The organism is Pseudomonas fluorescens (assembly GCF_040448305.1).
GTDB classification, from domain to species: domain Bacteria; phylum Pseudomonadota; class Gammaproteobacteria; order Pseudomonadales; family Pseudomonadaceae; genus Aquipseudomonas; species Aquipseudomonas fluorescens_BH.
In genome coordinates this window covers 5,678,215-5,790,760 of the sequence record NZ_CP148752.1, presented here as the reverse complement: position 1 = coordinate 5,790,760, position 112,546 = coordinate 5,678,215, and the positions used below count along the sequence as shown (strand labels likewise).

Here is a 112,546-nt window from a genome sequence, read left to right as displayed (position 1 = left end):
AAGGGTGGCGATGGCCGTGGCGACCATGCTGGCGCACACCGCGATCAACAGGCTGTTTCCGGCCGCCTGGCGCAGGGCCTGATTGGCGAAGGCCGCGCGGTACCAGTCGAAGCTGAAACCGGTCCACACCGTGGCCGACTGGTTGGCGTTGAACGAGAACGCCACCAGCACTACGATCGGCGCGTAGAGGTACAGGTAGAACAGGAAACTGAAACCACCGAAGCCGGGGAAGTCCTGCACGCCCAGCGTATTGCGTTTGAACAGGCCGATCATCACGCACCTCCTTTGGCGATACGCTGGCGTTCGGCACGCAAGGCATAGACCGTCAGTACCAACATCACCGCCGCCATCAACACCAGCGACAGGGCCGCGCCGAATGGCCAGTTACGCGCATCGCTGAACTGGCGGAAGATCAGGTTGCCGAGCATCATCCGCGTGCCGCCGCCGAGCAGTTCCGGGGCGATCATTGCGCCCAGGCAAGGCACGAAGGTGAGGATGGCGCCGGCGAGAATCCCCGGTTTGGCGATGGGCAACACCACCTTGCGCAAGGTTCGAACGCGTCCGGCGTAGAGGTCCTGAGCGGCCTCGAGCAGGCGGATGTCCATTTTTTCCAGGGTGGCGTAGATCGGCAGTACGACGAAGGGCGCGTAGGTATAAACCAGCCCCAGCAGTACCGCGCCGTCGGTGTAGAGCAGTTGCAGCGGCTGGTCGATGACCCCGAGGCCCATCAGGCTGTTGTTGATCACCCCGGTGTTGCGCAGCAGCAGGATCCACGCATAGGTGCGGATCAACAGGTTGGCCCAGAACGGCACGGTGATCAGGAAGATCAGCAAGCCGCGACGATGGGCCGGTTGCATGGCCAGCCATACCGCCACCGGAAAACCGATCAGCAAAGTGATGAGGGTGGTCAGCCCGGCGATGCCGATGGAGCGCAGGGCGATGATCAGGTAGGAGTCGGCGAAGGCCAGGCTGTCGTCCAGTTGCCGCTCGAACAGCAGCGAGGTGTAGGCGTCACTGCTGAATACCTTGTTCACCCCGCCGTAGGGGTTGGCCTCCATCAGCGAGTAACCGATGACGATCAGGATCGGCACGATCAGGAACAGGCCGATGGCGATCAGCGCGGGGCTGACACCGAGAAAGCTCTGGAAGGCCCGCCGACGTTCCAGGGTATTGGCAATCGGTAAAGCGTGCATGGCAATTCCTCGTGCTCAATCGTGCAGGACGCTGGCGCTGCCCTGGTCGAACAACAGACCGGCCTGGCTGCCGACGGCGAAGCGTTTGCTCTGGTCGACGCAGTTGGGGGTGCGCACGGTGAGGCGCGAACCGTCGCTCAGGCTGACCTGGTATTGCAGGTCGGTGCCGAGGTAGATCTGCGCTTCGATCCGGCACGGCAGAGCGTATTCAGTGGTGGCTGGCACCAGATGCAAACGCTCGGGGCGCACGGACAATGCGACGTTGGCCCCGACCCGCACATCGCTGCACGGCTGTGCAGGCAGCGGATGACCGGCCGGACCGGCGAACCAGGCCAGGCCGTCTTCGACGCGGGTGACCGTGCCTTCGATGAAGTTGGTTTCACCGATGAAATCCGCGACAAAGCGATTGCGCGGGCGTTCGTAGATGTCTTCCGGGCGGCCGACCTGCTGCACTTCGCCTTCGGACAACACGGCGATGCGGTCGGACATGGTCAGGGCTTCTTCCTGGTCATGGGTGACGAAGATGAAGGTGATGCCGGTGCGGGCCTGAATGGTTTTCAGCTCTTCGCGCATGGCCTGGCGCAGCTTGAGATCGAGGGCCGAGAGCGGTTCGTCGAGCAGCAAGACTTTGGGGTGCGGCGCCAATGCACGAGCCAGGGCGACACGCTGTTGCTGACCGCCGGACAACTGCGCCGGCTTGCGGTTGGCAAAGCGCTCCATCTGCACCAGGGCGAGCATCTCGCGCACCCGTTCGGCCATTTGCGTTTTGTTCAGGACTTTGCCCATCGGGTGGGATTCAAGACCGAAGGCCAGGTTCTCGGCGATGGTCATGTGCGGGAACAACGCGTAATGCTGGAACACCGTGTTGACCGGGCGCTGAAAGGGCGGGCGGTCGGCGATGTTTTCGCCGTAGAGCAGAATCTCGCCTTCGGTAGGGAATTCGAACCCGGCGATCATCCGCAGGAGCGTGGTTTTGCCACAGCCTGAAGGGCCGAGAAGGGTGAAGAACTCGTTGTCGCGAATGTCCAGGTCGATGCTTTTCAGCGCCACCGGGCCAGTCTTTGGATCACCGTAGACTTTGCGCACTGAGCGGATAGACACCGCCAGCGTTTGCAGCGAATGCAGGGCATTCATGCGTTACCTCCGATTCCCCCATCGCCCGCGCACCTGCTGAAACAGCTGTGCCGTCGGGCCATGGATATTATTTTTCTGGGCAGGATCGAGATTGCGTTCGGGTGTTGTAACCAGCTGTTTTTTTGTTCTGATGTGGATCGATTATCAGCGAGGGGTTGCGGGGGCGAAACTTCAATTTTAACATAGGGGCTGTTAAAAAATTTAACAGCAGAAGGCGCCCGGAAACCATGCCTGACCACCGTTTGCCGCCGCTCAACGCGGTGCGTGCCTTTGATGCCGCGGCCCGGCTGGGCAGCTATGTCGAAGCCTCCAAGGCCCTGCACGTGACCCAGCCGGCCATCGGCCGTCACGTGAAGTTGCTGGAAGACTGGCTGGGCATCCAACTGTTCGAGCGCACCTCTCGCGGGGTCAACCTGACGACGGCGGGGGAGAAGTATCACCGCAAGATCACCGCCGCCTTGCAGCTGATCATCGAGGCCGGAAAAGAGGCGCAGCCAAAACACGCCGAACGCTGGTTGCGCATCATGGTGGTGCCGGGGTTCGCCAAGCGCTGGCTGATGCCGCGCATCGAGGCCATGCGGCACCTGCGTCCGGGCTTGAAGTTCGCCATTGAACCCAATTCGACCTTTACCGAAGTGGATGGCAAAAGCGCTGACCTGGGCATCGTCTACGGGGTGGACGGCCAATATGCCCACTCGCGCACCAGCCTGATTTGCCCTCGGGTGTTTCCGATCTGTTCCCCCGATTATCTGGCCAGCGTCGAGCCCATCGACAGCCCCGCGGACCTGGTGAAACACAACCTGATCCACGTCGATGATGGCGAGTGGTGGAACCTGTGGTTCGCCGCTAATGACCTCGACATCCATCTCAATTCGGACATGCTCTACGTCAACAACGACCACGCATTGTCGGTGGCCGAGAGCGGGCAGGGCATTGCGCTGGCCAACGAAGTGCTGGTGCGCGAAGAACTCCATAGCGGCAAGCTGGTGCGGGTGGTGGACGCGCAGGTGAAGCTGGAAAGCTACCGGGTGCTGACGCCGTCCGCCGAACTCTCGGCGGACGTGGCGTGGTTTATCGACTGGCTCAAGAGCGAGCTGGAGCAGGACTTCCCGGAGGCGGTGATCCGCGCCTGAGAAGTCCTGGCGGACTCAACTCAAACGGAAACGCCCGGTGTTGGCGCTGAGGGCCTTGCTGCCGTGGCTCAGGGTGTCTGCGGCCTGGTTCACCGCGCGGGCCCCTTCGAGCAAACGCACAGCCGCTTGATCGACCTGCTGGATATTGCCGCTGACCTCGTCGGCGGTACTGGCCTGTTCTTCCACTGCTGTGGCGATTTGCGCCAGGGTATCGGTGACGCTCTGTACCGCGCTGGCGATTTCCCCGAGCCGTTCACCGAGGCCGGTGACCGCTTGTGCATCGCTCTCTGCCTGACTGCACGCGGCTTGCATCAGGCTGACGGCCTCATTCACGGTGTTGCGCAGGCTGTCGACCGTACCGGCAATCTGTGCGGTCGACGATTGCGTGCGTTGCGACAGGCTGCGCACCTCATCGGCCACCACCGCGAAGCCACGCCCTTGCTCGCCCGCCCGTGCCGCCTCGATGGCGGCGTTGAGGGCCAGCAGGTTGGTCTGCTCGGCGACGCCGCGAATGGTGTCGACCACCAGTTGAATCTGCTGTCCTTGTTCACTGACCCGACCGAGTGCCGCAGCGGTCTCGTTCAGGCGTTGATTGAGTTGCTGGATGCTCGCGGTGGTGCGCTGGCTGTCACGGCTGCTGTCGGCGGCAATGCGCCGGGTGTGCTGGGCGCTGCCGGACGCCTGTTCGCAACTGTGGGCCACCCCTTGTGAGGTGGCGGCCAGTTGCGTCGCTGCTGCGGCAATCTGGCTGATCTGCAACTGCTGGGCTTCGACTTCGCCCAGGGCGTCGCTGGAGTGATGGTTGAGGGTTTGCACCGCGTTGCTCAGTTGCAGGGTTTCGTGATTCACCCCTTGCAGGCTGGTGCGCAGTTGCACCACGGCGACGTTCAGCGCGGTGCTGATGACCGCCAGTTCGTCCCGGCCCTGAACCGGTACTTGCAGGCTCAGATTGCCATCGCGCAAGGCCTCGGCCAGCACCGTGATGCCGCTGGCACTGCGGCGGATCGAGGCCTGCAAACAGATGAACAGATACAGTGCCGCCAACAGCAGGCAGCCCAACACGGCGGCCACCACAATGAACTGGCGGATCGCCGAGCCGTGGTAGTAATCCAGGCGTTGATCCAGCGACACCAGCGACTGCTGACGCAACGAGGCGAGGTTGGAGAGCAGGGCATCGAGACTGCGTTCGAAATCCTCCGGCTTGAGGTTGATGCTGCCGCCGAACACGCCGTCATCCAGCACCTTCAGACCCGCATCGAGGCGCTTGAGGCTGTCGTGGTATTGCCCGGCCCAGGTTTGCAGGGCGCTGGGCAAGCGCGCTTCGAGCAGGCCTGCGGTTTTCACCAACTGCTCTCGAGCATCGCCGATGCGGCTGCGCAGGTCGCGCAGTTGCAGGCGGCTTTGCAGGGTGAACTGCCCGGACACCACCGAGGCCTGACCCACCGCCGCCAGACGACCGACCCGTTCGATCAGGTCCGGTGCATGCTGGGTGGAGATCTGCGTCAGCAAGTAGGTTTCCAGCCACGGTGCCAGCGTCAGGCGATTGTCCATGGCGATTTGCTCGCGCAAGGCTTGCAGGGCGCTCAAGGCGTTGGTGAAGCGATCATAGCCATCCGGCCACCAGCCGACATTGCTCAGGCTTTTTGAATCGAGGCCATCGAGGGCGGTTTGCAGGGTCTGGTAACGCGACAGGGTTTCACCCACGGCACTTTCTTTTTGCAGGGCATTGCCCAACTCGGCAGCGGCCTGGCTGACGGCGGGCTGAACCGCATCGAAGGCGGCCATCGCGGCGAGGGTGGCCGGCGTTGGCTGGCGATTGGTTTCGGTGGCGCGCCACCGGGCGGCGCGATCACGCTGGGCGGCGAGCAGGTCATCCAGCGCATCGAGCGCAAGCAGTTGCCGCACCCCGGCGCGTTCGCCGGAGATCAGGTTGAGTTTGTCGCGATAGTCCTGGCCGATCATCCACAGGCTGCCGGCCAGCGGCAGGATAAACAGCAGAAACAACAGCTGGAATTTACGTGCGAAGCCAAAACGCCCCAGCAGCCCGATCCCCGGTGATAAAAAAGCCTGCATGCCCCATGACTCCTCTGGACACCACGCACTATTGGCGTGCGTCGGAGGTTGTCGCACCTCCGACTCGTGCCCTCTAAAAAGGCCTCGAAAGTTCACCCTTGTCCGCTCTGTAGGCCGACTCTGTAGCGAAACTTCCCATTGTCGGTCTCCTTTGTAAGGAAGCCGCGTTCAAGCCGACAAGGAAGGCAAGATTCAGACCATGGCTTTGCGCCATCAAGGTTGTGGCGATGAAAAAACGAAGTCGTTAGCAGGCTAAGGGGATGGCGTTGCTGCACTGAAAAATGGCACATTGACGCACCTGCACGTTTGTACCTCCTGTTGTCTGGAAACTCCCATGGCTATCAGCAACACCCAGACCGGCTCAGTGCCGGCGTCCGCTACGCCCCAAAGCAGTCCCCTGGTGATGCGCATCATCGGCGCCGTAGCGCTGGCACACTTGATCAACGACCTGATCCAGTCGGTGCTGCCGTCGATCTATCCGATGCTCAAGGCCAACTATGGCCTGACCTTCACCCAGGTCGGCCTGATCACCCTGACATTCCAGTTGACGGCCTCGCTGCTGCAGCCGTGGGTCGGTTATTACACCGACCGCCATCCCAAGCCGTGGTTGTTGCCGGCGGGGACGGTCTGCACCCTGGTCGGCATTCTGATGATGTCGGTGGTCGCCAGTTTCCCGCTAATCCTGTTGGCGGCGGGGCTGATCGGCATCGGTTCATCGACCTTCCACCCGGAAGCGTCCCGCGTGGCGCGCCTGGCTTCGGGCGGGCGCTTCGGGCTGGCGCAATCGACCTTCCAGGTCGGCGGTAACGCAGGCTCGGCGTTCGGCCCGTTGCTGGCGGCGGCGATCATCATTCCCTACGGTCAAGGGCACGTGGCCTGGTTCGGCCTGTTCGCGGTGTTTGCACTGTTCGTGCTCTACCGGATCAGCCGCTGGTACGCCAACCACTTGAGCCTGTTCAAGCTCAAGCAAGGCCAGGCGGCGACTCACGGCCTGTCCAAGGGCCGAGTGACCAGCGCGCTGGTGGTACTCGGGTTGCTGGTGTTCTCCAAGTATTTCTACATGTCGAGCCTCACCAGCTACTTCACCTTCTACCTGATCGAGAAGTTCGACCTGTCGGTGGCCAGTTCGCAGTTGCACCTGTTCCTGTTTCTCGGCGCGGTCGCGGCGGGGACATTCTTCGGCGGACCGATCGGCGACAAGATCGGGCGCAAGGCGGTGATCTGGTTCTCGATCCTTGGCGTTGCACCGTTCACCTTGTTGCTGCCCCATGTCGACCTGTTCTGGACCAGCATCCTCAGCGTGGTCATCGGCTTCATCCTCGCCTCGGCGTTCTCGGCCATCGTGGTGTACGCCCAGGAATTGGTGCCGGGCAATGTCGGGATGATCGCCGGGGTGTTCTTCGGTTTGATGTTCGGTTTCGGCGGGATTGGCGCGGCATTGCTTGGCCATCTGGCGGACATACACGGCATCGAATACGTGTACTACCTGTGTTCGTTCCTGCCGCTGTTCGGGGTGTTGGCGATCTTCTTGCCGCGTACGAAGAAGTCCTGACCCAACACATTTCCCAATGTAGGAGTGAGCCTGCTCGCGATGACGGTGTGTCAGTTGGCGACTCAGTCGACTGACAGTCTGCTATCGCGAGCAGGCTCACTCCTACAGGGAATTGGTGGTGTGGCGGATGATTGTTTCGGGAACAAAAAAGCCGCGTATCAAACGCGGCTTTTTCTTGGGCGGGTGCTTAGCTCTGTATAACGTTACACGTTGAAGCGGAAATGCATCACGTCGCCGTCTTTGACGATGTAGTCCTTGCCTTCCAGGCGCCATTTACCGGCTTCCTTGGTACCGGCTTCGCCCTTGTACTGGATGAAGTCGTTGTAGGCGATCACTTCGGCGCGGATGAAGCCTTTTTCGAAGTCGGTGTGGATCACGCCAGCGGCTTGAGGTGCGGTGGCACCGACGCGGACGGTCCAGGCGCGGACTTCTTCGACACCGGCGGTGAAGTAGGTCTGCAGGTGCAGCATTTCGTAGCCGGCGCGGATCACGCGGTTCAGGCCAGGCTCTTCGAGGCCCAGGGCTTCGAGGAACATGTCTTTCTCTTCGCCGTCATCGAGCTCGGCGATTTCCGCTTCGATCTTGTTGCACACCGGTACAACCACGGCGCCTTCTTCTTCGGCGATGGCGCGTACAACGTCCAGGTGCGGGTTGTTCTCGAAACCGTCTTCAGCGACGTTGGCGATGTACATGACCGGTTTGGTGGTCAGCAAATGGAAGCCCTTGATCACCGCTTTTTCGTCGGCCCCCATGTTCTTCATCAGGCTGCGCGCCGGCTTGCCTTCGGTGAAGTGGGCGATCAGTTGCTCCAGCAGGCCTTTCTGGACCACTGCGTCCTTGTCACCGCCCTTGGCGTTGCGCGCGACTTTCTGCAGTTGCTTCTCGCAGCTGTCGAGGTCGGCGAAGATCAGTTCCAGCTCGATGATTTCGATGTCGCGTTTCGGGTCGACGCTGTTGGAGACGTGAATCACGTTCTCGTCTTCGAAGCAGCGGACCACGTGGGCGATGGCATCGGTTTCACGGATATTGGCCAGGAACTTGTTACCCAGTCCTTCACCTTTCGACGCACCGGCAACCAGGCCGGCGATGTCGACGAACTCCATGGTGGTCGGCAGGATGCGCTTTGGATTGACGATGGCTGCCAGGGCATCCAGGCGCGGATCCGGCATCGGCACGATACCGCTGTTGGGTTCGATGGTGCAGAAGGGGAAGTTCTCGGCCGCGATCCCGGATTTGGTCAGGGCGTTGAACAGGGTGGACTTGCCGACGTTAGGCAGGCCGACGATGCCGCAATTGAATCCCATGGTGTTTCCCCTCGGATAAGAGTCAGGCCTTCTGGCTGTGCAGGTTTTTCATCGCGCGGTTCCATTCCCCGGCGAGGATATCCGGCAGCACGCCGAGGGCAAAGTCGATGCTGGCATCGAGTTTTTCCTGTTCGGCGCGTGGCGCACGACCCAGGACGAAATTTGAAACCATACTGGCAACGCCCGGGTGGCCAATGCCAAGCCGCAAGCGATGAAAGGTATTCTGATTGCCCAGTTGCGCGATGATGTCGCGCAACCCGTTGTGACCGCCATGGCCGCCGCCCTGCTTGAGCTTGGCAACGCCGGGTGGCAGGTCGAGTTCGTCGTGCGCCACGAGGATTTCTTCAGGCTTGATGCGGAAGAAACCGGCGAGTGCCGCCACGGCCTGGCCGCTGCGGTTCATGTACGTGGTGGGAATCAGCAGACGAACATCCTGACCCTGATGCGAATAGCGCCCGGTCAGGCCGAAATATTTGCGGTCCGCCACAAGGTTCACGCCTTGTGCGTTCGCGATGCGCTCAACAAAAAGGGCCCCTGCGTTATGCCGGGTCTGTTCGTATTCAGCGCCTGGATTTCCCAGGCCAACGATCAGTTTGATGGCAGTCACGATAGGGGCCCTTCCTTGGAGTGGTGGATAACATCGCCGCAATCAGGGAAAGCGGCGAAAGTGGACGAAAATTGCTCATTTACCATGATGTAAACTCCGCGTTCTCGCCCGCTTTCTCGCTATGCTCTAGTCCGCGATGTTTCCGGTCACTCCGGCGTACAGAGTAAAATTACTCTGCAGCGCCTTCTGCAGCTTCTGGAGCAACACGTGGAGCGTGGACGTTGGCAACAGCCTTGTCATCGCCGTGTGCCAGGGCCACGAACTCAACGCCTTTAGGCGCCTTGAGGTCCGACAGGTGAATGATCGAACCGATTTCAGCGTTAGCCAGGTCGACTTCGATGAACTCAGGCAGATCTTTCGGCAGGCAGGAAACTTCGATCTCGGCAACAACGTGCGAGATTTCGCCGCCTTTCTTGGTCGGTGCTTCTTCGTTGATGAAGTGCACTGGAACGATAGCGGTCAGTTTCTGGCCAGCTACTACGCGTACGAAGTCAGCGTGCATCACGTGGCCTTTGGCCGGGTGACGCTGCAGGGCTTTGATCACGACGTTCTGCTTGGTGCCACCAACGTTCAGCTCGATGATGTGGCTGTAAGCCGCTTCGTTTTCGAGCAGTTTGGCAACTTCTTTGGCCAGCATGCTGATGGATTCAGGGGCTTTTTCGCCACCGTAAACTACAGCTGGAACCAGGCTTGCGAGACGACGCAGGCGGCGGCTCGCACCTTTCCCCAGGTCGGAACGCACTTCAGCATTCAGGGTAAAATCGTTCATGTTGTATCTCCAAAATAACCACATTCGCCCCAGCGTTTGCGACCAGCGCTAAAGGCGATATGGGCAAAAAAGCCCCGCCCCGACAGGAATGCCGGGGCGGGGCGCTTTTCGTCAACGAGACATTTCGAGAAGGGCAGGGCCCTTAGCGGAACATCGCGCTGATCGATTCTTCATTGCTGATGCGGCGAACCGCCTCGGCAACTACCGGCGCGATATCCAGTTGACGGATACGCGAGCAGGCTTGTGCAGCAGCGGACAACGGGATGGTGTTAGTCACCACCAGTTCGTCCAGCATGGAATTTTCGATGTTTTCGATCGCCCGACCGGACAGCACAGGGTGTGTGCAGTAGGCGAAAACCTTGGCGGCGCCATGCTCTTTCAGGGCCTTGGCCGCGTGGCACAGGGTGCCGGCGGTATCGACCATGTCATCGACCAGAATACAGGTACGCCCTTCGACATCACCGATGATATGCATCACTTCAGAGTGATTGGCTTTCTCACGGCGTTTGTCGATGATCCCGAGATCCACGCCCAGGGATTTGGCAACGGCACGTGCACGCACGACGCCGCCAATGTCCGGGGACACGATCATCAGGTTTTCGAAGCGCTGATCTTCGATGTCATCCACCAGAACCGGGGAGCCGTAGATGTTATCTACCGGAATATCGAAGAAACCCTGGATTTGGTCAGCATGCAGATCAACCGTGAGAACACGGTCGATGCCGACTACGGTAAGCATGTCAGCCACGACTTTCGCGCTGATAGCCACACGTGCGGAACGCGGACGGCGATCCTGACGGGCATAACCAAAGTAAGGAATAACAGCAGTGATACGAGTAGCCGAGGAGCGGCGGAAGGCATCAGCCATCACTACCAGTTCCATCAGGTTATCGTTGGTCGGAGCGCAAGTCGGCTGAATAATGAAGACGTCTTTACCGCGGACGTTTTCATTGATCTCGGCTGTAATTTCGCCGTCGGAGAATTTACCGACAGAGATGTCACCGAGAGGGATATGCAGCTGACGTACGACACGCCGAGCCAGATCGGGGTTAGCGTTCCCCGTAAAGACCATCATCTTGGACACGCGCAGTACCTGAAGGCTGAGGGTAACCTGGATGAGTATAGGAAAATGGCAGGGGCGGCTGGATTCGAACCAACGCATGGCAGGATCAAAACCTGCTGCCTTACCGCTTGGCGACGCCCCTGTATCTGTTGCAACGATTACCCAGTAATCGGTTCCTTTAGAGCAGACCTTGAAGCTTGCGATGCAACATCGAAATGTTGCTTCCTTTTGCTACAAAACCTGTAAGGGTCTCTGTAAGAAGGGCCGAGACTCTATCAGCTTCAGCTTTGCTTGGGAAGCCCCCAAACACACAACTTCCAGTTCCGGTGAGTTTTGCTTCGGTAAATTTACCTAGCAAATTCAAAGCGTTACGTACCTCTGGATAACGCCTTGTTACCACCGGCAAGCAGTCATTTCGACTGTTTCCCTTGGGAACGGGGCGCACTTTAATGGGAGGAGTGTTACGTGTCAACAACGGATCTGAAAAAATTTCTGCCGTACTTACAGAGACTTGCGGTACCAGCACGAGATACCACGGTTCTTCCGGGTCTACAGGGGTCAGTTTCTCCCCCACGCCCTCGGCAAAAGCCGCGTGGCCACGTACGAAAACCGGGACGTCGGCGCCCAGCGTCAACCCCAGGCCGGCCAGGCGATCTTCATCCCAGCCCAATTGCCACAGATGGTTCAAGCCAAGCAATGTTGTTGCCGCATTCGAGCTGCCGCCACCGATGCCGCCGCCCATGGGCAGGATCTTGTCGATCCAGATATCCACGCCCAGCGAGCAAGCGGATTGCTCCTGAAGTTTTCTGGCGGCCTTGACGATCAGGTTGCTGTCGTGGGGGACGCCCGGGAATTCGGTGTGCAGTCGGATGACTCCGTCATCGCGCAGGGCATAGGTGATTTCGTCGCCGTAATCGAGAAACTGAAACATCGTTTGCAGTTCGTGGTAGCCGTCTTCGCGGCGCCCCAGAATGTGCAGCATCAAATTGAGTTTGGCCGGCGAGGGCAGCGTCAGGCGATTGTCAGGCATGTCATTGCCCCAGTTTGCGTGGTTGCCAGACCTTGATCACCAGCGTGACATCAAGGTCGGTGCCGCTGAGCTTGATGCGCTCGGGCAACCAGAAACCGTTTTGTTGCGTGTACGAGGTGTAGTCGACCTTCCAGCCATCCTGTTCCAGGCTGGCCAGGCGGCTGTCGCCGTCCAGGGTCAGGCGACTTTTGCTGTTGGGAGCCGGGAGCCCGCGCACCCACCAGGCCAGGTCGGACACAGGCAATTTCCAGCCCAGCTGTTCTTCGAGCAGCACTTCCGGATTCGGTGCGTCGTAACGTCCCTGGTTGGCGACTTCCAGCGACACCTTGCCCGGACGTCCGGTCAGGCGAGCCGCGCCGCGGCCCAGTGGTCCCGACAGGCGAATGTCGTAGTAATCCTGGCGCTGCAACCAGAACAGCGTGCCGCTTCCCGAGTCTTTCGGGGCGCGGATGCCGATCTTGCCGTCGATCTGCCAGCCATCGAGGCCGGTCAGTTGCTGTTTGTGCTCGCGCCATTGGGCGGCGTTGCCATGACCCTCGACCGATTCGCGGGGACCCAGGCCCGCGCAACCGGCGAGCAGGGCGATAAAACTGAAAACGATGAAATGGCGCAAAAACATAATCTTAAAGAGTCTCTGATCCGGTCAGGCGTTTGATGGTGCCGCGCAGGGTCGGGCTGTCAGGCTGTTCCTTGAGGAATTTGCCCCAGACTTGTCTGGCTTCGCGCTGTTTGCCGTTGGCCCACAGGACTTCGCCCAGGTGAGCGGCGACTTCCTGATCGGGGAAGCGATCCAGGGCCTGGCGCAGCAGGCGCTCGGCTTCGTCGAGATTGCCCAGGCGGTAATTTACCCAGCCAAGGCTGTCGAGTACCGCCGGGTCTTCCGGACTGATCTGGTGCGCCTGTTCGATCAGGGCCTTGGCTTCGGCGTAGCGCGTGGTGCGGTCGGACAGGGTGTAACCGAGGGCGTTCAACGCCATGGCATTGTCCGGGTCGCGCTTGATGATCGTGCGCAGGTCCTTTTCCATCTGCGCCAGGTCATTGCGTTTTTCCGCCTGCATGGCACGGGTGTAGAGCAGGTTCAAATCGTCCGGGTATTGCTGCAAGGCTTGATGCAGAACGCTCCAGGCCTTGTCGCCCTGATTGTTGGCGGACAGGGTTTCGGCTTCGATGAGGTACAGCTGGATCGCGTAATCCGGCTGCTCGTCGCGCTCTGCCGCCAGCTTTCTTTGCGCTTCGGCGGTCCTGCCGTTGTCTATCAGGATGTCGGCCTGACGCAATTGCGCCGGCAGGAAATCGTTGCCCGGGCCAACCTTGGCGTACTCGATCAATGCGCCTTGCGGGTCGTTTTGTTCTTCGGCGATGCGGCCGAGGTTCAGGTGTGCCGAGTCGACGTGGCTTTCCCGGGCGATCAGGTCTTCAAGATAACCCTTGGCCTCGTTCCAGGCCTTGGCTTCCAGGCAGACCAGCGCCAGCGAGTAACGCAGTTCGTCGTCTTCCGGGTACTGCTGAACCAGGCTCGAGAACTCGGCCTTGGCGTCGTCCATGCGGTCCTGTTCAACCAGCATGCGCGCGTAAGTCAGGCGCAGGCGCTTGTCGTCCGGGTATTTCTTGATGCTTTTCTGCAGCAGCGGCAAGGCTTCGTCACCGCGATTAAGGGTTTGCAACAGCCGCGCACGCAGCAGGATCGGGGCGATTTCGCCGTCTTCAGGTGGATTGTCTTCCAGCAGCTTCAACGCGCCTTTGGTGTCGCCGTCCTGTTGCATCAGCAAGGCCTTGCCGAAAATCAGCTGGCTGTTGTCCGGATGACGCTGCAACAAACGGTCGAAGCTTTGCATCAAGCCGTTGCGGGTGTCCTGGTCGGTGTCGGCCGCAGACAGCGCAAGGAAGTCGAAATGGGTGTCGCCCTTGCCTTGCAGGACTCTCTCCATATAGACCATGGAGTCGTCATAACGCCCGGCGCGTGCCAGTTGCACGGCGGCGGCACGTTGCGCTTCGAGGTCGTCGGGGGCGTTCCTGGCCCAGATCAGCGCAGTATCCAGGGCTGCCTGATCGGCGCCCAGATATTCGGCGATACGAAATGCCCGCTCGGAGATGCCCGGATCTTGGGTGTTGATGGCCTGGGTCACATAGTTGTCCAGGGCAATGTCGAAACGATTGCGCTGGCCAGCCAGTTCGGCGCTCAACAGGCTGAAGACGGTTTCCTCGCTGAATGAGCTGTAGACCTTGGGCTTTTCAGGGGCCGGGGTGCTGTCTTCAACCGGCGGCGCACTGTCCGACGACACGGGTGCCAAGGCCTGGCAGCCGCTGAGGAAGACAAGAGCGAGGAGCAACGCGGAAGATCTATTCATATAGGAGGAGGACGACTAACCTGCGGTCGGATCATCATGACACAAGCTTTCGGCCAAACATAACCGGCCCGGCAATTTACCTGCCAGCCCGATAAACGACTCTGGGCGATCCTTTAAACGAGAACCGCTCGCAACGTCGGCGTCGCCTACTGGCACGATAGATATCGAGTGGTTGTTCTGATTCCGTCGAAGTAGGACAATTGTCGGCTTCACGTCACAATCAGCGACTTTGAATGGCCTTCCTTGCACTCGGTATTAACCACAAGACTGCTTCAGTAGACGTCCGCGAGCGCGTGGCTTTTACCCCTGAGCAGCTGGTTGAGGCCTTGCAGCAGCTCTGCCGACTCACCGACAGCCGCGAAGCTGCGATCCTCTCCACCTGCAATCGCAGTGAACTCTATATAGAACAGGATCACCTGTCGGCGGACGTCGTGCTGCGCTGGCTGGCCGAATATCATCATTTGAGCTACGACGAGCTGCGCGAAAGCGCCTATGTGCATGAAGATGATGCGGCAGTTCGTCACATGATGCGGGTCGCTTCCGGGCTCGACTCGCTGGTGCTGGGCGAGCCGCAGATTCTCGGCCAGATGAAGTCGGCCTATGCCGTGGCCCGCGAGGCCGGCACCATCGGGCCGTTGCTCGGGCGGCTGTTCCAGGCCACGTTCAATGCGGCCAAGCAGGTGCGCACGGACACGGCCATCGGCGAGAACCCGGTGTCGGTGGCGTTTGCCGCGGTGAGCCTGGCCAAGCAGATTTTCAGCGACCTGCAACGCAGCCAGGCCTTGTTGATCGGCGCCGGCGAGACCATCACCCTGGTCGCCCGCCATCTGCATGACCTGGGTGTGAAGCGCATCGTGGTCGCCAACCGTACCCTGGAGCGCGCGAGCATTCTGGCCGAGCAGTTCGGTGCTCATGCGGTGTTGTTGTCGGATATTCCGGCAGAGCTGGTGCGCAGCGATATCGTCATCAGTTCCACCGCCAGCCAGTTGCCGATTCTGGGCAAGGGTGCAGTGGAAAGCGCCTTGAAACTGCGCAAGCACAAACCGATCTTCATGGTGGATATCGCTGTACCCCGTGACATCGAGCCAGAAGTCGGCGAACTGGACGACGTTTACCTCTATAGCGTCGACGATCTCCACGAAGTGGTCGCCGAGAACCTCAAGAGTCGTCAGGGCGCAGCCCAGGCCGCCGAAGAGATGGTCTCGATCGGCGCTGAAGATTTCATGGTCCGCCTGCGCGAGCTGGCGGCGGTGGACGTGCTCAAGGCCTATCGTCAACAGAGCGAACGCCTGCGCGACGAAGAATTGCAAAAGGCCCAGCGCATGCTGGCCAACGGCAGCAGTGCCGAAGAGGTGCTGGTGCAACTGGCCCGCGGGCTGACCAACAAACTGTTGCACGCCCCGAGCGTGCAGTTGAAAAAGCTCTCTGCCGAAGGTCGCCTGGATGCGCTGGCGATGGCCCAGGAACTCTTTGCCCTCGGTGAGGGCTCATCGGATAGCTTTTCGGATAAAAAACCGCAATGAAAGCGTCACTGCTCAATAAGCTGGATATCCTCCAGGACCGTTTCGAGGAATTGACCGCCCTGCTGGGCGACGGCGAGGTCATTTCCGATCAGAACAAGTTCCGCACCTATTCCAAGGAGTACGCGGAAGTCGAACCGATCGTGGGCGTCTATAAAGAACTGCTGAAAGTGCAGGACGACCTCGAAGGCGCCCAGGCACTGCTCAAGGACAGCGACCCGGACATGCGTGAAATGGCCGTGGAAGAAGTCCGCGAGGCCAAGGAGCGCCTGGTCACGCTCGAAGCCGACCTGCAGCGCATGCTGCTGCCCAAGGACCCGAACGACGGGCGCAACGTGTTCCTCGAAATCCGTGCCGGTACCGGCGGTGACGAAGCGGCGATTTTCTCCGGTGACCTGTTCCGCATGTATTCGCGTTACGCCGAGCGCCGTGGCTGGCGGGTGGAAATCCTCTCGGAAAACGAGGGTGAACACGGCGGCTATAAAGAGGTGATTGCCCGGGTCGAGGGTGACAACGTCTACGGCAAGCTCAAATTCGAATCCGGCGCGCACCGCGTGCAGCGGGTTCCGGCGACCGAATCCCAGGGCCGCATCCACACGTCGGCCTGCACCGTGGCGGTACTGCCCGAGCCGGACGAACAGGAAGCCATCGAGATCAACCCGGCCGACCTGCGCATCGATACCTATCGCTCCTCCGGCGCCGGTGGCCAGCACGTCAACAAGACCGACTCGGCGATCCGTATCACGCACTTGCCGTCCGGCATTGTCGTCGAGTGCCAGGAAGAACGTTCACAGCACAAGAACCGCGCCCGGGCGATGTCCTGGTTGTCGGCCAAGCTGAACGATCAGCAGACCTGCGCCGCAGCCAACGCCATCGCCAGCGAGCGCAAGTTGCTGGTCGGCTCCGGCGACCGTTCCGAGCGCATTCGCACCTATAATTTTGCCCAGGGTCGGGTCACCGACCACCGGGTCAACCTGACCTTGTATTCCCTCGACGAGATCCTCGCCGGCGGTGTCGAGGCGGTGATCGAGCCGTTGCTGGCCGAGTACCAGGCCGATCAACTGGCCGCGATAGGTGAGTAAATGACGATCATTGCCAGTTTGTTGCGCGCCGCTGATTTACCCGACTCGCCGACGGCGCGTCTGGATGCCGAATTGCTGCTGGCGGCGGCCTTGGGCAAGTCCCGCAGTTTCCTGCACACCTGGCCGGAGCGCATCGTGCCGAGCGAAGCGGCGCTGACGTTTGCCGAATATTTGCAACGCCGTCGCGGCGGCGAGCCGGTGGCCTATATCCTCGGCCAGCAGGGCTTCTGGAAGCTGGACCTGGAAGTGGCGCCGCACACGCTGATCCCGCGCCCCGACACCGAACTGCTGGTGGAAGCCGCGCTGGAACTGTTACCGGCCACACCGGCCAAGGTGCTCGACCTCGGCACCGGCAGCGGCGCCATCGCCCTGGCCCTGGCCAGTGAGCGTCCGGCGTGGAACGTCACTGCCGTGGATCGCGTGCTGGAGGCCGTGGCCCTGGCCGAGCGCAATCGCCAGCGTCTGCACCTGAACAACGCCAAGGTACTGAGCAGTCATTGGTTCAGCGCCCTGGAAGGTCAGCGTTTTCAACTGATCATCAGCAATCCGCCCTACATCGCAGCGACCGATCCGCATCTGGTTGAGGGCGATGTGCGCTTTGAACCGGCCAGCGCTTTGGTGGCGGGAGTCGACGGGCTCGACGATCTGCGCCTGATCGTCGCCCAGGCGCCGGAGCATCTGGATGCCGGCGGTTGGCTGATGCTCGAACACGGCTATGATCAGGCCGAGGCAGTTCGCGATTTATTGCTGACCCGCGGATTTGAAGAAGTCCACAGCCGCACCGATCTGGGCGGTCACCAACGCATCAGTCTGGGGCGCCTGCCGTGCTGAATGATCAGGAGTTGTTGCGCTACAGTCGGCAGATTCTGCTGCAACACATCGATATCGACGGCCAGTTGCGGCTCAAGGAAAGCCGCGTATTGATCGTCGGTCTTGGCGGCCTTGGCGCGCCAGTGGCGCTGTATCTGGCGGCCGCCGGGGTTGGCGAGTTGCACCTGGCGGACTTCGACACGGTCGACCTGACCAACCTGCAACGCCAGATCATTCACGACACCGACAGCGTCGGCATGACCAAGGTCGATTCGGCGCTCAAGCGGCTGACGGCGATCAATCCCGAGATCCAGTTGATCGCCCATCGTGCGGCGCTGGACGAAGACTCCCTGGCCGCCGTGGTGGCCGGGGTAGATCTGGTCCTCGATTGCTCTGACAATTTTTCCACCCGTGAAGCGGTCAACGCCGCTTGCGTAACCGCCGGCAAACCGCTGGTCAGCGGCGCGGCGATTCGCCTCGAAGGGCAACTGTCGGTGTTCGATCCGCGTCGGCCGGAGAGTCCGTGCTACCACTGTTTGTACGGGCACGGCAGCGAGGCCGAATTGACCTGTAGCGAGGCCGGCGTAGTCGGTCCGCTGGTGGGTCTGGTTGGCAGTCTGCAAGCGCTGGAGGCGTTGAAGTTACTAGCCGGATTCGGTGAGCCACTGGTGGGGCGCCTGTTGTTGATCGATGCCTTGGGCACGCGCTTCCGTGAATTGCGGGTCAAGCGCGATCCGGGTTGCAGCGTCTGTGGGTCGAAACATGCGTGAAGCGCCGATAGGCGTGTTCGACTCCGGTGTCGGCGGGCTCTCGGTACTGGCCGAGATCCAGCGTTTGCTGCCCAATGAATCTCTGCTGTACGTCGCCGACTGCGGGAATGTTCCCTACGGCGAGAAAACCCCGGAATTTATCCAGCAACGTTGCAGCGTGATGGCCGACTTCTTTCGGCAACAGGGCGCCAAGGCCCTGGTGCTGGCGTGCAACACGGCCACGGTGGCCGGCGTCGCCGACTTGCGTCGCGACTACCCAGAATGGCCCATCGTCGGCATGGAGCCGGCAGTCAAACCGGCCGCCGCCGCAACCCGCTCCGGCGTGGTGGGGGTGCTGGCCACCACCGGTACTTTGCAAAGTGCCAAGTTCGCAGCGTTACTCGACCGCTTCGCCACGGACGTGAAAGTGATCACCCAGCCCTGTCCCGGGCTGGTGGAGCTGATTGAAAACGGCGACCTGCGCAGCCCCGAGTTGCGCCAGCTATTGGCCGGGTATGTCCGGCCATTGCTGGCTGCCGGCGCGGACACCCTGATTCTCGGCTGCACCCATTACCCCTTTCTCAAGCCGATGCTGCGGCAGATGATCCCCGAGGACATCAGTCTGATCGACACCGGCGCCGCCGTCGCGCGCCAGCTTCAGCGGCTGCTGGCCGAAGGCGAGCTGCTCGCCGAGGGGCCTGCTCGCGAAGCGCAGTTCTGGACCAGCGCCGATCCGCTACATTTCAGAAATATCTTGCCGATACTGTGGAATACCGCTGGCGTTGTGCGAAGCTTCAACAGGTAGAAGGCTGTCCGGGGGGGAATACGAAGAGTCGGGTGAACTTCTGATAAATCGCTGACTTCTATAGTTTTGCAAGGCTTGGCAACAAAAAAACCATACGAAATCGTTCGGAAAAGGAAGTTTCTAGTGAAGCGACTATTCTGCTTGGCCGCGATTGCGGCCGCACTGATGGGGCACACTTTTACCGCGCAGGCGGCAGGTGTGGAGTTTGCCGTGGGGCAAACCGGCGAGTCGACCATGACCTATCGATTGGGGATGCAATTCGATTGGGACCAGAGCTGGTGGCAGAGTGACGTGGGTCGTCTGACCGGTTATTGGGACGGCGCCTACACCTATTGGGAAGGTGACGAGCAATCCAGTAACCACAGCCTGTCGTTCTCGCCCGTGCTTGTTTATGAATTTTCCGGCCAGAGCGTCAAACCCTACATCGAGTTTGGGGTTGGCGTGGCGGCCTTTGCCAGCACCGAAGTCGAAAACAACGATCTGGGCAGCGCCTTCCAGTTCGAAGACCGCTTTGGTTTCGGTTTGCGCTTTGCCGGCGGACATGAAGTCGGGGTTCGTGCGACGCACTATTCCAACGCCGGGATCACCACTCCGAACGATGGTGTAGAAAGCTACGCATTGCATTACACGATGCCGTTGTAAGCACCACGGTTTCAGCGGGTTGCAAATCCCTCTGTGGGAGCGTGCTTGCTCGCGATAGCGGCTTTAAATTCAACATCAATGTTGAGTCTGAAATCGCTATCGCGAGCAAGCTCGCTCCCACAGGGGCGCGCGTTGTTTTTCAATTCAGCGATACGCCGTCGAAATCCCCTGGCGTTCCTCGATGCACTCCGGTGCGCCCATCTCGAATTCCCGGCAGATCAGCGGGCGTTTTTCGTAGATGGTGCACATCATCGTGTTGCGATCCAGCGCGGCGCACCAGCCGTCATCCAGGCGCAGCATCACTTCCCCGCCCCAATCATCGGTATCGATGAACCGTTCAGGCACACCCGTATCGGTGATCAGCATGACTTCGAGCTGGCAGCAGCAGGCCGCGCAGGTCGAGCAGGTGACCGCGGGTTCCGCGATTTGCGTATGGGGGATGGTTTTCATGGCGCGCAGTGTAAGGCAGTCACCGGGTGCTGTGTGAAAGGTCTGACGGACGCTCAAGTATCGGAACGTCCGGGATACCGCTGCCGATGATGGCGATTTTCAGGGTTGATCCTTGATCGGCGGCTGGCTGCGCACCATGCGCATGCCGATCTCCAGTTTCACTCGGTCCGGCCGTTTGGAGAGCGGCCAGAGGGTGGCCATGAACGCTGCCGGGAAAGCGATCTCCAGCGGGCGGTCCTTGAGTTTTTCGAAGATGTGCCGCGCGGCTTTCTCCACCGGCCAGCTCAAGGGCATGGGGGAGTCGTTTTTCGCCGTCAGCGGCGTTTCGACAAACCCGGGGCTGATCACCGTGAGTTCTATGCCTTCCGGGGCCAGATCGATGCGCAGGGATTCGAACAGGTAACGAAGCCCGGCCTTCGAGGCGCCGTACGCTTCTGCCTTGGGCAACGGCAGGTAAGTCACCGTACTGGCCATGGCGACCATATGCGGTGCGATGCCGGCCCGCAGCAAAGGCAGGGCGGCGTCGATGCAATAGCTGCTGGCCAGCAGGTTGGTGCGCACCACATGCTCGACAATCGACGCATCGAACTGCTTGGCGTCCACGTACTCGCTGGTGCCGGCATTGAGTATCACGGTGTCCAGCGAGCCCCAGTCCTCGGCAATCTGCTCGCCGATCTCGCGTACGGTCTGGCTGTTGGTCAGGTCTCCGGCGACTACCAGCACTTGTCCCGGATAACGTAGCGACAAGTCTTTCAGTGGTGCCACGGTGCGCGAACTGACGGCCAGGTGCGCACCGGTTTTCAGGATTTCTTCGGCCAGGGCGGCACCGATGCCGCTGCTTGCACCGGTCAGCCAGTATCGTCGTGCGGGTGTACGACTCATCCCAATCTCCTTTTCAGCCAGTCAATTGCCCGGCCCAATGCGGGTAAATGTTCATAATGCAAAGCCCCGGCATCGAAGTCATCCCGGTGGCGGTAATTCATGACCCAACGGCGGCGTATTGCCGCGAGGGCAGGTTTTTGAATGCCGTCAACGCACGCGTACGGGAAGTACTCAGGTCGACGATCGGTGAGGGGTAATCCACAACACCGAAAAGGCCGCCGAGATTGGCGGGGTTGTGCACGTCTTTTTTATTCAGCTCGGCCAGTTCCGGCAGCCATTGCTTGATGAACATGCCTTCGGGGTCGAATTTTTCCGACTGGCTCAGCGGGTTGAAAATCCGGAAGTAAGGCGCCGAGTCGGTGCCGGTGGAGGAACTCCACTGCCAGCCACCATTGTTCGCCGCCAGGTCGCCATCAATCAGGTGACGCATGAAAAATCGTTCGCCTTCGCGCCAGTCGATCAGCAGGTTTTTGCTCAGGAACATCGCCACCACCATGCGCAGGCGGTTGTGCATCCAGCCGGTTGCCAGCAGTTGGCGCATGGCGGCGTCGATGATAGGTAAACCGGTACGCGCCTGTTGCCAGGCGGCCAGTTCTTCGGGGGCGTTGCGCCAGGCCAGCGCTTCGGTTTCCGGACGAAACGCGCGGTGCCGGGAAACCCGTGGGTAACCCACCAGGATGTGTTTGTAGAACTCGCGCCACAGCAGTTCGTTGATCCAGGTGACGGCGCCGGTCTTGCCGCTTTCGAATTCACCTTGATTGCTGTTCAAGGCAGCGTACAGGCATTGACGCGGAGAAATTACCCCGGCGGCCAGATAGGCCGAGAGCTGACTGGTGCCGGGCTTCGCCGGGAAATCCCGTTCGCTTTGATAGTGCTCGATCTGTGCATCGCTAAAGCTGTCGAGGCGATGCCGGGCTTCTGCTTCCCCCGCCGGCCACAGGTTGCGCAAGTTATCAGCGGGTGTTGCGAAGCCGTCGACACTCAAGGGGATCGCATCGCTGGCAATGTTCAGCGGCGCTTGTTTGTGCGGCGCGCGGACCAGGCTGGGCAGCGAGTGGTGCAGTCGCTCGTAGCAGACTTTGCGGAACTGGCTGAAGACCTGAAAGTAAGTGCCGGTCCGGGTCAGCACGCTCCCGGGCTTGAACAGCAATTGATCGAGGTAGCGGTGAGCTTCGATGCCTTCGGCCTGTAGCGTCCGGGCGACCACTGCATCACGGCAGGACTCATGGATGCCGTATTCATCGTTGAGGTGCAACGCGTCGATCTGCCACTGTCGGCACAAGTTCAGCAATACGCTTGGCGCGTCATCCCAGCGGGGAGCCTGGCGGATCAGCAGGGGAATGTTCAGTTGACCCAGTTCGCGGCTCAGTTCGCGCAGGTTACGCAGCCAGAAGTCCACTTTGCAGGGCGCATCGTCGTGTTCCAGCCATTGTTCCGGACTCAGCAGATACACCGCCACGCAGGGGCCGCGAGCCGCGGCGGCCGAGAGGGCGGTGTTGTCATGTAGACGCAAGTCGCTGCGCAGCCAGATCAATTGCATTTTGGTATCCACGCGTTTCATTTAAATCAGCCCGCGCTGAACGAGTGCCTGATGTGCCGACAACGGATTTTCGGCCAGGTACAAATCAGCGATCTCGGTAGTACTTGCGGACAACTCGGCGTGGTGGATGCATACCGTTGGTCCGGCAATCATTTTTGGGCAACTGATTCCTTTCAATAGTTTCGGCAGTTGTACCAGGTTCAGGGCTTTGCTGGAGTACAGCAGAACCCCTCGGGGTTGCAGCAGTTCGACTGCCAATGCCAATTCGCCGACAGGCAGCGGCCAGTCGAAGACCTCCACCGGGCAGTCCGCGCTGCTGATCAGCCAGGCCGTGAGCCACAGGTGCGGTTCCACGGGCAGGTCCGAGTGGTTGACCAGCAACAGCGGCGCGGTGCGCAACTGACGATTGTTATGGTAGATGCGCGCACCGAATTTGCTGCGTAGCCAGGCACAAAAAAAGCCCCGCTCCATCTGCGCCCCGAACTGGCCTTGCCAGCGTTGCTCCAGAGCGGCCAGCAAGGGCATCAGCAAGTGCTCGCACAGGGTTCGCGGCGGATACAACGCCATCGCCTGATTGACGCTGTCATCCAGGGCACGTTCCTGCAATCGGCTGACTGCCTGCAGCAACGTTTGCAGCAAGGCGTGCCAATCGTTGTCGACGAACTCGCTGAAGGTTTGCGGCGTGTCGAGCAATGGCTTGACCTGGCTGACGGCAACGCCACGGTTGAGCCAGGTGAGGATGGTCTGGATGCGTTGTACATGGTCGGCCGAGAACAACCGATGGCCCTTGGGTGTGCGTTGCGGCACGATCAGGCCGTAGCGCCGCTCCCAGGCGCGCAAGGTCACGGCATTGACCCCGGTTTGCCGCGCCACTTCACGGATCGGCAGCCAGCCTTCTTCCAGCGCCTTTTTAAAGTCATCGCCGAGGTCTTCGCGGGCGCTGGTGTCGAGTGCCTTTTTCATCAGATGGCGTTTCGCAGGCTGTGGTTTTCCGGGTGCGGTTGCAGGCAAACCTGCTGTGCGATGTACGGATCAGGGTGTTGGTTAAAGTGATGTTTGAGCAGCGTCAGCGGCACCACCAGCGGCACGATGCCCAGGCGGTACTGGCTGATCACGTGTTGCACTGCCTGCTTTTCTTCACGGCTGATGGCCTGTTTCAGGTAGCCACTGAGGTGTTGCAGGACGTTGGTGTGAGTGCGACGGGTGGCGCACTTTTTCAGCGCCGCCATCAGTTCGCTGAAATAGCGGGGCCCCAGTTCCTGCGGATCGGTATGGCCCATGTTGCCCAGCAGGTGGCCCAGGGTTTTGTATTGCACCGGGTTGTGGGCCATCAGCAGGTATTTGTAGCGCGAGTGAAAGTCGGTGAGCCCGCGCCGGGTCAGGCCTTCCTGGCACAGTTGCTGCCAGGCGTTGTAGGCGGACACGCGGGTGAGGAAGTTTTCCCGCAGCACCGGATCATTGAGCCCGCCATCTTCCTCCACCGGCAAGTCCGGGTGCAGCAGACAGGCGCTGATGGCGATTTTCGGTTTGGTGGGGGAGTGGAACATCGGAGCACCTCGAATCTGAACCTGTGCAGACGGTCGAGTTTGTACAGGATAACTTCATCATAGATTCGAAGTTGTACAAGTCAAATGTTATGTATAGGTTTTGTGGCGGGCTGCTGTCCATGGTGACAGCAGCGATTTGCTCGGGTTGATGCTCTTTACTGCAGGTGCTCATGCAAGCGGCGAGCGGCTTCCTGACCGCTGAGCCAGGCCCCTTCGACACGTCCGGACAGGCACCAGTCGCCACAGGCGTACAGCCCCAGGTCGGCATCGGCCAGGGTGCCCCATTCGTGACTGCTGGCGGGGCGGGCGTAGAGCCAGCGGTGGGCGAGGCTGAAGCTTGGTGCGGGCATGGAATCGTGCAGCAGTTCGGCGAAGGCGCCGTGCAACTGCTCGATCACCGCTTCCTTGGACAGGTCGATGTGCTGGCGACTCCAGGCGCTGGTGGCATGCAGGACCCAAGTGTCGAGGGTGTTGTCGCGTCCAGGTTTGCTGCGGTTGCGGGCCAGCCAGTCGAGGGGGCTGTCCTGTACGAAGCAGCCTTCCATGGGCGTTTCCAGCGGCGTTTCGAAGGCCAGCGCGACGGCCCAGGTGGGGTCCATTTTCACGCCGGCCGCGGCGCCGGCGAGTTTCGGCGCTGACGCCAGCAGAGCCGTGGCCTGTGGGGCCGGCGTGGCGATGACCACGTGGCTGAACGGTCCGTGGGTGAAGCCCTCGGCGTCCTGCAGGTGCCAGTGTTCTTCACCGCGATAGACCTCGGTGATCCGGCAGGCGAAATGCACTTCCAGGTCACCGAGCAGGGCGCGGGTGATGGCGCTCATGCGGGGCGTGCCGACCCAGCGGGTCTGCTCGTCCGGTGACAGGTTGAGCTGGCCGCCATGGTAGGTGTACAGCTGCGGCGTCCACTCGGCGACCCAGCCTTTGGCCTGCCAGCGCTGGACTTCCGTGACAAAGCGGCGGTCGCGGGCGGTGAAGTATTGCGTGCCCATGTCCAGGGCACCCGCATCGCTGCGCTTGCTCGACATGCGCCCGCCGCTGCCGCGACTTTTATCGAATAGTTGAACCACGTACCCGAGGTCCGTCAGGGCCTGGGCGGCGGAGAGTCCGGCGATGCCGGTGCCGATGATTGCGATAGGTACAGTCATAGGGGCCTCGTTTACCTTTCTGTACAGACTACGCCGGGGTTCAAACCTGTACAATATTGTTTTTTGGTATAACTTTTAGCGTTCTCGTTCTGACAGCTTGGCCTATTGTTAAACATAGAGCCTGCTCGATACCAAAGATCCCTGCTTATAAAAATAGACTAATGGACAAGGTAAAACGCCACGCGAGGAAGAAGTCATGCACATATTGCTGACCGGCGGTACTGGTTTGATAGGACGTCAGCTCTGCCGGCACTGGTCAGGGCAGGGCCATCGCCTGACAGTCTGGAGTCGCCAGCCTGAAAAAGTCGCGAAAATATGTGGTACCCAAGTGCGTGGAGTTGCCCGGCTGGAGGATCTGGGGCAGGAGCCGGTCGATGCGATCGTCAATCTGGCCGGAGCGCCGATTGCCGACCGGCCCTGGACACACAAGCGTAAAGCCTTGTTGTGGAGCAGCCGCATCACGCTGACTGAAACCCTGCTGGCGTGGCTTGAAAGTCGCGAGCAGAAACCATGGGTGATGATTTCCGGTTCGGCTGTCGGCTGGTATGGCGACGGTGGCGAGCGCGAACTGACCGAGGACTCGGGGCCGGTCAGCGAAGATTTCGCCAGCCAGTTATGTATCGCCTGGGAAGAGACTGCACAGCGGGCAGAAGCGCTGGGCATTCGCGTCATCCTCATTCGAACCGGGTTGGTGCTGTCGGCGGAGGGCGGCTTTTTGTCGCGGCTGTTGCTGCCCTTCAAATGGGGCCTGGGAGGGCCGATCGGCAACGGCCGGCAGTGGATGCCGTGGATTCACATCAACGATCAAATCGCCCTGATTGATTTTCTTCTGCATCGCAACGAGGCCAGCGGTCCCTATAATGCGTGCGCGCCCAAGCCTGTGCGCAACCGCGAGTTTGCCACGGCGCTGGGTGGCGTACTGCATCGCCCGACCTTCATGCCGATGCCGGCCTTCGTATTGAAGGTCGGGCTGGGCGAGTTGTCCTTGCTGTTGCTGGGCGGCCAGCGCGCCACTCCGGTGCGTTTGTTACAGGCTGGTTTCACTTTTAAGTTCACGGATTTGCGCGCGGCTCTGGACGATCTGTCCGGTCGCCTTTGAAATAGGACGTTGCATGACCGATCACGCGTTGCTTCTGGTCAATCTGGGTTCACCTGCCTCCACCTCGGTGGCGGATGTGCGCAGTTACCTCAATCAATTTCTGATGGACCCGTACGTGATCGACCTGCCATGGCCGGTTCGACGGCTGCTGGTGTCGCTGATTCTGATCAAGCGTCCCGAGCAGTCGGCCCATGCTTATGCCTCGATCTGGTGGGACGAGGGCTCGCCGCTGGTGGTGCTCAGCCGTCGCCTGCAACAAGCCATGACCCGTCAATGGCAGCATGGCCCGGTCGAACTGGCGATGCGCTACGGCGAGCCGTCGATTGAATCGACGCTGGTGCGCATGGCCGCCGGGGGGCACAAGCGAATCACCCTGGCGCCGCTGTATCCACAGTTCGCCGACAGCACCACGACTACGGTCATCGAAGAGGCCATACGCGTGGTGCGCGAGAAAAACCTCGACGTGCAACTGTCGGTGCTGCAACCGTTCTACGATCAACCGGAATACCTCGATGCGCTGGTGGCCACGACCCAACCCTATCTGGAGCAGGATTTCGATCACTTGCTGATGAGCTTTCACGGCTTGCCGGAACGGCATCTGAAGAAGCTCAACCCCGGTCACAGCTTCGAGGGTGGTGGTGATTGCTGCGCCGGCGCGCCGCCGGAGGTGGTCGCCACCTGTTATCGCGGCCAGTGCCTGCGTACGGCGGCAGAGTTTGCCAAACGCATGGGGTTGCCGGAGGGCAAGTGGTCGGTGTCGTTCCAGTCGCGTCTGGGGCGCGCCAAATGGATCGAACCCTACACCGAAGCGCGCCTGGATGAGTTGGCCAAAAGCGGCGTGAAAAAGGTTCTGGTGATGTGCCCGGCGTTCGTTGCCGATTGCATCGAGACCCTGGAAGAGATCGGTGATCGCGGCAAGGAGCAATTCCGCGAGGCGGGGGGCGAGGAGTTGGTGCTGGTGCCGTGCCTCAACGATGATCCGCATTGGGCGCGGGCGTTGAGTGTGTTGTGCGAGCGCGCGCCGTTGGCGCTTTAAAAGCTTCGCGAGCAGGCTCGCTCCCACAGGGAAATGCATTCCGAATTGTGGGAGCGAGCTTGCTCGCGATAGCTATCTTGCAGACTGCAAATATCTCAAGCTGTCAGATCAGCGGCTCATTCGCCTTCTTGTGCTTCCAGCTGTCATTGCCCGGCAGGATCAGGTTCAAGCCAATCGCCACCACCGCGCACAGCGCGATGCCCTTGAGGCCGAAGTCGTCCGGCCCGGTGCCGGTGCCGATCAGCACGCCGCCGATCCCGAACACCAGGGTCACCGACACAATCACCAGATTGCGCGCCTCGCCCAGATCGATCTTGTGGCGGATCAGCGTGTTCATCCCCACCGCCGCAATCGAACCGAACAGCAGGCACAGAATCCCGCCCATCACCGGCACCGGAATGCTTTGCAGCAGTGCGCCGAACTTGCCGATGAACGCCAGGCTGATGGCGAAGATCGCCGCCCAGGTCATGATTTTCGGGTTGTAGTTCTTGGTCAGCATGACCGCGCCGGTCACTTCGGCGTAGGTGGTGTTGGGCGGACCGCCGAACAGACCGGCCGCCGTGGTGGCAATACCATCGCCGAGCAGGGTGCGGTGCAGGCCGGGTTTCTTCAGGTAATCGCGACCGGTCACGCTACCCACGGCAATCACGCCGCCGATGTGTTCGATGGCCGGGGCCAAGGCCACCGGAACGATGAACAAAATCGCCTGCCAGTTGAACTCCGGCGCGGTGAAGTGCGGGATGGCGAACCACGGTGCCGCCGCTATCTTCGCCGTGTCGACCACGCCGAAGTAGAACGCCATGCCAAAGCCCACCAGCACGCCGGAGATGATCGGCACCAGGCGGAAGATGCCCTTGCCGAAAACCGCAACGATCAGTGTGGTCAGCAGCGCGGGCATCGAGATCAACATCGCCGTCTGGTAATGAATCAATTCACTGCCGTCGCCGGCCTTGCCCATGGCCATGTTGGCGGCAATCGGCGCCATGGCCAGGCCGATCGAAATGATCACCGGCCCGATCACCACCGGCGGCAGCAGGCGGTCGATGAACCCGGTGCCTTTGATCTTCACGGCCAGGCCGAGGAAGGTGTAGACGAAACCTGCCGCCATCACGCCGCCCATGGTCGCGGCCAGGCCGAACTGGCCCTTGGCGAGAATGATCGGGGTGATGAAGGCAAAGCTCGATGCCAGGAACACCGGCACCTGACGCCCGGTGACGATCTGGAACAGGATCGTCCCCAGGCCGGCCGTGAACAGCGCCACGTTCGGGTCGAGACCGGTAATCAGCGGCATCAACACCAGGGCGCCGAAGGCCACGAACAGCATCTGTGCACCCGACAGCACCGTGCGCCAGAGCGGATCGTTGAACTCTTGCTGCATGCTCACGCGTCCTTCTGCTTGGTGCCGAAGATCTTGTCACCGGCATCGCCAAGCCCAGGGATGATGTAGCCATGTTCGTTCAGTTTTTGATCAATGGATGCGGTGTAGATGATTACGTCCGGGTGAGCTTTCTCGACCACAGCGATGCCTTCTGGCGCGGCGACCAGCACCATGGCGCGGATGTCCTTGCAGCCGGCTTTTTTCAGCAGGTCGATGGTGGCAACCATCGAGCCGCCGGTGGCGAGCATCGGGTCGATGATCATGGCCAGGCGTTCGTCGATTTCCGGGACCAGTTTTTCCAGGTAGGTATGGGCTTCGAGGGTTTCCTCGTTGCGGGCCACGCCCACGGCGCTGACCTTGGCGCCCGGGATCAGGCTGAGCACGCCTTCGAGCATGCCTATGCCGGCACGCAGGATCGGCACCACGGTGATTTTCTTGCCGGCGATTTTCTCGACCGATACGGTGCCGCACCAGCCTTCGATATCGTAGGATTCCAGCGGCAGGTCTTTGGTGGCTTCATAGGTCAGCAGGGCGCCGACTTCCTGAGCGAGCTCACGGAAATTCTTGGTGCTGATGTCTGCGCGGCGCATAAGGCCAAGTTTATGACGGATCAGCGGGTGGCGGATCTCATGGATGGGCATGGGGAAAGGCTCCGGCGGCGGGCAAAAAAACCGGCCTAGATTAATCTATCCGAGGGTGTTGTCCTATAGACATACAGTACGTTAGTCCACAAACGCTTGATCTGGCCTCGCTGGATGCGTACCTTTGCCCGCTTTTCCTGAATCCGCCACCCCTTGGAGAGCGCCATGTCCGCTGATCTCGAGCATATCCGTCAAATCATGCGAGAGGCTGACTGCCTGTACACCGAAGCTGAAGTCGAGGCGGCCATCGCCCGCGTCGGTGCACAAATCAACGAACAAATGGCTGACAGCAACCCGGTGGTGTTCTGCGTGATGAACGGCGGGCTGATTTTCTCCGGCAAGCTGCTCACCTACCTGCACTTCCCACTGGAGGCGTCTTACCTGCACGCCACCCGTTATCGCAACGAAACCAGCGGCGGCGACCTGTTCTGGAAAGCCAAGCCGGAAGTTTCCTTCATCGACCGTGACGTGCTGATCATCGACGACATCCTCGACGAAGGTCACACCCTGGGCGCGATCATCGACTTCTGCAAACACGCTGGCGCACGTAAAGTGCATACTGCGGTGCTGATCGACAAAGACCACGACCGCAAGGCCCGTCCGGACCTGAAGGCCGATTTCGTCGGCCTGCCGTGCATCGATCGTTACATCTTCGGTTACGGCATGGACTACAAAGGCTACTGGCGTAACGCCAACGGGATTTTCGCCGTTAAAGGAATGTAAGACATGGATACGCCTCGCTTTCTGGATCAGACCTTGTTCGCCGAGCTGGCCGGGAAAGCCGCGGTCAATCCTCGTGGGCGCCAGCATCACAACTTCCATCAGATGAAAGACGCTTGCCATCGCATGGCGGTGGGGTTGCAGCCGTCCACGTATATCCCGCCTCACCGGCATTTGGGTGACAACAAGGCCGAAACCCTGTTGGTCCTCAAGGGGCGGCTGGGCGTGTTGATCTTTGATGAGGCCGGTGCGGTGCTGAGCAAGACTGTGCTTCAGACCGGTGGCGACTGTGTTGGCGTGGACCTGCCGACCGGTGTGTTCCACGGATTGGTGGTGTTGGAGGCCGACAGCCTGATGTTCGAATGCAAGGCCGGTCCTTACCGCCCGGTCGGTGAGGGTGAGCTGGCGCATTGGGCGCCGCGCGAAGGCGAGCCCGGTGTTGCCGAGTATCAGGCGTGGATGCGCGCGCAGTTCGACTGATTTTCAACCTGTGGGAGCGGGCTTGCTCGCGAAAGCGGTGTATCAGTTACAGTGATGTTGACTGACACTCCCTCTTCGCGAGCAAGTCGAATCGTCGCACCGCCGCTCCCACAGGGTTTCGTGTTCACAGACCCACCTCCGCGCGCCCATGCTAGAGTGCTCGGCCCCGATTCCGGAGCCTGTCATGAGCCCTTTTATCCGCAGCTGCGCCGTCCTGTTGCTGACCCTCAGCCTGCCCCTGGCCGCCGCGCCGGCACCCATGCACAGTCAATTCCTGCCGCCGGACGATCTCACTCTGCGCGATGCCGACCCCGAACAGCAGCAACTGATGCAAGTCACCGATTATTCGGTGGTGGTCGGTGCCCAGCGTCAATCCAATCAACAGCCGATTCCGGTCACTTCGCCGTTGATGATTCGGCTCAAGGGCAAATCACTGAACAAGGGCGCCACCATCAGTCAGGTGCTGGTCAACTTCGATGGTGAAAGCAAAAGCCTGAAGAAGCCGGTTTACGACGAGCCGAGCAAAACCCTGACCCTCTATTACCCGCTGACGCAATACCGGGTGGTGATCGACTTGTTGCGCAACGACACGGTGTATTGCCAGTTTCTCAGTTACGCCAATGGTCATGTCTGGGCCGATCTGCACACCGGCAGTACTCGTCCGCGTTGAGCCTTGAGCCCGCGCAGGGGTAAACTGCCCGCCCCGTGAAATGTCTGCGAGCTGGAGTCGGCAATGCGTAAAGATAAAAAACAAGTGATTGGTGACGAGATCGGCGATGAGCAGATCAAGTTGTTCCTCGATTTCGAACCGGTCGACGCGACTTCTCCGTCCCTGCACAAACTGATCAAGGCCTACCGTGGCCTGCGCATCGACGATTTCGCACGTTTCCTTACGTTCTTCGTCGAAGCGGGTTACGACGTGAATGGCAAGGATGAGCACGGCAATGACTTCATTGCCCTGATCAAAGATCAGCGCAACGCGCCGGATTACATCGAGCTGATCGAAAAAGCTCGCGGCTGAGTAAATTTCAGCCATAAAAAAACGCCCCGCTCTCAGTGAGAACGGGGCGTTTTTTATAAGGCCGAATCAAGCGTAGCTTTCGGTCTCGCTGCTGGCTTCAACCAGTTCCAGGGCAACGTTGTTCTGCGTGTTGATCTTGCGATACAGCGCAGCGTCGGTTTCCAGGACCTTTTCCCGGGCCGGGAAAATTTCCGCCAGTTTGGTGGCCCATTCGCCCTTGGTTTTGCTCGGGAAGCATTTTTCGATCAGCTCAAGCATGATCGAAACGGTCACCGAGGCACCTGGCGAAGCGCCGAGCAGTGCCGCCAGGGAACCATCCTTGGCCGCGACAAGTTCGGTACCGAATTGCAGGACGCCGCCTTTCTTCGGGTCTTTCTTGATGATCTGTACCCGTTGGCCGGCCACTTCCAGGCGCCAGTCTTCAGCTTTCGCCTCAGGGTAGAAGCGACGCAGGGACTCCAGGCGCTGCTCCATCGACTGCATCACTTCGCTGACCAGGTACTTGGTCAGGTCCATGTTGTTTTTTGCCACGGACAGCATCGGCCCGATGTTGCCGGCGCGAACCGACATCGGCAGGTCCATGAAGGAGCCGTGCTTGAGGAACTTGGTGGTGAAGCCGGCATAAGGTCCGAACAGCAGGGACTTCTTGCCTTCGACCACGCGGGTGTCCAGGTGCGGCACGGACATTGGCGGCGAACCTACGGCAGCCTGGCTGTAGACCTTGGCCTGGTGGTGCTTGACCACTTCCGGGTTGTCGCAACGCAGCCATTGGCCGCTGATCGGGAAGCCGCCGAAGCCTTTGCTCTCTTCGATGCCCGAAGCCTGCAGCAGCGGCAGTGCCGCGCCGCCAGCGCCGAGGAAGACGAACTTGGCGTCGACTTCACGGGTGTTGCCGCTGTTGACGTCCTTGATGCTGACGGTCCAGCCGCCGTTGCTGCGCTTGAGGCCGGTCACGCGCTTGCAGTACTTGACCTGGGCATCGGGTGCGCTGGTCAGGTGCTTGAGCAACTGGTTGGTCAGGGCACCGAAGTTGACGTCGGTGCCATTGATCACGCGGGTCGCGGCGAGGGTTTCGCCAGGATCGCGGCCAGGCATCATCAGCGGCATCCACTCGGCCATTTTGGCCTTGTCTTCGGTGTATTCCATGTCCGAAAAGGCGTGGTGCTTGCTCAGTACCTTGAAGCGCTCCTTGAGGAAGGAAACACCACTGTCACCTTGCACGAAGCTCAGGTGTGGCACCGGGCTGATAAACGATTTGCACGAGCCGAACGTGCCTTTCTTGGTCAGGTACGACCAGAACTGCTTCGACACCTCGAACTGGGTGTTGATGTGCACGGCTTTCTTGATGTCGACGGCGCCATCGGCGGCCTGCGGCGTGTAGTTGAGCTCACACAGCCCGGCGTGACCGGTACCGGCGTTGTTCCACGGGTTGGAACTCTCCGCGGCACCGGAATCCATCAGCTCGACGACTTCCAGCTTGATCGCGGGGTCGAGCTCTTTGAGCAGTACTGCAAGGGTGGCACTCATGATGCCGGCCCCAACCAGTACTACGTCGACTGCTTCGTTATGCGCCATTTAACGCGTCTCCAAAATCTGCAGCACCAAATTGTCGGCATGGCTGCCAGGAGTGACGGGGCGTGTCAGTGTTGCCCCAGGTACCCATGGCAGGATCGCCATGTCCGAATCTTCGCAATTTATCGCAACTTCGACGGACGCTACCTGCCGGGCCTATGAGCCATATGAACTCATTTCAGCGCGCGGGAGGCAATTCGACTTATGGTCGATACATCCGTTTGTGCAACCAAATCCGTAGCGGACAGGCTTCAGGCTCCGGTGTTCGAGGAATACTCGGTCCTGTGTCGTTGGGCTGTTGTAGACGCTAATGGTGCATATTCAGACGCAAAACTATTCATTTGCTCGCCACACTCTTGTGAAGTTGTGAAAACCCGTTTTTTTCACGCTCTTTTGAAGACGTGAACCTCAAAAAGGGCTGTCCCAGCCTGGCACCGTGCCCGGATGAAATTGCCGCCATGGGAAACAAGGCAGGCAAAACGGGCAGACAGCTCAGTGACCGAGCGTAATGACAGCTCTGCAGATTCGCGAAAAGTGGAGGTTTTGCTCAACAAAACAGCAAGCGCGCCAGCTTCACTCGATCTGTGTGGGCGGCTCTCTGTGGGCGGTGCGGGGTGTCAATACAAGCGCATTGACGATGCTGCGAGGCCCGATCAGGAGACGTCCTTATAATCGGGGGGAGATTGTATCTAAGAAACGCAGGGAAATGGTCGTGTTTAATGACTTTTATTAGGTGTTTGGTCAGGTCGTCATCAGTTGCTGTGCACGCGAGCGTGGCCGGTGCTGCTGCGAAACGACCCGGGCGCCGGCAGGCAGCGGTTGATTCAGCCAGTTCAGGCGGATCTCTTCGATTTCAACCCAGCCATCGCCCATGGGCTGGAGACTGCACTGCTTGAAGGCCTGGCAATGGCCGTTGCGGTCGAGCAGAGCGAAGCAGCGATGCAGTGGGCGTGGCGCGAACAGAGAGATCAGATGGCGCATGGTGAAGTACCGTGTGGGTGACTACTGAGAAGGTTGCCTGTAGGCCATTACGTGCAAGTGTATGGAGGGTGACATCTGTGTGACAGGAACCGCGTTGCCAGGGGGTTGTCAGAGATTTCATCAAACACTGTGAGGTGCTGGTTACCCGCAGTGGCGCACCGCTATACTGCCGGCCTGTTTGTGCCTGATTCTGGAGAGAAGAGCATGTTGCAACGCCTGTTGTTCGGTTTGATCACTGTGACCAGTTTGACCCTGGTTGGCTGCGCCCACAGCCCGCAACAACTGAGTCCGGAACCCAAGCTGACGGCTCAACTGGCGCCCGTCGGCCATGGTCAGCCTGTTGTGGTGCGTGTGGTGGACGGACGTCCGTCGCCAACCCTCGGCACCCGTGGTGGCCTGTACCCGGAGACCAGCGCGATTACCGTACAAGGCGCGCAGATCCTGCCGAAGCTGCAGGCCCAGGCCGAAGCTGCCGTGCGCCTGTTGGGCTTCACCCCGACCGCCAATGCGGCGAACGCACCGCAAATCACCGTGACCCTGGCCGAGCTGAAGTATCAGTCGCCTAAAGAAGGCATGTACGTGACCGAAGCGACCATCGGCGCGACGTTCCGCTCCGATGTACAGAACGCCAACCGTCGCTACAGCGGCCGTTATGGTGCGTCCCTGGATCAGCGCTTCGGTATGGCGCCGAACCAGGAAACCAACACCAAGCTGGTCAGCGATGTGCTCAGTGATGCGTTGACCCGCCTGTTCAAGGACCCGACCGTGGGTCAGGTTCTCGGCGAGTAATGCGAGCCCCTGTAGGAGCGAGCCTGCTCGCGATGGTCGTTAACGATTACGCGGGGAATCTGATACCCCGCGGCGTCTTCAAGTCCATCGCGAGCAGGCTCGCTCCCACAGGAGATCTGGGGTGTCAGGCGGCTTGCGAGTAAAAATCCAGCACGCTCACGCCCGTCAGCAAATCCGTCTCCGGTAAATCCGCATGCTGGTGGCCACCGAGTGCGCAATACACCAGCCAATGGCGGTCCTGAACATTGAAGGCGAGACTGCCGACGAGGGCTTGTTGTTCTTCGCTGGGGGTGATGAGGTAAAGACGATCCTGGTTTTCGGCGTGGAGCATGACGTGGTCCCTGTCGGTTTCGAGGCGCGTATGGTCGCCGATACAGATGACGAAGCCGTGACTCAGGACAGCCTTTGATCAAAAGCTTCGTTATTTGTCGGAAACAGAGGGCAGGCGCGCAGGCTTTCGGTAGAATCCGCGCCGCGGTCGCCGGCCCGGCACCTGCCACCTGATTTACCTGAGGTTTGTGATGTCGCTGCACTTGATGACGCTGTTTACCGCCCATCCCGCCAAATTGATCAATCTGCTGGCCTTGCTCTTTGCCTTCCCGGGCGGCTGGTTGCTGCACGCCACCCGTCGTCGTGAACTGCGCGCGATGGCCAGTTTGCAGGCGCAGCGCCAGAGCAGCCCCAACGCAGAGCCCACACTGGACTGGGCGACCTTGCGCATGAACCGGTTTTTCTACATCTTCGGCTTTGCCTGCATGGGGATGGCGCTGCTGGTGTCGTGGATCAGCACGCAAGTCTGAAGTCTCGCCACAGGTTATGTGGTGAACAGATACAAAAGCGGCGCCTCGAGGGCGCCGTTTTCACATCTGGCCGAAACCGCTTACAGCGGCAACCCTGCCTTCACGCGGTACTGATTGCGCACCGGCGTCGCATATTGCAGCACCAGGAATGGACGATGCTCTTCAGGGCAGGCATCCAGGCGGCGTTGCCATTCTTCCTGGGCCTTGGCCAGCTCGTCGGCCGGGAACACCTCGGCCGCTTTCGGCACCTGCAACTGCGGGTCGGCGTCCTTCCACTGTGCATAAGCCAGGTAGTGCACCGGGAACAAGCGGTATCCGCTGAGGATTTGCCTGTCCATCTCGACCGCCAATTGCTTGGTGTCGTCGAACAGTTCGGTGATCGGCGCGGCAAAGTTCACATGCACCCGGCCCTTGTAGCCGGTGATGCCCTTGGCGATGCTCACGTCATCCTCGCCCGGCACCTTGGTGTAGCTGCCGCTGGTGGCGCGGATGTAAAGCTCGCGGGCCTTGGCCTGATCGCACGGGTCGTACTCGTAGCTGATCGACACCGGGGTCAGGTTCAGCGACTGTATGACTTCGCCGAACGGCTCGTCCTTGCGGCTCATGTGGAACATCTTGAGGATCGCCGATTCGGTACGGTCGTCACCGTCCTTGGCGCGGCCTTCGGCCTGGGCGATCCAGATCGAGGCGCAATCGTTGCGGATCGAATGGTTGATGTACGCCGACAACAGTTGATAAGCCGCCATTTTTTCCCGGCGTCCGCTGATCGAGCGGTGCACGATGAAGCTCTTGTTCAGGCGCATCAGGTCGCTGACGAAAGGCTTTTGCAGCAGGTTGTCACCAATGGCGATGCGCGGTGTCGGCAGGCCGGCGTGGTACACGGCATAGTTGACGAAGGCCGGATCCATCACGATGTCGCGGTGGTTGGCGATGAACAGGTAGGCGCTGCCGGACTTGAATTGCTCCACCCCGGTATAGGTAACACCGTCGGTGGCGCGCTCGATGGTATGGTCGACGTAATGCTCGACTTTGTCCTGTAACGTGGCCACCGAGGTAATGCCGGCAAACTCACGGCGCAACCGATGGGCTATAAGAGGTTTGAGTGCCCAGCCTAAAGCGCCGGCGAAGCGCGGGAAGCGGAAGTGGGTGAGGATATCTAGAAACGCCTTGTCGCCGAGCAGTCGTGCCAGCACTGCGGGGACTTCACTGTCGTCGTAAGGTCGGATGGCATCGAATTCGCCCATCATGCTCTCTTGTTAGAAACGGCTAGGGTAAGTAAAGGTTTTGATTGAAAACCGGCGGGGTACGGTCTGAAAAAGTAGCCAGACAAAAATAGCCCTGCAAATAGACCGGCGATTATACGCACAAGTCACCTGGGAGACCGCGATGCTGGAAACTGCGCAATATGAATGTCCGTATTGTGGTGAGGAAGTCGAGACGACGCTGGATTTGTCCGGTGGCGATCAGACCTATATTGAAGACTGTCAGGTGTGCTGCCGGCCGATAACCTTCGTGTTGCAGGTTCATGAAGAGGAATGGCATCTCGAAGTGTTCAGCGAAAACGAGTGAGGAGCGTGTATGCAGCGCATCTACGATCCGGAAAACCTGATGGAAGGCGAGTTGCTGCAAGGCATGCTCGCCAGCGAGGGCATCGAGGCGCATCTGGTGGGACGCGATCTGGTGGGAGCCACCGGTGAGTTGCCGATTTTCGGTTTGCTGGGTTTGGCAGTGGATAACGACCAGGCCGAATACGCCCGCGAGCTGATCACCGCGTACAATGCCGCGCTGCCGCTGTCCGGCGATGAACCGGACAGCTTTCCCGGCACGCTGGTCTGTTAGGCTGGCGTTCGTTTGATCAAGAGCCGTGTTGCCCCATGTGTGGACGTTATGCCCTGTTTCGCTGGAACCCCGCCTTCGCGGCGCTGCCCGGTTTTCCTGCCGACCAGCAGGCGCAGTGGAACATTTCCCCCAATGATTCGGTGTTGATGCTGCGGGCCGAACCTGACGGCCAGCGCACACTGGCCCGCGCCCGCTGGGGCCTGACGCCACCCTGGCTGACCGATCTGTCCCGCACCCCGGCCCACGCCCGCGCCGAAACCGTTGCCGAACAACCGATGTTCCGCCAGGCCTTGCGCGAGCGCCGTTGCCTGTTGCCGGCCAATGGTTTCTACGAATGGCGCGGCACGACGCGCAAGCGCCCGTACTGGCTGACACCGGGGGAGGGCTCGTCATTATTTTTTGCGGCGATCTGGGAGGCGTATCCGGTACAGGAGCAGGTGTGGCTGAGTACCGCCGTGATTACCCAACCGGCGGCAAGCCAGCGGCGGCCGTTGATTCTTGATGAGGCGGGGCAGGCCGCGTGGCTGGATCCCGAAACGCCATTGCACGTTTTGCAAGCATTGCTGGCCAGTGAGCCTGCCGCATTGCGCGAGCGGGTCCTGGCCAACATGGTGAATGATCCGAAGCTCAATGGGCCGGAGTGTTTGACCCCGGGTTAATTCGGCGCCAGTTCTGGCCCCTTCGCGAGCAGGCTCGCTCCCACATTGGATCTGTGGTGTACACAAATCCCCTGTGGGAGCGAGCCTGCTCGCGATAAGGTTAAACCCTGAACTGATTGATCAATCGCCGCTGCTGTTCCGCCAACTTGGTCAAGTCCGCACTGGCCGCACTCGACTCATCCGCACCACCGGCCACTTCATTGGTCACCTGATCGATCTCGGCCATCTGCTTGAGTGGGCGGGCATGAGCGCGGGCAGTTGAAATGACTGTTTTTGCGTGCCTGATGTCGTAATTGAATCAATGCGCGGTGTGATGGGCAGCGGGTTGTCGCCGTATGTGAATTTTTTCTACGGCGATGAGAGCTTTGTCCGAATTGTGCGTCTTACGTCCATTGTATCTGGCGTCGTTACATTTCCACGCCTAGGATACGCGGCATGTTTTCAGGGAGTTTTTTGATGAACAAGATTTTGGTTGTCAGTGCACTGGGCGCAGTGCTGCTCAGTGGTTGTCAGTCGGTCAATACCACCAGTGGCGGTGCCGTGGGTGTGGAGCGCAAGCAGTACATGTTCAGCATGTTGTCGGCGCAAGAGGTCGACCAGATGTACGCCCAGTCCTATCAGAAGACAGTGGGCGAGGCGTCCAGCAAAGGTGTGCTGGACAAGACCAGCAATGAAGCCCGGCGGGTTCAGGCGATTGCCGACCGGCTGATTGCCCAGGCGCCGAACTTCCGTCCGGACGCGGCCCAGTGGAAGTGGGAAGTCAACCTGATCAAGAGCGATGAGCTCAACGCCAACTGCGGCCCTGGCGGCAAGATCATCTTTTACACCGGGCTGATCGACAGCCTGAAGCTGACCGACGATGAAATCGCCGCGATCATGGGTCATGAAATCGCCCACGCCCTGCGCGAGCACGGTCGTGAAGCGATGTCCAAGGCTTACGGCATCGAAATGGCCAAGCAGGGCGCCGGTGCTTTGCTCGGATTGGGGCAGGACAGCATGGCCCTGGCCGATACCGTGGCCAACTACGGCATGACCTTGCCCAACAGCCGCGCCAATGAAAACGAGGCGGACCTGATCGGCCTGGAACTGGCCGCCCGCGCCGGTTACAACCCGAATGCCGCGATCACCTTGTGGAACAAGATGAGCAAGGCTTCGGAAGGTTCGCCACCTGAGTTCATGAGCACTCACCCGGCGTCGTCGAGCCGTATTGCGGCGTTGCAGGCAGCGATTCCGAAGGTCATGCCTTTGTATGAGCAGGCCAGGAAGTCCTGATAGTCATGTGCTGAGGCTACTGGCCTCTTCGCGAGCAAGCCCGCTCCCACATTGGTTTTGTGCTCGACGCCGAACCTGTGGGAGCGAGCTTGCTCGCGATGAACGATAACTTGGTCTGTCGACCTAAACCGTCAAATCCACCCGCTGCTCTGCATCGCCTTGTACACCGCGACAATCGCCAGGACGAAGAACGCCGACGCCGCCAGTCGACGGATCAGGGTCAATGGCAATTTGTCCGCGGCAAAGTTACCGGCCAATACCACGGGCACGTTGGCAATCAGCATGCCGAGGGTGGTGCCGATAATCACCAGCCACAGCTCCGGATACTGCGCAGCCAGCATCACGGTAGCGATCTGCGTCTTGTCGCCGATTTCCGCCAGGAAGAACGCGATCAACGTGGTCAGGAACGGCCCGAACTTGCGGGCGGTGCTGGCCTCGTCGTCATCCATCTTGTCCGGGACCAGGGTCCACAGCGCCGTGGCGGCGAAGCTCGCGGCGAGGATCCAGTGCAGCATCGTATCCGAGAAGAAACTCCCGACCCAGGCGCCTACCGCACCGGCGGCCGCGTGGTTGGCCAGGGTCGCGGCGACGATACCGGCGATGATCGGCCAGGGCTTACGGAAACGGGCAGCGAGAATGAGCGCGAGCAGTTGCGTCTTGTCGCCGATTTCGGCCAAGGCAACGATTGCGGTAGGTACGAGTAGTGAATCCAGCATCAGGGGTTTTCCTAAGGGGCGGGTCGACACGGCTATGACACGTACAGCCTTCCCGCCCCGGGTAAGGTGTTCGTGTCATAGGTCTTGTCAAACCCTGCGATCCATCTGATGTGGATGCTTGGGTCGCATGCGCCATGGTCTGAGGACCAAGTATGTTGACGCATGCCGGACGAGCGTGGCGCTCGTGGGAGACTACTCCCCTAGGACGGGGCGGATTCTGCCTAGGCAAAACCCATTCGGCAAGCCTTCTTTTTCAAAAGAAGTTCAACCGCGTTTGGCCCGGTAGATTCGGAAACCCTGTCCTTCGGCCTTGATCGCACACACGCCAAGGTGCTCTTCGATCAGCGGTTGATACTTCAGGAAGCTGTTCGCTACCAAGCGAAGTTCGCCACCGTTTTTCAGATGTTTTGCCGCTTTTCGCAGCAAGTTCTCCGTTGCGAAATAGTCGGTGTGCACACCGACATGGAACGGCGGATTGCTCAGGATCGCACTCAAGCCCATTGGCGCGGCATCGATGCCGTCACCGGTAATCACCTCGGCTTCCAGTCCATTGGCCGCCAGGGTCAGACGACTGCTGGCAGCGGCAAAGGCATCCACATCCAGCAACGTGACCTGGTTGTGCGGGTAACGACGTTTCACTGCCGCCCCCAGAACCCCTGCACCGCAACCGAAATCGAGCAAGTGACCGCTAGGCAGTTTGTCCAGATGCTCCAGCAGCAGCGCACTGCCGCGATCCAGGCGACCATGGCTGAACACCCCCGGCAGGCTGATGACCTTCAACGGGCCTTCGGCCAGCGGCAGTTCGTAGGTCTGCGCCAGGCTTTCCAGCGGTTTGGCTTCAGGCGCGTTGGCCACGGTGACCAGCCAGAGCTGGCAGTGCCGCGCGCTGTCGAGTTTGCGTGGCTTGCCGAAGGGGTTGAGTTGTTTGGCGGCACCTTCGATGCCGCTTTTTTTCTCGCCGACCAGGTACAGCTCGCGGCCGGCCAGCCGCGAGGCGAGGGCGTTGAGGATGTAGTCGGTCAGGTCCTTGGCCTTGGGCAGAAAGACCACCGCTGTATCGAACTCGCGCTCGGGCGCATTCACGCCAAAATGGCTGCGCTCGGCGAAGCGGGCGTCCAGCGCGGCCTGATCGCCGGCGTGCCAGCACCAGCCATGAGCTTCGGGCAAGCGGCCCAGCAAGTCGTCGGCGGGCAAACCGGCCAACAACACCGAACCCTGGAATAACTCGGCCTGACGAAGCAGTACTTCACTGCGCGGATCCATAACTGCTCCCGTGGAAAAAAGTGCCGCAGTTTATCAACTGACGACTCGCAGCGCCTTACCGCTGAAGTATTCCAGTGCGTTTTCGGTCACTTGGCCAACGATTCGCTGGCGCGCTTCGCGGCTGCCCCAGGCGTTGTGCGGGGTAACGATCAGGCGCGGGATGTCGTGGGCCAGCAGCGGATTGCCGTTGACGGGAGGCTCGACGCTCAGCACGTCAGTGGCGGCGCCGCCCAGATGCCCGTTGCGCAAGGCGTCGGCCAGCGCCTGTTCATCAATCAATCCACCGCGTGCGGTGTTGACCACGAACGCGCCGGGTTTCATCGCGGCCAGTTCACGGGCGCCGATGAAGTGGCGAGTGTGCTCGTTGAGCGGGCAGTGCAGAGTCAGTGCGTCGATTTGCGGTAACAGTTCATCCAGCGGCAGGCGGTCCGGCCGGGCAGGGCGTCCGGGAATTTGCCCCAGCAGAACACGCATACCGAAGGCTTCAGCCAACCGTGCGACCGCGCCGCCCAATTCGCCATGACCGAGCAGGCCAAGGGTTTTGCCTTCGAGTTCGACGATCGGGTAATCCAGCAAACAGAACTGTCTGGCCTGCTGCCAGCGGCCTTCGCCGACGGCTTTTTGATAATCGGCCAGGCGCGTGGCCAGGTTGAGCAGCAGCATGATCGTGTGCTGCGCCACCGACGGTGTGCCGTAACCCTGGCAGTTACACACGGTAATCCCATGGGCGCGGGCGGCGGCGAGGTCGACATTGTTGGTGCCGGTGGCTGTGATCAGGATCAGCTTGAGATCAGGGCTGGCGGCCATGGCGGCGGCATCGATCAGGATCTTGTTACTGATGGCGACGGTGGCGCCCTTGAGGTGTTCGATGACTTGATCGGGCAAGGTCTGGGCGAACAGCTGCAAATCGCTGAAACAACTGCGCAGCGGGTTGAGGTCAAGGTCGCCGAGGTCCAGGGACGGGTGGTCGAGGAATACGGCGCGGCGAGTGTTCGTCATCAACTGTACCTTTTGTGCAATGAACTGAAGGCGTAATCTGCCGAGCCTACCAGATGAAATAAATAGTTACGCTTGGCCTGAAGGAGCCCCCATGTACTGGACAGAGTTCTTGACCGTTGCCCTGATTCACCTGCTGGCCGTGGCCAGCCCCGGCCCGGACTTTGCCGTGGTGGTGCGCGAGAGTGTTACCCACGGTCGCCGCGCGGGCACCTGGACCGCGCTGGGTGTGGGTACGGCGATTTTCCTGCACGTGGGTTACTCGCTATTGGGTATCGGCCTGATCGTGTCCCAGTCGATCGTGTTGTTCAATGCCTTGAAATGGGCTGCCGCCGCTTACCTGCTGTACATCGGTTACAAGGCGCTGCGCGCGCAACCGGCCAAGCCTGTGGCGGACGATCTGCACAAGGAAGCCGGCGAGCGCACTGCCCGTGGTGCCTTCACCTCGGGTTTTGTCACCAACGGTCTCAACCCGAAAGCCACGCTGTTCTTCCTCTCGCTGTTCACCGTGGTCATCAACCCGCACACGCCACTGGCGGTGCAAGCCGGTTACGGGGTTTACCTGGCGGCGGCGACAGCGGGCTGGTTCTGCCTGGTGGCGATGCTGTTCAGCCAGCAGCGCGTACGCGCCGGTTTCGCCCGCATGGGTCACTGGTTCGACCGGACCATGGGCGCGGTGCTGATTGCGATTGGCGTGAAGCTGGCGTTTACCGAGATGCATTGATTCCGTAGTCACTACAGACAGAGAATCCCTGCGGATAGTGGCGCAACGCTAGCATCTGCAGGGTTCTGCAAATCATTCCTTTGGCTGATTTGGCTGGCGTTCAAGGGCACTACAGTGCGTACTTTCAGTCACGACCGTGCAGTCAGATTAAAGGGATTATTATGTTGCAGACTCGCGTTATCCCCCCGGCCGAAGGCGCTTACCAGTACCCGCTGTTGATCAAACGCCTGCTGATGTCCGGTGCCCGTTATGAGAAAACCCGCGAGATCATCTACCGCGACAAGTTGCGCTATAGCTACCCGACCCTGATCGAACGGGTGGCCCGCCTGGCCAACGTGCTGACTGCGGCCGGGGTCAAGCCCGGGGATGCCGTGGGTGTGATGGACTGGGACAGCCATCGCTACCTGGAATGCATGTTCGCCATCCCGATGATCGGCGCGGTGATCCACACCATCAACGTGCGCCTGTCGCCGGAACAGATCCTCTACACCATGAACCACGCCGAGGACCGCTTTGTGCTGGTCAACAGCGAGTTCGTCGGTCTCTACAAGGCCATCGAGGGGCAACTGACCACGGTCGACAAAACCCTGCTGCTGACTGACCTGCCGGAAAAAACCGCGGACCTGCCGAACCTCGTCGGCGAGTACGAACAGCTGCTGGCCGCGGCGAGCCCGCAGTACGACTTCGAGGACTTCGACGAAAACTCGGTCGCGACCACGTTCTATACCACCGGTACCACCGGCAACCCCAAGGGCGTGTACTTCACCCATCGGCAACTGGTGCTGCACACCATGGGCGTGTCGACCATCATGGGCGCGATCGATAGCGTGCGCCTGCTGGGCACCAACGACGTGTACATGCCGATCACCCCGATGTTCCACGTGCACGCCTGGGGCTTGCCGTATGTGGCGACCATGCTCGGACTCAAGCAGGTGTATCCCGGCCGCTATGACCCGGAGTACCTGGTGGAGTTGTGGCGCAAGGAGAAGGTCACGTTCTCCCATTGCGTACCGACCATTTTGCAGATGGTCCTCAATGCCAAGGCCGCGCAGGACGTCGACTTCGGCGGCTGGAAAATCGTCATCGGCGGCAGCGCCCTGAACCGCTCGTTGTACGAGGCGGCCAAGGCCAAAGGCATTCAGTTGACCGCCGCTTACGGCATGTCGGAAACCGGGCCGCTGGTGTCGTGCGCGCACCTCAACGACGAATTGATGGCCGGTACCGAAGACGAACGCACCACTTACCGGATCAAGGCCGGCGTGCCTGGGCCACTGGTGGAGGCGGCGATCGTCGACACCGAGGGCAACTTCCTGCCCGCCGACGGCGAGACCCAGGGCGAGTTGGTGTTGCGCGCACCGTGGCTGACCGAGGGCTATTTCAACGAGCCGCAGAAGGGCGCCGAGCTCTGGGCCGGCGGCTGGCTGCACACCGGTGACGTGGCGACCCTGGACAGCATGGGCGTGATCGACATTCGTGACCGGATCAAGGACGTGATCAAGACCGGTGGCGAGTGGATCTCCTCCCTGGACCTGGAAGACCTGATCAGCCGTCATGCGGCGGTACGTGAAGTAGCAGTGGTGGGGATCCCCGATCCGCAGTGGGGCGAGCGGCCGTTTGCCCTGCTGGTGCTCCGTGAGGGTCATGCAATCGGGGCGCGGGAACTCAAGGAACACCTCAAGCCGTTTGTGGAACTGGGGCACTTGAGCAAGTGGGCGATTCCGAGCCAGATCGCCCTTGTTACTGAAATTCCCAAGACCAGCGTCGGCAAACTCGACAAGAAGCGCATTCGCGTCGACATCACCGAATGGCAAGCCACCAACAGCACCTTCCTCTCGACGCTTTAAGCGCCTCCCGGCGTGCCCGAAAGGGCACGCCAGCCCCACCAAGCAAGCGCTTGGCTTGTCAAATCGAAATTTTCAGCCATCCTTGCCGTGCCGACGGGTGTCGGACTGGCGAAAGGACTGTTCCAGAGTGGCTGGCAACTGCAAATCACACTTTAGAGGGATCAAGCGCTACTACCTGCTGGCTATAGTCCGCTCAAGGATTTTTAAGAACGGGGCAACCGCACAAACCGGGGCGATGCAACTTTGGAATGACTTTGGGATGCCATGGCTCCCGGTTATCCACAGCGTTTTTAGAAGTGCTCTTGCCATAAAAATAAAATGCACATGGAGTAGCGTCGATGACATCAGTTAACCAGTTCTGGCGCCGGGCGAAACTGCCCCTGGCTGTCAGTCTTGCCTCTACGCTCGCCGGGCCAGCATTCGGCGTCAGTTTCAACGTCGGTGAAATCGAAGGTCAGTTCGACTCATCCCTGTCGATCGGTGCCAGTTGGTCTACCGAAAGTGCCAACAAGAACCTCATCGGTGTCAACAACGGCGGCAAGGGTCTGTCCCAGACTTCTGATGACGGTCACCTGAACTTCAAGAGCGGGGAAACCTTCTCGAAGATCTTCAAGGGCATCCATGACCTTGAACTGAAATACGGCGATACCGGTGTTTTCGTCCGTGGCAAATACTGGTACGACTTTGAACTGAAGGACGAAAGCCGTCCGTTCAAGGACATCAGCGACGAGGGCCGCAAGGAGGGCGCCAAGTCTGCCGGCGGCCAGATCCTCGACGCCTTCGTCTACCACAACTACGCCATTGCCGATCAGCCAGGCTCCGTGCGACTGGGCAAGCAGGTCGTGAGCTGGGGTGAAAGTACCTTCATCGGTGGTGGCATCAACTCGATCAACCCGATCGACGTGTCCGCGTTCCGTCGTCCGGGTGCCGAGATCAAGGAAGGCCTGATCCCGGTCAACATGTTCTATGTGTCCCAGAGCCTGACCGAAAACCTGTCGGCCGAAGCGTTTTACCAAATTGAATGGGACCAGACTGTCGTCGACAACTGCGGCACGTTCTTCTCTCAGCCAGACATCGTTGCCGATGGCTGCGACAACAACCTGCGTGTACTGAACAAACGCTCGCAAATTCCGGCGATTGCCCTGGGGCCTTTGGCCGCCAACGGCGTTGACGTCAACGAGGAAGGTGTTCTGGTTCGTCGCGGCCCGGATCGCGATGCCCGGGACAGCGGTCAGTGGGGTGCGTCCTTCAAGTACATGTTCGATCCGCTGGACACCGAGTTCGGCGCCTACTTCATGAATTACCACAGTCGTGCGCCGATCTTCAGCGCCACCGGTGCGCCGCAATCGGTCTACAACACAGCAGCGGGGCTTCCAGGCCCGTTCGCCGCGCTGGCGCCATTGCTGGTGGCGGGTAATTCGCAGTACTTCATCGAGTACCCGGAAGACATCCGCCTCTACGGTCTGAGCTTCTCCACCACCCTGCCTACCGGTACGGCGTGGAGCGGTGAGATCAGCTACCGTCCGAACGCTCCGGTGCAGCTCAACTCCACGGACATCCTGTTCTCCGGTGTCCGTCCTATAGGCAACAACAACCCGAACAACCCGTTGACCAATGCATCGCTGCTTACCGGCGTGCCGGGTCAGGACCTGCACGGGTATCGTCGCAAGGAAATCACCCAGTTCCAGACCACCCTGACGCACTTCTTCGACCAGGTCATGGGCGCCAGCCGTCTGACCCTGGTGGGTGAAGTGGGCGTGACCCACGTTGGCGGCCTGGAAAGCACTTCCGACGTTCGTTATGGCCGCGATCCGGTCTACGGCCCGGGTGAGTTGCCAGCCTCTGGCGCGCTCGATACCTGCGTGGCGCTCAACACTAGCACCATCAACGGTGCCGGCCCGGGTACGCCGACCAACAACCGCAGCCGCAACTGCGACGACGAAGGTTTCACCACCGCGACTTCGTGGGGTTACCGCGGTCGCGCCATCTGGGAATACAACGACGTGTTTGCCGGTGTGAACCTCAAACCGAACGTTGCCTGGTCCCATGACGTGAGCGGTTACTCCCCTGGCCCTGGCGGCAACTTCGAGGAAGGCCGCAAGGCAGTGAGCCTGGGTGTCGACGCCGAGTACCAGAACACCTATACCGCGAGCCTGGCGTACACCAACTTCTTCGACGGCAAGTACACCACCGTGGATGACCGCGACTTCGTTGCGCTCAGCCTCGGCGTGAACTTCTAAGCACAGTATTTTCAGGACGAACACACATATGAAAATAACAAAGAGTCTGTTCCACGCCGGTGTTCTGGGCCTTTCGCTGCTGGCGACCAGCGTCATCGCAGCGGTTCCCCAGGCCGAGGCCGACAAACTGGGCAAGAGCCTGACCCCGATGGGCGCCGAAATGGCAGGTAATGCCGACGGTTCGATCCCTGCCTGGAAACCGATGCCGAAGAACGCCGGTACGGTCGACAGCAAAGGTTTCCTGTCCAATCCGTTCGCCAGCGAAAAACCGCTGTTCACCATCACGGCGCAGAACGTCGACCAGTACAAGGAAAAGCTCGCACCGGGCCAGTACGCGATGTTCAAGCGCTACCCGGAAACCTTCAAGATGCCGGTCTATCCGTCCCATCGCGGTGCTACCGTGCCGGATGACGTGTTCGCCGCCATCAAGCGCAATGCCACCAACACCAATCTGGTGTCCGGCGGCAACGGCCTGGAAAACTTTGAAACCGCCATTCCGTTCCCGATTCCGAAAAGCGGCGTTGAAGTCATCTGGAACCACATCACCCGCTATCGCGGGGGCAGCGTGACCCGTCTGGTAACCCAGGCCACACCACAGCCGAACGGTTCGTTCAGCCTGGTGTATTTCCAGGACCAGTTCGTGTTCCGCGACAAGATGAAGGACTACGACCCGAAAAACCCGGGCAACATCCTGTTCTACTTCAAGCAGAAAGTGACTGCTCCGGCACGTCTGGCCGGTGGTGTGCTGCTGGTGCACGAGACCCTCGACCAGGTGAAGGAGCCGCGCTCGGCGTGGGTCTACAACGCCGGTCAGCGTCGTGTGCGCCGTGCACCGCAAGTGTCCTATGACGGCCCGGGTACTGCAGCCGACGGCCTGCGTACCTCCGACAACCTGGACATGTTCAACGGTGCACCGGATCGTTACGACTGGAAGCTCGAAGGCAAGAAAGAGATGTACATCGGCTCCGATGCCTACAAACTCGACGATCCGAAGCTCAAGTACGCCGACATCATCAAGGCCGGTCACATCAACCAGGACCTGGCTCGTTACGAGTTGCGTCGTGTGTGGCATGTGGTTGCAACCCTGAAGGACGGTCAGCGTCACATCTACGCCAAGCGTGACTTCTACATTGACGAAGACACCTGGCAAGCCGCGGTGATCGATCACTACGACGGTCGCGGTCAACTGTGGCGAGTCGCCGAGGCCCATGCCGAGAACTACTACGACAAGCAAGTGCCGTGGTATGCCCTCGAAACCCTGTATGACCTGCAATCGGGTCGTTACCTGGCGCTGGGCATGAAGAACGAAGAGAAATCGGCCTATGACTTCGGCTTCACTGCCACCACCAGCGACTTCACCCCGGCCGCCTTGCGTCAGGATGGTGTTCGCTAAGGTGAACTGAGTAGAGGCCGCACCCTCTGAAAACGCCCCGACTGGTTCGGGGCGTTTTTTTTGTTTGTAGACTTTTTGTAGCCATTTGTAGCAATTACCTTCATTCCCTATCCGTTTACGGCTAGGCTGCGGACATCTGCAACGCCGCCACCCGCAATTCAAACAAGAGCCGGCTATGACTGATTTGTCTACATCCCCAGGTTCTGCACACGTTGCTGTCGCAACACTCGACGGGCGCTTCTTCCGCCCGCCGTTGCCCGACGGCCATGTGCTGCGTCCACGTTTGTGCGAGCGCCTGAGTGCCGGGCTCGGTGGCAGGTTATTGCTGGTCAGCGCACCGGCAGGGTTCGGCAAGAGTTCGTTGGCGGTGGAATTTTGTCAGGGGTTACCGGCGCACTGGCAAAGTCTCTGGCTGGGGTTGAGCCCGCGCGACAGTGACCCGGGGCGTTTTCTCGAGCGCCTGCTGGAAGGCCTCCAGGACTATTTTCCGCACCTGGGCAGGCAATCCCTCGGGCTGTTGAAAATGCGCCAGCGCCATCAGCCGTTCGCGTTTGAAGAATGGCTGGACGGCCTGCTCGACGAATTGGCCGAGCACCTTTCCCCGGCGACGCCATTGCTGCTGGTGCTGGATGATTACCATCTGGCCCAGGGGCCGGTGCTGGACCGTTGCCTGCAATTTTTCCTCAATCATCTCCCCGATGGCTTGCTGGTGATGGTCACCAGTCGCCAACGTCCCGACTGGCATCTGGCGCGGCTGCGGCTGTCGCGGCAATTGCTTGAGTTACATGAACAGGATCTGCGCCTGACCCACGACGAGGCCTTGAGCCTGCTCGACCGGCACAGCAGTTCCTTGCGCGGTGAGGCACTGGAAAACCTGATCGAGCGCAGCGAAGGTTGGGTTGCGGGGTTACGCTTCTGGCTGCTGGCCGCCTCGGAGGCGGGCACCGATGGCGCGCTGCCGCAATCGTTGCACGGCGGGGAAGGGCTGATCCGCGATTACCTGCTCGAAGAGGTCATCGATTGCCTGCCCGCCGAGGTCCAGTCGTTCCTCTATGACACGGCGCCCCAGGAACGCTTTTGCAGCGAACTGTGCGACGCCGTTCGCGACGCCCATGACAGCGCAGAGATCCTGCGCTTCCTGCTCGCCCACCAAGTATTCCTGGTGCCGCTGGACGAACATGGCCATTGGTATCGTTACCACCATCTGTTTTCCGATCTGTTGCGCACGCGGCCGACTTCCCAGTCGATAGTGCCGGCCGCCAGCCTGCACCTGCGTGCCTGCCGCTGGTTCAATGCCCAGGGGTTGCTCGATGAGGCCGTGGAGCAGGCCTTGCGCGCCGGTCACCTGGACGTCGCGGCGAACCTGGTGCAGAACCTTTCCGAAGAGCAACTGCTGGCCGAGCAGAATGTCGGCATGTTGTTGCGCTGGAAAATGGACTTGCCTGACAGTTTGCTGATCAGCACGCCGCGACTGATCGTGCTGTATAGCTGGGCATTGGGGATGGCGTGCCAACTGGATGCCGCCGAAGAGCTGGCCAGCCATTTGAGCCGTTTCCTACCCGCTCCGTCGGCCACCGCCCAGAAGTCGATGCTGGCTCAATGGCTGGCGTTGAGCGGCATCATTGCCCGTGGGCGCGGCAACCGCGAACTGACGCTGCGGTACTGCGGCGAAGCGCTGGAAAGTCTTCCGTCCAAGCGTTACGGCCAGCGGCTGATGTGCCTCTCGACCCTGTCCAACCTGGCCATTGCCGACGGTGATTTGTGGCGGGCACGAGGGCTTAATCGCGAATCGCTGGAACTGGCGCAACGGGTCGGCAACCCCTTGTTCGAAGCACTGGCGCACTACGACCGTGCCCGGGTGCTGCAAGCTCGCGGGGAAATCTGTCGGGCGCTGGAAGAGGTCCGTCAGGGTATGCAGCGCCTGCAGAGCTTACCTGCGCAACGGCTGTATGCGGTTCGCGCCCGGCTGACCTTGTACGAAGGCTTTTTGCTGGCCCTGCGCATGCAGCCGCAATTGGCGCGGGCGCGATTGCAGGCCGGTTTGAGCGAGGCGCGGGCCTGTCGTGACATCAGCGTGCTGATCGGCCACTGCGTGATTGCCAGGCTGGAAGGCAGCAGCGGCGAGTTCGCCAAAGCCTTTGCCGAACTTGCTGAAGCCGAACGGCTGATGCACATCTGGGACGTGCCGCCGATCTACTACCTGGCCATGATCACCCTGGTCAAATGTGAACTCTGGCTGGCCCAGGGGCGCACCGATCTGGCCGAAGCCTGGCTGGCGCGCCTGGGGCAGACCTATAACGGTGAAAACGGGGCCGCGCCACCGGAATTCCACCCGCAATTGCCGCTGCATATCGAATTGCAACAAGCCTTGCTCGACGTCATCCAGGGCCAACCGATGCTGGCCGAAGGGCGTCTGAATGCGCTGCTCGAACATGGCCAGCAAAGCGGTCGGCAGATGCTTAGTGCCATGGCGCTGACCCAGAAAGTGGCGTTGTTGCTGGGCAGCGGACGGGAACCGGAAGCACGCAAGGCACTGGCCCAGGCGCTGGACGCCGCTGGCGGAGGGGGGCTGCAACCCTTCGAGGGCTTGTTGGTCGAGCACCCGGACTGGCTGCGTGGGCAGCTTCAAAACTGTCCGCCAACCCCCGTTTCCCTGAGCCTCAGTGAAAAACTTCCGGCATTGGCCGCCCGTCCCGGACTGGAGCCCTGTGCGGCCACGGAACAACTCAGCACCCGGGAAATGGCGGTCCTGCGATTGATTGCCCAGGGCTGTTCGAACCAGGAAATCAGCGATCAGCTGTTTATTTCCCTGCACACGGTCAAGACCCACGCCAGCCACATCAACAGCAAGCTCGGGGTCGAGCGGCGTACGCAGGCGGTGGCGCGGGCCAAGGAATTGGGGGTGTTGGGTTAAGGATTTTTCATGTTACCCATCGCAGCCATTGGCTCGCTGCCCAATTGTGCGAAAATCGCTCGTCCCCGTTTATCGAGCAGGCCACGATGTCCCAGCAACCCACCCTCATCCGCGAAACCTTCCCAGTCGGCCCGTTGCAGTGCAACTGCACGATCATCGGTGATCCGATAACGAAAAAGGCCATCGTCGTCGATCCGGGTGGCAATCATGAGCTGATCCTGGCGCGTCTCGACGCCCTGGGGCTGAAAGTGGTCAGCATCATTCACACCCATGCGCACCTCGATCATTTCCTGGCTTCCGGCCAACTCAAGGAGAAAACCGGCGCGACCCTGCATCTGCACAAGGAAGACCAGTTTCTGTGGGACAACCTGGAAATGCAGTGCCAGATGTTCGGCGTTCCTTATACCCCGGTGCCGTCCCCGGATCGCTGGCTGGCCGATGATGAAGAGCTGGCCTGCGGTTGTGGCGTGGCGCTGCACACGCCAGGCCATACGCCGGGCTCCATGAGCTTCTGGTTTTCCGAGGCCAAGCTGCTGATTGCCGGCGATACGCTGTTTCGTCGCGGCGTCGGACGCACGGATTTGTGGGGCGGCGACCAGGCGACCATCGTGCGTTCGATCAAGCAGCGGCTGTACACCCTCGACGAAGACGCGACCGTGGTGACCGGGCATGGTCCGGATACCCGTCTGGGTGACGAAATGCGCGAGAACCCCTTTGTTCGGGGCTGATTTGTAACATTCGGAATTTTTACCCGTTAACATGATCCAACGCCCGCAAAGGCTGATGCCTTGGTCCGTTGCACCACAGAATGCAAAAAAAGTAGGAGCTTTACATGTTCACCACGCGTCGTTTGATGATTGTCGCTACAGCTGTGGCCGTTTTGTCCGGTTGTGCCTCGCCTAACCCTTACGGCGGTCAGGGTCAGACTCAGGGCCAGACGGATAGCGGCTCCGAAGGCATGAGCAAGACCGCGAAATACGGTGGCCTCGGCGCTCTGGCCGGTGCGCTGGCCGGTGCTGCGATCAACCACGATAACCGTGGCAAGGGCGCACTGATCGGTGCAGCGGTGGTCGGTGCTTCCGCCGCCGGCTACGGCTACTACGCCGATCAGCAAGAGAAAAAGCTGCGCGCCAGCATGGCCAACACCGGTGTTGAAGTGCAGCGCCAGGGCGACCAGATCAAGCTGATCATGCCGGGCAATATCACGTTCGCCACCGATTCGGCGAACATTGCCCCAGGTTTCTATCAGCCGCTGAACAACCTGGCGGGCTCGCTGAAAGAGTTCAGCCAGAACCAGATCGAGATCGTCGGCTATACCGACAGCACCGGCAGCCGCCAGCACAACATGGACCTGTCCCAGCGTCGCGCCCAGAGCGTGGCAACCTACCTGACCTCGCAAGGTGTCAGCGGTGCCAACCTGAGCGCTCGCGGAGCCGGCCCGGATGGCCCGGTTGCCAGCAACGCTGACGTCAATGGTCGTGCGCAGAACCGCCGTGTCGAGGTCAACCTCAAGGCGATTCCGGGCCAGCAGTATGGTGCTCAGCAGCAAGGTACTGTTCAGCAGTACCCCTAAGCATCTGACTGAACCCCAGGTGTAAAAAAGCCGCTCGGTCCTTATGGGGGTCGAGCGGTTTTTTTGTGTCGTCAGTTTTGGCCCCTTCGCGAGCAGGCTCGCTCCCACAGGGGATCTCCTTTGGTCGTAGAGGTTGTGTCCGCTGAAGATCAATTGTGGGAGCGAGCCTGCTCGCGATGGGGCCAGTACAGGCAACGAAGAACGCAGAAACAAAAAAGCCCCCGGACAAGTGAATGTCCGGGGGCTTTTTGCCATGCGCGAAAGCTGCTTACTTCTTCAGGCCATAATGCTCATCGAGCATGCCCGGCGAGTTCGGGGCTTTCGGTGCGTAGTCGCGCGGCGGTTCCTGATCGCGCGGTGGCGTCAGGCGCTCACGGGGTGCCTGCGCCGCATCGGCGTGCAGGGAAGCCAGCAGGCGTTGGCGAGTCTGTTCGTCCAGGGCCAGGCGGTTGGCGCCCTCGGCGAGATGGTCCTGCACTTCCTGATAGCTCTGAGTCAGTTTCTTGACCAGTGTCGCGGTGCTGTTGAAGTGGGTCACCACCTCATTCTGATAACTGTCGAAACGTTCCTGAATATCGTCCAGCTGACGCTGCGTGCGGCTGGGCGCGGCGTTCGGTGCAACGCGAGCGATCAGGAACCCAATGGCGACACCCACAACCAGGGCAAGAGTCGGTAACAACCAAACTAAGAGCGAGTGTTCCACGAGTCCTTCCTCTATAAACGGCTTTGCTTTACGTTAACGGCTCGAACCTGCGCTGTATACCGCGATTCACTCGCAATAGACAGCCACAGACAATTTGCTAGACGAGTCGACCTGATCCGAGGTCACGGAGTTCCTTCCTTGCTTATGCGTGAAACCCCTGTAGTGATTGATGGCCCGGTGGGTCAGCTTGAGGCTCTGCTTCTGGAAAACAAGAGCTCGGATAATGAGCAGCCGCGCGGCCTCGCGCTGATCTGCCATCCGAACCCGGTGCAGGGCGGCACCATGCTCAACAAAGTGGTCTCGACCCTGCAGCGCACCGCGCGCGATGCGGGTTTGATCACCTTGCGTTTCAACTACCGTGGTGTCGGCGCCAGTGAAGGTACACATGATATGGGCACCGGCGAAGTCGATGATGCCCAGGCTGTCGCCGAATGGTTTCGCGCCAGACACCCGGAATTGCCGCTGACCTTGTTCGGTTTTTCCTTCGGCGGTTTTGTTGCCGCAAGTCTCGGCGGGCGCCTTGAGGCCAAGGGCGAGCAAATCAAGCACCTGTTCATGGTCGCGCCGGCGGTCATGCGCCTGGGCGATCAGGATCAGCTGCCACAACAGGGCGAATTGACCCTGATCCAGCCGGAAACCGACGAAGTGATCGATCCGCAGCTGGTTTACGAGTGGTCCGACAAGCTTGAACGCCCCCATGAGCTGCTGAAAGTGGCAGAATGCGGACACTTTTTTCATGGCAAGCTGACCGATCTCAAGGATCTGATCCTGCCGCGTCTCTCGAATTGATTGCAGTCTGACAAGCGATTACCCATGACGACTCGTACCCGTATCCTCACCGGCATCACCACCACCGGCACGCCGCACCTGGGCAACTACGCTGGCGCCATCCGCCCGGCGATCGTCGCCAGCCGTGACAGCAATGCCGATTCGTTCTACTTCCTGGCCGACTACCACGCCCTGATCAAGTGCGATGACCCGCTGCGCATCCAGCGCTCGCGTCTGGAAATCGCTGCGACCTGGCTGGCCGGTGGCCTGGATGTCGAGCGCGTGACGTTCTATCGCCAGTCCGACATCCCGGAAATCCCTGAGCTGACCTGGCTGCTGACCTGCGTTGCCGCCAAGGGCCTGCTCAATCGCGCCCACGCCTACAAGGCTTCGGTGGACAAGAACGTCGAGACCGGTGAAGACCCCGACGCCGGCATCACCATGGGCCTGTACAGCTACCCGGTGCTGATGGCCGCAGACATCTTGATGTTCAATGCGCACAAGGTGCCGGTCGGTCGTGACCAGATCCAGCACGTGGAAATGGCGCGGGACATCGGCCAGCGCTTCAACCATCTGTTTGGCCAGGGCAAAGAGTTCTTCACCATGCCCGAGGCGTTGATTGAAGAGAGCGTCGCCACGTTGCCGGGCCTGGATGGCCGCAAGATGTCGAAGAGCTACGACAACACCATCCCACTGTTCAGCAGCGCCAAAGAGATGAAGGACGCGATTTCGCGGATCGTCACCGACTCCCGCGCGCCGGGCGAAGCCAAGGATCCGGACAACTCGCACCTGTTCACTCTGTTCCAGGCGTTCGCCACTCCGGCGCAGGCCGACGAGTTCCGCAGCGAACTGTTACAGGGCCTGGGTTGGGGTGAGGCGAAGAATCGTCTGTTCCAGTTGCTCGACAACGAACTGGGCGAATCCCGCGAGCGTTATAACCAGCTGATCGAGCGCCCGGCGGATCTGGAAGACATCCTGCAACACGGCGCGAAAAAGGCCCGTTCGGTAGCGACACCCTTCCTCGACGAACTGCGTGAAGCGGTGGGCCTGCGCTCCTTCGTTGCCCAGGCTCAAGTGGCGGCGACCACCAAGAAGAAAGCCGTGAAGGCCGCGCGTTTTGTCAGCTTCCGTGAAGACGACGGCAGTTTCCGCTTCCGTCTGCTGGCGGCCGATGGCGAACAACTGCTGCTGTCGCGCAACTTCGCCGACGGTAAAACTGCAGGGCAAGTGACCAAGCAGCTGCAAGCGGGCCAGGATCTGGACGTGCGCAGTGAAGACCTGAGCTTCAGCGTCTGGCTGGAAGGCGAGTGCGTTGCCGACAGCCCGGCCTTCGCCGACAGCGCCGCACGCGACGCGGCCATCGAAGCCTTGCGCATCGCCCTGACGCCGGTTCAGGAATAAACAACGGTTCGGTCCGACCAAGGGCCGATTGCCATTCCTCGGGGCCGTCGCTACAGTGTCGGCCCGTTTTTGTTGCCTTGCTAACGAATTATGACGCCCCTAGAACGATATCAAGCTGATCTGAAACGCCCGGAATTCTTCCATGACGCCGCACAGGAAACTGCCGTGCGTCATTTGCAGCGCCTGTACGACGACCTGGTCGCGGCCGAGCAAAACAAGCCGGGCCTGCTGGGCAAGTTGTTTGGCAAGAAGGATCAGACCCCGGTCAAGGGCCTGTATTTCTGGGGCGGCGTAGGTCGCGGCAAGACTTACCTGGTGGACACCTTCTTCGAAGCACTGCCCTTCAAGGAAAAGACCCGTACGCACTTCCACCGCTTCATGAAGCGCGTGCACGAAGAGATGAAAACCCTGGGCGGTGAGAAAAACCCGCTGACCATCATCGCCAAGCGTTTCGCCACCGAAGCCCGGGTCATCTGCTTCGATGAATTCTTCGTTTCCGACATCACCGACGCCATGATCCTTGGCACCCTGATGGAAGAACTGTTCAAGAATGGCGTGACCCTGGTCGCGACTTCGAACATCGTGCCGGACGGCCTGTACAAGGACGGTCTGCAACGCGCGCGCTTCCTGCCGGCCATCGCGCTGATCAAGCAGAATACCGAGATCGTCAACGTCGACAGCGGCGTCGACTATCGTCTGCGTCACCTCGAACAAGCCGAACTGTTCCACTATCCACTCGATGAAGCCGCCAACGAAAGCCTGCGCAAGAGCTTCCGTGCGCTGACGCCGGAATGCACGGCAGCGGTCGAAAATGACGTGCTGATGATTGAAAACCGTGAAATTCGTGCCCTGCGCACCTGCGATGACGTGGCCTGGTTCAACTTCCGTGAACTGTGCGACGGCCCGCGCAGCCAGAACGACTACATCGAACTGGGCAAGATCTTCCACGCCGTGCTGCTCAGCGATGTCGAGCAGATGAGCGTCACCACCGACGACATCGCCCGACGCTTCATCAACATGGTCGATGAGTTCTACGACCGTAACGTGAAGCTGATCATCTCCGCCGAAGTCGAGCTTAAAGACCTGTACACAGGTGGCCGCCTGAACTTCGAGTTCCAGCGTACCCTCAGCCGACTGCTGGAAATGCAATCCCACGAATTCCTGGCCCGGGCGCACAAGCCGTAGGACGATTCGGAAAATAAAAAAGGCCTGCGATTGCAGGCCTTTTTTGTCAGCGTAAATCCTCCGTCCACAGGTTTGTACATTGTTTTGAAGTCAAATGTCTTCGTTGAGATACTGCGCAAGCTCGTGCTGCCGTTGGCAACCAAGCAGCAGCCAGAGCAGAATTCTGGCTTTTCGCGGACATAGAAAACCCGCCATCGATGCCCCCTTGCGGATCAAGTCCATTTCACCACCGCCAAAACCGTAAGAGGCACGTGCGGTGGAGCCGGAGCCGGTTCGGGTCGCAACGATCACGGGGATTCGTTCGGCAATATGCTCAATCATTGTCGCCCAGCGCTGCGAGATGTGGCCGGCGCCGAAACCGCCGATCACCAGCCCGTCGTAATCGAGTGCGAGAATATTTTCCAGTAGCAGGGTGTCGGCCGAAAGTGAGGCCTCAAGCAGCGCAACCTTCTGTGTGGTCTGTTGCGGCAACGGTAACACCGTGCGCGGCCCCGGCGGGCGCAGGTAGTGAACACGGTCTTCCAACAGTAGGCCCACGGGCCCCACGACCGGAGAGGAAAACGCCTGCAATGCCAGCGAATCGGTTTTGCGTACGCTGCACGCTTGATGAATCTGTCCGTTCATCACGACCTGGACACCGCGCTGCCGGCTGTTCTGCGCCAAGGCAACGCGACATGCATCCAGAAGATTGGCCGGTCCATCGGCACCTGGTTGCGCTGCGGAACGCATGGCACCGGTCAGCACCAAGGGGGTGTCGTAGGGCCACAGGTAATCCAAAAACACCGCGGCTTCTTCGAGGGTGTCGGTGCCCTGGGTTATCACGACCCCAACGGCTCCCTGTTTGACCTGAAACTCAGCCCAGGACAATACGTTCAGCAAAAACTCGAAATCCAGGGACGCACTGGGCAGCAGGCCGAGGGTCTCGACGGTCACTCCGGCCAGTGTCGTCAGTTCCGGTATGGAAGTCAGCAGGGCTTCGCCGCTGACGGTCGGGATGACGCCTTCACCGGCATTGCTCGCTTGCATGCTTACCGTGCCGCCAAGTGCCGCGATGGACAGTTTGGGCAGGTCCATGGGATACCTCGCTTGTTTGTAATGAAAAGTGGCTGTATCCGCTTGTGAGGCCGCGATACAGCCGAATGGCTGGGGCATTAATCTGCGATCAAAAAACCGATCAGCGGCACGATCAGCAGTGTGCTGATGGCCATCGACAGTACATTGGCGATGTAGGCGTGCATGTCGGCCGGTAATTTCCTGGCAATCACACAGGCCAGCGGTGGTGCGAGTAATGCCCCCAGTAGTGCACTTGAGACGATAATCTGCCAGCTGCCGCCATAGGCTAGGATCGCCGCGGGCACCACTGAGACCAGCGGGATGTAAGTGGGATACCAGCCGCGCAACATCCATTGTCGACGCCAGATCAGCACGCCAATGGCCGAGGCCAATGCCTGCGCGCCGATGATGTGCAGCAACAGGCCCGATCCGTACGCGGGGCTTGAAGGGTTCAAGCTGTACGCCAGCAATGCACCCAGTATCAGGCCAAGGCTGGCCAGCTCATTGCCGAAGAACGGTGCTTCGGAAAAGTCCGCCAGAATCCGACGCAGGCTCCAGATGACGCCATAGTCAGGCGCCTTGGCGGTGGCAATCGAGGCGGGTGGCGTTTGCGATGACCTGGATTTCACCAGGTTCGGCCAATAGCGGCAAAACAGAAACGCCAGGACACTGGCAACCGCCATGCCCAGCACATTGCCAATCACTGCAGGCAAGGCCAGCGGTTGGCACACGTAGTTGACGATCAGCAGGCACATTGGTGTGACGAGTACGGCGCCCATGAGTGCGCCGTTGATCGTGACCCTCCAGCCTCCGCCAAACATCAGCACCATCGCCGCTGGCAGTGAGACGAATGCAACGAATGTGGGTTGCCAGGTTGTGGCTGTCACCGTCCAGCCCCACAGCAGATTGCTCAGCAGCAGCCCGAGCAACGAACTGGTGACCAGCCAGGGCCAAAGTCCCGTTCCATAGGAGATGGCAAACCCTTGCCAGGATTTCCCCGTTCGATTCGCCCAGTAAGCCAGATAAGCGCCCGCCAGCAGGCCAATCGAGGCGAACTCGTGCTTGTAGAAAGCCACCTCGCTGATGTCGCCTAACACCCAACGCAACCAGGCACTCGGTTCGGGTAGCAGCGATACCATGTCGCCGTAACCTGGCCAATGCGCTCCCCAGAAAGTCCGGTTGCTGAAAGAAAGCCAGGCGATCAGCAGTGTCGCGCCGATCATTAGCAGGACGACGGCTGTATCAATCGGTGATTTGCGCGATGGTTGGTTTTTGTCGGTTGTAACTTCCATGGGATAGGCCTCCTGATCAACGTGGGAGGCAAGGGTGTTGGGTGTAGCCGAGCATCTGATCGTAAAGATCGGCTCGGCGATCGCGATGCAGATCGTTCAGGTTGTTCCAGATGGGCGCACTGCGGGAGCTGGTCAGGTCAATATCGGCAAACAGGATTTCCTGCCTGTCTGCCGAAGCCACGGCGCCAATCGGCCAGCCGTTGGTTCCGGCAATCAACGAGCAACCCAGGTAGCGCGCGCCGCGCTCCTCGCCGATCCGGCTGGCGGCAGCGATAAACACGTTGTTGACGTGAGCGGCGGTCATCGTCAGATACGACGCCATGCACTTACCGGCATCGTCGAACAGCGGCGGCGGTGTCCAGACCCAGTTGTTCAGGCTGCAAATGATGTCTGCGCCTTGCTGGGCGAGGATCCGTGGCACTTCCGGGAACCAGATGTCCCAGCAGATCAACAGCCCGATGCGGCCGATCGGTGTGTCGAAAACCGGGAAACCCAGGTCGCCGGGGGTGAACCAGAGCTTCTCCAGATTCCACAAATGGGCTTTGCGGTACTTGCCGATAAAACCGTCTGGTCCCACCAGAACGCCGGTGTTGAAGAGTCGCATGCCGTCGCGTTCGGCCAGACCGGCCACGAGGTAAACGTTGTGTTCGCGGGCGAAGTCGATCCAGCACTGCACGCTTGGCCCGTCGGGAACCGCTTCTGCGTGGGCGAAGGCATCCTGTCGATTACTGAAGAAATAGCCAGTATTGGAAAGCTCGGGCAGAACGATGAGATTCGCACCGCCGTTTACCGCTTCAAGCGCCAATTCCAGGCTGCGACGCAGATTACCTACACATTTCTCGACGCCGACTTGTGGATCGAATTGCACGACTGCTACACGGACAGGGCTTGTTGGCTCAGTCATTCCGTCGTTCCTCTTTTTATTGTTTTTCAAACTGTTAAATGGCGTGTGTATAAGAGGGGAATCAGGAATGGGGTGTAAGTCAGCTATTTCCGTTTAGGTCGTAGTCCTTGTCCGAAAATGGATCGGAGTGATGTTTGATGACAATGGGTAGCCGACGCGAGAGGTAGAGCCATGTATTGCGTGCATGGCTCTAAAACGGGGATGTGATCAGATTCTGACTTGATAGTGCGGGTAGTCGCTCAAGGAGAATCCGCCATTGAAGGTCGCGGCGGTTTTGTTGCAGATATGAATCACTGCATCGACAGCACCGCGAAAACATGGCTCCGTCCAACCGGCATCGACGGAAAATGACTCGCCGGACAAATACAAGCCTGATACATGAGCAAAGTCCCGGTTGTATTTCATCAGGCCGACGGCATCGTAGTAGGTGCCCGGTCGGTAAAGCTTGGCACAACCCAGAGCATTTTCATCAGTGATCCAGCGCTGAACAACCGCTTGATCAATGCCGATGTAGGGAGAGATTTTTTCCTGGACGTTGGCAGAGTTCATGAGTATGCGATCCAGCTCTTCGGCGCATTTTGATACCAGCTCCTTATCGCTGAATGAGGCGAGCTTGGTTGCGTCATCTTCCCAGGTATAACTCAGCAGGATGCAGTCATAGCTGTAATTGTCGTTGTAGCGGTAGGTATAGACATCGTGGATAAAACTGTCGGTTACGATGGCTTGCGGGATGTTTTTGTTTTTCGAGAGAAATGATTTTTTCAGCGGTGCAAACACTTTGCAGCTAGTTTCCCAGTGTGCGGTTTTGTAGGCGTTAATCGTCTCGAAAGGCAGCATCTCCCGGGTGAAATTTTCGAGCTTGATTCGAGTTTCAATCAGCCAGGAGGGTAGTGTCATGATGACCGAGTCAAAGTCATCAAATTGCTCCTGGATTTGCTCGGGTTGACTGTGTTTCCAGTTGTAATAGACGCGTATTTTTTGATTGGGCAGCTTTTCCAGTTTTGTGACGGATGAGTCGGTGAGAAGCCCATTGCTTCTTTCGAGGCAATGTTCGTAGATGGACTTTCCGGTTTCGTCGGTTTTCACAAACAGCAGGCATTCGTCCAAAGCGGCGAGGCCGATGTAGCGGGGCCTGTCGAAACTCTGTCCCATTGAGTCAAAAACGGCTTCGCTATTCAGGTAGGGCGAATCCAGTGGATCGCCGTTTGAGTCCACTCGACCATGGATCAGTTGCAATTGGCTGCTGAAACCGAAAATCGCGGTACGCAGAGGGTAGAGGCAGCAGACGTCGTAAAAAGCTCCCCAGCTACCGTCACCTATACCTATCGCGTAAAAAATTGCGGACTCTTGCGCAGACATTCCCATTCCGCCGAAATCCCCGGGTGAGCGGCCATCCCAAGCTTCCAGTGCTGGCATGCTGACCAGGTCGCGGAACGAGACACACTCGTATTTTTCAACGATAGAAGCCCATATGGCTTCCCATTCCTGGCTCGCATAGAGCTCAGCAACGTGGCGGGTCATGCGATCGGCAAAGGCTTTCCACTTGGCATAAACCTTTTGCAATTCATCGCCGGGAGGTGGTGTGACGCCGTCTTCGTTTTTCCATATCAACATTTGCGGCGCCGATCCGCCGCCCATGCTGCCCTCCCGGAGATAGATGCCTGTCGAGTTAACCCATTGGCTACCGGGGTTGGCGAAGTCTGAAAACGCCAGTTCAAATTGATTGGCGTAGTAAGCCATCAGCGACCGACCTTCTGTCGGTGGCTCATCCGCCCGGTTGAAGAAGGGCATGCGCATGGCGCCCATTTCAAACGGTGTATGGCTTTCTGCCGAGTTTCGGCTACCGGGAACGGTCAGATGCCTGCCACCGATGCGTCTGGATTGTTCGATGAGAGTGATATGGGTAAAGCCGCAGCGATAGAGTTCTCTGGCGGCGGTCAAGCCTGTGACGCCGGCGCCGATGATGCAGATTTTATGTTGCGGGTCAGTTGCCCTGGCGATGCCGTTTTCCTGTTCTACCAGTGCACGATAGTCAAAGCACAAATCCGGAGGATTGGGAAAGCGAGCCGCCCATTTGTTTTTAGCCGAGCGCTTTGTTCGGGCGGCCTCCTTGGCGATGTATGAAGGGTAGTTGTAACTTGATCCGATAGTCATGGTTGATCTTCCCTGATGGTGTTTGCGGGGAAGATGTTGAAGTTTTTAAGGGGCTGCGTATGTGGGCCGGGTTGGGTTCTCCGGCGCTCTGTATTCCGCTTTTTGCGTAGGAAAGTACACAGCGAAAAGAACGGCGTGGCCGGCGCAAGATTCTATGTGGAAGCGAGCCGGCTCGCTCCCACATTCGGTTGGTGTTTGGCTATGCAGCCTGCTGAAACTGCTGCCGATACTGATTCGGCGACAACTCCGTGTGCTGGCGGAACAGCCGGGCGAAGAAGCTCGCATCGTCATAGCCAACTTCATAGCTGATGGTCTTGATGCTCTTGCGGCTGCCGGACAGCAAGCCCTTGGCGGTTTCGATGCGCAGGCGTTGCAGGTAATGCAGTGGCTTGTCGCCGGTGGCGGTCTGGAAGCGGCGCATGAAGTTGCGGATGCTCATGCCGTGTTCGCGGGCGACGTCTTCGAAGCGGAACTTGTCGGCGAAGTGTTCTTCGAGCCAGTGCTGGATCTGCAGGATGATCACGTCCTGGTGCAGCTTCTGCCCGCCGAATCCAATCCGTCCCGGTGAATAGCTGCGCTGCACCTCATACAGAATGTCCCGTGCTACAGCCTGGGACACGTTGGCGCCGCAGAAACGCTCGATCAGGTAAATGTACAGGTCGCAGGCCGAGGTGGTGCCGCCGGCGCAGTACAGGTTATCGGCGTCGGTCAGGTGCTTGTCCTGATTGAGCTGGACCTGGGGGAAGCGTTCGGCGAAGGCATTGAAGAAGCGCCAGTAGGTGGTCGCTTCCTTGCCATTGAGCAGCCCGGCTTCGGCCAGCCAGAAAACACCGGTGGCTTCGCCGCACAGTACGGCGCCGCGCGCATGTTGCTGGCGCAGCCATGGCAGGACTTGCGGGTAACGTTTGCAGAGGCTGTCGAAATCGTCCCAGAACGCGGGAAGAACGATGATGTCGGCGTTTTCCAGCCCGCCATCCACCGGAATCATCACATCGCTGAAGGTGTTGACCGGTTTGCCGTCGGGGCTGACCAGACGGGTTTCGAACGCCGGTGTCAGGCCCTGGCCCAGCTGTTTGCCGTAGCGCAGGCTGGCGAGGTGGAAGAAATCCTTGGCTTGCATGAGGGTGGAAGCGAAAACCCGGTCGATGGCCAGGATGCTGACGCGCCGCAGGGGCGTGGAGGCTTGGTTAGACATAATTCAACTTTATTTTTATAGGGGGAAGTGGTCACCAGACGGCTGGATCGTCTTATTTTTTGTCGGATGTGTCCAGTGTCCTGTATCGGAAGCGAGGCTTAGTCTCTGAAGGTCAACTCCTTCTAAAAACAAAGAAAAGGTGCCGCATGATCCCCAGAACCCTGTTCAGTTCCGAGCACGAGCTTTTCCGCGACAGCGTGCGGACGTTTCTCGAAAAAGAGGCGGTGCCGTTCCACGGGCAATGGGAAAAACAAGGCTATATCGACCGCAAACTGTGGAACAAGGCGGGGGAGGCGGGGATGCTTTGCTCGCATCTGCCGGAAGAATATGGAGGCCTGGGGGCAGACTTTCTCTACAGCGCGGTGGTGATCGAAGAAGTGGGGCGGCTGGGCCTGACCGGCATCGGTTTTTCCCTGCACTCGGACATCGTGGCGCCGTACATCCTGCATTACGGCAGTGAAGCGCTGAAGCACAAATACCTGCCGAAACTGGTGTCCGGCGAGATGGTTACCGCGATCGCCATGACCGAACCGGGCGCCGGTTCCGATTTACAGGGGGTGAAAACCACGGCCGTGCTCGATGGCGATGAGTACGTGATCAACGGCTCCAAGACCTTTATCACCAATGGCTACCTGGCCGATCTGGTGATCGTCGTCGCCAAGACCGATCCGAAGGCTGGTGCGAAGGGCACCAGTCTGTTTCTGGTGGAAGCCAATACGCCGGGCTTCGACAAGGGCAAGCGCCTTGAGAAGGTCGGGATGAAAGCCCAAGACACCTCGGAGCTGTTCTTCCAGGACGTGCGTGTGCCCAAGGAAAACCTGCTGGGCCAGGCCGGGATGGGCTTTGCTTACCTGATGCAGGAGTTGCCCCAGGAGCGCCTTACCGTGGCCATTGGCGGGCTCGCGTCAGCCGAAGCGGCGCTGCAATGGACGCTGGACTACACCCGCGAGCGCAAGGCGTTCGGCAAGTCGATCGCGGATTTCCAGAATACCCGGTTCAAGCTGGCGGAGATGGCCACGGAAATCCAGATCGGCCGGGTCTTTGTCGACCGCTGCCTGGAGCTGCATCTGCAAGGCAAGCTCGACGTGCCGACGGCGGCGATGGCCAAGTATTGGGGCACCGACCTGCAGTGCAAGGTGCTCGACGAGTGTGTGCAGTTGCACGGTGGTTACGGTTTCATGTGGGAGTACCCGATTGCGCGGGCATGGGCGGATGCGCGGGTGCAGCGGATCTATGCCGGCACCAATGAAATCATGAAGGAGATTATTGCGCGGTCACTTTGACTCGGCAGTGATTGTCAGATCGTCATCGCGAGCAGGCTCGCTCCCACAGGAGATCACCGTAACCTGTGGGAGCGAGCCTGCTCGCGATGGGGCCTATGAATCAATCAAGGTGCGGGATTCGGATGGTCCTTGTGAATCGCCTCGATCCCTTCCAGTACTTCCTCCGACAGTTTCAGATCAAAACTGGCGATGTTGCTCTCCAGTTGCTCCATCGTCGTCGCGCCAATGATGTTGCTGGTCACGAACGGCTGCTGCGTTACGAACGCCAGGGCCATTTGTGCCGGGTCCAGGCCGTGCTCGCGAGCCAGGGCCACGTAACGGCTGCAGGCAGCTTCCGACTGCGGGTTGAAATAGCGGCTGAAGCGGCTGTAGAGGCTCAGGCGACCTTTTGGCGGGCGGGCGCCACCTTCGTACTTGCCTGACAGGAAACCGAACGCCAGCGGCGAATAGGCGAGCAGGCCGCATTGCTCGCGGATGGCGATTTCCGCCAGGCCGACTTCGAAGCTGCGGTTGAGCAGGTTGTACGGGTTCTGGATCGACACGGCGCGCGGCCAGCCTCGGGCTTCGGCCAGGGCCAGGAAGCGCATGGTGCCCCAAGGCGTCTCGTTGGACAGGCCGATGTGGCGGATCTTGCCGGCGCGGACCTGCTCGTCCAGCGCTTCGAGGGTGTCCTCCAGCGGGGTCAGGTTGGCTTCGATCTTGTGCTTGTAGCCCAGTTGTCCGAAGAAGTTGGTGCTGCGCTCCGGCCAGTGCAGTTGGTACAGGTCGATGTAATCGGTCTGCAGGCGCTGGAGGCTGGCGTCCACGGCTTCGGTGATGTGCTGGCGGTTGTGGCGCAGGTTTTTATCGCGGATGTAGTCGATGGTGTTGCCGGGGCCGGCGATCTTGCTGGCCAGGATCCAGTCGGCGCGGTCACCGCGGCTTTTGAAGTAATTGCCGATGTAGCGTTCGGTGCTGGCGTAGGTTTCGGCCTTGGGTGGTACCGGGTACATCTCGGCGGTGTCGATGAAGTTGATCCCGGCACGCTTGGCCCGCTCAATCTGGGCGAAGGCGTCTGCCTCGCTGTTTTGCTCGCCCCAGGTCATGGTTCCGAGGCAGAGGGCACTCACGTTCAGATTGGTTCGGCCTAGCTGGCGATAGTCCATCGGGTGCTCCTTGGGCAAAACAATCATAAAAGCAGGTTGAATTATTTTTCGCAATCTGCATAATTGCGCACCTCTTTCTGCAGTGGAAGTGATGCGCCGCCGCCGAAGAATCTTGCCGTTGAACGGACGCGCCGACCCGAGCCCCCGAAAGCGTCTGTATCCGGCTGCCTTTGACTTGTCAAAGTACGCACTATTCAGTAAGATCCGCCGTCTAATTTACAGGGCGGCCCCTGAGGCTATAAAGAATGAAAACTTTTACTGCTAAACCAGAAACAGTAAAGCGCGACTGGTTTGTCGTCGACGCTGCTGGTCAGACCCTGGGTCGTCTGGCCACCGAAATCGCGAGCCGTCTGCGTGGCAAGCACAAGCCTGAGTACACTCCTCACGTTGACACCGGCGACTACATCGTCGTAATCAACGCTGAGCAGATTCGTGTTACCGGTGCTAAAACCACTGACAAAATGTACTACTCCCACTCCGGTTTCCCGGGCGGCATCAAGTCGATCAACTTTGAAAAGCTGATCGCCAAGGCCCCTGAGCGCGTGATCGAGACCGCGGTTAAAGGCATGCTGCCTAAAAACCCACTGGGTCGCGACATGTACCGTAAGCTGAAAGTCTATGCGGGCGCTGCACACCCACATACTGCTCAGCAGCCCCAAGAACTGAAGTTTTAACGGAATAGTACATTATGTCGGCGACTCAAAATTACGGCACTGGCCGTCGCAAGACCGCAACCGCACGCGTTTTCCTGCGTCCGGGTACTGGTAACATCTCCATCAACAACCGTTCGCTGGATAACTTCTTCGGCCGCGAAACTGCCCGCATGGTAGTTCGTCAGCCGCTGGAGCTGACTGAGACTGTCGAGAAGTTCGACATCTACGTCACCGTGATCGGCGGTGGTGTGAGTGGTCAGGCTGGCGCAATCCGCCACGGCATCACTCGTGCTCTGATGGACTACGACGAGACTCTGCGCAGCGCCCTGCGTAAAGCCGGCTTCGTAACCCGCGATGCTCGTGAAGTTGAACGTAAGAAAGTCGGTCTGCGTAAAGCGCGTAAGCGTCCGCAGTACTCGAAGCGTTAATTCGCTTTCACGTTCAAAAAAGAACGCCCAGTTTCCTCACGGAGCTGGGCGTTTTTTTGTGTCTTCGATTTATCAAAGAATTGCGCTGTGACAACTTGCCACATCCGCAGACGCCCTATACTACAAGGCTTGGGGGTGAGGGGCTCGGGTAATTACCTTGTCAGAATTGGGGCTTTTCATTACCATTCGGCAAAATTTTTATAAGTACATAGTTTTACTTAGTAGATGCCTGATTTAACAGGCCACAAAGCTGATGGGAGAGGACTGAATGAGCAATGACGGCGTGAATGCAGGCCGGCGTCGCTTCTTGGTAGCAGCCACATCCGTGGTGGGTGCTGCAGGAGCGGTGGGGGCTGCGGTCCCGTTCGTGGGGTCATGGTTTCCCAGTGCCAAGGCGAAAGCCGCAGGTGCACCGGTGAAAGTGAATGTCAGCAAAATCGAGCCAGGCCAGCAGATGATTGCTGAGTGGCGCGGCCAGCCGGTGTTCATCGTCCGCCGTACACAGGAAATCCTGGGGAATCTGAAGAAGATCGAGGGCCAGCTCGCTGACCCGACCTCCAAGAACTCGACACAACCGACTTACGTTGATCCGGAAACCCGTTCGATCAAGCCTGAGGTCCTGCTGCTGATCGGTATCTGCACGCACCTGGGTTGCTCGCCGACCTTCCGTCCCGAAGTGGCACCTGCGGATCTGGGTAAAGACTGGGTAGGCGGCTATTTCTGCCCTTGCCATGGTTCCCACTACGATCTGGCTGGTCGCGTCTACAAGTCGCAGCCTGCGCCTTTGAACCTGCCAGTTCCCCCGCATTCCTATGAGACCGATGAAATTATTATCATTGGCGTCGATACGGAGAAAGCGTGATGAGCAAGTTCATGGATTGGGTTGATGCGCGCTTTCCCGCCACCAAGATGTGGGAAGACCATCTCAGCAAGTATTACGCTCCGAAGAACTTCAACTTCTTCTACTTCTTTGGTTCCCTGGCGCTGCTCGTTCTGGTCAACCAGATCGTTACCGGTGTCTGGCTGACCATGAGCTACAACCCGTCGGCGGAAGAGGCGTTCGCTTCCGTCGAATACATCATGCGTGACGTCGAGTACGGCTCGATCCTGCGTCTGCTGCACTCCACCGGCGCTTCGGCGTTCTTCATCGTGGTCTATCTGCACATGTTCCGTGGCCTGCTCTACGGTTCGTACCAGAAGCCGCGTGAGCTGGTGTGGGTCTTCGGCATGCTGATCTACCTGGCGCTGATGGCCGAAGCCTTCATGGGTTACCTGCTGCCGTGGGGCCAGATGTCGTACTGGGGGGCCCAGGTGATCATCTCGCTGTTCGGTGCGATCCCGGTCATTGGTAACGACCTGACCCAGTGGATTCGTGGTGACTACCTGATTTCCGGTATTACCCTGAACCGCTTCTTCGCCCTGCACGTGGTTGCCCTGCCGATCGTTATCCTGGGTCTGGTGGTGTTGCACATCCTGGCGTTGCACGAAGTCGGTTCCAACAACCCGGACGGCGTGGACATCAAGAAACACAAGGACGAAAACGGCATACCGCTGGACGGCATTGCCTTCCACCCGTACTACACCGTGAAAGATATCGTCGGCGTGGTGGTGTTCCTGTTCATCTTCTGCTCGATCGTGTTCTTCTTCCCGGAAATGGGCGGCTACTTCCTCGAAAAGCCGAACTTTGAAGTGGCGAACGCCTTCAAGACCCCAGAGCACATCGCTCCGGTCTGGTACTTCACCCCGTTCTACGCCATCTTGCGTGCGATTCCGGACAAGCTCCTGGGTGTGATCGCCATGGGCGCGGCCATTGCTGTGCTGTTCGTCCTGCCGTGGCTGGACCGTAGCCCGGTCAAGTCGATGCGCTACAAGGGCTGGCTGAGCAAGATCTGGCTCTGGGTGTTCTGCATCTCGTTCGTGATCCTGGGCGTGCTGGGTGTTCTGGCTCCGACTCCAGGCCGTACGCTGTTGTCGCAGGTATGTACCTTCCTGTACTTCGCCTACTTCATTCTGATGCCGTTCTACACCAGGCTCGAGAAGACCAAACCGGTTCCGGAAAGGGTGACTGGCTGATGAAAAAACTATTTGCTGTATTGATGCTTGCTGCGCTGCCGGTGTTCGCTTTCGCAGCAGAACACGGTGGTCCCGAGCTGGAAAAAGTCGACATCGACGTTTCCGATAACGCAGCCATGCAGGACGGTGCACGTACGTTCGCCAACTACTGCATGGGTTGCCACAGTGCCAAGTTCCAACGCTATGAGCGTGTTGCCGATGACCTGGGCATTCCCCATGAGTTGATGCTGGAGAAGCTGGTGTTCACGGGCGCCAAGATCGGCGACCACATGAGCATCGGCATGCAGCCAGCGGACGCCAAGGCCTGGTTTGGCGCAGCGCCGCCTGACCTGACCCTGGTTGCCCGTGTTCGCGGCACCGACTGGCTCTACGGTTACCTGAAGTCGTTCTACGAAGATCCTTCGCGCCCATGGGGCGTGAACAACAAGGTCTTCCCGAACGTGGGTATGCCTAACGTCCTGGCCGGTCTGCAAGGTCGCCAGGTGGTTGGTTGCAAACAGGTTCAGATCGTCGAAGACGGCAAGAAGCAATTTGATCCGTTGACTGGCACGCCATTGACTCATGAGGCGTGCGATCAACTGACCATCGTGCCGAAAAGCGGTGCTCTGACTGAAGAGCAGTTCGATGAGAAGGTCAAGAATCTGGTAACCTTCCTGGCTTACTCGGCTAACCCGGTTAAGCTGCAACATCAGCGCATCGGTACGTATGTATTGTTGTACCTGGCGTTCTTCTTCGTCTTCGCTTACCTGCTCAAGCGCGAATACTGGAAAGACGTGCACTGATAAAGCTTCAAGCTATTGCTGTTAATCGCGCGCGCCCAAGGGCGCCTCTGAAGATGTAGCGAAACTGGTGATCCAGTCGTTACGGGAGGCGCCCTCTGGGCGCGCTCGTTTTTGAGCTTTCGATAATTTCTACAAGCGAGGAGGATCGCCATGGGCGTGACCAATCGGTTGGCCTGTTACTCCGACCCCGCCGACCACTATTCCCACCGAGTGCGCATCGTACTGGCAGAGAAGGGTGTCAGCGCCGAGATCATTTACGTGGAGGCTGGTCGCCAGCCACCTAAACTGATTGAAGTGAACCCTTACGGCAGCTTGCCCACCCTGGTCGATCGCGACCTGGCGTTGTGGGAGTCGACTGTGGTGATGGAATATCTGGATGAGCGTTACCCGCACCCGCCGCTACTGCCGGTTTATCCCGTGGCGCGTGCCAACAGTCGTCTGCTGATACACCGCATTCAGCGAGACTGGTGTGGTCTGGTGGATCTGATTCTGGATTCGCGGACCAAGGAGGCGGCCCGTGCCGTGGCTCGAAAAGAGTTGCGCGAAAGCCTGACGGGTGTTTCGCCACTGTTTGCCGACAAACCGTTTTTCCTCAGTGAGGAACAAAGTCTGGTGGACTGCTGCCTATTGCCAATACTCTGGCGATTGCCGATTCTGGGTATAGAACTGCCGCGGCCGGCCAAGCCGCTGCTTGATTATATGGAGCGCCAGTTTACGCGTGAGGCTTTCCAGGCGAGTCTGTCTGGTGTCGAACGCGATATGCGCTAAGGCTTAAGGAGCCGTTATGAACTCCAGTCGACCTTATCTGGTCCGCGCGCTCTATGAGTGGATTGTGGACAACGATTACACCCCGCACATGCTGGTCAATTCCGAGTACCCGTCGGTGCAGGTGCCTCAGGGGTTTGCCAGTGACGGACAGATCGTCCTGAACGTATCGCCACAAGCCGTGCGTCACTTGCACATGGATAACGAAGCGGTCAGTTTCGAAGGGCGCTTCGGTGGCGTGCCGCACACCTTGTACGTGCCAATTGCTTCGATCCTGGGTATCTACGCCCGGGAGAATGGCCAGGGCATGGTGTTCGATCTGGAATCGCCGATGGGCGAGGACGACGAGATCGAACCGGATGACGATCTTCCGCCACCCGACAGCGAACCGCCGCGTCCAAGCGGTCGACCCAGTTTGAAAGTGGTGAAGTAATAAAAAAGGCGATCCAGATGGATCGCCTTTTTTATTGCGTGGGATTGCAGGTCAGTCGATGTACTCGAACAACTTCACAATCTTCTGCACGCCGGATACGCCTTGTACCAGATTGGTCGCCTGCGCGGCTTCCTGCTTGGTCAGCAGGCCCAGCAAGTAGACGATGCCGTTTTCAGTGACAACCTTGATGCGCGAACCGGGGATGTTCGCATCGGCGAGCATCTGGGTCTTGATCTTGGTGGTCAGCCAGGTGTCGTTCTGGCGTGCCAGCAACGAGGAGGGCGGCAGGACTTGCAGTTCGTTGTGCACCTGTTTCACGCGCTGGACAGCGGCGGCGGCCTGTTCGGCCTTGGCCTTGAGGTCCGCGCGTGGCGTTTGCCCGGCGAGCAGCACGACACCGTTGAAGCTGGTGATGACGATGTGCGAATCCTTATCCAGGGCCGGGTCGGCCTTGGCGATGTTCACGCCAACCTTGGTGTCGATCAGGGAATCGTCGATCTTGCTGCCCAGTGTGCGAGTGCCGCGGTCATCTTCAATCGGTGCTTCACGGCTGGCAGTCACCACCGAGGTGCAGCCGCTGATGCCGAGGCACAGGGTCAAGGCCAGTAGGCCAAGGCGATTAGGGGTCATTCTTCACTCCCGAACAATTGGCTGTCGATCAAGTCGCAAAGGCAATGGATCGCCAGCAGGTGGACTTCTTGAATACGAGCGGTGACGTTGGCCGGTACGCGAATCTCGACGTCCTCGGGCAACAGTAGCGACGCCATGCCGCCGCCATCACGTCCCGTCAATGCTACGACAATCATTTCGCGATCATGTGCGGCCTGGATCGCTTGAATTATGTTGGCCGAGTTGCCGCTGGTGGAGATGGCCAGCAGCACATCGCCGGGTTGGCCGAGTGCACGGATCTGCTTGGAGAAGATTTCGTTGTAGCTGTAGTCGTTGGCGATCGAGGTGATCGTCGAGCTGTCGGTCGTCAGGGCGATGGCCGGCAGGCTCGGGCGCTCGCGCTCAAAGCGATTGAGCAGCTCGGACGAGAAGTGCTGGGCATCGCCGGCAGAGCCACCGTTACCGCAGGAAAGCATTTTGCCTTCGTTGAGCAGGGCGTTGACCATGACCTGGCTGGCTTGCTCGATGTGCGGTGCAAGTACTTCCATCGCCTGTTGCTTGGTGTCGATACTGGCCTGAAAAAGCTGGCGAATTCGCGATTGCATGTCCATCTGTGTGACCTTAAGTAGCGCGGCTGTTCGGCACGTGAATGTGCAGCCCGCAAAGCAAAGAGCAAAAGTGTTGGGTGATAGTGTCCGGTTCGCAATGCCGGCGATCAGCCGTCGAAGGCATTCTGTAGCCAGTTCAATTGATCGAGGTTGCTGTCGATGGCAATCACGTCGAAGCGGCAAGGGGAATTGGCCCAGCGCGGCTCGCGCTGAAGAAAATATTGCGCGGCGAAAATCAGTTTTTGCCGTTTGCGCTCATCGATGCTATCGAGCGCGCCACCCCATTGAGTGTTTTTTCTGTAGCGGACTTCAACGAATACTACTGTATCGCCATCTAGCATGACCAGATCAAGCTCGCCGCGTTTACACAACCAGTTCTGCGCCAGCAGGCGCAGACCCTGTTGTTGAAGATGCTCGAGCGCATGGCGCTCGGCATCCTTGCCGCTTTGCTGGCGTGACCTGTCGGGCATCAGCGAGCGGTGTCCGGCAGGCGCTGAACCTGGCCATTGGCAAACTCGGCCCATGGCAACTGGCGCACGACCCGCTGGCTCTGAGACATGCCAAGGCTGCCCGACTCACCGTCGATGCGGCTGTCCGGCAGGGACTTGAGCTGGCCCAGGCGTGGCGCCAGTCGATAGGCGTCCACACCCATGGCATACAGGCGCCCCAGGCTGCCGGCGGCTTGTGGCCACTGGGCAGTGACCTGGCGGCGCAGTGGATCATTGGCGTCCAGCAACCATGGTGTCTCGCAGAAGCGAATACCATTCATGTCGTTGTACTGGTTGACGTCGCCGCTGGCGCTGAACACGTGGGAGGTGGCGTAGACCGGAACATCGCCTGCGTACTGGAAGTTCAAGGTCGGTTTGATTTGCTGGGCCTGTTGCGGTGTTGCGGCGAGGAAAATGAACTCGATGTCCTGGCGGCGCGATGGCTGGGCAGCGACTTGCGAACCAACCGTGCTTTGCAGGCTCTTGGCGCGACCTTCGCTCTGGCGCAGCTGGAACATGTCGGCAATCTGCTGGGCCAACTGGACCGGTTGATCGACGCGTTCGGTGGCGACGATGGTGCCGCCGTTGGCTTGCCAATCCTGGCTGAACGCCTTGAGCACGCGGTCGCCCCATTCACCTTTCGGCACCATGATGGCTGCGCGATGCAGGCCGTCGGCGCGAGCGCGGCGCGACACTTCGCGGGCTTCGTCTTCAGCGGCAAGACCGAACTGGAACAGCTGCGCCGGGCCTTGATCACCCTCGCTGTAATTCAGTGCCAGGGTGGTGATCGGCAATTGCGGGCGAGTGCTCAGTTGCTTGACCAGCGGCTTCTCCAGCGGGCCGACGACCAGTTGCACGCCATCGGCCTGGGCCTTGCGGTAGAACTCGTCCATGGAAGTCAGGCGCGAGCTGTCATAGAACTCGATGGCGGGTGGTTTCTGCCCGGCCTGTTGGGCCTGGTAGTGAGCGGCCATGAAGCCGTCGCGCAGCGCTTTGCCAACCGAGGCCAGTTGGCCGTCCTGAGGCAGCAGCAGGGCGATCTTGTTCAGGGGCTGGCTGGCCAGCTCCTTGAGTTGGGTCAGTGGCTGCGGCAATTGAACGGCTGCCGGGTGCTTCGGATTCTGCGCGCGCCAGTTGTCGATGGCAGCCTGTTGCTGCTCCAGGGTGCCGGCGGATTTCACAGCCAGTGCCAGGGCCATCCAGCCGCCGAGATCGTCGGTGGCACTTGGCTGCAATTGATTGGTCGGTAGCGAAGCGATCAGTGTCCAGATGGCTTCATGGTTTTTGCTCGCGGCTTCACCTTCGAGCATCGGGGCGATGAAAATGCGCTGGCGAGCGGCGGCGAGGGTCTGGCCGTCGGCTTCAAGTGCGCGGGCGTGAACGGTGCCGGTGCGGACCTGTTGTTCTTCGGGCAGTTCGCTCAAGTATTGCAGGCTTGGGTGGCTCAAGGCAGCCAGCGCGGCCTTGGGCTGATTGCGGGTCATGGCCAGTTCAGCTGCCAGGGTGTTGGCGAAAACCTGTGGGCCCGGCTTGAGCTGTTCGACAGGAACCTGTTGCAGGATTTGCGCGGATTGGCCGGCATTGCCCTGGCGATAGGCCAGGTCGGCTGCGCTCAAGCGCAGCAGGGCGGCATCTTCCGGTGATTTGCTTTGGGAGGCCTTCTCAAGCAGTTGCTCGATACTGGCGTCCGGTGTCCGTGGAAGCTCGCCAAGGCTGGAGGAGGGCGAGCTGGCGCAAGCCGCCAGCAAGGCAGCGAGGCAGAGGGCAGATAACAGCCGCAGGCAAGCGATCATGTAAGCGTTCCTGATACTCGATCAAATTAGCGTGGAATTGTACCCAAGCACTGGCCGGGGCGCGATGTTACTGGCGTGAATCGATCAATTTAGCTGGTGTAAATGTTGCGCCAGCGCACAAACAGTCGCCGATACCTCGTTTGCTTGCGGGTATCGTGAGTCTCGCTACGCGCTACAATGGCGACTTTTACCGATCATGAGGTGTGCGCTTTGACTGCTCCAGGTGCTTTGAATTCCGCTGCTGGCTCGCTTTATGTGGTGGCGACGCCCATCGGCAACCTGGATGACATCAGTGCGCGGGCGCTGAAGATCCTGCGTGAAGTGGCCTTGATTGCCGCGGAAGACACCCGTCATTCCCAGCGCTTGATGCAACACTTCGGCATCTCGACGCCATTGGCGGCCTGCCATGAGCACAACGAGCGTGATGAAGGTAGTCGCTTTATCACTCGCCTGCTTGCCGGTGACAACGTGGCGTTGATCTCGGATGCCGGGACGCCGCTGATTTCCGATCCGGGTTATCACCTGGTGCGGCAGGCCAGGGCAGCGGGCATCAATGTGGTGCCGGTTCCGGGCGCCTGTGCGCTGATTGCAGCGTTGTCGGCGGCGGGTCTGCCTTCCGACCGTTTCATTTTCGAAGGTTTCCTCCCGGCCAAGACTGTGGGGCGGCGAGCACGTCTCGAACAGGTAAAGGAAGAACCTCGCACATTGATCTTCTATGAGGCCCCGCATCGTATCCTTGAATGCCTGCAGGATATGGAGCTGGTGTTCGGCCCTGAGCGCCCGGCGCTGCTTGCCCGTGAGCTGACCAAGACGTTTGAGACCCTCAAGGGACTGCCGCTGGCTGAGCTGCGCGAGTTTGTCGAGTCGGACAGCAATCAGCAGCGCGGCGAGTGCGTGGTACTGGTGGCGGGCTGGTCCGCGCCTGAGGAGGAAGGTGCCGTCAGCAGTGAGGCGATGCGCATCCTCAACCTGTTGCTCGAAGAAATGCCGCTCAAACGTGCGGCGGCTTTGGCGGCGCAAATCACCGGTGAGCGAAAGAACGTGCTGTACCAGATCGCGCTGGATCAGCAGAAGGGCGAGTAAAACCCGACGCACAGGCGTGCTCAATGGCGCTTGGTGCTTGTTCTTCGGGCGCTCTGCCGGTAACCTTCGCGGCGGAGAGTCGATCGGACAGTCGCTGCCCTCTATGAAAATTAGGGGGGGGAGGAAAGTCCGGGCTCCATAGGGCGAAGTGCCAGGTAATGCCTGGGAGGCGTGAGCCTACGGAAAGTGCCACAGAAAATAACCGCCTAAGCGCTTCGGCGCCGGTAAGGGTGAAAAGGTGCGGTAAGAGCGCACCGCACGTCTGGCAACAGTTCGTGGCTAGGTAAACCCCACTTGGAGCAAGACCAAATAGGGTCCCAAGGCGTGGCCCGCGCTGGGACCGGGTAGGTTGCTAAAGATGTCCAGTGATGGCCATCGTAGACGAATGACTGTTCAAGACAGAACCCGGCTTACAGATCGACTCTCCACCTTTTTCTCTCCTCTGCTTGAATCATCGGGCAGGGGGTTGGGTGATAGCAATTTCCCTCCTTACACATTCATCCGCAGAACCTCTTTTGTAATACCAAAAAAATCTTACTCTTAATAAATTACTTTAACTTTCGAACACAGCCTTCTGTGCTGATTCAAGTTATCGGTCAGTTTCATCTGCCGGATTCTCGTTACCCCTCCGTTAATGCTCCTAAATCTCAGTTCTGTAAGGGTTTTCCTTTAATCCGCGCCTTGACGGTGTGGTGGGCGCATTCCTATAGTGTGCGTAAGTGGCGGAAAGTGGCATGAAGTGGGTTTTTTGAACTCAAAACGCTAGAATTTGGAGAGACGCTGACGTGTTTCGCGGAGCCAACGCTATCAGTCTCGATGCAAAGGGCCGTCTCGCAATGCCGAGCCGGTACCGTGACGAGCTCGATTCGCGAAGCTCCGGTCAATTGATCGTGACAATTGATGCCGTTGATCCTTGTTTGTGTGTTTACCCCCTCGATGAGTGGGAAATTATTGAAACCAAACTGCGCGCACTGCCTTCGCTTCGCGAAGAGAACCGCCGCCTGCAACGTTTACTGATTGGTAATGCCGTCGACCTCGAGCTCGATGGCAGTGGTCGTTTTCTGGTTCCGCCGCGTCTTCGTGAATATGCCAAGTTGGATAAGCGCGCGATGTTGGTAGGCCAACTGAACAAGTTCCAATTGTGGGACGAGGATGCCTGGAACGCGGTTTCTGCCGCTGACCTGGCTGCCATTCAACAACCGGGCGCTATGCCTGATGAACTGCGTGATTTGATCCTGTGACTATTGATAGCGGCTTTAACCACATCACCGTACTGCTTGACGAAGCCGTCGAGGCTCTCGCCGTACGTCCTGATGGCTGCTATCTGGACGGTACGTTCGGGCGCGGCGGACACAGCCGGTTGATCCTCAGCCAGCTCGGTCCCGATGGTCGGTTGCTCGGATTCGATAAAGATCCACAAGCGATTGCCACGGGGCAAACGCTAGCGGCCGAAGACGGCCGCTTTGTCGTTGTGCAGCGCAGCTTTGCCGAGCTCGGTTCGGAAGTCGCAGAACGCGGTCTGGCCGGCAAGGTCAGCGGCGTGCTGCTGGATCTTGGCGTGTCTTCGCCACAGCTCGACGACCCTGAGCGCGGCTTCAGCTTCCTCAACGACGGTCCGCTGGACATGCGCATGGATCCGTCCCGTGGCATCAGCGCCGCCGAATTCGTCAACACCGCGCCCGTGGAAGAAATCGCCCGGGTGTTCAAGGAATACGGCGAAGAGCGTTTCTCCGGCCGCATGGCCCGCGCCGTGGCCGAGCGCCGCGACATCAAGCCATTTGAGCGCACCGGTGACCTGGCAGAAGTCCTGAAGGTCGCCAACCCGGCGTGGGAAAAGGGCAAAAACCCCGCAACCCGTGCGTTCCAGGGATTGCGTATTCACGTCAACAATGAACTGGGCGATCTGGAAACCGGCCTCGAAGCCGCGCTGGAATGCCTGGAAGTGGGCGGTCGCCTGGTGGTGATCAGCTTCCATTCGCTGGAAGACCGTATCGTCAAACTGTTCATGCGCAAGCTGGTGAAAGGCGAAGCCGACAACCTGCCGCGCAACCTGCCGGTTCGGCATGTCGCCTTCGAACCGAAAATCAAAGTCCATGGCAAAGCGCAGACGGCCTCCGACGCCGAACTCAAAGCCAACCCACGTTCCCGTAGTGCTGTCATGCGCGTGGCGGAGAAGCTGCGGTGAGCAAGCTTTTCGCCAAGCCATTGCCCGGCGGAAGCTTCTTCATGCTGCTGCTGTTTGTCGGTGTGCTCGTGTCGGCCATCGGCGTGTCCTACAGCGCGCACTGGAACCGTCAGCTGTTGAATTCGCTGTACAACGAATTGAGCGTGCGCGACAAGGCGCAGGCGGAGTGGGGCCGGTTGATTCTGGAGCAGAGCACCTGGACCGCCCACAGCCGTATCGAAGTGCTGGCCACCGAACAATTGAAAATGCACATCCCCGGTGCCGCTGACGTGAAGATGGTGGCGCCATGATGAAACTCGAAGGCGCGCTCTTCCCATGGCGGTTCCGTCTGGTGCTGGGTTTGCTCGGCATCATGGTGGCCGCGATTGCCTGGCGCATCATCGATTTGCAAGTGGTCGACCGTGCCTTCCTTAAAGGTCAGGGCGATGCCCGCAGTGTTCGTCATATTCCGATTCCGGCTCACCGTGGTCTGATCACCGACCGTAACGGCGAGCCTTTGGCCGTGAGTACTCCGGTCACCACCCTTTGGGCCAACGCCAAGGAAATGCAAACGGCCAAAGAGAAGTGGCCAGCACTGGCGGCTGCCTTGGGGCAGGACCCGAAAGCCCTGGCCGAACGTCTCGAAGCCCAGGCCAACAAAGAATTCATTTACCTGGTGCGCGGGCTGACGCCTGAGCAGGGCCAGGCTGTGCTCGACCTGAAGGTGCCGGGTGTCTATGGCATCGAGGAGTTCCGGCGGTTTTATCCTGCCGGCGAAGTCACTGCTCATATGGTCGGGTTTACCGACATCGACGATCACGGTCGTGAAGGCGTCGAACTGGCCTACGACGAATGGCTGGCCGGGGTCCCTGGCAAGCGTCAGGTGATCAAGGACCGGCGCGGCCGGCTGATCAAGGATGTGCAGGTCACCAAAAACGCCAAGGCCGGCAAGCCCTTGGCGTTGTCCATTGACCTGCGCCTGCAATACCTGGCCAACCGCGAATTGCGCAACGCGATCATCGAGAACGGCGCCAAGGCCGGCAGCCTGGTGATCATGGACGTGAAGACCGGCGAGATCCTCGCGATGGTCAACCAGCCGACCTACAACCCGAACAACCGCCGCAACCTGCAGCCGGCGATGATGCGTAACCGCGCGATGATCGACGTGTTCGAGCCAGGCTCGACCATGAAGGCGATCTCGATGAGCGCCGCCATTGAAACCGGCCGCTGGAAACCGAGCGACACCGTCGAGGTGTATCCGGGCACCTTGCAGATTGGCAAGTACACCATCAAGGACGTTTCCAAGTCCGAAGGTCCGGTGCTCGACCTGACCGGCATCCTGATCAACTCCAGTAACGTCGGCATGAGTAAGGTCGCATTCGATATAGGCGGCGAAACGATTTTCCGCCTGGCGCAGAAAGTCGGCCTCGGCCAGGACACTGGCCTCGGCTTCCCGGGCGAGCGCGTCGGCAACCTGCCGAACTACCGCGAATGGCGCAAGGCTGAAACCGCCACGCTGTCCTACGGCTACGGTATCTCGGTTACCGCGATCCAGTTGGTCCACGCCTTCTCGGCCCTGGCCAACAATGGTCGTCTCGCACCGCTGACCCTGATCAAGACCGACAAGGCGCCGCAAACCACTCAGGTATTGCCGGAAGCTGTCGCGAAAACCATGCAAACCATGCTGCAACAAGTGATCGAGGCCCCGCGCGGTGTATTCCGTGCGCAGGTGCCGGCGTATCACGTGGGCGGCAAATCGGGTACCGCGCGTAAAACGTCGGTCGGCACCAAAGGTTACGCCGAGAATTCCTATCGCTCGCTGTTCGCCGGGTTCGGCCCGATGAGCGATCCGCGCTACGCAATCGTGGTGGTAATCGACGAGCCGACCAAGGCCGGTTACTTCGGCGGCCTGGTTTCCGCGCCGGTGTTCAGTCGCGTGATGTCGGGCACCCTGCGCCTGATGAACATTACGCCGGACAACCTGCCACCTACTCAACAAGCGAACGCAACACCGGTCGTTCCGCTGAAAGCCAATGGAGGGCGCGGCTGATGTCCCTGAGCCTGAACAAGATTTTCCCTCACGCCGGCCACGATCTGCTGATTCGCGAACTCGCCCTGGACAGCCGCAATGTGCGCGCGGGTGATCTGTTCCTCGCCGTGCCGGGCGGGAAATTCGATGGACGCGCGCATATTGCCGACGCCTTGCAACGCGGCGCGGCTGCGGTGGCCTATGAAATAGAAGGCGCCACGGTCCTGCCGATCACGGAAGTGCCGCTGATTCCGGTCAAAGGCCTGGCGGCTCAACTGTCGGACATCGCCGGGCGTTTTTATGGCGAGCCGAGCCATCACCTGAACCTGGTGGGCGTAACCGGCACCAACGGCAAGACCAGCGTGACGCAATTGGTCGCCCAGGCACTGGACCTGCTCGGCCAGCACTGCGGCCTGGTCGGCACGCTCGGTTCGGGTTTCTACGGCGCGCTGGAAAGCGGCCTGCACACCACGCCGAATCCGATTGCCGTGCAAGCGACCCTGGCGGACCTGAAGAAGGCCGGGGCCAAAGCTGTGGCGATGGAGGTTTCTTCCCATGGCCTGGACCAGGGCCGTGTGACGGCACTGGCCTTCGATGTGGCGGTGATGACTAACCTGTCCCGCGATCACCTGGATTACCACGGCACCATGCAGGCTTACGGCGAAGCCAAGTCCAGGTTGTTTGCCTGGAATGATTTGAAATGCCGCGTGGTCAATCTCGACGACAAGTTTGGTCGGCAACTGGCCGCCGACAAGTGCGAGTCGCGGTTGATCACCTATAGCCTGGAAGATTCCAGCGCCTACCTGTATTGCCGTCAGGCGCAATTCGACGACGAAGGCGTGCGCGCCACGCTGGTCACGCCACAGGGCGAGCACCTCTTGCGCAGCACCTTGCTCGGTCGCTTCAACCTGAGCAATGTCCTGGCGGCGGTCGGTGCGTTGCTCGGTCTGGATTATGCCCTGGACGAAATCCTCAAGGTGCTGCCGAAGCTTGAAGGCCCTGCCGGTCGCATGCAGCGTCTGGGCGGTGGCTCGCAGCCGCTGGTGGTGGTCGATTACGCCCACACCCCGGATGCCCTGGAAAAAGTACTGCTGGCCCTGCGTCCACACGCCAAGGGCCGGTTGCTGTGCCTGTTCGGCTGTGGCGGCGACCGCGATCGCGGCAAGCGTCCGTTGATGGCCGAAGTGGTCGAGCGCCTGGCCGATGGCGTACTGGTCACCGACGACAATCCGCGTACTGAAGACCCTGCAGTGATTTTCGATGACATCCGCGCCGGTTTCACGGCTGTGGATAAAGTGGAGTTCGTTGCCGGTCGTGGTCAGGCGATTGCCCGGCTGATCGCCAGTGCCTCGGTGGATGACGTGATTGTCCTGGCCGGTAAAGGTCACGAGGACTATCAGGAAATCAACGGCGAGCGTCATGCCTTTTCCGATCTGGTCGAGGCCGTTCATGCCTTGAGCGCGTGGGAGGTGGCCCATGCTTAAGGCCTTGAAACTGAGCGAGCTGACCGGCGCGCTGAATGCTCGCCTGGTGTCCGCCGATGCCAGTTTCGACGGTGTCAGCATCGACAGTCGCGCAATCAAGCCCGGTCAACTGTTTATCGCGTTGGCCGGTCCGCGCTTCGATGGTCATGATTATCTGAATGAAGTCGCCGCCAAGGGCGCCGTGGCCGCGCTGGTCGAGCGTGAAGTCGCCGACAGCACGCTGCCGCAACTGTTGGTCAGCGACACCCGTCAGGCGTTGGGGCAGCTCGGTGCGTTGAACCGCGCCGCGTTCACCCAACCCGTTGCAGCCATTACCGGTTCCAGCGGCAAGACCACGGTCAAGGAAATGCTTGCGAGCATCCTGCGCACGCGCGGTGCAGTGCTGGCGACCCGTGGCAACCTGAATAATGACCTCGGCGTTCCGCTGACCCTGCTCGAACTGGCGCCGGAACATACCGCTGCGGTGATCGAGCTGGGTGCCTCGCGCCTGGGCGAAATTGCCTACACCGTGAGCATGACCAAACCCCATGTGGCCATTCTCAATAACGCCGGGACCGCCCACGTCGGTGAGTTCGGCGGTCCGGACAAAATCGTCGAAGCCAAGGGCGAGATCATCGAAGGGCTGGATGCCGATGGCGTCGCCGTTCTCAATCTCGACGACAAGGCATTCGGTATCTGGAAGGCACGTGCCGGTGATCGCAAAGTGCTGACGTTTGCGTTGAGCAACGCCAGCGCCGATTTCTACGCCAGTGACCTTGCCACCGATGCTCGCGGCTGCCCGGCGTTCAACCTGCACAGCCCTGAAGGCTCGGAGCGCGTTCAACTGAACCTGCTCGGCACCCACAACGTCGCCAATGCCATGGCCGCCGCCGCTGCCGCCCATGCCCTGGGTGTGTCGCTGTTCGGTATCGCCGCCGGCCTTGGCGCGGTGCAACCGGTCAAGGGTCGCACCGTTGCGCAATTGGCCAGCAATGGCATACGCGTGATCGATGACACTTACAACGCCAATCCCACCTCCATGTGCGCTGCCGTTGATATACTGGCCGGCTTTTCCGGTCGCACCGTCCTGGTGCTCGGGGATATCGGCGAGTTGGGCGAATGGGCGGAGCAGGGGCACCGCGACGTGGGCGAGTACGCCCGTGGCAAGGTTTCTGCGCTGTACGCCGTCGGGCCAATGATGGCTCACGCCGTGAACGCATTCGGTCCACAGGCTTTTCACTTCAGCACGCAGGCTGAGCTGATCAAGGCCCTGGGCGCCGAGCAAGACACAAACACCACCATTTTGATCAAGGGGTCGCGCAGCGCTGCGATGGAAAACGTCGTCGCCGCCTTGTGCGGGTCCAGTCTGGAGAAACATTAATGCTGCTGCTGCTAGCGGAGTATCTGCAACAGTTCTACAAAGGCTTCGCGGTCTTCCAGTACCTGACCCTGCGCGGGATTCTCGGTGTACTGACCGCGCTGGTCTTGTCGCTGTGCTATGGCCCGTGGATGATCCGCACCCTGCAGAACCGTCAGATCGGTCAATCCGTTCGCAATGACGGCCCGCAGTCGCACCTGTCCAAATCGGGTACGCCAACCATGGGCGGCGCACTGATTCTGTCGTCCATCGGTGTCAGCACCCTGTTGTGGGCTGACCTGAGCAACCGTTACGTCTGGGTCGTGTTGCTGGTGACCCTGCTGTTCGGCGCCATCGGCTGGGTCGACGACTACCGCAAGGTCATCGAGAAAAACTCCCGTGGGTTACCAAGCCGCTGGAAGTATTTCTGGCAATCGGTATTCGGCCTGGGCGCGGCGATCTTTCTGTATGTGACCGCCGCCACGCCGGTGGAAACCACGCTGATCCTGCCGATGCTCAAGGACTACAGCATTCCATTGGGCGCCGGCTTCATCGTCCTGACCTATTTCGTGATCGTCGGTTCGAGCAACGCGGTCAACCTGACCGACGGCCTCGACGGCCTGGCGATCATGCCGACCGTGATGGTCGGCGGTGGCCTGGGGATTTTCTGCTACCTGTCGGGTAACGTGAAGTTCGCCGAATACCTGCTGATTCCTTACGTACCGGGCGCAGGCGAGTTGATCGTGTTCTGTGGCGCGTTGATCGGAGCTGGCCTGGGCTTCCTCTGGTTCAACACCTATCCGGCACAAGTCTTCATGGGTGACGTCGGCGCACTGGCGCTGGGCGCGGCCCTGGGCACCATCGCGGTGATCGTCCGTCAGGAAATCGTCCTGTTCATCATGGGTGGCGTGTTCGTGATGGAAACCCTGTCCGTCGTCATTCAGGTCGCCTCTTTTAAACTGACCGGTCGCCGCGTGTTCCGCATGGCACCGATTCACCACCACTTTGAACTCAAGGGCTGGCCCGAGCCGCGCGTGATCGTCCGTTTCTGGATCATCACCGTGATTCTCGTGCTGGTCGGCCTTGCCACCCTGAAGCTGAGGTAGAAACTCGTGTCTCTGATCGCTTCTGACCACTTCCGCATCGTTGTCGGCCTCGGCAAGAGCGGCATGTCCCTGGTTCGCTTCCTGGCGAACCGGAGCGTGGCGTTTGCCGTGGCCGATACGCGGGAAAATCCACCGGAACTGGCCACGCTCAAGCGTGACTATCCGCACGTGGAAGTGCGTTGTGGCGAGCTCGACGTCGAATTCCTGTGCCGTGCCAACGAGCTCTACGTGAGCCCCGGCCTGGCGCTGGCGACCCCGGCCCTGCAGGCTGCCGCCGCCCGAGGCGTGAAATTGTCCGGTGACATCGAGCTGTTCGCGCGTAACGCGAAGGCGCCGATCGTGGCCATCAGCGGCTCCAACGCGAAAAGTACCGTCACCACGCTGGTCGGCGAAATGGCGGCTGCGGCCGGCAAACGTGTTGCCGTCGGTGGCAATCTCGGTACCCCGGCGTTGGACTTGCTCAGCGACGACATCGAGCTGTACGTGATGGAGTTGTCGAGTTTCCAGCTGGAAACCACCGATCAGCTCAACGCCGAAGTGGCGACCGTGCTCAACGTCAGCGAAGACCACATGGACCGTTACAGCGGTCTGCCGGCCTATCACCTGGCCAAGCACCGGATCTTCCGTGGCGCCAGGCAGTTCGTGGTCAATCGCCAGGACGCCCTGAGTCGTCCGTTGATGGGTGAAGGGCAGCCATGCTGGACTTTCGGCCTGAGCAAACCCGATTTCAAGGCGTTTGGTATCCGTGAAGAAGACGGCGAGAAATACCTGGCCTTCGAATTCCAGAACCTGATGCCGGTGCGCGAATTGAAGATTCGCGGCGCCCATAACCAGTCCAACGCCCTGGCGGCCCTGGCCCTGGGCCATGCGGTTGGCCTGCCGTTCGATGCCATGCTGTCGAGCCTGCGCACCTTTGCCGGTCTCGAGCATCGTTGCCAATGGGTTCGTGACCTCGACGGCGTGGGCTACTACAACGATTCCAAAGCCACCAACGTCGGCGCCGCACTGGCGGCCATCGAAGGTTTGGGCGCAGACATCGACGGCAAAGTCGTGCTGATCGCCGGTGGCGACGGCAAGGGTGCCGAGTTCAAGGACCTGCGCGATCCGGTGGCGGCCAATTGCCGCGCGGTGGTGCTGATGGGCCGTGACTCCGACAAGATCGGCGAGGCCATCGGCGATGCCGTACCGCTGATCCGCGCCGGCTCCCTGGTCGAAGCCGTCGAGCAATGCCGTGCCGCAGCCCAACCGGGCGACGTAGTGCTGCTGTCGCCAGCCTGCGCCAGTTTCGACATGTTCAAGAACTACGAAGACCGTGGTCACCAGTTCGTCCAAGCCGTGGAGGATCTGGCATGAGTCTGAAAGGCATCATCAAGCCGTATCCATCGCCGCTCATCACCGGGCGCGGTATTGACCTCGACTTTCCGATGCTCGCCGGTTGCCTGACGCTGCTCGGCCTGGGGCTGATCATGATCGCCTCGGCATCGACCGAAGTGGCGGCCGTGCAGTCGGGCAGCGCCCTGTATTACATGATTCGCCACCTGATTTATGCGGTGCTGGGCCTGGGGGCCTGCATCGTCACCATGATGATCCCTATCGCCACCTGGCAACGCCTGGGCTGGCTGATGCTGCTGGGTGCGTTCGGCTTGCTGGTGATGGTGATCATTCCGGGGATCGGCCGTGAGGTTAACGGCTCGATGCGCTGGATCGGCTTCAGTTTCTTCAACGTCCAGCCTTCCGAGATCGCCAAGGTGTTCGTGGTGATCTACCTCGCCGGTTATCTGGTGCGTCGCCAGAAAGAAGTGCGTGAAAGCTGGATGGGCTTCTTCAAGCCGTTCATCGTGCTGCTGCCGATGGCGGGCCTGCTGCTGATGGAGCCGGACTTCGGTGCCACCGTCGTGATGATGGGGGCGGCGGCGGCGATGCTGTTCCTTGGCGGCGTCGGGCTGTTCCGTTTTTCCCTGATGGTGGTCCTGGCCGTCGGCGCGGTGGTGCTGTTGATTCAAATGCAGCCGTATCGAATGGCGCGTCTGACCAACTTTGCCGACCCGTGGGCCGACCAGTTCGGCGCCGGCTATCAGTTGTCCCAGGCATTGATCGCCTTCGGTCGCGGCGAGTGGCTGGGCGTTGGCCTGGGCAATAGCGTGCAGAAACAGTTCTACCTGCCGGAAGCCCACACTGACTTCGTGTTCTCGGTCCTGGCCGAAGAGCTGGGGGCGGTGGGTTCGTTGTGCACCGTGGCACTGTTCGTCTTTGTGTGTATTCGCGGCATGTACATCGGTTTGTGGGCTGAAAAGGCCAAGCAGTTTTTTGCAGCTTACGTGGCATACGGTCTGTCGTTCCTGTGGATTGGTCAATTCCTGATCAACATCGGCGTGAACGTCGGCCTACTGCCGACCAAGGGTCTGACCCTGCCGTTCCTCAGTTATGGCGGCAGTTCGTTGGTGATCTGCTGTGCCTGTCTCGGCTTGCTGTTGCGTATCGAGTGGGAAAGTCGAACCCACCTGGGCAGTGAAGAGATGGAGTTCCATGAGAGCGACTTCGCCGAGGAGACGAACCATGGGCGCTAACGTCATGATCATGGCCGGCGGCACCGGTGGTCACGTGTTCCCGGCGCTGGCCTGTGCCCGCGAATTCCAGGCGCGCGGCTATACCGTGCACTGGCTCGGCACCCCGCGTGGGATCGAGAACGATCTGGTGCCGGCGGCAGGTATCGAGTTGCATCGGATCCACGCCAGCGGTCTGCGCGGCAAGGGCAAATTGTCCCTGCTCAAGGCACCGTTCATGTTGTTCAAGTCGGTCTGGCAGGCGCGGGCGATCATTCGCCGTCTGCAGCCGGTCTGCGTCGTTGGATTTGGTGGTTTTGTGACCGGTCCTGGCGGTGTCGCGGCCAAACTGGCCGGTGTGCCGGTGATCGTTCACGAGCAGAACGCCGTGGCCGGTACCGCCAATCGGTTGCTGGTGCCGTTGGCCGCCCGAGTCTGTGAAGCGTTCCCCGACACCTTTACCCTGTCGGACAGCCGCCGGACCACCGGTAACCCGGTGCGCACCGAGCTGTTCCTCGAGACATCGCGACCTGCCCTGGCCGGTCGCAAGGCGCGTTTGCTGATCCTGGGCGGAAGCCTGGGTGCAGAGCCGTTGAACAAGCTGCTGCCTGAAGCCCTGTCGCAAGTCGCTGCCGATTTGCGTCCGGAAGTGTTCCATCAGGCCGGCAAAAACCACGATGAAGTGACTGCAGAGCGCTATCGCGCGGCTGGCGTCGAGGCGCAGGTGCAGCCCTTCATCAAAGACATGGCCCAAGCCTACAGCTGGGCCGACCTGGTGGTGTGCCGCGCAGGCGCGCTGACCATCAGTGAACTGGCCGCTGCCGGTCTGCCCTCGATGCTGGTGCCTTTGCCTCACGCCATCGACGATCACCAGACCCGCAACGCCGAATATTTGGCCCGTGAAGGCGCAGCCTTCCTGATGCCACAAAGAACGACTGGCGCAGCGGATCTTGCCGCTCGCCTGACAGAGGTCCTGATGCAACCACAACGACTCAACGAAATGGCTACTGCAGCACGCCGCCTGGCCAAACCCGATGCCACCCGTAACGTGGTCGATAGCTGCCTGGAGGTGGCCCATGGTTGAGAATCAGAAAGCCATGCCGCAACCGGAAATGCGCCGCATCCGCCGCATCCACTTCGTCGGTATCGGCGGTGTGGGCATGTGCGGGATTGCTGAAGTGTTGTTGAACCTGGGCTATGAAGTGTCCGGTTCCGACCTGAAGGCTTCGCCGGTGACCGAGCGTCTGGAGTCCTTCGGGGCGCAGATCTTCATCGGCCACCGCGCCGAGAACGCCGCCGCTGCCGATGTGCTGGTGGTGTCGAGCGCCGTGAACACGTCCAACCCGGAAGTCGCCACCGCGCTGGAACGCCGTATTCCGGTGGTGCCGCGTGCAGAGATGCTGGCTGAGCTGATGCGTTATCGCCACGGCATCGCCGTTGCCGGTACCCACGGCAAAACCACCACCACCAGCCTGATCGCTTCGGTGTTCGCCGCCGGTGGCCTGGACCCGACATTCGTCATTGGTGGACGCCTGAATGCCGCGGGCACCAATGCCCAGCTTGGCACCAGCCGCTACCTGATCGCCGAAGCCGACGAAAGCGACGCCAGCTTCCTGCACTTGCAGCCGCTGGTGGCCGTGGTCACCAACATCGACGCCGATCACATGGCGACCTACGACGGTGACTTCAACAAACTGAAGAAAACCTTCGTCGAGTTCCTCCACAACCTGCCGTTCTACGGTCTGGCGGTGGTGTGCCTGGACGATCCGGTGGTGCGTGAAATCCTCCCGCAGGTCAAACGCCCGACGGTCACCTATGGTTTCGGCGAAGACTGCGACGTGCGTGCCATCAACGTGCGCCAGCAAGGCATGCAGACCTTCTTCACCGTGCTGCGCCCTGACCGTGAGCCGCTGGATGTTTCGGTGAACATGCCGGGCAACCACAACGTATTGAACGCACTGGCAACCATCTGCATCGCCACCGACGAAGGCGTCAGCGATGAAGCCATCGTCCAGGGCCTGTCCGGGTTCCAGGGTGTCGGCCGACGCTTCCAGGTCTACGGCGAACTGCCGGTGGACGGCGGCAATGTGATGCTGGTCGATGACTACGGTCACCACCCGACGGAAGTCGCGGCCGTGATCAAGGCCGTACGCGGCGGCTGGCCGGAGCGCCGCCTGGTGATGGTCTACCAGCCGCACCGTTACAGCCGTACCCGTGACCTGTACGACGATTTCGTCAATGTGCTGGCCGACGCCAACGTCCTGCTGCTGATGGAAGTCTATCCGGCCGGCGAAGAGCCGATTCCGGGCGCCGACAGCCGCAAGCTGTGCAACAGCATCCGTCAGCGTGGCCAGCTTGATCCGATCTACATCGAGCGTGGTGTCGACCTCGCGCCAGTGGTCAAGCCGCTGCTGCGCGCCGGCGACATCCTGCTGTGCCAGGGCGCCGGCGATATTGGCGGTCTCGCACCAAAACTGTTGAAAAGTGAGTTGTTCGCCGGTGCCGTTGCCGCGCCGGAGAAGGGGAAGTTGAAATGACTGCTGCCTACGCCAACCTGGTCTCCACGATCGCGCCGAAAGACTTCGGCCGCGTCGCCGTGCTGTTCGGCGGCAAGAGTGCCGAGCGTGAGGTCTCCCTGAAGTCGGGTAACGCCGTTCTGGACGCACTGCAAAGCGCCGGTGTGGACGCGTTCGGCCTCGACGTGGGCGATGACCTGCTGCAGCGACTGCTCAACGAAAAGATCGACCGCGCCTTCATCATCCTCCACGGCCGTGGCGGTGAAGACGGCAGCATGCAGGGCCTGCTCGAATGCCTGGGCATTCCGTACACCGGCAGCGGCATCCTGGCTTCGGCCCTGGCCATGGACAAACTGCGCACCAAGCAGGTCTGGCACAGCCTGGGCATTCCGACCCCACGTCACGCGGTACTGAGCAGCGAGGCCGATTGTATTTCGGCGGCAACGGAACTGGGCTTCCCTTTGATCGTCAAACCGGCCCATGAAGGTTCAAGTATCGGTATGGCCAAAGTGAGTTCCGCGTCCGAATTGATCGACGCATGGAAAGCGGCCAGTACCTACGATTCGCAAGTGCTGGTCGAGCAATGGATTCACGGTCCGGAGTTCACCATCGCCACCCTGCGTGACCAGGTGTTGCCACCGATTGCCCTGGGCACGACGCACAGCTTCTACGACTACGACGCCAAGTACATCGCCAACGATACCCAGTACCGCATTCCGTGCGGTCTGGACAGCGCCAAGGAAAAGGAACTCATGGACCTCACGGCGAAAGCCTGTGAAGCGCTGGGTATCGCCGGTTGGGGCAGGGCAGACGTGATGCAGGACGCCGACGGGCAGTTCTGGTTCCTGGAAGTCAACACAGCACCGGGCATGACCGATCACAGCCTGGTGCCGATGGCGGCCCGTGCTGCCGGTCTGAATTTCCAGCAACTGGTTCTGGCCATTCTGGCCCAGAGCGTTGCCGGCAATGCTGCCGGTAACCAAGAGTCGACGAGAGGTTAAGGCCATGCAAGGCGCTCAGCTCAGACATCAGCCCACCGCACCGACCGGCCGCAAGCCGGTACCGCGGGGTGCCAGCCGAATGGTGGCCAAAGAGCCGATGTCCGCGCGCCTGCCGAAAGCCAATTTCGGCTTTCTGAAAAGCCTGTTCTGGCCGGTAGTGCTGGTGGCTTTGGGGTTCGGTACTTACGAAGGCGCGACACGGCTGTTGCCGTATGCCGACCGGCCGATCACCAAAATCAACGTGCAGGGCGACTTGAGTTACATCAGCCAGCAAGCAGTGCAGCAGCGGATCGCCCCTTACGTGGCGTCGAGCTTCTTCACCATCGACCTGGCGAGCATGCGCACCGAGCTGGAAACGATGCCATGGATTGCCCACGCCGAAGTGCGCCGGGTGTGGCCGGATCAAGTGGTGATCCGCCTGGAAGAACAACTGCCGGTGGCCCGTTGGGGCGACGAGTCGCTGTTGAACAATCAGGGTCAGGCCTTCACCCCGCGCGAGCTGGCGAACTACGAACACTTGCCTCAGCTGTTCGGCCCGCAGCGAGCTCAACAGCAAGTGATGCAGCAATACCAGGTGCTGAGTCAGATGCTCAGGCCGCTGGGCTTCTCGATAGCTCGCCTGGAACTGCGTGATCGCGGCAGCTGGTTCCTGACCACCGGCCCCGGCAGCGCGGGTCCCGGGATCGAACTGCTGCTGGGACGCGGCAACCAGGTGGAAAAGATGCGCCGTTTCATCGCCATCTATGACAAGACGCTCAAAGAACAGATTACGAACATTGCGCGCATCGATCTGCGCTACGCCAACGGCCTCGCTGTTGGCTGGCGGGAACCTGTAGCGCCCACGGCAGCCCAACCCGCTGTCGCGAAGAATTAAGAAGAGGCAGGACCCATGGCAAACGTGCAAAGCGGCAAAATGATCGTCGGTCTCGATATCGGCACCTCCAAGGTGGTGGCGCTGGTGGGCGAGGTCGCGGACGACGGCACGCTGGAAATCGTCGGGATCGGTACCCATCCGTCCCGTGGCCTGAAAAAAGGCGTGGTGGTGAACATTGAATCCACCGTGCAATCGATCCAGCGCGCCATCGAAGAAGCGCAGCTGATGGCTGGTTGCCGCATTCACTCGGCGTTCGTCGGCGTGGCCGGCAATCACATCCGCAGCCTGAACTCCCACGGCATCGTGGCGATTCGTGATCGCGAAGTCAGCTCGGCGGACCTTGAGCGTGTGCTCGACGCTGCCCAGGCCGTGGCGATCCCGGCTGACCAGCGTGTGCTGCACACCCTGCCGCAGGATTACGTGATCGATAACCAGGAAGGCGTCCGCGAGCCGCTGGGCATGTCCGGCGTGCGTCTGGAAGCCAAGGTCCACGTGGTCACCTGCGCCGTCAACGCTGCACAGAACATTGAAAAATGCGTGCGCCGCTGCGGTCTGGAAATCGACGACATCATTCTCGAGCAACTGGCTTCCGCGTACTCGGTACTGACCGATGACGAGAAAGAACTGGGCGTGTGCCTGGTGGACATCGGCGGCGGCACCACCGACATCGCGATCTTCACCGAAGGCGCGATCCGTCACACCGCGGTGATCCCGATTGCCGGTGACCAGGTGACCAACGACATCGCCATGGCCTTGCGCACCCCGACCCAGTACGCCGAAGAAATCAAGATTCGCTACGCCTGCGCCCTGGCCAAACTGGCCGGTGCCGGTGAAACCATCAAGGTGCCAAGCGTCGGCGACCGTCCGCCGCGCGAACTGTCCCGCCAGGCCCTGGCCGAAGTGGTCGAGCCGCGCTACGACGAACTGTTCACGCTGATCCAGGCCGAACTGCGCCGCAGCGGCTACGAAGACCTGATCCCGGCCGGCATCGTGCTGACCGGCGGTACCGCGAAGATGGAAGGCGCCACCGAACTGGCCGAGGAAATCTTCCACATGCCGGTCCGTCTGGGCGTGCCTCACGGCGTGAAAGGTCTGGATGACGTGGTACGCAACCCGATCTATTCCACCGGCGTCGGCCTGTTGATGTACGGCCTGCAGAAGCAGTCCGACGGCATCTCGTTCTCGGGCATCGGCAGCCGCGACAGCTACAGCAACGAAGAGCCACAGGCTCCGTTGCTGGACCGACTGAAGAAGTGGGTCCAGGGCAATTTCTAAAGCTTTACCGTAATACCGTTTCACCGAAGCACGCAGTAGGCGAAAAAACTAGAGAATGTAAGGAGAGGGAAAATGTTCGAACTCGTAGACAACATCCCCGCAAGCCCGGTAATCAAAGTTATCGGTGTCGGCGGTGGCGGCGGCAACGCTGTCAACCACATGGTCAAGAGCAACATTGAAGGCGTTGAGTTCATCTGCGCCAACACTGATGCCCAGGCGCTGAAATCCATCGGCGCGCGGACCATCCTGCAACTGGGTACCGGTGTGACCAAGGGCCTGGGCGCTGGCGCCAACCCTGAAGTAGGTCGTCAGGCTGCTCTGGAAGACCGTGAGCGCATTGCCGAAGTCCTGCAGGGCACCAACATGGTGTTCATCACCACTGGCATGGGCGGCGGTACCGGTACCGGTGCTGCGCCGATCATCGCCGAAGTGGCCAAGGAAATGGGCATCCTGACCGTTGCGGTCGTGACTCGTCCGTTCCCGTTCGAAGGCCGCAAGCGCATGCAGATCGCCGACGAAGGCATCCGTCTGCTGTCTGAAAGCGTCGACTCGTTGATCACCATTCCCAACGAGAAGCTGCTGACCATCCTCGGTAAAGACGCAAGCCTGCTGTCGGCTTTCGCCAAGGCCGACGATGTACTGGCCGGTGCCGTTCGCGGTATCTCCGACATCATCAAGCGTCCGGGCATGATCAACGTCGACTTCGCTGACGTGCGTACCGTGATGAGCGAAATGGGCATGGCAATGATGGGCACTGGCTGCGCCAGCGGTCCGAACCGCGCACGTGAAGCGACCGAAGCGGCCATCCGCAACCCGCTGCTCGAAGACGTGAACCTGCAAGGCGCACGCGGCATCCTGGTGAACATCACTGCCGGTCCTGACCTGTCTCTGGGTGAGTACTCCGACGTGGGTAGCATCATTGAAGCCTTCGCTTCCGAGCACGCGATGGTCAAGGTCGGTACCGTTATCGATCCGGACATGCGCGACGAGTTGCACGTGACTGTCGTTGCCACAGGTTTAGGCGCTAAAATCGAGAAGCCTGTGAAGATCATCGACAACACAGTTCACACTTCGATGTCTGCACAGCCACAACAACAGGCCCCTGTTCGTCAGGAAGCTCCAGCGGTGAACTACCGTGACCTGGACCGTCCGACCGTCATGCGCAACCAGGCCCAGGCCGGTGCTGCGACTGCCGCGAAGATGAATCCGCAAGATGACCTGGACTACCTGGACATCCCGGCTTTCCTGCGTCGTCAGGCCGATTGATGGAATGTATCAGGGCTATGAAGGTGATTGGTGTTCAGCAAAGGCTCGGTCTGCTATCATCGCCAGCCTTTGTTGATACCAGTTCGCAATTTGCGCTGAAGCGGCCCAAGCCATGATTAAACAACGCACACTGAAAAATATTATCCGTGCCACAGGTGTAGGCCTGCACTCCGGGGAGAAGGTCTACCTGACCCTCAAGCCTGCGCCTGTCGACACTGGCATTGTGTTTTGTCGCGCTGACCTCGACCCTGTGGTGCAGATTCCTGCCCGCGCGGAAAACGTCGGTGAAACCACTATGTCGACCACGCTGATCAATGGCGACGTCAAAGTGGACACGGTAGAGCACTTGCTCTCGGCCATGGCTGGCCTGGGCATCGATAACGCCTACGTCGAGCTCTCCGCGTCCGAAGTCCCGATCATGGATGGCAGCGCTGGACCCTTCGTTTTCCTGATTCAATCGGCAGGCCTGGAAGAACAGGACGCCGCCAAGAAATTCATCCGCATCCTGCGTGAAGTGACAGTGGAAGACGGCGACAAGCGCGCCACTTTCGTCCCTTTCGAAGGGTTCAAGGTGAGCTTCGAGATCGATTTCGATCACCCGGTTTTCCGGGACCGCACCCAAAGTGCAAGCGTGGATTTTTCCAGCACTTCGTTCGTAAAAGAAGTCAGCCGCGCCCGTACTTTCGGTTTCATGAGTGACATCGAGTACCTGCGCAAGCACAACCTCGCACTCGGCGGCAGCGTTGAAAACGCTATTGTGGTCGACGCCGATGGCGTACTGAACGAAGACGGCCTTCGTTATGAAGACGAATTCGTGAAGCACAAGATTCTCGATGCAATTGGTGACCTCTACCTGCTGGGCAATAGCCTGATTGGTGAGTTCAAGGGCTTCAAGTCCGGCCACGCACTGAACAACCAGCTGCTGCGCAAGTTGATTGAGCAGACAGATGCCTGGGAAGTCGTGACGTTCGAAGACGCCAGCACTGCACCGATCTCTTACATGCGTCCGGTTGCGGCCGTGTAAGCAAAAAATCTCTCTAGTTTTTTAAAGGCTACCTTCGGGTGGCCTTTTTTTATCCTGAATTTTGTGTTGCCTGACAGGTCGCTTTCGCGAGCAGGCTCGCTCCCACAGAGGAATGCGGTGCAAATGTGGGAGCGAGCCTGCTCGCGATAGGGCCAGTTGGTCAGGCCGTCACCACCCGGTTACGCCCCCCTTCCTTGGCCTGATACAACGCCTTGTCCGCACTGAACAGCAATTGCTCAAGGCTGATATCGCTGGCCGCTGTCCAGGTGGCAATGCCGATACTCACGCTCATCGGCGGCTCACCGGTGTCCACCAGTGGCAGTTTTTGCACCGCCTCGCGGATATGTTCGGCGATCTGCTGCGCGCCTTCACTGCCAGTTTCGGCCAGGACCACTGAAAACTCTTCGCCACCATAGCGAGCCACCAGGTCCGCCGGGCGATGGACATTGGCGCGAATGACCTCGGCCAATGCCCGCAAGGCTTCGTCGCCGGCCTGATGCCCGTGCCGGTCATTGAAGGCCTTGAAGTGATCGGCATCGATCATCAGCAACGACAACGGCTTGCCACTGCGCTGCGCGCGAAACCATTCATGGCGCAGGGTCTGATCAAGGGATCGACGGTTGGCCACGCCGGTCAAGGCATCGGTGGCCGCCAGCTGCGCCAATTCCTGCTCGGCATATTGGCGCCGTCGCAGCTCGCGGCAGAGCATCCAGGTCAGCCACAACAGGCCGATGCACAAAACCCCTGTTGCACCACTGATCGCATAGGCCGTGCGGTTCCAGGCGGCGAACACTTCGTCGATGGAAAGGGCCACGATGACGGTCAGCGGCAGATTGCCGACCCGGGTAAAGGTGTACAGGCGCCGTTGATGGTCGACACTCGACACGCTTTCAAAGGTGCCACTGCGCTCTCGCAGCATGCGTACGACGTTGGGGCGGCTGGAGAAGCTTTTGCCGATGACGTTTTGTTCCCGGTACGGCTTCTGCGCCAGGAGAACCCCGTCATCATTGATGATGCCCAGCGTACTGCCGTTGCCGATGTCGAGGCTGTTGAACAGCTGGTCGAAGTAGCTCATGCGCATCGACGCCACCGCGACCCCCAGGAATTCACCCGTGGGCGAGGAAATGCGCCGACTGAAACTGATACGCCATTCGTCGCTGTCATCGCAGTCGCAGCGCGGCTTGAACGGTCGGCTGATAAACATGCCGGAGTCACGATTGAAGGTATGGGCCAGGAAATAATCGCGGTCAGCGAAGTTGCCCGGTTTCGGTTCGATCAATGATGAGTCGGCCAGCACGTCGCCGTGCTTGTCCAGCAGCAGGATGTCGCCCTTGTAGCGCGCGGTGGTAGAGCGGTCGAACAGCACCAGATGGCGGATCTGCGGCGAAACCTGTTTCAGGTCGTCCCGTTGGGCGGCGGCAATCAGGCCCTGCAAGGTCAAGTCATAGAGCTCGACCGTGCGCAGGACATCGGCATCGATCAGTTGCGCGATGGTGGTCGCGCTGCGTGTGGCGGTCTGCTGGGCATTGGCGTGTTCGCGGATCAGCAGGAAAGTGACGATGCACAGGATTGAAATGACTGTCAGGGTGCTGCCGACGATCACCATGATTTCGGGTCGCCCGGGCGGGCCTTGAAAATGTGCGGTACGGCTTGCGGTCATAGGGCTGACGTCTGCTAAAGGGACGCTGTAAGCGTAGTTGCATAAACGCAGCAGCCGAGTGAATCGTTCCTGTTGCTCGTGCGATTGATCAATGGCGTGGGCGTCAGTGACTTTCGTTGCAGAAATTGCAATGAAGGTCGAGTCGCCACTATAAAAAAAGCCGCTGACAGCAGCGGCTTTGAAGACAACTTTTCAAAGGGAAGAGCCGATGAAAAGTGTCGAGGGAAACGGGAGTGATCGGTGCAGATCAGCTGTCTTTCTCGACCCGTGGCTGGGCCTGGATGCTGGATGCTTGCGGGGCTTGGGCGTCTTGCACAGCTTTGGCTGTCATCTCGATCCGATGCTCTTCGAACGTTGCAGCGCGTGCGGCGTTATGCGCAACGAAAGTCTGCGATTCTTCCGCCATCGCCAACGGCGACAGGAACAAAGAGGACAAAACGAAAGCGCTGGCAATACCCATACTGTTGGACATCTTTAAAACCTTCTTGCTTGGCAAGTGCTGTTTGGTGCGGGCAAAGATAAGGATCTTGGGGGAGGGGAAAAAGAGTGGATTCATGAAAGGACTGTTGCGGTTATGGCAATAGTGGGTTGGCCGCCTATATGTGTTCAACCCAAATCCAATGTGGGAGCGAGCCTGCTCGCGATAGCAACACCTCGGTCCTTGAGTTGCACCGCGTTGCCTGCATCGCGAGCAGGCTCGCTCCCACAAAGGAAGAAGAGGATCAGACAGGAAGATGAATCCCGAACGTATTCATCCCATGGTCACTGCGCACGAACACATCCCCACCATGCATCAACGCAATCGCCTTGACGATGGCCAGCCCCAGACCGTGGTTGTGGCCGCTGTTGCTGCGTGACGCATCGACCCGGTAGAAGCGCTCGAACAGGCGCGGCAGATGCTCACTGGCAATCGGCGAGCCGGGGTTGGCGACGCCGATGCTGACTTGATGCTCCTGGACTTCGATCCGCACTTGAATCACCTGCCCGGGCGCGGTGTGCTGCACCGCGTTATTCAACAAGTTGATCAACGCCCGGCGCAGATGGGCGATTTCGATCCGCACTTGCGCGTCACCACTGACCTCAACCTGGACCTGAGCGTCCTCGAGAATGAAATCCAGATATTCCAGGGTCGTGGCTACTTCATCCGCCAGCGACGTGGACGTCAGTTTGGTCGCCTTGCTGCCCTGATCGGCGCTGGCGAGGAACAGCATGTCGTTGATGATCGAACGCAGTCGCTCAAGCTCTTCGAGGTTCGATTGCAGCACTTCGAAGTAATGCTCGGCGGAGCGCCCGCGGGTCAATGCGACCTGGGTCTGGCCGATCAGGTTGGTCAATGGCGAGCGCAGTTCGTGGGCGACATCGGCGTTGAATGACTCAAGGCGCGAGTAGGCCTGCTCGACCCGTTCCAGGGTCGAGTTGAACGAACTGACGAATTGATCAAGCTCAGGCGGCAACGGTGAGAGTCGCAAGCGTCCCGAGCGCAACGGCGGAGCCAGGCGCTGGGCTTCCTGGGACAGTTTGATCAGCGGCTTGAGCCCGATCCGCGCCACCCAATAACCCAGTGCCGAGGCCAGCAGCACGCCGACAATCGCCAAGCTGATCAGCGCGACCAGTAGGTGATGCTGGGTATGGAAAAACGTTTCGGTGTCGATGGCGATCATGAAGCGCAGCGCTGGGCGCTGGTCCTTGGCCGGGAATTCGCTGACCAGCACTTTCAGCGGATACGGGTGCTCCGGCAGATGCATGTCGCGCGTGCCCAGGGGCCCTTGGGCAAAGGCGCGGATCTGCGGGGTCAGGTTGCCGTATTCGTAGTGCGGATCGCCGCTGATGATCCAGAAACTGATGCGTTTGTCTTCTTCGCTCAGCAGGTTGAGCTTGTTGTTGATCTTCACCCAGTGCTCGGGCGTGCCGTAACGGCCGACCGTGGATTCGAGCACGCTGTAGCGCGCATCCAGTTCGGCTTCGGGCAGCAGGCCCAGGCCCTTGTCGACCTGCTGGTACAGCGCCCAACCGATCAACAGAAAGACCAGAAGCGCCACCAGTGTGAACATGCCGCTCAGGCGCAGCGCAATGGAATTACTGGACACCACGGCTCTCCAGAACATAACCCATACCGCGAATGGTGTGCAGCAATTTTTCTTCGAACGGCCCGTCGAGCTTGGCCCGCAGGCGTTTGATCGCGACTTCGACGACGTTGGCGTCGCTGTCGAAATTGATGTCCCAGACCATCTCGGCAATGGCGGTTTTCGAGAGGATTTCGCCCTGACGCCGGGCCAGCACGCTGAGCAGCGAGAACTCCTTGGCGGTCAGTTCCAGACGTGTACCGGCGCGGGTGGCCTTGCGGCTGATCAAATCTATCCACAGGTCAGCGATACTCACCTGCACCGGTTCATGGCCGCCGCTACGGCGGGTCAGCGCTTGCAGGCGTGCCACCAGTTCAAGGAAGGAAAACGGTTTGCCCAGATAGTCATCGGCGCCTTCACGCAGGCCCTTGATGCGATCTTCCACACGCTCGCGGGCGGTGAGCATGATCACCGGGGTTTGCTTGCGCGCACGCAGGGCGCGCAACACACCGAAGCCGTCGAGGCCCGGTAGCATCACGTCGAGGACGATCACCGCGTAGTCGCTCTCCAGCGCCAGATGCAGGCCTTCCACACCATCGCGGGCCAGATCCACGGTGAAACCCTGCTCCGTCAGGCCGCGATGCAGATAGTCCGCGGTTTTTTCTTCGTCTTCGATAATCAGAACGCGCATGACCCCGCCTCAGTCTGTGGTCGCCAGCACCGGTTCTGGCGCAGGTTTAGGTCGATGGAATAGCCGCTCAAGCCACAAGTATATGACCGGCGTGGTGAACAGCGTCAGCGCCTGGCTCACCAGCAAGCCGCCGACCACGGCGATCCCCAAGGGCTGGCGCAACTCGGCGCCGGTGCCGTAACCGAGCATCAGCGGCAGGGCGCCGAGCAGGGCGGCAAGGGTGGTCATGATGATCGGCCGGAACCGCGTGATGCAGGCCTTGAAGATCGCTTCCTCTGGCGACAGTCCGCCATTGCGCTGCGCTTCGAGGGCGAAGTCGATCATCAGGATGCCGTTTTTCTTGACGATACCGATCAACAACACCAGCCCGATCAAGGCCATGATCGAAAAGTCCTGACCGCAGATCCACAGCATGATCACTGCGCCGAGGCCCGCCGAAGGCAAGGTGGAAATGATCGTCAGCGGGTGCACGAAGCTCTCGTAGAGCACGCCGAGGATGATGTACACCGCCAACAGCGCCGCCAGGATCAGCCACGGCTGGCTGGCCAGCGAACTCTGGAACGCCTGGGCCGCGCCCTGGAAGTTGCCGCTGATGGCGGTCGGCATGCCGATGTCGGCCTTGGCCTGGTTGAGCATGATCACCGCATCGCCCAACGCCACGCCGGGGGCCAGGTTGAACGACAGGTTGGCGGCGGGAAACATCCCGTCATGGGCGATGGACAGCGGGCCGATGGTCGGCGCATCGAACCTGGCCAGGGCCGACAGCGGCACCATTTCCCCGCTCAGGGGCGAGCGCAGGTAGAAATAGTTGAGGCTTTCGGCCTTGCCGCGCTGTTTGGTATCCAGTTCCAGGATCACGTTGTACTGGTTGATCTGGGTCTGGAATTCATTGACCTGGCGCTGGCCGAAGGCATCGTACAGGGCTTCGTCGACGTCGCTGGCGGTGAGGCCGAAACGTGCCGCGGCGCTGCGGTCGATGCTGATGTGGGTGATGCTGCCGCCCAGTTGCAGGTCGTTGGAAATGTCGCGGAAGGCCGGGTTGGCGCGTAGTTTTTCCGTCAGGCGTTGGGTCCAGGTGCTGAGGGTCGCACCGTCGTTGCTCTTGAGCACGTATTGGTACTGGGCGCGGCTCGGGCCGGAGCTGAGGTTGATGTCTTGCCCTGCACGCAGGTAGAGCACGATGCCCGGGACTTTCATCAGTTGCGGGCGAATCCGGTCGATGAACTGGCTGGCCGAGACATCGCGATCCCCGCGTTTTTTCAGGGTGATCCAGAAGCGGCCGTTGGCAATGGTCTGGTTGCTGCCCGAGACGCCGACGGAATGTGAAAACGTTTCGACTGCGGGATCGGCAGCGACGATTTCGGCCATCGCCAGGTGTTTTTTCACCATGTCGCCATAGGAAATATCGGCAGCAGCTTCGGTGGTGCCGAAGACGAAACCGGTGTCCTGTATCGGGAAGAAACCTTTAGGAATGAAGATGTAACCGGCGACGGCCAGAGCCAGCGATAAAGCGAACACACCGATCATCGCTTTCTGGTGGGCGAGGGCGCGGCGCAGGCCTTTTTCGTACCACGCCAACAGGCGTTCACCGAAGCCCGGTTTGTCGTGGGCGCGATGCACCGGCGCGCGCATGAACAGCGCTGCCAGCGTTGGCGCCAATGTCAGCGAGACCACCACCGAAATCATGATGGTCGAGGTGGCGGTCAGGGCGAACTCCTTGAACAGCCGGCCGACTACACCGCCCATGAACAGCAGCGGAATGAACGCCGCCACCAGCGAGAAACTGATCGAAACCACGGTAAATCCGATCTCGCCAGCGCCTTTGATCGCCGCCTCGCGCATGCCGTCACCGGCCTCGAGATGCCGGTGGATGTTCTCCACCACCACGATCGCATCGTCCACCACAAAGCCCACGGCGACCACGATCGCCACCAGGGTCAGGTTGTTCAGGCTGAAGCCCATCACATACATCAGCGCGAAACTGGCGATCAGTGACACGCCGAGCACTGCCGACACGATCAGCGTGGCCGACAGTTGGCGCAGGAACAGCGCCATCACCGCCACCACCAGCATGATTGCAATCAGCAGGGTGATTTCCACTTCATGCAGCGAGGCACGGATGGTCTGGGTGCGGTCGATCAGCGTCTTGACCTGCACCGAGGCGGGGAGCATCGCTTCCAGTGCCGGCAAGGCGGCCTGAATGCGGTCCACGGTCTCGACGATGTTGGCGCCTGGTTGGCGGAAGATCACCAGGTTGACCCCCGGTTGCGAGCCCGCCCAAGCCTGGATGTAGGCATCTTCCGAACCGTTGACGACTTTGGCGACATCGCGCAGATGAACCGGTGCACCGTCCTTGTAGGAAACAATTAGCTGGCTGTAGTCCTCCGGGTGGAACAACTGGTCGTTGGTGGACAGGGTCGAGATGCTCGACTCCCCGTACAGCGCCCCTTTGGCCAGGTTGAGGCTGGTCTGCTGGATCGCCAGGCGAATGTCCGCGAGGGTCAGGCCGATGGCCGCGAGCTTGTCCGCCGAAACCTGGACGCGAATCGCCGGACGCTGCTGACCGGTGATGACGACCTGGCCTACACCGTCGACCTGACTGAGCTGACGGGACAACAGGGTTTCCGTCAGGTCGCTGAGCTCAGGGCCTGGCATCAGCGACGAGTTGACGCTGAGGATCAGCACCGGGCTGTCGGCCGGGTTGACCTTGCGCCAGGTCGGCAGGTTCGGCATGTCCTTGGGCAGTTTGCCCGCGGCGGTGTTGATCGCGGCCTGCACTTCCTGGGCCGCGGTGTCGATGCTTTTATCGAGGGTGAATTGCAGGGTCAGGATGGTCGAGCCGAGGGCGCTGCTCGATGTCATCTGGGTCACGCCGGGAATCGCGCTGAATTGCACTTCCAGGGGGGTGGCCACCGAGGAAGCCATGGTTTCCGGGCTGGCGCCGGGCAGTTGCGCGGCCACCTGGATGGTCGGGAATTCTGCCTCCGGCAACGGCGCTACCGGAAGGCGCGGAAACGCGATGACACCCAGCAGCACCAGGGCGAACGTCAGCAGGACCGTGGCCACCGGGTGGTCGATGCACCAGGCTGAAACCGAACCATGGCCCTTCATTGCGCCGCCTCCGATCGCACCACTTGAGGCGGCTCGGTCAGCACTTGCACAGTAGCGCCGGGCTTGAGCCGCGACTGACCATCGCTGACCAGTACATCACCGGGCTTCACACCCTTGATGATGTCCTGGCCGCTGCCTTGATAAACCATCTGCACCTGCACGGCTTCGACCTTGTCGCCATTGACCCGGTACACGAAGTGCTGGTCGAGGCCGCGTTGTACGACTGTCGGCGGCACCACCAGCGCATCTTTATCCAGGGCTGTCTGAATCTTTACCGTCACCAGCAGACCCGGCCAGAGCTTCTGCCTCGGATTATCGAACTCGGCCTTGGCGCGGATGGTGCCGGTGCTGGCGTTGATCTGGTTGTCGATCAGGGTCAGGTGGCCCTCCCCGAGCAGGTTGCCGGTTTCGCCGTCGGCACCGATGTAGGCCTTGACCCGGGCGTGCTGTGGGTCGTTGATCAGGCCTTGCAGGGTCGGCAGCATTTGCTGCGGCAGGGAGAATTCCACGGCGATCGGGTCGATCTGGGTCACCGTGAACAGGCCCTTGGTGTCGGTCATGCGCAGGAAGTTGCCTTCGTCGACGGTACGAATGCCGACACGACCGCTGACCGGGGAGCGAATTTGTGTGTAGGAAAGCTGTACCTCGGCGGAGTCAATCGAGGCCTGGTTACCTTGGGCGGTGGCCTTGAGCTGGTTGACCAGGGCTTGTTGCTGGTCGTAAGTCTGCTTGGACACGCCGTCGTCGACACTCAACAGCTTGTAGCGCTTGAGGTTGACCAGCGCCACTTGCAGTTGCGCCTGGCTTTCGCCCAATTGTGCCCGGGCCTGGTCGAGGCTGGCGCGGATCGACCGGTCGTCGATGGTGGCCAGCAGGTCACCTTTTTTCACCAGTTGGCCCTCCTTGACCAGCAGTCTGGTGAGGATGCCGTCGATTTGCGGGCGGACCACGACGCTGTGCAGGGACAGCACCGAACCGATGCCACTGACGTAGCGTGGTACGTCTTTTTCGGCGACGGCGACCACGCGTACCGGGATGGCGGTGGGGGTGGCGAGTTTGGCCTTGGCCGGTTTGGTCGCGTACCACAGGCCCAGCGCTGCCAAAACGATCAGAAGGGCGACGAGCAGGGCGGATTTTTTCTGGATTCGCATGCGAGTGGGGCGCCGGGGCTGGGTAGACGGTTGGTATTTTCCTTTATAAACCTGTTTGCCGGTCAGGAGGGTGACGGCTAACTGACGGCGCTGTCAGTTTGTGGGACTTGGCGGCCTCTGGGCCGACCATGTTGTGGGTGACCGTGTACATATCCGTTGCTTCGGTAACGGCGACTTAGGGTTTCGCCCTGACGGCGACTCACTTTTTTTAACAAGCGCCTCAAAAAAAGTAAGCAAAAAAAGCGCTCGCCCCGAACGTCCGGCCCCTCGCTGGGGCTCGGTGTTCCTTCGCTCCGGCATTCATCCGGGGGCATTGCCCTCCGGTCTGCTTCGCGACGACCTACATGCAATGAGTTCGACTGCGTCGAACGGCGCTGCGCGCCAATCCCCGGATGAACGCCTCCACTCAGCCTTCCGAGGGGGCGGGTGGATCAAGATCAAGAGCTGCAGGCGAGCTAACGCTCGGCCTGATGAGTGGTGAGAAGCGGCGGGTGTACGCCGATCTGTTTTTGCTCTTCTGTGGGAGCGGGCTTGCCCGCGAAGGCGGCGTGACAGCCAGCCAATTTCTGGCAGATTTATGCAAATCCAACTGTGAGCGAGCCTGCTCGCGAAAGCGGTGTATCTGCTCACAGAGATGTTGAATGTGAGAGCGCCATCGCGAGCAGGCTCGCTCCCACAATGAATCAATCTGATGTGAGCCGGGTTCGGGCATCCATCAATTCGCCACCCGAACCCCACCCAGACTCCCGCTCAATTCATACGCCGCCAATTCCGCCTGATGAGCCGCCAGCAATTCCGGCAACGATCCACGCAAATACTCGACCCAGGTCTTGATCTTCGCATCCAGGTACTGGCGCGACGGGTAGATCGCATACAGGTTCAGTTCCTGGGAGCGGTAGTTGGGCATCACGCGCACCAGCGTGCCGTTGCGCAGGCCTTCTATTGCGGCGTACAGCGGCAGGACGCCAACGCCCATGCCGCTGATGATCGCGGATTTCATCGCGTCGGCGGAGTTCACCAGAAACGGTGAGCTGTTGATGGTGACCATTTCCTGGCCATCAGGACCGTCGAAGGCCCATTTCTCCAGCGGAATCACCGGGCTGACCAGGCGCAGGCAGGCGTGGTTGAGCAGGTCGCTGGGTTTTTGTGCGCAGCCGTTGGTTTTGACGTAGGCCGGCGAGGCGCAAACGATGCTGTAGGTGATTCCCAGGCGCTGGGAGACGAAACCCGAGTCCGGCAGTTCGCTGGCGAGGACGATGGACACGTCGTAGCCCTCGTCGAGCAGGTCCGGCACGCGGTTGGCCATGGTCAGGTCGAAGGTTACGTCCGGGTGGGTCTTGCGGTAGCGGGCGATGGCGTCGATCACGAAGTGCTGGCCGATGCCGGTCATGGTGTGCACTTTCAGTTGCCCGGCTGGGCGCGCGTGGGCGTCGCTGGCCTCGGCTTCAGCTTCTTCGACGTAGGCCAGGATCTGTTCGCAGCGCAGCAGGTAACGCTTGCCGGCTTCGGTCAGGGCGATGCGGCGGGTCGTTCGGTTGAGCAGGCGGGTTTGCAGGTGGGCTTCCAGGTTGGAGACCGCGCGCGAGACGTTGGCCGTGGTGGTGTCCAGTTGCACGGCGGCGGCGGTGAAGCTGCCGGCTTCGGCCACGTAACTGAAGGCGCGCATGTTTTGCAAAGTGTCCATGGGGTGCTCTCTAGGCGAATGGCAAATTGTGACACGAAGTTTCTGTTTATTTACAGGCGACTAAAGATCGACCAAGGGATTATCTCGTTAACGGTAACAAAGATTCACAGGAATCCCAGCTTATCGCCTTTCAGGCCGCCCCATAGAATTGCGCAACTCGCAAAACTCCCCACCTCAGGAAATCGCAGCAGTGCCGCGTCGCATCAACAGAGCGCTTCAACCGCTCAGTGTTTTGGCTTTAACCCTGGCAATCAGCGGCTGCATCGGAACCGGAGGTATTGCCCCGCAGGGCAAGGCGCTGGAGGCCAATTCACTGGCCACCGACGAGGCAATCCAGAGCGCCGCGCAAGAGGCGCACTGGCCCACCGCGCAATGGTGGCAAGCCTATGGCGACCCGCAACTGAATCGCTGGATCGATCTCGCTCTGCAAGGCAGCCCGACCCTGGCCATGGCCGCCGCCCGGGTGCGTCAGGCCCGGTCCATGGCCGGCGTGGCTGAAGCGGCCGAGTCGCTGCAGATCAATGGCGAATCCACCCTCAAGCGTCACAACTGGCCTACCGACCAGTTCTATGGCCCCGGCGAGCTGGCCAACTCCACGACCTGGGACAATAACGCGGCGCTGGGTTTCAGCTATGCCCTTGATCTCTGGGGTCGCGAAAGCAATGCCACCGAGCGCGCCGTGGACATGGCGCACATGAGCGTCGCCGAAGCGCGTCAGGCCCAGCTCGAATTGCAGGACAACATCGTACGGGTCTACATCGAGTTGTCGTTGCATTACGCCCAGCGGGACATCGTCGAAGCGACCTTGAAGCAGCAACAGCAGATTCTCGAGCTGGCGCAAAAACGCCTGAACGGTGGCATCGGCACCCATTTCGAAGTTAGCCAGGCCGAGACGCCGCTGCCGGAAACCCATCGCCAGATCGACGCCCTCGACGAAGAAATCGCCTTGAGCCGCAACCAGCTCACCACCCTCGCCGGCAAGGGCCCGGGGGAGGGCGCGCAGTTGCAGCGGCCAACGCTGTCGCTGGGTGCGCCGCTGAAACTGCCGTCGTCACTGCCGGCGCAATTGCTCGGCCAACGCCCGGACGTGGTCGCCAGCCGTTGGCAAGTGGCGGCGCAGGCGCGGGGCATTGATGTCGCCCATGCCGGTTTCTACCCGAACGTCGATCTGGTCGGCAGCCTCGGCTACATGGCCACCGGCGGTGGGGCCCTGGAGTTTTTGACCGGCAAGAAACTCAACTACAGCGTGGGTCCGGCGATTTCGTTGCCGATCTTCGATGGCGGACGCTTGCGTGCGGAGTTGGGTGAAGCCTCGGCGGGTTATGACATCGCCGTGGCCAAGTACAACCAAACCCTGGTCAACGCGCTGAAAAACATCTCCGACCAGTTGATCCGCCGCGAGTCCATGGACAAGCAGCAGGCTTTCGCCGCCGAGTCGGTGGCCACGGCGCAGAAGACCTACGACATCGCGATGATTGCCTACCAGCGCGGCTTGACCGATTACCTCAACGTGCTCAATGCCCAGACCTTGTTGTTCAAGCAGCAGCAAGTGCAGCAGCAGGTTCAGGCGGCGCGTTTGAGCGCCCATGCGCAATTGGTGACGGCACTCGGCGGTGGTTTGGGCGCGGGCAACGATGTGCCGAAAGATAGCCAGACCCAGGCACCGAAAACCCCGGTTCTGCTGAGGTGAATGTAATTCCTGTGGGAGCCAGCCTGCTGGCGATGAGGGCGGCACATTCAACATTGGTGTCGACCGATACTCCGCTATCGCCAGCAGGCTGGCTCCCACAGGTTCCGGGTTTACATCGAATCTTGTTGAGCAGGAATAAATGACTCCCTTGCCCGCACCCTTGCGCTGGCTGTACTCCCTGGAATGGCGTCGGGGTTTCTTCGACTGGTCACGCAGTGACGGCGTGACCTGGGTCTACATCTTCAAGGTGCTGTTCGCGGCATTCCTGACGCTGTGGCTGGCCATGCGCCTGGAGCTGCCGCAACCGCGTACGGCGATGATCACCGTGTTCATCGTCATGCAGCCGCAAAGCGGCCAGGTGTTCGCCAAGAGTTTCTATCGTTTTCTCGGCACCCTGGCCGGGTCGGCGGTGATGGTCGCGCTGATCGCCCTGTTTGCGCAGAACACTGAACTGTTCCTCGGTTCGCTGGCGATCTGGGTGGGTATCTGCACGGCCGGCGCCACCCGCTGCCGCAACTTCCGCGCCTACGGTTTCGTACTCGCCGGATACACCGCGGCGATGGTCGGCTTGCCCGCGCTGGCCCACCCGGACGGCGCGTTCATGGCGGCGGTCTGGCGGGTGCTGGAAATCTCGTTGGGTATTCTCTGTTCGACCCTGATCAGCGCTGCAATCCTGCCGCAAACCGCCAGCGCCGCCATGCGCAACGCCCTGTATCAGCGCTTCGGCGTGTTTGCCCAGTTCGTCACCGACGGCTTGCGTGGCCGCAGTCAACGCGAGGCGTTCGAGGCCGGCAATGTGCGCTTCATTGCCGAGGCAGTCGGACTGGAAGGGTTGCGCAGCGTCACCGTGTTCGAAGACCCGCACATGCGTCGGCGCAATGGACGACTCAGCCGCCTGAACAGTGAGTTCATGGGCATCACCACGCGCTTCAATGCCCTGCATCAGTTGCTCGAACGCTTGCGCAGCAACAATACGGATCATGCCGTGGCGGCGATAAAACCGGGCTTGCAAGACCTCGCCGAATTACTCGACGGCTTCAGTGGCCGTGCGCTGACCAGCGCCGATGCGGAGCGTCTGGTTACGGCGCTGAGCGCCTACAAGGCAGGGTTGCCGGCGCGGGTGCGCAGCCTGCGGGCGATCTTTCAGGAGAGCGAACCGAGCGACGACGAACTGCTGGACTTCCACACGGCGTACGAACTGCTCTATCGCTTCGTCGACGACCTGCACAGTTATGCACAGACCCACGCCTCCCTGGCCGATCACAGTCACGAACGGGAGCGCTGGGACGAGCCGTTCACTCCGCAAACCAACTGGATGGCGGCGGCTGCATCGGGGATACGCGCAGCGTTCATTCTGGTGGTATTGGGCAGTTATTGGGTAGCAACCGCTTGGCCGAGCGGCGCGACCATGACCCTGATTGCCGCCGCGACCGTGGGCCTGTCCGCTGCCACCCCGAACCCCAAACGCATGGCCTTTCAGATGGCGTGCGGGACGTTGCTCGGGGCGCTGATCGGCTTCGTCGAGATGTTTTTCATTTTCCCGTGGATCGACGGATTTCCGTTGCTGTGCGTGATGCTCGCACCGGTGATCGTACTCGGCTCGTTCCTGACCTCGCGACCGCAATACGTCGGCGTCGGCCTGGGCTTGTTGATCTTCTTCAGCACCGGTTCGGTGCCGGACAACCTCACGGTCTACAACCCCTACACCTTCATCAACGACTACATCGCCATGGTGCTCGGCATGCTGGTGTGCGCAGCGGCCGGGGCGATCATTTTGCCGCCCAACAGCCGCTGGCTGTGGCGTCGTCTGGAGCAGGATCTGCGCGGTCAGGTGGTGTACGCCATCAGCGGCAAGCTCAAGGGGCTGGCGTCGAGTTTCGAAAGCCGCACCCGCGATCTGGTGCACCAGGCCTACGGCTTCGCGGCGGGCCAACCGCAAGTGCAGCGGGACTTGCTGCGCTGGATGTTCGTGGTGCTGGAAGTCGGTCACTCGATCATCGAGTTGCGCAAGGAGCAGGCGATTCTGCCGGTGCATCCGGCCTATGCCGAATCCCAGCCATGGCGCCAGGCGATCCGGGTGATGGGTCGTGCGCTGGTGCGGCTGTTCCTGCAACCGAACAGCAGCAACCTGGAGCGCGCGCTGATCGCCGTCGATCACGCGATCAGCCGTGTGCAGTCCACCGACGAACCCTTCGCCCCGCACTTCGATACCTCGGCGTTGCGCCGGGTGAAGAGCTACCTGCACTTCATCCGCACCTCGCTGCTCGATCCGCAATCACCGCTTGCCGGCTACGTAACTGCCAGTGCCAGCGCCAAGCCACAAGGACTTGAACATGCCTCGTGAAATCGCCTTCCACGGCGTGTACATGCCAACCATGACCCTTATGTTTTTCATCGCGGCGGCGCTTGCCTGGGCGCTGGACCGGTTTCTGTCCGGGTTCGACCTGTACCGTTTTTTCTGGCATCCGGCGTTGCTGCGCCTGAGCCTGTTTACCTGTCTGTTCGGCGCGTTGGCGCTGACTGTCTACCGTTGACTCTCTATCACTGACTCTCTATCTCTGAAGAATGCCCCGATGAAAAAGTTTTTCAGCCTGCTCGCGACCTTGCTGGTGCTGGCCCTCGCGCTGTGGATCGGCCGCTCCTTGTGGGAGCACTACATGAACACGCCATGGACCCGCGACGGCCGCGTGCGCGCCGACATCATCAACGTCGCCGCCGACGTCACCGGTGAAGTGGTGGACGTGCCGGTGCGTGACAACCAACTGGTGAAGAAGGGCGACTTGCTGATGCAGATCGATCCCGAGCACTACCGTCTGGCAGTCAAGCAGGCGCAAAGTCTGGTGGCATCACGCAAGGCGACCTGGGAGATGCGCAAGGTCAATGCCCATCGTCGTGCCGATATGGACAACCTGGTGATCTCCCGGGAAAACCGCGACGACGCCAGTAACCTCGCCGACTCGGCCCTGGCCGATTACCAGCAGGCCCAGGCGCAACTGGAAGCCGCCGAACTCAACCTCAAGCGTACTGAAGTGCGTGCGGCGGTGGATGGCTACGTGACCAACCTCAACGTGCATCGCGGCGACTACGCGCGCATCGGCGAGGCGAAAATGGCCGTGGTCGACATGAACTCGTTCTGGGTCTACGGCTTCTTCGAAGAAACCAAGCTGCCCCATGTGCGCGTCGGTGATAAGGCCGACATGCAACTGATGAGCGGCGAAGTACTCAAGGGCCACGTGGAAAGCATCTCGCGCGGCATCTACGACCGCGACAACCCGGAAAGTCGCGAGTTGATTGCCGATGTGAACCCGACGTTTAACTGGGTGCGTTTGGCGCAGCGGGTGCCAGTGCGGATTCACATCGATGAGGTGCCGGAGGGTGTGCTGTTGGCGGCGGGGATTACTTGTACGGTGGTGGTGAAGCAAGGTGATGGTGCATAACCGATAGACCGAGTCGCCTGCTTCGCGAGCAAGTCGGATCGCCGCACCGCCGCTCCCACATTTGATCTTCAGTGACCGATGAATTTATGTAGGACACAAATCCAGTGTGGGAGCGAGCCTGCTCGCGATGGGGGTGGCTCGGTCCACATTTCACTCCTTGCAAAACGTCTCATGCAAATGCCGCCAGATCACCCGGCCATCGGCATGCTTTTCAAACACCACGGTCGAGCGACGATCCGAGTGCAGCCCGGTGGCATCGGTCTGTTGCTCACGGTAACTCACGGTCGCGCCACCGTCGTACAGCGCAATGCCACATAACTCACTGAGCTCGATCCGGAACCCGAGCTTCTTGCCACCCGCCAGCGTGAACAATTCGCTCAGCGCGTCAAAATCCAGCACCCGACCGAGTGGTGAGACCATGGAGAACTGCGGCGAAAAACGTGTCAGCAGTTTTTCGAGTTCGGACGCGTCGCGTTCTTCCGCCAGCCATTGTTCGATGGCCACGTGGGCCTGGATCACTTCTTCGAAGTATTCGGTGTAGTCGGTCATGTTGTTTCCTGAAAATCTGTGGTGTTTCTTCTGACGCCTTCGCGAGCAGGCTCGCTCCCACAAGGGATTGGAGTTGTCCACAAAGACAGTGGCTGAACACGGAGCCCTGTGGGAGCGAGCCTGCTCGCGAAGGGGGCGATGCGGTCTCAGAGCTGCCCACGCAACCCGAATCGCTTCATCAGCCCCGATTCCAGCAGCCCCTTGGGCAACAAACCTGCCAGTAGCGGCAACGCGCGGCTGCCATTGCCGAGGCGAATCAGTCGCGGCGGCTTGTCCTGCTGCACAGCCTTGAGCAATCCAGCCGCAAACTCAATGGCCGGGGTCGGGTTGTCCTGAGAGGCTTTGGCCCGAGCGCGTATGCCTTCGCGCAGCGGAAACCATGGCGATTGCTCACTGATCAGTTGCTCGGCTTCGTGCCCGGCATTCCTGGCGAAGCTGGAAGCGATGGCCCCCGGCTGGACTTCCATGACCCGCACACCGAACGGCGCCAGTTCCATGCGCAAGGCATCACTCAAGGCATGCACTGCGGCTTTCGAGGCGCAGTAGGCACCGGCGAATGGCGTGACCAACACACCCGAAACGCTGCCGATATTCACGACCAATCCTTTGGTCCGGCGCAGCACGGGAAACATCGCGCGAGTGACGCCAACGACAGCGAACACATTGGTTTCGAACTGGCGTTGCATGGCCGGTACGCCGCCATCGAGCAACGGCCCCATGGCGCCATAGCCCGCGTTGTTGATCAGCACATCGAGGCCGCCGGTTTGTTGGTTGATTCGCTCGCTCAAGGCTTCGAGTGCCGCGGTGTCGTTGACATCCAGTTGCACGGCGGTGAAACCCGCAGCGGTGAGTGCCGCGACATCTTCGGCCTTGCGGGCACTGGCCCAGACTTCATAGCCGGCGACCTTGAACGCATCGGCGAGGGCGCGGCCAATGCCGCTGGAGCAACCGGTAATCAACGCAACGGGCATGGCGCATTCCTTGTGCAAAAAATGGGGAAGGGATCAGTCGGAAAAACTACCCTGCAATCGCTCGGCGCGAAACTCCAGGGTTTCCGGACGGTAGCCAGGGCGCAATGGCGGCAGCGGCAAACAGTCTTCCCAGTTGCCTCCGGCCTGCAATTCGCCGGGGCCACGATAGCGCGGGGCGGAGTATTGATTGTCGGCCAGGTTCACCGTATCGCCCGGTGCATAAGCCGCGACCCGCCAGCGCAGCTCAGTCAGCGGCACGTCATTGCCGTTGTTGAGGGTCAATTGCAATGGGCGGTCGGCGGGACACTGCTGCGGTGCGTAACTGATGCGCAACTCCAGGCGTTGCAGTTGCTTGAGCTCGTGCTGGTCCATCCAGATGACCCAAGTGGCGACGATACCCAGCCCCACGGCAGCCGCCAGGGATACGGGCAAGGCCTTGGCTGGATAGCGCAGCAACAGGATCAGCCAGGTGATGACCAGCAGGGCGCCGATGAACATGACGTAAATCTCGGGAATAGAGAGGGTCATCCTACCTAAGCGCAGGTGGGGTTGGCGATGGGCGGGGCGTGGCGATGGTACAGAAGTCCGTCTGTCGGCCCTGTAATTTCTGACAGTAGCCAGGCACTTGATCGACAGGCTTAGATGAGGGGAGTGATTCCGGAGCGGCTACCGTGCCAGCAACCCTTTCAATCCACCGCCACACCCCGAGCCTGACCACAAGTGACCCTCGGGGGTTGCCAGTCCGCGCCGTGGGTTACTGGCGTGACATCGACGGCGTGCCGCCTCAGGCACGGGTCA

Annotated in this window: 106 protein-coding genes, 1 tRNA gene, 1 other RNA gene, 4 pseudogenes and 1 riboswitch (2 of these 113 running past the window's edge); of the genes and pseudogenes, 62 read left to right on the top strand and 50 right to left on the bottom strand. The window is 60.2% G+C overall.

Annotated elements, in window-relative coordinates:
• The 3 genes in view from WHX55_RS26350 to WHX55_RS26340 are tightly spaced (at most 15 nt apart) and all read right to left on the bottom strand, a layout consistent with a single transcriptional unit that may run on beyond the window.
• Positions 1-276, bottom strand: partial view of an ABC transporter permease gene (locus WHX55_RS26350; RefSeq protein WP_353741580.1) — the beginning only. 534 nt of this gene lie to the left of the window's left edge; 276 of the gene's 810 nt are visible here — the first part of the coding sequence; the start codon lies at positions 274-276; the stop codon falls past the left edge of the window.
• Positions 273-1,193 carry an ABC transporter permease gene (locus WHX55_RS26345; RefSeq protein ID WP_007981819.1) on the bottom strand — a complete coding sequence of 307 codons (921 nt, stop codon included), beginning with the start codon at positions 1,191-1,193 and terminating at the stop codon, positions 273-275. The genes WHX55_RS26350 and WHX55_RS26345 overlap by 4 nt, the downstream gene beginning before the upstream one ends.
• Positions 1,194-1,208: 15 nt before the next feature.
• Positions 1,209-2,327 (bottom strand): ABC transporter ATP-binding protein, encoded by a 1,119-nt coding sequence (locus tag WHX55_RS26340; RefSeq protein ID WP_150756381.1) that lies wholly within the window; start codon positions 2,325-2,327, stop codon positions 1,209-1,211.
• Positions 2,328-2,554: 227 nt separating this feature from the next.
• On the opposite strand from WHX55_RS26340, the gene WHX55_RS26335 reads away from it, so the two are divergent.
• A complete protein-coding gene (locus tag WHX55_RS26335; RefSeq protein WP_150756380.1) occupies positions 2,555-3,460 on the top strand; it encodes a LysR substrate-binding domain-containing protein in 906 nt (301 codons plus the stop codon).
• A gap of 15 nt (positions 3,461-3,475) precedes the next feature.
• Here the strand turns inward: WHX55_RS26335 and WHX55_RS26330 are convergent, their stop codons facing one another.
• Positions 3,476-5,533, bottom strand: coding sequence for a methyl-accepting chemotaxis protein (locus WHX55_RS26330; RefSeq protein ID WP_353741579.1), 2,058 nt, complete (start codon positions 5,531-5,533; stop codon positions 3,476-3,478).
• Positions 5,534-5,867: 334 nt separating this feature from the next.
• On the opposite strand from WHX55_RS26330, the gene WHX55_RS26325 reads away from it, so the two are divergent.
• Positions 5,868-7,085 (top strand): MFS transporter, encoded by a 1,218-nt coding sequence (locus tag WHX55_RS26325; RefSeq protein ID WP_353741578.1) that lies wholly within the window; start codon positions 5,868-5,870, stop codon positions 7,083-7,085.
• 203 nt (positions 7,086-7,288) lie between these two features.
• Here WHX55_RS26325 and ychF read toward each other — a convergent pair whose 3' ends face one another.
• From ychF to WHX55_RS26285, 8 genes are all read right to left on the bottom strand, one after another.
• Entirely contained in the window at positions 7,289-8,389 is a 1,101-nt protein-coding gene (gene ychF, locus WHX55_RS26320) for a redox-regulated ATPase YchF (RefSeq protein WP_150728018.1), read from the bottom strand.
• A gap of 22 nt (positions 8,390-8,411) precedes the next feature.
• Entirely contained in the window at positions 8,412-8,996 is a 585-nt protein-coding gene (pth, locus tag WHX55_RS26315; RefSeq protein ID WP_046030136.1) for an aminoacyl-tRNA hydrolase, read from the bottom strand.
• A 169-nt stretch (positions 8,997-9,165) separates the two neighbouring features.
• Complete coding sequence (locus WHX55_RS26310; protein WP_008046051.1) at positions 9,166-9,765, bottom strand: 50S ribosomal protein L25/general stress protein Ctc; 600 nt, start codon at positions 9,763-9,765, stop codon at positions 9,166-9,168.
• Positions 9,766-9,907: 142 nt separating this feature from the next.
• Positions 9,908-10,849 carry a ribose-phosphate pyrophosphokinase gene (locus tag WHX55_RS26305; RefSeq protein WP_003208392.1) on the bottom strand — a complete coding sequence of 314 codons (942 nt, stop codon included), beginning with the start codon at positions 10,847-10,849 and terminating at the stop codon, positions 9,908-9,910.
• A gap of 46 nt (positions 10,850-10,895) precedes the next feature.
• Positions 10,896-10,970 (bottom strand) — tRNA-Gln (locus WHX55_RS26300).
• Between the two features lie 36 nt (positions 10,971-11,006).
• Positions 11,007-11,858, bottom strand: coding sequence for a 4-(cytidine 5'-diphospho)-2-C-methyl-D-erythritol kinase (gene ispE, locus WHX55_RS26295; protein WP_353741577.1), 852 nt, complete (start codon positions 11,856-11,858; stop codon positions 11,007-11,009).
• Between the two features lies 1 nt (position 11,859).
• A complete protein-coding gene (gene lolB, locus WHX55_RS26290; RefSeq protein WP_353741576.1) occupies positions 11,860-12,477 on the bottom strand; it encodes a lipoprotein insertase outer membrane protein LolB in 618 nt (205 codons plus the stop codon).
• 4 nt (positions 12,478-12,481) lie between these two features.
• Complete coding sequence (locus WHX55_RS26285) at positions 12,482-14,206, bottom strand: tetratricopeptide repeat protein (RefSeq protein WP_150728015.1); 1,725 nt, start codon at positions 14,204-14,206, stop codon at positions 12,482-12,484.
• Between the two features lie 233 nt (positions 14,207-14,439).
• Here WHX55_RS26285 and hemA point away from each other — a divergent pair, with 233 nt between their 5' ends.
• The 6 genes from hemA (at position 14,440) to WHX55_RS26255 (ending at position 19,814) form a co-directional block, all read left to right on the top strand.
• Positions 14,440-15,729, top strand: a complete 1,290-nt coding sequence (hemA, locus tag WHX55_RS26280) for a glutamyl-tRNA reductase (RefSeq protein ID WP_056726273.1) — start codon at positions 14,440-14,442, stop codon at positions 15,727-15,729.
• Positions 15,726-16,808: a peptide chain release factor 1 gene (gene prfA / locus WHX55_RS26275; protein ID WP_108214862.1), complete on the top strand. Its 1,083-nt coding sequence runs from the start codon at positions 15,726-15,728 to the stop codon at positions 16,806-16,808. Before hemA ends, prfA begins: the two co-directional genes overlap by 4 nt.
• Positions 16,809-17,639 (top strand): peptide chain release factor N(5)-glutamine methyltransferase, encoded by an 831-nt coding sequence (gene prmC / locus WHX55_RS26270; protein WP_150759018.1) that lies wholly within the window; start codon positions 16,809-16,811, stop codon positions 17,637-17,639. It abuts the gene before it with no gap.
• Complete coding sequence (locus tag WHX55_RS26265; RefSeq protein WP_151213809.1) at positions 17,633-18,388, top strand: molybdopterin-synthase adenylyltransferase MoeB; 756 nt, start codon at positions 17,633-17,635, stop codon at positions 18,386-18,388. The genes prmC and WHX55_RS26265 overlap by 7 nt, the downstream gene beginning before the upstream one ends.
• Positions 18,381-19,172, top strand: a complete 792-nt coding sequence (gene murI / locus WHX55_RS26260; RefSeq protein WP_150756373.1) for a glutamate racemase — start codon at positions 18,381-18,383, stop codon at positions 19,170-19,172. The genes WHX55_RS26265 and murI overlap by 8 nt, the downstream gene beginning before the upstream one ends.
• A gap of 123 nt (positions 19,173-19,295) precedes the next feature.
• Positions 19,296-19,814, top strand: a complete 519-nt coding sequence (locus WHX55_RS26255) for an acyloxyacyl hydrolase (RefSeq protein WP_150759016.1) — start codon at positions 19,296-19,298, stop codon at positions 19,812-19,814.
• Positions 19,815-19,958: 144 nt separating this feature from the next.
• On the opposite strand, the gene WHX55_RS26250 is transcribed toward WHX55_RS26255, so the two are convergent.
• The 7 genes and pseudogenes from WHX55_RS26250 to WHX55_RS26220 form a co-directional block, all read right to left on the bottom strand.
• A complete protein-coding gene (locus WHX55_RS26250) occupies positions 19,959-20,264 on the bottom strand; it encodes a YkgJ family cysteine cluster protein (protein WP_056726267.1) in 306 nt (101 codons plus the stop codon).
• Positions 20,265-20,363: 99 nt separating this feature from the next.
• Complete coding sequence (locus tag WHX55_RS26245; RefSeq protein WP_151213810.1) at positions 20,364-21,146, bottom strand: SDR family NAD(P)-dependent oxidoreductase; 783 nt, start codon at positions 21,144-21,146, stop codon at positions 20,364-20,366.
• Positions 21,143-21,241 (bottom strand): annotated as a pseudogene (locus tag WHX55_RS26240) (nuclear transport factor 2 family protein); the annotation flags it as partial. The gene WHX55_RS26245 and the pseudogene WHX55_RS26240, both read right to left, overlap by 4 nt.
• A gap of 2 nt (positions 21,242-21,243) precedes the next feature.
• A complete protein-coding gene (gene phrB / locus WHX55_RS26235; RefSeq protein WP_353741575.1) occupies positions 21,244-22,686 on the bottom strand; it encodes a deoxyribodipyrimidine photo-lyase in 1,443 nt (480 codons plus the stop codon).
• Between the two features lie 21 nt (positions 22,687-22,707).
• Positions 22,708-23,649 carry a MerR family transcriptional regulator gene (locus tag WHX55_RS26230; RefSeq protein ID WP_353741574.1) on the bottom strand — a complete coding sequence of 314 codons (942 nt, stop codon included), beginning with the start codon at positions 23,647-23,649 and terminating at the stop codon, positions 22,708-22,710.
• Positions 23,649-24,185 (bottom strand): annotated as a pseudogene (locus WHX55_RS26225) (DUF1722 domain-containing protein); the annotation flags it as partial. The gene WHX55_RS26230 and the pseudogene WHX55_RS26225, both read right to left, overlap by 1 nt.
• A gap of 203 nt (positions 24,186-24,388) precedes the next feature.
• The gene (locus WHX55_RS26220) at positions 24,389-25,375 is read right to left on the bottom strand and encodes an NAD(P)/FAD-dependent oxidoreductase (RefSeq protein ID WP_150728004.1); all 987 of its coding nucleotides are present in this window, start codon (positions 25,373-25,375) and stop codon (positions 24,389-24,391) included.
• Positions 25,376-25,571: 196 nt separating this feature from the next.
• On the opposite strand from WHX55_RS26220, the gene WHX55_RS26215 reads away from it, so the two are divergent.
• A complete protein-coding gene (locus WHX55_RS26215) occupies positions 25,572-26,474 on the top strand; it encodes a TIGR01777 family oxidoreductase (RefSeq protein WP_150756367.1) in 903 nt (300 codons plus the stop codon).
• 13 nt (positions 26,475-26,487) lie between these two features.
• Entirely contained in the window at positions 26,488-27,510 is a 1,023-nt protein-coding gene (gene hemH / locus WHX55_RS26210; RefSeq protein WP_151213815.1) for a ferrochelatase, read from the top strand.
• Between the two features lie 103 nt (positions 27,511-27,613).
• Here the strand turns inward: hemH and WHX55_RS26205 are convergent, their stop codons facing one another.
• Positions 27,614-28,888 carry a uracil-xanthine permease family protein gene (locus WHX55_RS26205; protein WP_150728001.1) on the bottom strand — a complete coding sequence of 425 codons (1,275 nt, stop codon included), beginning with the start codon at positions 28,886-28,888 and terminating at the stop codon, positions 27,614-27,616.
• Between the two features lie 2 nt (positions 28,889-28,890).
• Positions 28,891-29,529 carry a uracil phosphoribosyltransferase gene (upp, locus tag WHX55_RS26200; RefSeq protein ID WP_102671705.1) on the bottom strand — a complete coding sequence of 213 codons (639 nt, stop codon included), beginning with the start codon at positions 29,527-29,529 and terminating at the stop codon, positions 28,891-28,893.
• Between the two features lie 165 nt (positions 29,530-29,694).
• Between upp and WHX55_RS26195 the strand changes: the two genes are divergently transcribed.
• The 4 genes from WHX55_RS26195 (at position 29,695) to WHX55_RS26180 (ending at position 31,750) form a co-directional block, all read left to right on the top strand.
• Positions 29,695-30,252: a hypoxanthine-guanine phosphoribosyltransferase gene (locus WHX55_RS26195; protein ID WP_150728000.1), complete on the top strand. Its 558-nt coding sequence runs from the start codon at positions 29,695-29,697 to the stop codon at positions 30,250-30,252.
• Between the two features lie 3 nt (positions 30,253-30,255).
• Positions 30,256-30,729: a WbuC family cupin fold metalloprotein gene (locus WHX55_RS26190; protein ID WP_151213816.1), complete on the top strand. Its 474-nt coding sequence runs from the start codon at positions 30,256-30,258 to the stop codon at positions 30,727-30,729.
• Between the two features lie 184 nt (positions 30,730-30,913).
• Positions 30,914-31,399, top strand: a complete 486-nt coding sequence (locus tag WHX55_RS26185; RefSeq protein WP_150759007.1) for a hypothetical protein — start codon at positions 30,914-30,916, stop codon at positions 31,397-31,399.
• A gap of 63 nt (positions 31,400-31,462) precedes the next feature.
• On the top strand, positions 31,463-31,750 hold the full coding sequence (locus WHX55_RS26180; RefSeq protein ID WP_353741573.1) for a PA4642 family protein: 288 nt from the start codon (positions 31,463-31,465) through the stop codon (positions 31,748-31,750).
• Positions 31,751-31,816: 66 nt separating this feature from the next.
• Here the strand turns inward: WHX55_RS26180 and mqo are convergent, their stop codons facing one another.
• Together mqo and WHX55_RS26170 are read right to left on the bottom strand one after the other, a co-directional pair.
• The gene (gene mqo / locus WHX55_RS26175; protein WP_150727996.1) at positions 31,817-33,325 is read right to left on the bottom strand and encodes a malate dehydrogenase (quinone); all 1,509 of its coding nucleotides are present in this window, start codon (positions 33,323-33,325) and stop codon (positions 31,817-31,819) included.
• Between the two features lie 738 nt (positions 33,326-34,063).
• Positions 34,064-34,303, bottom strand: coding sequence for a hypothetical protein (locus tag WHX55_RS26170; RefSeq protein ID WP_150756219.1), 240 nt, complete (start codon positions 34,301-34,303; stop codon positions 34,064-34,066).
• A 204-nt stretch (positions 34,304-34,507) separates the two neighbouring features.
• Here WHX55_RS26170 and WHX55_RS26165 point away from each other — a divergent pair, with 204 nt between their 5' ends.
• Entirely contained in the window at positions 34,508-35,092 is a 585-nt protein-coding gene (locus tag WHX55_RS26165) for a YajG family lipoprotein (RefSeq protein ID WP_057713333.1), read from the top strand.
• Positions 35,092-35,202: pseudogene (locus tag WHX55_RS26160) on the top strand (outer membrane lipoprotein carrier protein LolA); the annotation flags it as partial. The gene WHX55_RS26165 and the pseudogene WHX55_RS26160, both read left to right, overlap by 1 nt.
• A 14-nt stretch (positions 35,203-35,216) precedes the next feature.
• On the opposite strand, the gene WHX55_RS26155 reads toward WHX55_RS26160, so the two are convergent.
• Positions 35,217-35,423 (bottom strand): hypothetical protein, encoded by a 207-nt coding sequence (locus tag WHX55_RS26155; RefSeq protein ID WP_085724026.1) that lies wholly within the window; start codon positions 35,421-35,423, stop codon positions 35,217-35,219.
• 190 nt (positions 35,424-35,613) lie between these two features.
• Between WHX55_RS26155 and WHX55_RS26150 the strand changes: the two genes are divergently transcribed.
• Positions 35,614-35,892, top strand: coding sequence for a hypothetical protein (locus WHX55_RS26150; protein ID WP_056726254.1), 279 nt, complete (start codon positions 35,614-35,616; stop codon positions 35,890-35,892).
• A gap of 80 nt (positions 35,893-35,972) precedes the next feature.
• On the opposite strand, the gene WHX55_RS26145 is transcribed toward WHX55_RS26150, so the two are convergent.
• Positions 35,973-37,139 (bottom strand): 1-acyl-sn-glycerol-3-phosphate acyltransferase, encoded by a 1,167-nt coding sequence (locus WHX55_RS26145; protein WP_150727993.1) that lies wholly within the window; start codon positions 37,137-37,139, stop codon positions 35,973-35,975.
• Between the two features lie 139 nt (positions 37,140-37,278).
• Here WHX55_RS26145 and WHX55_RS26140 point away from each other — a divergent pair, with 139 nt between their 5' ends.
• The 3 genes from WHX55_RS26140 to WHX55_RS26130 are packed head-to-tail and all read left to right on the top strand — an operon-like array spanning position 37,279 to position 38,390.
• Positions 37,279-37,461 carry a CPXCG motif-containing cysteine-rich protein gene (locus WHX55_RS26140; RefSeq protein WP_053159662.1) on the top strand — a complete coding sequence of 61 codons (183 nt, stop codon included), beginning with the start codon at positions 37,279-37,281 and terminating at the stop codon, positions 37,459-37,461.
• Positions 37,462-37,470: 9 nt separating this feature from the next.
• Complete coding sequence (locus WHX55_RS26135) at positions 37,471-37,731, top strand: DUF2007 domain-containing protein (protein ID WP_057713336.1); 261 nt, start codon at positions 37,471-37,473, stop codon at positions 37,729-37,731.
• 35 nt (positions 37,732-37,766) lie between these two features.
• Positions 37,767-38,390 (top strand): SOS response-associated peptidase, encoded by a 624-nt coding sequence (locus WHX55_RS26130; RefSeq protein ID WP_150756218.1) that lies wholly within the window; start codon positions 37,767-37,769, stop codon positions 38,388-38,390.
• Between the two features lie 100 nt (positions 38,391-38,490).
• On the opposite strand, the pseudogene WHX55_RS26125 reads toward WHX55_RS26130, so the two are convergent.
• Positions 38,491-38,607: pseudogene (locus tag WHX55_RS26125) on the bottom strand (hypothetical protein); the annotation flags it as partial.
• A 239-nt stretch (positions 38,608-38,846) separates the two neighbouring features.
• Here WHX55_RS26125 and WHX55_RS26120 point away from each other — a divergent pair.
• Positions 38,847-39,662 carry a M48 family metallopeptidase gene (locus tag WHX55_RS26120; protein ID WP_353741572.1) on the top strand — a complete coding sequence of 272 codons (816 nt, stop codon included), beginning with the start codon at positions 38,847-38,849 and terminating at the stop codon, positions 39,660-39,662.
• A 131-nt stretch (positions 39,663-39,793) separates the two neighbouring features.
• Here the strand turns inward: WHX55_RS26120 and WHX55_RS26115 are convergent, their stop codons facing one another.
• The 3 genes from WHX55_RS26115 to WHX55_RS26105 form a co-directional block, all read right to left on the bottom strand.
• Positions 39,794-40,378 (bottom strand): TMEM165/GDT1 family protein, encoded by a 585-nt coding sequence (locus WHX55_RS26115; protein ID WP_150756216.1) that lies wholly within the window; start codon positions 40,376-40,378, stop codon positions 39,794-39,796.
• Between the two features lie 90 nt (positions 40,379-40,468).
• Positions 40,469-40,591, bottom strand: a riboswitch (yybP-ykoY riboswitch).
• Between the two features lie 51 nt (positions 40,592-40,642).
• Positions 40,643-41,641, bottom strand: coding sequence for a class I SAM-dependent methyltransferase (locus WHX55_RS26110; protein WP_008045980.1), 999 nt, complete (start codon positions 41,639-41,641; stop codon positions 40,643-40,645).
• A 33-nt stretch (positions 41,642-41,674) separates the two neighbouring features.
• Complete coding sequence (locus WHX55_RS26105) at positions 41,675-42,640, bottom strand: 2-hydroxyacid dehydrogenase (protein WP_353741571.1); 966 nt, start codon at positions 42,638-42,640, stop codon at positions 41,675-41,677.
• Between the two features lie 91 nt (positions 42,641-42,731).
• On the opposite strand from WHX55_RS26105, the gene WHX55_RS26100 reads away from it, so the two are divergent.
• The 7 genes from WHX55_RS26100 (at position 42,732) to WHX55_RS26070 (ending at position 53,325) form a co-directional block, all read left to right on the top strand.
• Positions 42,732-43,361, top strand: a complete 630-nt coding sequence (locus tag WHX55_RS26100; protein ID WP_046041894.1) for a LysE family transporter — start codon at positions 42,732-42,734, stop codon at positions 43,359-43,361.
• A 161-nt stretch (positions 43,362-43,522) separates the two neighbouring features.
• A complete protein-coding gene (locus tag WHX55_RS26095) occupies positions 43,523-45,205 on the top strand; it encodes a fatty acid--CoA ligase (RefSeq protein ID WP_150727988.1) in 1,683 nt (560 codons plus the stop codon).
• Positions 45,206-45,543: 338 nt separating this feature from the next.
• Positions 45,544-47,445: a DUF1302 domain-containing protein gene (locus WHX55_RS26090; protein ID WP_151213821.1), complete on the top strand. Its 1,902-nt coding sequence runs from the start codon at positions 45,544-45,546 to the stop codon at positions 47,443-47,445.
• Between the two features lie 28 nt (positions 47,446-47,473).
• A complete protein-coding gene (locus WHX55_RS26085; RefSeq protein ID WP_353741570.1) occupies positions 47,474-48,838 on the top strand; it encodes a DUF1329 domain-containing protein in 1,365 nt (454 codons plus the stop codon).
• 175 nt (positions 48,839-49,013) lie between these two features.
• On the top strand, positions 49,014-51,752 hold the full coding sequence (locus WHX55_RS26080; protein WP_353741569.1) for a LuxR C-terminal-related transcriptional regulator: 2,739 nt from the start codon (positions 49,014-49,016) through the stop codon (positions 51,750-51,752).
• 86 nt (positions 51,753-51,838) lie between these two features.
• Complete coding sequence (locus WHX55_RS26075) at positions 51,839-52,480, top strand: MBL fold metallo-hydrolase (RefSeq protein WP_150758998.1); 642 nt, start codon at positions 51,839-51,841, stop codon at positions 52,478-52,480.
• A gap of 104 nt (positions 52,481-52,584) precedes the next feature.
• The gene (locus WHX55_RS26070) at positions 52,585-53,325 is read left to right on the top strand and encodes an OmpA family protein (RefSeq protein WP_353741568.1); all 741 of its coding nucleotides are present in this window, start codon (positions 52,585-52,587) and stop codon (positions 53,323-53,325) included.
• Positions 53,326-53,593: 268 nt separating this feature from the next.
• Here the strand turns inward: WHX55_RS26070 and WHX55_RS26065 are convergent, their stop codons facing one another.
• A complete protein-coding gene (locus tag WHX55_RS26065; RefSeq protein ID WP_008045970.1) occupies positions 53,594-54,028 on the bottom strand; it encodes a DUF1043 family protein in 435 nt (144 codons plus the stop codon).
• Between the two features lie 144 nt (positions 54,029-54,172).
• Here WHX55_RS26065 and WHX55_RS26060 point away from each other — a divergent pair, with 144 nt between their 5' ends.
• The 3 genes from WHX55_RS26060 to zapE all read left to right on the top strand — a co-directional run bounded on the left by WHX55_RS26060 (position 54,173) and on the right by zapE (position 57,382).
• Positions 54,173-54,817 carry an alpha/beta fold hydrolase gene (locus tag WHX55_RS26060; RefSeq protein WP_353741567.1) on the top strand — a complete coding sequence of 215 codons (645 nt, stop codon included), beginning with the start codon at positions 54,173-54,175 and terminating at the stop codon, positions 54,815-54,817.
• 24 nt (positions 54,818-54,841) lie between these two features.
• On the top strand, positions 54,842-56,197 hold the full coding sequence (locus WHX55_RS26055) for a tryptophan--tRNA ligase (RefSeq protein WP_151213831.1): 1,356 nt from the start codon (positions 54,842-54,844) through the stop codon (positions 56,195-56,197).
• 90 nt (positions 56,198-56,287) lie between these two features.
• On the top strand, positions 56,288-57,382 hold the full coding sequence (gene zapE / locus WHX55_RS26050) for a cell division protein ZapE (protein WP_095943473.1): 1,095 nt from the start codon (positions 56,288-56,290) through the stop codon (positions 57,380-57,382).
• A 90-nt stretch (positions 57,383-57,472) separates the two neighbouring features.
• Here the strand turns inward: zapE and WHX55_RS26045 are convergent, their stop codons facing one another.
• The 5 genes from WHX55_RS26045 to WHX55_RS26025 form a co-directional block, all read right to left on the bottom strand.
• Positions 57,473-58,456 (bottom strand): asparaginase, encoded by a 984-nt coding sequence (locus WHX55_RS26045; RefSeq protein ID WP_353741566.1) that lies wholly within the window; start codon positions 58,454-58,456, stop codon positions 57,473-57,475.
• A 77-nt stretch (positions 58,457-58,533) separates the two neighbouring features.
• A complete protein-coding gene (locus WHX55_RS26040) occupies positions 58,534-59,727 on the bottom strand; it encodes a hypothetical protein (protein ID WP_150756206.1) in 1,194 nt (397 codons plus the stop codon).
• A 16-nt stretch (positions 59,728-59,743) separates the two neighbouring features.
• Complete coding sequence (locus tag WHX55_RS26035) at positions 59,744-60,631, bottom strand: nitrilase family protein (protein ID WP_150727967.1); 888 nt, start codon at positions 60,629-60,631, stop codon at positions 59,744-59,746.
• A gap of 207 nt (positions 60,632-60,838) precedes the next feature.
• Positions 60,839-62,785: an FAD-dependent oxidoreductase gene (locus WHX55_RS26030; protein ID WP_353741565.1), complete on the bottom strand. Its 1,947-nt coding sequence runs from the start codon at positions 62,783-62,785 to the stop codon at positions 60,839-60,841.
• 199 nt (positions 62,786-62,984) lie between these two features.
• Positions 62,985-63,905, bottom strand: a complete 921-nt coding sequence (locus WHX55_RS26025) for a GlxA family transcriptional regulator (RefSeq protein WP_178120848.1) — start codon at positions 63,903-63,905, stop codon at positions 62,985-62,987.
• A gap of 221 nt (positions 63,906-64,126) precedes the next feature.
• Between WHX55_RS26025 and WHX55_RS26020 the strand changes: the two genes are divergently transcribed.
• Positions 64,127-65,263, top strand: a complete 1,137-nt coding sequence (locus tag WHX55_RS26020; RefSeq protein WP_046041911.1) for an acyl-CoA dehydrogenase family protein — start codon at positions 64,127-64,129, stop codon at positions 65,261-65,263.
• Positions 65,264-65,367: 104 nt separating this feature from the next.
• Here the strand turns inward: WHX55_RS26020 and WHX55_RS26015 are convergent, their stop codons facing one another.
• Complete coding sequence (locus WHX55_RS26015; RefSeq protein ID WP_353741564.1) at positions 65,368-66,408, bottom strand: NADP(H)-dependent aldo-keto reductase; 1,041 nt, start codon at positions 66,406-66,408, stop codon at positions 65,368-65,370.
• Between the two features lie 245 nt (positions 66,409-66,653).
• Here WHX55_RS26015 and rplM point away from each other — a divergent pair, with 245 nt between their 5' ends.
• The 7 genes from rplM to WHX55_RS25980 all read left to right on the top strand — a co-directional run bounded on the left by rplM (position 66,654) and on the right by WHX55_RS25980 (position 71,542).
• A complete protein-coding gene (gene rplM, locus WHX55_RS26010) occupies positions 66,654-67,082 on the top strand; it encodes a 50S ribosomal protein L13 (protein ID WP_007917032.1) in 429 nt (142 codons plus the stop codon).
• A 14-nt stretch (positions 67,083-67,096) separates the two neighbouring features.
• Positions 67,097-67,489: a 30S ribosomal protein S9 gene (gene rpsI, locus WHX55_RS26005; RefSeq protein ID WP_003228056.1), complete on the top strand. Its 393-nt coding sequence runs from the start codon at positions 67,097-67,099 to the stop codon at positions 67,487-67,489.
• Between the two features lie 268 nt (positions 67,490-67,757).
• Positions 67,758-68,351: a ubiquinol-cytochrome c reductase iron-sulfur subunit gene (gene petA, locus WHX55_RS26000; protein ID WP_046041913.1), complete on the top strand. Its 594-nt coding sequence runs from the start codon at positions 67,758-67,760 to the stop codon at positions 68,349-68,351.
• The gene (locus WHX55_RS25995; protein ID WP_150727963.1) at positions 68,351-69,562 is read left to right on the top strand and encodes a cytochrome bc complex cytochrome b subunit; all 1,212 of its coding nucleotides are present in this window, start codon (positions 68,351-68,353) and stop codon (positions 69,560-69,562) included. Before petA ends, WHX55_RS25995 begins: the two co-directional genes overlap by 1 nt.
• Positions 69,562-70,344: a cytochrome c1 gene (locus WHX55_RS25990; protein ID WP_150727962.1), complete on the top strand. Its 783-nt coding sequence runs from the start codon at positions 69,562-69,564 to the stop codon at positions 70,342-70,344. Before WHX55_RS25995 ends, WHX55_RS25990 begins: the two co-directional genes overlap by 1 nt.
• A 150-nt stretch (positions 70,345-70,494) precedes the next feature.
• Positions 70,495-71,112: a glutathione S-transferase N-terminal domain-containing protein gene (locus tag WHX55_RS25985; RefSeq protein WP_353741563.1), complete on the top strand. Its 618-nt coding sequence runs from the start codon at positions 70,495-70,497 to the stop codon at positions 71,110-71,112.
• Positions 71,113-71,128: 16 nt separating this feature from the next.
• A complete protein-coding gene (locus WHX55_RS25980) occupies positions 71,129-71,542 on the top strand; it encodes a ClpXP protease specificity-enhancing factor (protein ID WP_150727961.1) in 414 nt (137 codons plus the stop codon).
• Between the two features lie 51 nt (positions 71,543-71,593).
• On the opposite strand, the gene WHX55_RS25975 is transcribed toward WHX55_RS25980, so the two are convergent.
• From WHX55_RS25975 to WHX55_RS25960, 4 genes are all read right to left on the bottom strand, one after another.
• On the bottom strand, positions 71,594-72,172 hold the full coding sequence (locus WHX55_RS25975; RefSeq protein ID WP_150756204.1) for a BON domain-containing protein: 579 nt from the start codon (positions 72,170-72,172) through the stop codon (positions 71,594-71,596).
• Positions 72,169-72,762, bottom strand: a complete 594-nt coding sequence (locus WHX55_RS25970; protein WP_007972584.1) for a phosphoheptose isomerase — start codon at positions 72,760-72,762, stop codon at positions 72,169-72,171. Before WHX55_RS25970 ends, WHX55_RS25975 begins: the two co-directional genes overlap by 4 nt.
• Before the next feature lie 104 nt (positions 72,763-72,866).
• Positions 72,867-73,229, bottom strand: coding sequence for a YraN family protein (locus tag WHX55_RS25965; RefSeq protein WP_008045939.1), 363 nt, complete (start codon positions 73,227-73,229; stop codon positions 72,867-72,869).
• Entirely contained in the window at positions 73,229-75,040 is a 1,812-nt protein-coding gene (locus WHX55_RS25960; RefSeq protein ID WP_353741562.1) for a penicillin-binding protein activator, read from the bottom strand. Before WHX55_RS25960 ends, WHX55_RS25965 begins: the two co-directional genes overlap by 1 nt.
• Before the next feature lie 177 nt (positions 75,041-75,217).
• Between WHX55_RS25960 and rsmI the strand changes: the two genes are divergently transcribed.
• The 18 genes from rsmI (at position 75,218) to lpxC (ending at position 94,741) form a co-directional block, all read left to right on the top strand.
• The gene (gene rsmI / locus WHX55_RS25955; protein ID WP_353741561.1) at positions 75,218-76,123 is read left to right on the top strand and encodes a 16S rRNA (cytidine(1402)-2'-O)-methyltransferase; all 906 of its coding nucleotides are present in this window, start codon (positions 75,218-75,220) and stop codon (positions 76,121-76,123) included.
• Positions 76,124-76,198: 75 nt separating this feature from the next.
• Positions 76,199-76,552, top strand: an RNA gene (gene rnpB, locus WHX55_RS25950) — RNase P RNA component class A.
• 356 nt (positions 76,553-76,908) lie between these two features.
• Positions 76,909-77,364 carry a division/cell wall cluster transcriptional repressor MraZ gene (gene mraZ / locus WHX55_RS25945; RefSeq protein ID WP_007917012.1) on the top strand — a complete coding sequence of 152 codons (456 nt, stop codon included), beginning with the start codon at positions 76,909-76,911 and terminating at the stop codon, positions 77,362-77,364.
• Between the two features lie 2 nt (positions 77,365-77,366).
• A complete protein-coding gene (rsmH, locus tag WHX55_RS25940; RefSeq protein WP_086776966.1) occupies positions 77,367-78,308 on the top strand; it encodes a 16S rRNA (cytosine(1402)-N(4))-methyltransferase RsmH in 942 nt (313 codons plus the stop codon).
• Positions 78,305-78,598, top strand: coding sequence for a cell division protein FtsL (gene ftsL, locus WHX55_RS25935; RefSeq protein WP_007998257.1), 294 nt, complete (start codon positions 78,305-78,307; stop codon positions 78,596-78,598). Before rsmH ends, ftsL begins: the two co-directional genes overlap by 4 nt.
• Positions 78,598-80,337: a penicillin-binding protein 2 gene (locus WHX55_RS25930; RefSeq protein WP_191624979.1), complete on the top strand. Its 1,740-nt coding sequence runs from the start codon at positions 78,598-78,600 to the stop codon at positions 80,335-80,337. The genes ftsL and WHX55_RS25930 overlap by 1 nt, the downstream gene beginning before the upstream one ends.
• A complete protein-coding gene (locus WHX55_RS25925) occupies positions 80,337-81,800 on the top strand; it encodes a UDP-N-acetylmuramoyl-L-alanyl-D-glutamate--2,6-diaminopimelate ligase (protein WP_353741560.1) in 1,464 nt (487 codons plus the stop codon). Before WHX55_RS25930 ends, WHX55_RS25925 begins: the two co-directional genes overlap by 1 nt.
• On the top strand, positions 81,793-83,160 hold the full coding sequence (gene murF, locus WHX55_RS25920) for a UDP-N-acetylmuramoyl-tripeptide--D-alanyl-D-alanine ligase (RefSeq protein WP_353741559.1): 1,368 nt from the start codon (positions 81,793-81,795) through the stop codon (positions 83,158-83,160). Before WHX55_RS25925 ends, murF begins: the two co-directional genes overlap by 8 nt.
• Positions 83,160-84,242 (top strand): phospho-N-acetylmuramoyl-pentapeptide-transferase, encoded by a 1,083-nt coding sequence (mraY, locus tag WHX55_RS25915; RefSeq protein WP_108214916.1) that lies wholly within the window; start codon positions 83,160-83,162, stop codon positions 84,240-84,242. The genes murF and mraY overlap by 1 nt, the downstream gene beginning before the upstream one ends.
• Positions 84,243-84,248: 6 nt before the next feature.
• Positions 84,249-85,595, top strand: coding sequence for a UDP-N-acetylmuramoyl-L-alanine--D-glutamate ligase (gene murD / locus WHX55_RS25910; protein ID WP_151213836.1), 1,347 nt, complete (start codon positions 84,249-84,251; stop codon positions 85,593-85,595).
• 2 nt (positions 85,596-85,597) lie between these two features.
• The gene (ftsW, locus tag WHX55_RS25905) at positions 85,598-86,809 is read left to right on the top strand and encodes a putative lipid II flippase FtsW (RefSeq protein ID WP_191633669.1); all 1,212 of its coding nucleotides are present in this window, start codon (positions 85,598-85,600) and stop codon (positions 86,807-86,809) included.
• Positions 86,799-87,869: an undecaprenyldiphospho-muramoylpentapeptide beta-N-acetylglucosaminyltransferase gene (gene murG / locus WHX55_RS25900; RefSeq protein ID WP_353741558.1), complete on the top strand. Its 1,071-nt coding sequence runs from the start codon at positions 86,799-86,801 to the stop codon at positions 87,867-87,869. The genes ftsW and murG overlap by 11 nt, the downstream gene beginning before the upstream one ends.
• Positions 87,862-89,322 (top strand): UDP-N-acetylmuramate--L-alanine ligase, encoded by a 1,461-nt coding sequence (gene murC / locus WHX55_RS25895; protein WP_150727953.1) that lies wholly within the window; start codon positions 87,862-87,864, stop codon positions 89,320-89,322. The genes murG and murC overlap by 8 nt, the downstream gene beginning before the upstream one ends.
• A complete protein-coding gene (locus WHX55_RS25890; protein WP_150758986.1) occupies positions 89,319-90,302 on the top strand; it encodes a D-alanine--D-alanine ligase in 984 nt (327 codons plus the stop codon). The genes murC and WHX55_RS25890 overlap by 4 nt, the downstream gene beginning before the upstream one ends.
• Before the next feature lie 4 nt (positions 90,303-90,306).
• Positions 90,307-91,176, top strand: a complete 870-nt coding sequence (locus WHX55_RS25885) for a cell division protein FtsQ/DivIB (protein ID WP_150727951.1) — start codon at positions 90,307-90,309, stop codon at positions 91,174-91,176.
• A 15-nt stretch (positions 91,177-91,191) separates the two neighbouring features.
• Positions 91,192-92,451, top strand: a complete 1,260-nt coding sequence (ftsA, locus tag WHX55_RS25880; RefSeq protein ID WP_007972611.1) for a cell division protein FtsA — start codon at positions 91,192-91,194, stop codon at positions 92,449-92,451.
• Positions 92,452-92,523: 72 nt separating this feature from the next.
• Positions 92,524-93,717: a cell division protein FtsZ gene (gene ftsZ / locus WHX55_RS25875; RefSeq protein ID WP_150727950.1), complete on the top strand. Its 1,194-nt coding sequence runs from the start codon at positions 92,524-92,526 to the stop codon at positions 93,715-93,717.
• Between the two features lie 112 nt (positions 93,718-93,829).
• On the top strand, positions 93,830-94,741 hold the full coding sequence (lpxC, locus tag WHX55_RS25870) for a UDP-3-O-acyl-N-acetylglucosamine deacetylase (protein WP_007916984.1): 912 nt from the start codon (positions 93,830-93,832) through the stop codon (positions 94,739-94,741).
• A gap of 160 nt (positions 94,742-94,901) precedes the next feature.
• On the opposite strand, the gene WHX55_RS25865 is transcribed toward lpxC, so the two are convergent.
• The 7 genes from WHX55_RS25865 to WHX55_RS25835 form a co-directional block, all read right to left on the bottom strand.
• Positions 94,902-96,401 carry a sensor domain-containing diguanylate cyclase gene (locus WHX55_RS25865; protein WP_150758985.1) on the bottom strand — a complete coding sequence of 500 codons (1,500 nt, stop codon included), beginning with the start codon at positions 96,399-96,401 and terminating at the stop codon, positions 94,902-94,904.
• A 247-nt stretch (positions 96,402-96,648) separates the two neighbouring features.
• A complete protein-coding gene (locus tag WHX55_RS25860) occupies positions 96,649-96,873 on the bottom strand; it encodes a hypothetical protein (RefSeq protein ID WP_150727948.1) in 225 nt (74 codons plus the stop codon).
• Positions 96,874-97,123: 250 nt separating this feature from the next.
• Positions 97,124-98,488 carry a heavy metal sensor histidine kinase gene (locus tag WHX55_RS25855; protein ID WP_353741557.1) on the bottom strand — a complete coding sequence of 455 codons (1,365 nt, stop codon included), beginning with the start codon at positions 98,486-98,488 and terminating at the stop codon, positions 97,124-97,126.
• The gene (locus WHX55_RS25850; protein ID WP_223447766.1) at positions 98,478-99,155 is read right to left on the bottom strand and encodes a heavy metal response regulator transcription factor; all 678 of its coding nucleotides are present in this window, start codon (positions 99,153-99,155) and stop codon (positions 98,478-98,480) included. Before WHX55_RS25850 ends, WHX55_RS25855 begins: the two co-directional genes overlap by 11 nt.
• 9 nt (positions 99,156-99,164) lie before the next feature.
• Complete coding sequence (locus WHX55_RS25845; protein ID WP_150756195.1) at positions 99,165-102,266, bottom strand: multidrug efflux RND transporter permease subunit; 3,102 nt, start codon at positions 102,264-102,266, stop codon at positions 99,165-99,167.
• Positions 102,263-103,417: an efflux RND transporter periplasmic adaptor subunit gene (locus WHX55_RS25840; RefSeq protein WP_353741556.1), complete on the bottom strand. Its 1,155-nt coding sequence runs from the start codon at positions 103,415-103,417 to the stop codon at positions 102,263-102,265. The genes WHX55_RS25845 and WHX55_RS25840 overlap by 4 nt, the downstream gene beginning before the upstream one ends.
• Positions 103,418-104,132: 715 nt before the next feature.
• The gene (locus tag WHX55_RS25835; RefSeq protein WP_008050110.1) at positions 104,133-105,101 is read right to left on the bottom strand and encodes a LysR family transcriptional regulator; all 969 of its coding nucleotides are present in this window, start codon (positions 105,099-105,101) and stop codon (positions 104,133-104,135) included.
• Positions 105,102-105,291: 190 nt separating this feature from the next.
• Here WHX55_RS25835 and WHX55_RS25830 point away from each other — a divergent pair, with 190 nt between their 5' ends.
• From WHX55_RS25830 to WHX55_RS25815, 4 genes are all read left to right on the top strand, one after another.
• Positions 105,292-106,791 carry an efflux transporter outer membrane subunit gene (locus WHX55_RS25830; RefSeq protein ID WP_151213840.1) on the top strand — a complete coding sequence of 500 codons (1,500 nt, stop codon included), beginning with the start codon at positions 105,292-105,294 and terminating at the stop codon, positions 106,789-106,791.
• A gap of 139 nt (positions 106,792-106,930) precedes the next feature.
• On the top strand, positions 106,931-109,135 hold the full coding sequence (locus WHX55_RS25825) for an FUSC family protein (RefSeq protein ID WP_353741555.1): 2,205 nt from the start codon (positions 106,931-106,933) through the stop codon (positions 109,133-109,135).
• Positions 109,125-109,325 (top strand): DUF1656 domain-containing protein, encoded by a 201-nt coding sequence (locus WHX55_RS25820; protein ID WP_007896379.1) that lies wholly within the window; start codon positions 109,125-109,127, stop codon positions 109,323-109,325. The genes WHX55_RS25825 and WHX55_RS25820 overlap by 11 nt, the downstream gene beginning before the upstream one ends.
• 39 nt (positions 109,326-109,364) lie before the next feature.
• Positions 109,365-110,228, top strand: coding sequence for an HlyD family secretion protein (locus WHX55_RS25815; RefSeq protein ID WP_057395860.1), 864 nt, complete (start codon positions 109,365-109,367; stop codon positions 110,226-110,228).
• Between the two features lie 150 nt (positions 110,229-110,378).
• Here the strand turns inward: WHX55_RS25815 and WHX55_RS25810 are convergent, their stop codons facing one another.
• From WHX55_RS25810 to WHX55_RS25800, 3 genes are all read right to left on the bottom strand, one after another.
• The gene (locus tag WHX55_RS25810) at positions 110,379-110,777 is read right to left on the bottom strand and encodes a DUF4440 domain-containing protein (protein ID WP_353741554.1); all 399 of its coding nucleotides are present in this window, start codon (positions 110,775-110,777) and stop codon (positions 110,379-110,381) included.
• Positions 110,778-110,923: 146 nt separating this feature from the next.
• Complete coding sequence (locus WHX55_RS25805; RefSeq protein WP_353741553.1) at positions 110,924-111,748, bottom strand: SDR family oxidoreductase; 825 nt, start codon at positions 111,746-111,748, stop codon at positions 110,924-110,926.
• 33 nt (positions 111,749-111,781) lie between these two features.
• A complete protein-coding gene (locus WHX55_RS25800) occupies positions 111,782-112,246 on the bottom strand; it encodes a multidrug transporter (RefSeq protein WP_150754563.1) in 465 nt (154 codons plus the stop codon).
• 173 nt (positions 112,247-112,419) lie between these two features.
• Here WHX55_RS25800 and WHX55_RS25795 point away from each other — a divergent pair, with 173 nt between their 5' ends.
• Positions 112,420-112,546, top strand: partial view of an RHS repeat-associated core domain-containing protein gene (locus tag WHX55_RS25795; protein ID WP_353741552.1) — the 5' end (the start) only. Its footprint extends 2,693 nt past the window's final position; 127 of the gene's 2,820 nt are visible here — the first part of the coding sequence; the start codon lies at positions 112,420-112,422; the stop codon falls past the right edge of the window.

What these genes read in the sequence shown, in the direction of transcription:
- WHX55_RS26340 (WP_150756381.1), bottom strand. Translation starts at nt 2,327, where the DNA reads ATGAATGCCCTGCATTCGCTGCAAACGCTGGCGGTGTCTATCCGCTCA.
- WHX55_RS25835 (WP_008050110.1), bottom strand. Translation starts at nt 105,101, where the DNA reads ATGGACACTTTGCAAAACATGCGCGCCTTCAGTTACGTGGCCGAAGCC.
- WHX55_RS26190 (WP_151213816.1), top strand. Translation starts at nt 30,256, where the DNA reads ATGGATACGCCTCGCTTTCTGGATCAGACCTTGTTCGCCGAGCTGGCC.
- WHX55_RS26195 (WP_150728000.1), top strand. Translation starts at nt 29,695, where the DNA reads ATGTCCGCTGATCTCGAGCATATCCGTCAAATCATGCGAGAGGCTGAC.
- murG (WP_353741558.1), top strand. Translation starts at nt 86,799, where the DNA reads ATGGGCGCTAACGTCATGATCATGGCCGGCGGCACCGGTGGTCACGTG.
- phrB (WP_353741575.1), bottom strand. Translation starts at nt 22,686, where the DNA reads ATGCAATTGATCTGGCTGCGCAGCGACTTGCGTCTACATGACAACACC.
- WHX55_RS26220 (WP_150728004.1), bottom strand. Translation starts at nt 25,375, where the DNA reads ATGACTGTACCTATCGCAATCATCGGCACCGGCATCGCCGGACTCTCC.
- WHX55_RS25840 (WP_353741556.1), bottom strand. Translation starts at nt 103,417, where the DNA reads ATGCGAATCCAGAAAAAATCCGCCCTGCTCGTCGCCCTTCTGATCGTT.
- WHX55_RS25825 (WP_353741555.1), top strand. Translation starts at nt 106,931, where the DNA reads ATGACTCCCTTGCCCGCACCCTTGCGCTGGCTGTACTCCCTGGAATGG.
- WHX55_RS25810 (WP_353741554.1), bottom strand. Translation starts at nt 110,777, where the DNA reads ATGACCGACTACACCGAATACTTCGAAGAAGTGATCCAGGCCCACGTG.
- WHX55_RS25980 (WP_150727961.1), top strand. Translation starts at nt 71,129, where the DNA reads ATGAACTCCAGTCGACCTTATCTGGTCCGCGCGCTCTATGAGTGGATT.
- prmC (WP_150759018.1), top strand. Translation starts at nt 16,809, where the DNA reads ATGACGATCATTGCCAGTTTGTTGCGCGCCGCTGATTTACCCGACTCG.
- WHX55_RS26130 (WP_150756218.1), top strand. Translation starts at nt 37,767, where the DNA reads ATGTGTGGACGTTATGCCCTGTTTCGCTGGAACCCCGCCTTCGCGGCG.
- WHX55_RS26150 (WP_056726254.1), top strand. Translation starts at nt 35,614, where the DNA reads ATGTCGCTGCACTTGATGACGCTGTTTACCGCCCATCCCGCCAAATTG.
- WHX55_RS26285 (WP_150728015.1), bottom strand. Translation starts at nt 14,206, where the DNA reads ATGAATAGATCTTCCGCGTTGCTCCTCGCTCTTGTCTTCCTCAGCGGC.
- WHX55_RS26180 (WP_353741573.1), top strand. Translation starts at nt 31,463, where the DNA reads ATGCGTAAAGATAAAAAACAAGTGATTGGTGACGAGATCGGCGATGAG.
- ftsZ (WP_150727950.1), top strand. Translation starts at nt 92,524, where the DNA reads ATGTTCGAACTCGTAGACAACATCCCCGCAAGCCCGGTAATCAAAGTT.
- WHX55_RS26040 (WP_150756206.1), bottom strand. Translation starts at nt 59,727, where the DNA reads ATGGAAGTTACAACCGACAAAAACCAACCATCGCGCAAATCACCGATT.
- WHX55_RS25860 (WP_150727948.1), bottom strand. Translation starts at nt 96,873, where the DNA reads ATGTCCAACAGTATGGGTATTGCCAGCGCTTTCGTTTTGTCCTCTTTG.
- WHX55_RS25820 (WP_007896379.1), top strand. Translation starts at nt 109,125, where the DNA reads ATGCCTCGTGAAATCGCCTTCCACGGCGTGTACATGCCAACCATGACC.
- WHX55_RS26325 (WP_353741578.1), top strand. Translation starts at nt 5,868, where the DNA reads ATGGCTATCAGCAACACCCAGACCGGCTCAGTGCCGGCGTCCGCTACG.
- hemA (WP_056726273.1), top strand. Translation starts at nt 14,440, where the DNA reads ATGGCCTTCCTTGCACTCGGTATTAACCACAAGACTGCTTCAGTAGAC.
- WHX55_RS26115 (WP_150756216.1), bottom strand. Translation starts at nt 40,378, where the DNA reads ATGCTGGATTCACTACTCGTACCTACCGCAATCGTTGCCTTGGCCGAA.
- ispE (WP_353741577.1), bottom strand. Translation starts at nt 11,858, where the DNA reads ATGCCTGACAATCGCCTGACGCTGCCCTCGCCGGCCAAACTCAATTTG.
- WHX55_RS26075 (WP_150758998.1), top strand. Translation starts at nt 51,839, where the DNA reads ATGTCCCAGCAACCCACCCTCATCCGCGAAACCTTCCCAGTCGGCCCG.
- WHX55_RS25985 (WP_353741563.1), top strand. Translation starts at nt 70,495, where the DNA reads ATGGGCGTGACCAATCGGTTGGCCTGTTACTCCGACCCCGCCGACCAC.
- WHX55_RS26215 (WP_150756367.1), top strand. Translation starts at nt 25,572, where the DNA reads ATGCACATATTGCTGACCGGCGGTACTGGTTTGATAGGACGTCAGCTC.
- WHX55_RS26105 (WP_353741571.1), bottom strand. Translation starts at nt 42,640, where the DNA reads ATGACGAACACTCGCCGCGCCGTATTCCTCGACCACCCGTCCCTGGAC.
- lolB (WP_353741576.1), bottom strand. Translation starts at nt 12,477, where the DNA reads ATGTTTTTGCGCCATTTCATCGTTTTCAGTTTTATCGCCCTGCTCGCC.
- WHX55_RS25960 (WP_353741562.1), bottom strand. Translation starts at nt 75,040, where the DNA reads ATGATCGCTTGCCTGCGGCTGTTATCTGCCCTCTGCCTCGCTGCCTTG.
- WHX55_RS26185 (WP_150759007.1), top strand. Translation starts at nt 30,914, where the DNA reads ATGAGCCCTTTTATCCGCAGCTGCGCCGTCCTGTTGCTGACCCTCAGC.
- WHX55_RS26250 (WP_056726267.1), bottom strand. Translation starts at nt 20,264, where the DNA reads ATGAAAACCATCCCCCATACGCAAATCGCGGAACCCGCGGTCACCTGC.
- WHX55_RS26145 (WP_150727993.1), bottom strand. Translation starts at nt 37,139, where the DNA reads ATGATGGGCGAATTCGATGCCATCCGACCTTACGACGACAGTGAAGTC.
- WHX55_RS26330 (WP_353741579.1), bottom strand. Translation starts at nt 5,533, where the DNA reads ATGCAGGCTTTTTTATCACCGGGGATCGGGCTGCTGGGGCGTTTTGGC.
- murF (WP_353741559.1), top strand. Translation starts at nt 81,793, where the DNA reads ATGCTTAAGGCCTTGAAACTGAGCGAGCTGACCGGCGCGCTGAATGCT.
- WHX55_RS25930 (WP_191624979.1), top strand. Translation starts at nt 78,598, where the DNA reads ATGAAACTCGAAGGCGCGCTCTTCCCATGGCGGTTCCGTCTGGTGCTG.
- hemH (WP_151213815.1), top strand. Translation starts at nt 26,488, where the DNA reads ATGACCGATCACGCGTTGCTTCTGGTCAATCTGGGTTCACCTGCCTCC.
- rsmI (WP_353741561.1), top strand. Translation starts at nt 75,218, where the DNA reads ATGGCGACTTTTACCGATCATGAGGTGTGCGCTTTGACTGCTCCAGGT.
- rpsI (WP_003228056.1), top strand. Translation starts at nt 67,097, where the DNA reads ATGTCGGCGACTCAAAATTACGGCACTGGCCGTCGCAAGACCGCAACC.
- WHX55_RS25925 (WP_353741560.1), top strand. Translation starts at nt 80,337, where the DNA reads ATGTCCCTGAGCCTGAACAAGATTTTCCCTCACGCCGGCCACGATCTG.
- WHX55_RS25890 (WP_150758986.1), top strand. Translation starts at nt 89,319, where the DNA reads ATGACTGCTGCCTACGCCAACCTGGTCTCCACGATCGCGCCGAAAGAC.
- mraY (WP_108214916.1), top strand. Translation starts at nt 83,160, where the DNA reads ATGCTGCTGCTGCTAGCGGAGTATCTGCAACAGTTCTACAAAGGCTTC.
- WHX55_RS26060 (WP_353741567.1), top strand. Translation starts at nt 54,173, where the DNA reads ATGCGTGAAACCCCTGTAGTGATTGATGGCCCGGTGGGTCAGCTTGAG.
- upp (WP_102671705.1), bottom strand. Translation starts at nt 29,529, where the DNA reads ATGCCCATCCATGAGATCCGCCACCCGCTGATCCGTCATAAACTTGGC.
- WHX55_RS26020 (WP_046041911.1), top strand. Translation starts at nt 64,127, where the DNA reads ATGATCCCCAGAACCCTGTTCAGTTCCGAGCACGAGCTTTTCCGCGAC.
- WHX55_RS25865 (WP_150758985.1), bottom strand. Translation starts at nt 96,401, where the DNA reads ATGACCGCAAGCCGTACCGCACATTTTCAAGGCCCGCCCGGGCGACCC.
- WHX55_RS26090 (WP_151213821.1), top strand. Translation starts at nt 45,544, where the DNA reads ATGACATCAGTTAACCAGTTCTGGCGCCGGGCGAAACTGCCCCTGGCT.
- WHX55_RS26165 (WP_057713333.1), top strand. Translation starts at nt 34,508, where the DNA reads ATGTTGCAACGCCTGTTGTTCGGTTTGATCACTGTGACCAGTTTGACC.
- WHX55_RS26055 (WP_151213831.1), top strand. Translation starts at nt 54,842, where the DNA reads ATGACGACTCGTACCCGTATCCTCACCGGCATCACCACCACCGGCACG.
- WHX55_RS26120 (WP_353741572.1), top strand. Translation starts at nt 38,847, where the DNA reads ATGAACAAGATTTTGGTTGTCAGTGCACTGGGCGCAGTGCTGCTCAGT.
- WHX55_RS25975 (WP_150756204.1), bottom strand. Translation starts at nt 72,172, where the DNA reads ATGACCCCTAATCGCCTTGGCCTACTGGCCTTGACCCTGTGCCTCGGC.
- WHX55_RS26015 (WP_353741564.1), bottom strand. Translation starts at nt 66,408, where the DNA reads ATGGACTATCGCCAGCTAGGCCGAACCAATCTGAACGTGAGTGCCCTC.
- murC (WP_150727953.1), top strand. Translation starts at nt 87,862, where the DNA reads ATGGTTGAGAATCAGAAAGCCATGCCGCAACCGGAAATGCGCCGCATC.
- zapE (WP_095943473.1), top strand. Translation starts at nt 56,288, where the DNA reads ATGACGCCCCTAGAACGATATCAAGCTGATCTGAAACGCCCGGAATTC.
- WHX55_RS26135 (WP_057713336.1), top strand. Translation starts at nt 37,471, where the DNA reads ATGCAGCGCATCTACGATCCGGAAAACCTGATGGAAGGCGAGTTGCTG.
- WHX55_RS25965 (WP_008045939.1), bottom strand. Translation starts at nt 73,229, where the DNA reads ATGCCCGACAGGTCACGCCAGCAAAGCGGCAAGGATGCCGAGCGCCAT.
- WHX55_RS26110 (WP_008045980.1), bottom strand. Translation starts at nt 41,641, where the DNA reads ATGGATCCGCGCAGTGAAGTACTGCTTCGTCAGGCCGAGTTATTCCAG.
- lpxC (WP_007916984.1), top strand. Translation starts at nt 93,830, where the DNA reads ATGATTAAACAACGCACACTGAAAAATATTATCCGTGCCACAGGTGTA.
- WHX55_RS26155 (WP_085724026.1), bottom strand. Translation starts at nt 35,423, where the DNA reads ATGCTCCACGCCGAAAACCAGGATCGTCTTTACCTCATCACCCCCAGC.
- WHX55_RS26335 (WP_150756380.1), top strand. Translation starts at nt 2,555, where the DNA reads ATGCCTGACCACCGTTTGCCGCCGCTCAACGCGGTGCGTGCCTTTGAT.
- WHX55_RS25805 (WP_353741553.1), bottom strand. Translation starts at nt 111,748, where the DNA reads ATGCCCGTTGCGTTGATTACCGGTTGCTCCAGCGGCATTGGCCGCGCC.
- WHX55_RS26095 (WP_150727988.1), top strand. Translation starts at nt 43,523, where the DNA reads ATGTTGCAGACTCGCGTTATCCCCCCGGCCGAAGGCGCTTACCAGTAC.
- WHX55_RS26085 (WP_353741570.1), top strand. Translation starts at nt 47,474, where the DNA reads ATGAAAATAACAAAGAGTCTGTTCCACGCCGGTGTTCTGGGCCTTTCG.
- WHX55_RS26230 (WP_353741574.1), bottom strand. Translation starts at nt 23,649, where the DNA reads ATGAAAAAGGCACTCGACACCAGCGCCCGCGAAGACCTCGGCGATGAC.
- WHX55_RS26140 (WP_053159662.1), top strand. Translation starts at nt 37,279, where the DNA reads ATGCTGGAAACTGCGCAATATGAATGTCCGTATTGTGGTGAGGAAGTC.
- ychF (WP_150728018.1), bottom strand. Translation starts at nt 8,389, where the DNA reads ATGGGATTCAATTGCGGCATCGTCGGCCTGCCTAACGTCGGCAAGTCC.
- WHX55_RS25800 (WP_150754563.1), bottom strand. Translation starts at nt 112,246, where the DNA reads ATGTTCATCGGCGCCCTGCTGGTCATCACCTGGCTGATCCTGTTGCTG.
- WHX55_RS25970 (WP_007972584.1), bottom strand. Translation starts at nt 72,762, where the DNA reads ATGGACATGCAATCGCGAATTCGCCAGCTTTTTCAGGCCAGTATCGAC.
- WHX55_RS26245 (WP_151213810.1), bottom strand. Translation starts at nt 21,146, where the DNA reads ATGAGTCGTACACCCGCACGACGATACTGGCTGACCGGTGCAAGCAGC.
- WHX55_RS25995 (WP_150727963.1), top strand. Translation starts at nt 68,351, where the DNA reads ATGAGCAAGTTCATGGATTGGGTTGATGCGCGCTTTCCCGCCACCAAG.
- WHX55_RS25815 (WP_057395860.1), top strand. Translation starts at nt 109,365, where the DNA reads ATGAAAAAGTTTTTCAGCCTGCTCGCGACCTTGCTGGTGCTGGCCCTC.
- WHX55_RS26170 (WP_150756219.1), bottom strand. Translation starts at nt 34,303, where the DNA reads ATGCGCCATCTGATCTCTCTGTTCGCGCCACGCCCACTGCATCGCTGC.
- WHX55_RS25885 (WP_150727951.1), top strand. Translation starts at nt 90,307, where the DNA reads ATGCAAGGCGCTCAGCTCAGACATCAGCCCACCGCACCGACCGGCCGC.
- WHX55_RS25850 (WP_223447766.1), bottom strand. Translation starts at nt 99,155, where the DNA reads ATGCGCGTTCTGATTATCGAAGACGAAGAAAAAACCGCGGACTATCTG.
- petA (WP_046041913.1), top strand. Translation starts at nt 67,758, where the DNA reads ATGAGCAATGACGGCGTGAATGCAGGCCGGCGTCGCTTCTTGGTAGCA.
- WHX55_RS26045 (WP_353741566.1), bottom strand. Translation starts at nt 58,456, where the DNA reads ATGGACCTGCCCAAACTGTCCATCGCGGCACTTGGCGGCACGGTAAGC.
- prfA (WP_108214862.1), top strand. Translation starts at nt 15,726, where the DNA reads ATGAAAGCGTCACTGCTCAATAAGCTGGATATCCTCCAGGACCGTTTC.
- mqo (WP_150727996.1), bottom strand. Translation starts at nt 33,325, where the DNA reads ATGGCGCATAACGAAGCAGTCGACGTAGTACTGGTTGGGGCCGGCATC.
- WHX55_RS26025 (WP_178120848.1), bottom strand. Translation starts at nt 63,905, where the DNA reads ATGCAAGCCAAGGATTTCTTCCACCTCGCCAGCCTGCGCTACGGCAAA.
- WHX55_RS26310 (WP_008046051.1), bottom strand. Translation starts at nt 9,765, where the DNA reads ATGAACGATTTTACCCTGAATGCTGAAGTGCGTTCCGACCTGGGGAAA.
- WHX55_RS26070 (WP_353741568.1), top strand. Translation starts at nt 52,585, where the DNA reads ATGTTCACCACGCGTCGTTTGATGATTGTCGCTACAGCTGTGGCCGTT.
- WHX55_RS26100 (WP_046041894.1), top strand. Translation starts at nt 42,732, where the DNA reads ATGTACTGGACAGAGTTCTTGACCGTTGCCCTGATTCACCTGCTGGCC.
- WHX55_RS26080 (WP_353741569.1), top strand. Translation starts at nt 49,014, where the DNA reads ATGACTGATTTGTCTACATCCCCAGGTTCTGCACACGTTGCTGTCGCA.
- WHX55_RS25845 (WP_150756195.1), bottom strand. Translation starts at nt 102,266, where the DNA reads ATGAAGGGCCATGGTTCGGTTTCAGCCTGGTGCATCGACCACCCGGTG.
- WHX55_RS25990 (WP_150727962.1), top strand. Translation starts at nt 69,562, where the DNA reads ATGAAAAAACTATTTGCTGTATTGATGCTTGCTGCGCTGCCGGTGTTC.
- WHX55_RS26035 (WP_150727967.1), bottom strand. Translation starts at nt 60,631, where the DNA reads ATGACTGAGCCAACAAGCCCTGTCCGTGTAGCAGTCGTGCAATTCGAT.
- rplM (WP_007917032.1), top strand. Translation starts at nt 66,654, where the DNA reads ATGAAAACTTTTACTGCTAAACCAGAAACAGTAAAGCGCGACTGGTTT.
- WHX55_RS26030 (WP_353741565.1), bottom strand. Translation starts at nt 62,785, where the DNA reads ATGACTATCGGATCAAGTTACAACTACCCTTCATACATCGCCAAGGAG.
- murI (WP_150756373.1), top strand. Translation starts at nt 18,381, where the DNA reads ATGCGTGAAGCGCCGATAGGCGTGTTCGACTCCGGTGTCGGCGGGCTC.
- WHX55_RS26345 (WP_007981819.1), bottom strand. Translation starts at nt 1,193, where the DNA reads ATGCACGCTTTACCGATTGCCAATACCCTGGAACGTCGGCGGGCCTTC.
- WHX55_RS26205 (WP_150728001.1), bottom strand. Translation starts at nt 28,888, where the DNA reads ATGCAGCAAGAGTTCAACGATCCGCTCTGGCGCACGGTGCTGTCGGGT.
- ftsA (WP_007972611.1), top strand. Translation starts at nt 91,192, where the DNA reads ATGGCAAACGTGCAAAGCGGCAAAATGATCGTCGGTCTCGATATCGGC.